General features: G+C 42.0%; 92 protein-coding genes and 1 other RNA gene (2 of these 93 cut by a window edge). 54 read left to right on the forward strand and 39 right to left on the reverse strand.

Going from position 1 to position 115,343, the window contains the following annotated elements:
* The 9 genes from ABJF11_RS03780 to ABJF11_RS03820 form a co-directional block, all read left to right on the forward strand.
* On the forward strand, nt 1-210 hold the final stretch of the coding sequence (locus tag ABJF11_RS03780) for a sugar MFS transporter (RefSeq protein ID WP_348118151.1). 1,110 nt of this gene lie to the left of the window's left edge; the window shows 210 of its 1,320 coding nt (coding positions 1,111-1,320); its start codon lies off the left edge, out of view; its stop codon occupies nt 208-210.
* A gap of 206 nt (nt 211-416) precedes the next feature.
* Entirely contained in the window at nt 417-1,751 is a 1,335-nt protein-coding gene (locus tag ABJF11_RS03785; RefSeq protein WP_348118152.1) for an Omp28-related outer membrane protein, read from the forward strand.
* Between the two features lie 36 nt (nt 1,752-1,787).
* Nucleotides 1,788-2,285 carry a TlpA disulfide reductase family protein gene (locus ABJF11_RS03790; RefSeq protein WP_348118153.1) on the forward strand — a complete coding sequence of 166 codons (498 nt, stop codon included), beginning with the start codon at nt 1,788-1,790 and terminating at the stop codon, nt 2,283-2,285.
* 10 nt (nt 2,286-2,295) lie between these two features.
* On the forward strand, nt 2,296-3,900 hold the full coding sequence (locus ABJF11_RS03795; protein WP_348118154.1) for a DUF6029 family protein: 1,605 nt from the start codon (nt 2,296-2,298) through the stop codon (nt 3,898-3,900).
* 101 nt (nt 3,901-4,001) lie between these two features.
* Complete coding sequence (locus tag ABJF11_RS03800) at nt 4,002-6,065, forward strand: M13 family metallopeptidase (protein WP_348118155.1); 2,064 nt, start codon at nt 4,002-4,004, stop codon at nt 6,063-6,065.
* A gap of 48 nt (nt 6,066-6,113) precedes the next feature.
* Nucleotides 6,114-6,236, forward strand: coding sequence for a 30S ribosomal protein THX (locus ABJF11_RS03805; RefSeq protein WP_348118157.1), 123 nt, complete (start codon nt 6,114-6,116; stop codon nt 6,234-6,236).
* Nucleotides 6,237-6,317: 81 nt separating this feature from the next.
* Complete coding sequence (locus tag ABJF11_RS03810) at nt 6,318-6,989, forward strand: porin family protein (RefSeq protein ID WP_348118158.1); 672 nt, start codon at nt 6,318-6,320, stop codon at nt 6,987-6,989.
* Nucleotides 6,990-7,043: 54 nt separating this feature from the next.
* Complete coding sequence (locus ABJF11_RS03815; RefSeq protein ID WP_348118160.1) at nt 7,044-8,105, forward strand: alkane 1-monooxygenase; 1,062 nt, start codon at nt 7,044-7,046, stop codon at nt 8,103-8,105.
* A gap of 214 nt (nt 8,106-8,319) precedes the next feature.
* On the forward strand, nt 8,320-11,553 hold the full coding sequence (locus tag ABJF11_RS03820) for a leucine-rich repeat protein (RefSeq protein ID WP_348118161.1): 3,234 nt from the start codon (nt 8,320-8,322) through the stop codon (nt 11,551-11,553).
* A gap of 120 nt (nt 11,554-11,673) precedes the next feature.
* On the opposite strand, the gene ABJF11_RS03825 is transcribed toward ABJF11_RS03820, so the two are convergent.
* A complete protein-coding gene (locus ABJF11_RS03825) occupies nt 11,674-12,648 on the reverse strand; it encodes an alpha/beta fold hydrolase (RefSeq protein ID WP_348118162.1) in 975 nt (324 codons plus the stop codon).
* 175 nt (nt 12,649-12,823) lie between these two features.
* Here ABJF11_RS03825 and ABJF11_RS03830 point away from each other — a divergent pair, with 175 nt between their 5' ends.
* From ABJF11_RS03830 to ABJF11_RS03850, 5 genes are all read left to right on the forward strand, one after another.
* Nucleotides 12,824-13,774 carry an ROK family protein gene (locus ABJF11_RS03830; RefSeq protein WP_348118163.1) on the forward strand — a complete coding sequence of 317 codons (951 nt, stop codon included), beginning with the start codon at nt 12,824-12,826 and terminating at the stop codon, nt 13,772-13,774.
* 51 nt (nt 13,775-13,825) lie between these two features.
* The gene (locus tag ABJF11_RS03835; protein WP_348118165.1) at nt 13,826-16,225 is read left to right on the forward strand and encodes a TonB-dependent receptor; all 2,400 of its coding nucleotides are present in this window, start codon (nt 13,826-13,828) and stop codon (nt 16,223-16,225) included.
* A 9-nt stretch (nt 16,226-16,234) separates the two neighbouring features.
* Nucleotides 16,235-16,678 (forward strand): GNAT family N-acetyltransferase, encoded by a 444-nt coding sequence (locus tag ABJF11_RS03840; protein WP_348118166.1) that lies wholly within the window; start codon nt 16,235-16,237, stop codon nt 16,676-16,678.
* Between the two features lie 112 nt (nt 16,679-16,790).
* Nucleotides 16,791-17,063 (forward strand): MoaD/ThiS family protein, encoded by a 273-nt coding sequence (locus ABJF11_RS03845; RefSeq protein ID WP_348118168.1) that lies wholly within the window; start codon nt 16,791-16,793, stop codon nt 17,061-17,063.
* A 19-nt stretch (nt 17,064-17,082) separates the two neighbouring features.
* Entirely contained in the window at nt 17,083-18,156 is a 1,074-nt protein-coding gene (locus ABJF11_RS03850; protein ID WP_348118170.1) for a sialidase family protein, read from the forward strand.
* Between the two features lie 107 nt (nt 18,157-18,263).
* On the opposite strand, the gene ABJF11_RS03855 is transcribed toward ABJF11_RS03850, so the two are convergent.
* Entirely contained in the window at nt 18,264-18,470 is a 207-nt protein-coding gene (locus ABJF11_RS03855; protein ID WP_348118172.1) for a hypothetical protein, read from the reverse strand.
* A gap of 368 nt (nt 18,471-18,838) precedes the next feature.
* Here ABJF11_RS03855 and ABJF11_RS03860 point away from each other — a divergent pair, with 368 nt between their 5' ends.
* The 3 genes from ABJF11_RS03860 to ABJF11_RS03870 are packed head-to-tail and all read left to right on the forward strand — an operon-like array spanning nt 18,839 to nt 22,921.
* On the forward strand, nt 18,839-20,365 hold the full coding sequence (locus tag ABJF11_RS03860; protein WP_348118173.1) for a serine hydrolase: 1,527 nt from the start codon (nt 18,839-18,841) through the stop codon (nt 20,363-20,365).
* Nucleotides 20,366-20,417: 52 nt separating this feature from the next.
* On the forward strand, nt 20,418-21,278 hold the full coding sequence (locus tag ABJF11_RS03865) for a PhzF family phenazine biosynthesis protein (protein ID WP_348118174.1): 861 nt from the start codon (nt 20,418-20,420) through the stop codon (nt 21,276-21,278).
* Nucleotides 21,279-21,313: 35 nt separating this feature from the next.
* Nucleotides 21,314-22,921 carry a class I SAM-dependent methyltransferase gene (locus ABJF11_RS03870; protein ID WP_348118175.1) on the forward strand — a complete coding sequence of 536 codons (1,608 nt, stop codon included), beginning with the start codon at nt 21,314-21,316 and terminating at the stop codon, nt 22,919-22,921.
* Here ABJF11_RS03870 and ABJF11_RS03875 read toward each other — a convergent pair.
* A complete protein-coding gene (locus ABJF11_RS03875; protein ID WP_348118177.1) occupies nt 22,918-24,408 on the reverse strand; it encodes a tetratricopeptide repeat protein in 1,491 nt (496 codons plus the stop codon). The genes ABJF11_RS03870 and ABJF11_RS03875 overlap by 4 nt on opposite strands.
* Nucleotides 24,409-24,511: 103 nt before the next feature.
* Here ABJF11_RS03875 and moaA point away from each other — a divergent pair, with 103 nt between their 5' ends.
* Nucleotides 24,512-25,522 (forward strand): GTP 3',8-cyclase MoaA, encoded by a 1,011-nt coding sequence (moaA, locus tag ABJF11_RS03880; protein WP_348118179.1) that lies wholly within the window; start codon nt 24,512-24,514, stop codon nt 25,520-25,522.
* Here the strand turns inward: moaA and ABJF11_RS03885 are convergent, their stop codons facing one another.
* Both ABJF11_RS03885 and ABJF11_RS03890 read right to left on the reverse strand, forming a co-directional pair.
* Nucleotides 25,523-26,278 (reverse strand): hypothetical protein, encoded by a 756-nt coding sequence (locus tag ABJF11_RS03885; RefSeq protein WP_348118181.1) that lies wholly within the window; start codon nt 26,276-26,278, stop codon nt 25,523-25,525.
* 195 nt (nt 26,279-26,473) lie between these two features.
* Nucleotides 26,474-26,950: an Lrp/AsnC family transcriptional regulator gene (locus tag ABJF11_RS03890; protein ID WP_348118183.1), complete on the reverse strand. Its 477-nt coding sequence runs from the start codon at nt 26,948-26,950 to the stop codon at nt 26,474-26,476.
* A 134-nt stretch (nt 26,951-27,084) separates the two neighbouring features.
* Here ABJF11_RS03890 and ABJF11_RS03895 point away from each other — a divergent pair, with 134 nt between their 5' ends.
* Nucleotides 27,085-28,347 (forward strand): cystathionine gamma-synthase family protein, encoded by a 1,263-nt coding sequence (locus ABJF11_RS03895; RefSeq protein ID WP_348118184.1) that lies wholly within the window; start codon nt 27,085-27,087, stop codon nt 28,345-28,347.
* Nucleotides 28,348-28,393: 46 nt separating this feature from the next.
* Here the strand turns inward: ABJF11_RS03895 and ABJF11_RS03900 are convergent, their stop codons facing one another.
* From ABJF11_RS03900 to ABJF11_RS03910, 3 genes are read right to left on the reverse strand one after another with little or no spacing between them, the layout of a single operon-like run.
* Complete coding sequence (locus ABJF11_RS03900) at nt 28,394-29,125, reverse strand: hypothetical protein (protein ID WP_348118186.1); 732 nt, start codon at nt 29,123-29,125, stop codon at nt 28,394-28,396.
* Entirely contained in the window at nt 29,122-29,814 is a 693-nt protein-coding gene (locus ABJF11_RS03905) for an NAD-dependent deacylase (RefSeq protein ID WP_348118187.1), read from the reverse strand. The genes ABJF11_RS03900 and ABJF11_RS03905 overlap by 4 nt, the downstream gene beginning before the upstream one ends.
* Nucleotides 29,815-29,826: 12 nt before the next feature.
* On the reverse strand, nt 29,827-31,242 hold the full coding sequence (locus ABJF11_RS03910; protein ID WP_348118188.1) for a pyridoxal-dependent decarboxylase: 1,416 nt from the start codon (nt 31,240-31,242) through the stop codon (nt 29,827-29,829).
* Nucleotides 31,243-31,709: 467 nt separating this feature from the next.
* Here ABJF11_RS03910 and ABJF11_RS03915 point away from each other — a divergent pair, with 467 nt between their 5' ends.
* The 4 genes from ABJF11_RS03915 (at nt 31,710) to ABJF11_RS03930 (ending at nt 37,813) form a co-directional block, all read left to right on the forward strand.
* Nucleotides 31,710-33,050, forward strand: a complete 1,341-nt coding sequence (locus ABJF11_RS03915) for an acetyl-CoA hydrolase/transferase C-terminal domain-containing protein (protein WP_348118190.1) — start codon at nt 31,710-31,712, stop codon at nt 33,048-33,050.
* Nucleotides 33,051-33,149: 99 nt separating this feature from the next.
* The gene (locus ABJF11_RS03920) at nt 33,150-34,790 is read left to right on the forward strand and encodes a M28 family metallopeptidase (RefSeq protein WP_348118192.1); all 1,641 of its coding nucleotides are present in this window, start codon (nt 33,150-33,152) and stop codon (nt 34,788-34,790) included.
* Between the two features lie 117 nt (nt 34,791-34,907).
* Nucleotides 34,908-37,019: a M3 family metallopeptidase gene (locus ABJF11_RS03925; protein ID WP_348118194.1), complete on the forward strand. Its 2,112-nt coding sequence runs from the start codon at nt 34,908-34,910 to the stop codon at nt 37,017-37,019.
* 407 nt (nt 37,020-37,426) lie between these two features.
* Entirely contained in the window at nt 37,427-37,813 is a 387-nt protein-coding gene (locus ABJF11_RS03930; RefSeq protein WP_348118195.1) for a hypothetical protein, read from the forward strand.
* A gap of 504 nt (nt 37,814-38,317) precedes the next feature.
* Here ABJF11_RS03930 and ABJF11_RS03935 read toward each other — a convergent pair.
* Nucleotides 38,318-38,551 carry a hypothetical protein gene (locus ABJF11_RS03935; RefSeq protein WP_348118196.1) on the reverse strand — a complete coding sequence of 78 codons (234 nt, stop codon included), beginning with the start codon at nt 38,549-38,551 and terminating at the stop codon, nt 38,318-38,320.
* A 375-nt stretch (nt 38,552-38,926) separates the two neighbouring features.
* Here ABJF11_RS03935 and ABJF11_RS03940 point away from each other — a divergent pair, with 375 nt between their 5' ends.
* From ABJF11_RS03940 to ABJF11_RS03955, 4 genes are all read left to right on the forward strand, one after another.
* The gene (locus ABJF11_RS03940) at nt 38,927-41,605 is read left to right on the forward strand and encodes a TonB-dependent receptor (RefSeq protein WP_348118197.1); all 2,679 of its coding nucleotides are present in this window, start codon (nt 38,927-38,929) and stop codon (nt 41,603-41,605) included.
* Nucleotides 41,606-41,733: 128 nt separating this feature from the next.
* Nucleotides 41,734-43,194: a sucrose phosphorylase gene (gtfA, locus tag ABJF11_RS03945; protein ID WP_348118198.1), complete on the forward strand. Its 1,461-nt coding sequence runs from the start codon at nt 41,734-41,736 to the stop codon at nt 43,192-43,194.
* Between the two features lie 21 nt (nt 43,195-43,215).
* The gene (locus ABJF11_RS03950; protein ID WP_348118199.1) at nt 43,216-44,910 is read left to right on the forward strand and encodes a sodium:solute symporter; all 1,695 of its coding nucleotides are present in this window, start codon (nt 43,216-43,218) and stop codon (nt 44,908-44,910) included.
* A 12-nt stretch (nt 44,911-44,922) separates the two neighbouring features.
* Nucleotides 44,923-45,831 (forward strand): ROK family protein, encoded by a 909-nt coding sequence (locus ABJF11_RS03955; RefSeq protein WP_348118200.1) that lies wholly within the window; start codon nt 44,923-44,925, stop codon nt 45,829-45,831.
* A 72-nt stretch (nt 45,832-45,903) separates the two neighbouring features.
* Here ABJF11_RS03955 and ABJF11_RS03960 read toward each other — a convergent pair whose 3' ends face one another.
* Entirely contained in the window at nt 45,904-46,932 is a 1,029-nt protein-coding gene (locus ABJF11_RS03960) for a LacI family DNA-binding transcriptional regulator (protein ID WP_348118201.1), read from the reverse strand.
* A 709-nt stretch (nt 46,933-47,641) separates the two neighbouring features.
* Here ABJF11_RS03960 and ABJF11_RS03965 point away from each other — a divergent pair.
* Nucleotides 47,642-60,541: a LamG-like jellyroll fold domain-containing protein gene (locus ABJF11_RS03965; protein WP_348118203.1), complete on the forward strand. Its 12,900-nt coding sequence runs from the start codon at nt 47,642-47,644 to the stop codon at nt 60,539-60,541.
* A gap of 660 nt (nt 60,542-61,201) precedes the next feature.
* Here ABJF11_RS03965 and ABJF11_RS03970 read toward each other — a convergent pair.
* Nucleotides 61,202-61,555: a hypothetical protein gene (locus ABJF11_RS03970; protein WP_348118204.1), complete on the reverse strand. Its 354-nt coding sequence runs from the start codon at nt 61,553-61,555 to the stop codon at nt 61,202-61,204.
* Nucleotides 61,556-61,566: 11 nt separating this feature from the next.
* On the reverse strand, nt 61,567-62,409 hold the full coding sequence (fdhD, locus tag ABJF11_RS03975) for a formate dehydrogenase accessory sulfurtransferase FdhD (RefSeq protein WP_348118205.1): 843 nt from the start codon (nt 62,407-62,409) through the stop codon (nt 61,567-61,569).
* Between the two features lie 75 nt (nt 62,410-62,484).
* On the opposite strand from fdhD, the gene ABJF11_RS03980 reads away from it, so the two are divergent.
* Together ABJF11_RS03980 and ABJF11_RS03985 are read left to right on the forward strand one after the other, a co-directional pair.
* The gene (locus ABJF11_RS03980) at nt 62,485-62,736 is read left to right on the forward strand and encodes a MoaD/ThiS family protein (RefSeq protein ID WP_348118206.1); all 252 of its coding nucleotides are present in this window, start codon (nt 62,485-62,487) and stop codon (nt 62,734-62,736) included.
* Between the two features lie 21 nt (nt 62,737-62,757).
* Nucleotides 62,758-63,168: a molybdenum cofactor biosynthesis protein MoaE gene (locus ABJF11_RS03985; RefSeq protein WP_348118207.1), complete on the forward strand. Its 411-nt coding sequence runs from the start codon at nt 62,758-62,760 to the stop codon at nt 63,166-63,168.
* Here ABJF11_RS03985 and ABJF11_RS03990 read toward each other — a convergent pair.
* Together ABJF11_RS03990 and moaC are read right to left on the reverse strand one after the other, a co-directional pair.
* The gene (locus tag ABJF11_RS03990; protein ID WP_348118208.1) at nt 63,165-64,307 is read right to left on the reverse strand and encodes an NTP transferase domain-containing protein; all 1,143 of its coding nucleotides are present in this window, start codon (nt 64,305-64,307) and stop codon (nt 63,165-63,167) included. The genes ABJF11_RS03985 and ABJF11_RS03990 overlap by 4 nt on opposite strands.
* Nucleotides 64,300-64,782, reverse strand: coding sequence for a cyclic pyranopterin monophosphate synthase MoaC (moaC, locus tag ABJF11_RS03995; RefSeq protein ID WP_348118209.1), 483 nt, complete (start codon nt 64,780-64,782; stop codon nt 64,300-64,302). Before moaC ends, ABJF11_RS03990 begins: the two co-directional genes overlap by 8 nt.
* A gap of 264 nt (nt 64,783-65,046) precedes the next feature.
* Here moaC and ABJF11_RS04000 point away from each other — a divergent pair, with 264 nt between their 5' ends.
* The gene (locus ABJF11_RS04000; RefSeq protein WP_348118210.1) at nt 65,047-66,267 is read left to right on the forward strand and encodes a molybdopterin molybdotransferase MoeA; all 1,221 of its coding nucleotides are present in this window, start codon (nt 65,047-65,049) and stop codon (nt 66,265-66,267) included.
* Nucleotides 66,268-66,564: 297 nt separating this feature from the next.
* Here ABJF11_RS04000 and ABJF11_RS04005 read toward each other — a convergent pair whose 3' ends face one another.
* Entirely contained in the window at nt 66,565-68,085 is a 1,521-nt protein-coding gene (locus ABJF11_RS04005) for an FMN-binding glutamate synthase family protein (protein WP_348118211.1), read from the reverse strand.
* Nucleotides 68,086-68,236: 151 nt separating this feature from the next.
* On the opposite strand from ABJF11_RS04005, the gene ABJF11_RS04010 reads away from it, so the two are divergent.
* From ABJF11_RS04010 to ABJF11_RS04025, 4 genes are read left to right on the forward strand one after another with little or no spacing between them, the layout of a single operon-like run.
* Nucleotides 68,237-68,791 (forward strand): RNA polymerase sigma factor, encoded by a 555-nt coding sequence (locus ABJF11_RS04010; protein ID WP_348118212.1) that lies wholly within the window; start codon nt 68,237-68,239, stop codon nt 68,789-68,791.
* The gene (locus tag ABJF11_RS04015; protein ID WP_348118214.1) at nt 68,781-69,323 is read left to right on the forward strand and encodes a hypothetical protein; all 543 of its coding nucleotides are present in this window, start codon (nt 68,781-68,783) and stop codon (nt 69,321-69,323) included. The genes ABJF11_RS04010 and ABJF11_RS04015 overlap by 11 nt, the downstream gene beginning before the upstream one ends.
* Nucleotides 69,304-70,362 (forward strand): hypothetical protein, encoded by a 1,059-nt coding sequence (locus ABJF11_RS04020; RefSeq protein ID WP_348118215.1) that lies wholly within the window; start codon nt 69,304-69,306, stop codon nt 70,360-70,362. Before ABJF11_RS04015 ends, ABJF11_RS04020 begins: the two co-directional genes overlap by 20 nt.
* Nucleotides 70,363-70,392: 30 nt before the next feature.
* A complete protein-coding gene (locus ABJF11_RS04025) occupies nt 70,393-71,649 on the forward strand; it encodes a metallophosphoesterase (RefSeq protein ID WP_348118217.1) in 1,257 nt (418 codons plus the stop codon).
* 201 nt (nt 71,650-71,850) lie between these two features.
* On the opposite strand, the gene ABJF11_RS04030 is transcribed toward ABJF11_RS04025, so the two are convergent.
* Both ABJF11_RS04030 and ABJF11_RS04035 read right to left on the reverse strand, forming a co-directional pair.
* On the reverse strand, nt 71,851-72,183 hold the full coding sequence (locus ABJF11_RS04030; RefSeq protein ID WP_348118218.1) for a hypothetical protein: 333 nt from the start codon (nt 72,181-72,183) through the stop codon (nt 71,851-71,853).
* Nucleotides 72,184-72,220: 37 nt separating this feature from the next.
* A complete protein-coding gene (locus ABJF11_RS04035) occupies nt 72,221-73,915 on the reverse strand; it encodes an amidohydrolase (RefSeq protein WP_348118220.1) in 1,695 nt (564 codons plus the stop codon).
* Nucleotides 73,916-74,018: 103 nt separating this feature from the next.
* On the opposite strand from ABJF11_RS04035, the gene ABJF11_RS04040 reads away from it, so the two are divergent.
* The 3 genes from ABJF11_RS04040 to ABJF11_RS04050 all read left to right on the forward strand — a co-directional run bounded on the left by ABJF11_RS04040 (nt 74,019) and on the right by ABJF11_RS04050 (nt 78,948).
* Nucleotides 74,019-74,561, forward strand: coding sequence for a cob(I)yrinic acid a,c-diamide adenosyltransferase (locus ABJF11_RS04040; protein WP_348118222.1), 543 nt, complete (start codon nt 74,019-74,021; stop codon nt 74,559-74,561).
* A 104-nt stretch (nt 74,562-74,665) separates the two neighbouring features.
* On the forward strand, nt 74,666-75,724 hold the full coding sequence (locus ABJF11_RS04045; protein ID WP_348118223.1) for a branched-chain amino acid aminotransferase: 1,059 nt from the start codon (nt 74,666-74,668) through the stop codon (nt 75,722-75,724).
* 365 nt (nt 75,725-76,089) lie between these two features.
* Complete coding sequence (locus ABJF11_RS04050; protein WP_348118224.1) at nt 76,090-78,948, forward strand: glycosyl hydrolase; 2,859 nt, start codon at nt 76,090-76,092, stop codon at nt 78,946-78,948.
* A gap of 5 nt (nt 78,949-78,953) precedes the next feature.
* Here the strand turns inward: ABJF11_RS04050 and ABJF11_RS04055 are convergent, their stop codons facing one another.
* The 5 genes from ABJF11_RS04055 to ffs form a co-directional block, all read right to left on the reverse strand.
* On the reverse strand, nt 78,954-79,502 hold the full coding sequence (locus tag ABJF11_RS04055; RefSeq protein ID WP_348118225.1) for a hypothetical protein: 549 nt from the start codon (nt 79,500-79,502) through the stop codon (nt 78,954-78,956).
* 118 nt (nt 79,503-79,620) lie between these two features.
* A complete protein-coding gene (locus ABJF11_RS04060; protein WP_348118227.1) occupies nt 79,621-80,331 on the reverse strand; it encodes an ATP-binding cassette domain-containing protein in 711 nt (236 codons plus the stop codon).
* Between the two features lie 4 nt (nt 80,332-80,335).
* Complete coding sequence (locus tag ABJF11_RS04065) at nt 80,336-80,539, reverse strand: fructose-6-phosphate aldolase (RefSeq protein ID WP_348118228.1); 204 nt, start codon at nt 80,537-80,539, stop codon at nt 80,336-80,338.
* Between the two features lie 36 nt (nt 80,540-80,575).
* The gene (gene fsa / locus ABJF11_RS04070; protein WP_348118230.1) at nt 80,576-81,232 is read right to left on the reverse strand and encodes a fructose-6-phosphate aldolase; all 657 of its coding nucleotides are present in this window, start codon (nt 81,230-81,232) and stop codon (nt 80,576-80,578) included.
* 168 nt (nt 81,233-81,400) lie between these two features.
* An RNA gene (ffs, locus tag ABJF11_RS04075) (signal recognition particle sRNA small type) lies at nt 81,401-81,498 on the reverse strand.
* 123 nt (nt 81,499-81,621) lie between these two features.
* Between ffs and ABJF11_RS04080 the strand changes: the two genes are divergently transcribed.
* Nucleotides 81,622-82,479, forward strand: coding sequence for a hypothetical protein (locus ABJF11_RS04080; RefSeq protein ID WP_348118232.1), 858 nt, complete (start codon nt 81,622-81,624; stop codon nt 82,477-82,479).
* 6 nt (nt 82,480-82,485) lie between these two features.
* On the opposite strand, the gene ABJF11_RS04085 is transcribed toward ABJF11_RS04080, so the two are convergent.
* The 3 genes from ABJF11_RS04085 to ABJF11_RS04095 are packed head-to-tail and all read right to left on the reverse strand — an operon-like array spanning nt 82,486 to nt 84,983.
* Nucleotides 82,486-82,947, reverse strand: a complete 462-nt coding sequence (locus tag ABJF11_RS04085; protein WP_348118233.1) for a peroxiredoxin — start codon at nt 82,945-82,947, stop codon at nt 82,486-82,488.
* Between the two features lie 10 nt (nt 82,948-82,957).
* The gene (locus tag ABJF11_RS04090) at nt 82,958-83,848 is read right to left on the reverse strand and encodes an NTP transferase domain-containing protein (RefSeq protein WP_348118234.1); all 891 of its coding nucleotides are present in this window, start codon (nt 83,846-83,848) and stop codon (nt 82,958-82,960) included.
* A 40-nt stretch (nt 83,849-83,888) separates the two neighbouring features.
* The gene (locus ABJF11_RS04095) at nt 83,889-84,983 is read right to left on the reverse strand and encodes an amidohydrolase family protein (protein ID WP_348118378.1); all 1,095 of its coding nucleotides are present in this window, start codon (nt 84,981-84,983) and stop codon (nt 83,889-83,891) included.
* Between the two features lie 107 nt (nt 84,984-85,090).
* Here ABJF11_RS04095 and ABJF11_RS04100 point away from each other — a divergent pair, with 107 nt between their 5' ends.
* The 3 genes from ABJF11_RS04100 to ABJF11_RS04110 are packed head-to-tail and all read left to right on the forward strand — an operon-like array spanning nt 85,091 to nt 86,396.
* The gene (locus tag ABJF11_RS04100; protein ID WP_348118236.1) at nt 85,091-85,441 is read left to right on the forward strand and encodes a hypothetical protein; all 351 of its coding nucleotides are present in this window, start codon (nt 85,091-85,093) and stop codon (nt 85,439-85,441) included.
* Nucleotides 85,442-85,459: 18 nt separating this feature from the next.
* Nucleotides 85,460-86,125 carry a deoxyribose-phosphate aldolase gene (gene deoC / locus ABJF11_RS04105; RefSeq protein ID WP_348118237.1) on the forward strand — a complete coding sequence of 222 codons (666 nt, stop codon included), beginning with the start codon at nt 85,460-85,462 and terminating at the stop codon, nt 86,123-86,125.
* Complete coding sequence (locus ABJF11_RS04110) at nt 86,118-86,396, forward strand: acylphosphatase (protein ID WP_348118238.1); 279 nt, start codon at nt 86,118-86,120, stop codon at nt 86,394-86,396. The genes deoC and ABJF11_RS04110 overlap by 8 nt, the downstream gene beginning before the upstream one ends.
* A gap of 12 nt (nt 86,397-86,408) precedes the next feature.
* On the opposite strand, the gene ABJF11_RS04115 is transcribed toward ABJF11_RS04110, so the two are convergent.
* A complete protein-coding gene (locus ABJF11_RS04115) occupies nt 86,409-86,960 on the reverse strand; it encodes a hypothetical protein (protein ID WP_348118240.1) in 552 nt (183 codons plus the stop codon).
* Nucleotides 86,961-87,296: 336 nt separating this feature from the next.
* Here ABJF11_RS04115 and ABJF11_RS04120 point away from each other — a divergent pair, with 336 nt between their 5' ends.
* Nucleotides 87,297-90,554 (forward strand): carboxypeptidase regulatory-like domain-containing protein, encoded by a 3,258-nt coding sequence (locus ABJF11_RS04120; RefSeq protein WP_348118241.1) that lies wholly within the window; start codon nt 87,297-87,299, stop codon nt 90,552-90,554.
* 61 nt (nt 90,555-90,615) lie between these two features.
* On the opposite strand, the gene ABJF11_RS04125 is transcribed toward ABJF11_RS04120, so the two are convergent.
* Nucleotides 90,616-90,945, reverse strand: a complete 330-nt coding sequence (locus tag ABJF11_RS04125; protein ID WP_348118381.1) for a PLP-dependent transferase — start codon at nt 90,943-90,945, stop codon at nt 90,616-90,618.
* 138 nt (nt 90,946-91,083) lie between these two features.
* On the opposite strand from ABJF11_RS04125, the gene ABJF11_RS04130 reads away from it, so the two are divergent.
* On the forward strand, nt 91,084-92,673 hold the full coding sequence (locus ABJF11_RS04130) for an amidase (RefSeq protein WP_348118242.1): 1,590 nt from the start codon (nt 91,084-91,086) through the stop codon (nt 92,671-92,673).
* A 3-nt stretch (nt 92,674-92,676) separates the two neighbouring features.
* Here ABJF11_RS04130 and ABJF11_RS04135 read toward each other — a convergent pair whose 3' ends face one another.
* A complete protein-coding gene (locus tag ABJF11_RS04135; protein WP_348118243.1) occupies nt 92,677-93,249 on the reverse strand; it encodes a DUF1572 family protein in 573 nt (190 codons plus the stop codon).
* 293 nt (nt 93,250-93,542) lie between these two features.
* Between ABJF11_RS04135 and ABJF11_RS04140 the strand changes: the two genes are divergently transcribed.
* The 3 genes from ABJF11_RS04140 to ABJF11_RS04150 all read left to right on the forward strand — a co-directional run bounded on the left by ABJF11_RS04140 (nt 93,543) and on the right by ABJF11_RS04150 (nt 95,068).
* Nucleotides 93,543-94,151 (forward strand): hypothetical protein, encoded by a 609-nt coding sequence (locus ABJF11_RS04140; protein ID WP_348118245.1) that lies wholly within the window; start codon nt 93,543-93,545, stop codon nt 94,149-94,151.
* A 22-nt stretch (nt 94,152-94,173) separates the two neighbouring features.
* Nucleotides 94,174-94,536, forward strand: a complete 363-nt coding sequence (locus tag ABJF11_RS04145; RefSeq protein ID WP_348118246.1) for a response regulator — start codon at nt 94,174-94,176, stop codon at nt 94,534-94,536.
* Nucleotides 94,537-94,702: 166 nt separating this feature from the next.
* The gene (locus tag ABJF11_RS04150; RefSeq protein WP_348118247.1) at nt 94,703-95,068 is read left to right on the forward strand and encodes a hypothetical protein; all 366 of its coding nucleotides are present in this window, start codon (nt 94,703-94,705) and stop codon (nt 95,066-95,068) included.
* Nucleotides 95,069-95,070: 2 nt separating this feature from the next.
* Here the strand turns inward: ABJF11_RS04150 and ABJF11_RS04155 are convergent, their stop codons facing one another.
* The 3 genes from ABJF11_RS04155 to rpe form a co-directional block, all read right to left on the reverse strand.
* Complete coding sequence (locus ABJF11_RS04155; protein WP_348118248.1) at nt 95,071-95,775, reverse strand: hypothetical protein; 705 nt, start codon at nt 95,773-95,775, stop codon at nt 95,071-95,073.
* Between the two features lie 76 nt (nt 95,776-95,851).
* On the reverse strand, nt 95,852-97,534 hold the full coding sequence (locus tag ABJF11_RS04160) for a glutamine--tRNA ligase/YqeY domain fusion protein (protein ID WP_348118249.1): 1,683 nt from the start codon (nt 97,532-97,534) through the stop codon (nt 95,852-95,854).
* Nucleotides 97,535-97,661: 127 nt separating this feature from the next.
* Nucleotides 97,662-98,321: a ribulose-phosphate 3-epimerase gene (gene rpe / locus ABJF11_RS04165; protein ID WP_348118250.1), complete on the reverse strand. Its 660-nt coding sequence runs from the start codon at nt 98,319-98,321 to the stop codon at nt 97,662-97,664.
* A 183-nt stretch (nt 98,322-98,504) separates the two neighbouring features.
* Here rpe and ABJF11_RS04170 point away from each other — a divergent pair, with 183 nt between their 5' ends.
* Both ABJF11_RS04170 and ABJF11_RS04175 read left to right on the forward strand, forming a co-directional pair.
* Nucleotides 98,505-99,653, forward strand: coding sequence for a hypothetical protein (locus tag ABJF11_RS04170; RefSeq protein ID WP_348118251.1), 1,149 nt, complete (start codon nt 98,505-98,507; stop codon nt 99,651-99,653).
* 11 nt (nt 99,654-99,664) lie between these two features.
* Nucleotides 99,665-100,213, forward strand: coding sequence for a DUF2911 domain-containing protein (locus ABJF11_RS04175; RefSeq protein ID WP_348118252.1), 549 nt, complete (start codon nt 99,665-99,667; stop codon nt 100,211-100,213).
* 9 nt (nt 100,214-100,222) lie between these two features.
* Here the strand turns inward: ABJF11_RS04175 and ABJF11_RS04180 are convergent, their stop codons facing one another.
* From ABJF11_RS04180 to ABJF11_RS04190, 3 genes are all read right to left on the reverse strand, one after another.
* On the reverse strand, nt 100,223-101,524 hold the full coding sequence (locus ABJF11_RS04180; protein WP_348118253.1) for a hypothetical protein: 1,302 nt from the start codon (nt 101,522-101,524) through the stop codon (nt 100,223-100,225).
* 132 nt (nt 101,525-101,656) lie between these two features.
* Nucleotides 101,657-104,059 (reverse strand): ABC transporter permease, encoded by a 2,403-nt coding sequence (locus ABJF11_RS04185; RefSeq protein WP_348118254.1) that lies wholly within the window; start codon nt 104,057-104,059, stop codon nt 101,657-101,659.
* A 515-nt stretch (nt 104,060-104,574) separates the two neighbouring features.
* Complete coding sequence (locus ABJF11_RS04190) at nt 104,575-105,288, reverse strand: DNA alkylation repair protein (RefSeq protein ID WP_348118255.1); 714 nt, start codon at nt 105,286-105,288, stop codon at nt 104,575-104,577.
* 64 nt (nt 105,289-105,352) lie between these two features.
* Between ABJF11_RS04190 and ABJF11_RS04195 the strand changes: the two genes are divergently transcribed.
* The 5 genes from ABJF11_RS04195 (at nt 105,353) to ABJF11_RS04215 (ending at nt 109,919) form a co-directional block, all read left to right on the forward strand.
* A complete protein-coding gene (locus ABJF11_RS04195; protein WP_348118256.1) occupies nt 105,353-106,195 on the forward strand; it encodes a peptidylprolyl isomerase in 843 nt (280 codons plus the stop codon).
* A gap of 1 nt (nt 106,196) precedes the next feature.
* Nucleotides 106,197-106,682, forward strand: a complete 486-nt coding sequence (locus ABJF11_RS04200; protein ID WP_348118257.1) for a YchJ family protein — start codon at nt 106,197-106,199, stop codon at nt 106,680-106,682.
* 115 nt (nt 106,683-106,797) lie between these two features.
* A complete protein-coding gene (locus tag ABJF11_RS04205) occupies nt 106,798-109,119 on the forward strand; it encodes a DNA topoisomerase 3 (protein ID WP_348118259.1) in 2,322 nt (773 codons plus the stop codon).
* A gap of 142 nt (nt 109,120-109,261) precedes the next feature.
* The gene (locus ABJF11_RS04210) at nt 109,262-109,657 is read left to right on the forward strand and encodes a hypothetical protein (RefSeq protein WP_348118261.1); all 396 of its coding nucleotides are present in this window, start codon (nt 109,262-109,264) and stop codon (nt 109,655-109,657) included.
* 85 nt (nt 109,658-109,742) lie between these two features.
* Nucleotides 109,743-109,919: a hypothetical protein gene (locus ABJF11_RS04215; RefSeq protein WP_348118262.1), complete on the forward strand. Its 177-nt coding sequence runs from the start codon at nt 109,743-109,745 to the stop codon at nt 109,917-109,919.
* Between the two features lie 144 nt (nt 109,920-110,063).
* Here the strand turns inward: ABJF11_RS04215 and ABJF11_RS04220 are convergent, their stop codons facing one another.
* From ABJF11_RS04220 to ABJF11_RS04240, 5 genes are all read right to left on the reverse strand, one after another.
* Nucleotides 110,064-110,594: a hypothetical protein gene (locus ABJF11_RS04220; protein ID WP_348118263.1), complete on the reverse strand. Its 531-nt coding sequence runs from the start codon at nt 110,592-110,594 to the stop codon at nt 110,064-110,066.
* A 37-nt stretch (nt 110,595-110,631) separates the two neighbouring features.
* Complete coding sequence (locus ABJF11_RS04225; RefSeq protein ID WP_348118264.1) at nt 110,632-110,919, reverse strand: transcriptional regulator; 288 nt, start codon at nt 110,917-110,919, stop codon at nt 110,632-110,634.
* Nucleotides 110,916-111,485: a hypothetical protein gene (locus ABJF11_RS04230; protein ID WP_348118265.1), complete on the reverse strand. Its 570-nt coding sequence runs from the start codon at nt 111,483-111,485 to the stop codon at nt 110,916-110,918. Before ABJF11_RS04230 ends, ABJF11_RS04225 begins: the two co-directional genes overlap by 4 nt.
* 288 nt (nt 111,486-111,773) lie before the next feature.
* Complete coding sequence (locus ABJF11_RS04235) at nt 111,774-112,757, reverse strand: mechanosensitive ion channel domain-containing protein (protein WP_348118266.1); 984 nt, start codon at nt 112,755-112,757, stop codon at nt 111,774-111,776.
* A 1-nt stretch (nt 112,758) separates the two neighbouring features.
* Nucleotides 112,759-115,343, reverse strand: the 3' portion of a protein-coding gene (locus ABJF11_RS04240) for a hypothetical protein (RefSeq protein WP_348118267.1). Its footprint extends 358 nt past the window's final position; the window shows 2,585 of its 2,943 coding nt (coding positions 359-2,943); its start codon lies beyond the right edge, outside the window; the stop codon is at nt 112,759-112,761.

Raw genomic sequence — 115,343 nt, forward strand, 5'->3', positions numbered from 1 at the left:
ATAATGGGTATATCCGGTGGAGCCATTATTCCACCTTTGTATGGAGCACTTGTAGGAGCCAAGAGTACCGAACTGGTTGCGGCAGGAGTTGCAGATTCCGTGGCCATAGCTACAGCTTCCACAGACAGCTATTGGATCTTGCTTCCTTGTTATGCAATGATTTTATATTTCGCTGTCGCCGGACATCGTGTAGGGCTCAAAAAGGCATGAATTCAAGAAACTACAGCTTCTTTTTAAGGGTGACCGATGTGTGATTGAATTGACTAGATCCTTTTAGCAATTGTTGATATTCAAGTATAGACGAGCATCTGGCGGAATATTATTTGGCCATTACCTTTTTAATCTCAATTATTTATGAAAGTTTTGAGGTTATACTCTAATATAAATACTCAATCACCATTAAAATTAACCTACAAATGCCCAAACTAAACACACTCTTGGCGGGAGCTATGCTATTTAGCCTCACGCTGTTCACCGCATGTGGAGATTCTGAAGACTCTACCATTACTGCAATTACTATTAGTGCAGATAGCCAGACCATAAAGCCAAATGGGTCAGATAAAGTGCAAATTTCTGCAGTAGATCAATCAGGGAATGATATAACTTCCCAAGTCACCTTTTCCATTGGAAACACTGTGATTTCTGAAGAATTTACTACTACAGAAATGGAAGACTTTGAGGTAATAGGAAGATATAAAACAATTGAAAGCAACACACTTACCATATCAGGTGTATTGCAGCCAACGAGCCTAACCTTGTCAATGGACAAGACAGAAATCAAAGCCAACGGGTTCTCCTTTGTGAAATTGAGCGCTACAGATGAAGACGGAGATGATGTATCAAGGTTTGTGACATTTCTGAATGGATCGGACGAACTCTATACCTCTGTCTTTGCAAGCAGAGTGACAGGGGACTTTTCTCTCAAGGCTAAATACGACAATATAGAAAGTGACGAAGTAGATATTACAGTCACTCAGTCCAATTCTCAGAATAAAAAGATACTTATCGAAGAATTTACTGGAGAATGGTGCGGTTGGTGTCCACAGGCAGGATATAACCTGGATTTGATATCTAAGTTCAGCGAGACAGTAATCACCGTAGGCATTCACAACGGAGACAGCTACGAATATTCAAACGAAAGTGGATTGAGATCAAAGCTCGGCGTCACGTTTTTTCCTGATGGCAGAATCAGCAGAAGTACCACCGGAGGTGCTTTCAATGCACCGACAATTTTCTCTGCTGACTTCAGTAGAATCAATTCAGACATAGAAGACTACCTGGAAGAAGAGACCATGTTAGGTATTGCAATCAATACTTCAGTAGCCAATGGTGAACTCACCGTATCTCCTACAATAAAGTTTTATGACGATATCACAAGTGATATTTATCTCACCGTTTACCTGTTGGAAAATAATCTCCCTGCTTCTGCTCAGCAGAACTATTTTGAAAATCTTGATGGATACGAAGAAAGTGCCTACTATTCTGAGCCCGCCATACTTAGCGACTATGCACATGATCATGTGCTGAGAAAAAATCTTACCGATGCATTCGGGGATATGATACCAGCTGAAGATGTAGGTGCTGATATGGAATTTGTGCCAGAATCTATTGTAACCGAACTAGGAGACTTTGACGAAGACCATGTCAGTATTGTAGCCTTTGTACACTATGATATAGATGGCAATTCTAAAGTTATCCTGAATGCACAAAAAGTGAAGGCAGGAGAGAATATCTCATACGACGACTTATAATTAGCATTAGACAACACTCACATTAACTCCAATCTCATGATCAGAATTATCATGGTATGCTGCTGCGCATGGCTGTATACTGGAATATCTTATGCACAATCCAAACTGCCAGCCGTGGACATCGAACGGATGGATGGAAAGGTGGTTTCGGCTACCGAAGTTGTAAATACTGACGGCCCTACGATCGTAAGTTTCTGGGCTACATGGTGCAAGCCATGTGTGCTCGAACTCAACGAAATGCAAGATCAGTACGCAGATTGGAAGGATGAGACTCAAGTCAAAATTGTATCAATCTCCATCGATGATGCCAGAAGCTCAGGCAAAGTAAATGCCTTCGTGAGCGGACGGAGATGGGATTTTGATGTATATCTGGATAAAAACTCAGACCTGAAAAGGGCTCTAAATATTTCGAATATCCCATTTACTATCGTACTGGATAAAAATGGTGATATCATATCCAAGCACGCTGGATATGTACCTGGTGATGAAGATATCATTTATGAAGAGATACTGGAGGCCGCCAGTGGTGAATAAAATTAGGAGAATGAATAAGTATTTGCTAGTGCTCCTGATCATAGGAGGAAGTACAGTTTTTTCATCACAAGTCGTCGGCCAGAGTTTTGGCCAAGAAGTAGGTCAGCTCAGCGGTGGATTTGAATCTACCAGCCAATTTTATAAAAATGATGAAACCATCAATGCGCAGAAACCTGATCAAGGATTAGGTACCAACAACTATTTTAAACTGGACTATTCTATTGGCCAGTTTACCTTTGGTGTCAGGTACGAAGCTTACCTTCCGCCATTATTGGGATATCCGGAGGAGCTCAATCAGAAAGGGGTCGTCAATAGGTTTGCTACTTATCAAAATGAGGTGCTACGCGTGACAGCGGGAAACTTCTATGAGCAATTCGGCGCTGGGTTGATCCTTAGAGCCTACGAAGAAAGGCTGCTCGGTATCGACAATTCTATCGATGGTATCCATGTACAGGTCACCCCAAAACCAGGTATCGAACTTACCGGTCTATATGGAGTGCAACGAGACAATTTTGAAGAGGGAGAAGGACAAGTCAGAGGACTGGATGTTGTACTTGAGTTGAACGAGTTATTGCCAATCAATGGCCTCACCATCAGGCCAGGATGGTCGCTAGTCAGCAAATATCAAGAATATACTGGCCCGGACGAATCTTTTCCAGAAGTAGTAGACGCCTATTCTTACCGATTGGCTTTGAGTGGTACGACCTACTCAGTAGATGCCGAATACGTGGATAAATCCAGCGACCCTTCCGTAGCCAATGCTTTTAGTGAGGAGAAAGGTTCGGCCCTGCTCGTCAATGCAGGCTACGCCGGTAGTGGAATAGGTATCAACGGAACTTTCAGACGAATAGAAAATAGTGAGATGCGATCAGATCGTACGGCCAGTATCAATCGGCTGTGGATGAATTATTTACCAGCCGAAACAAGACAGCACGGCTATCTGCTGGCTAATATATATCCTTACAACGCACAGGCACTGGGAGAAATAGGAGGGCAGCTGGATATCACGTATAAATTTGCTCGAGAATCTATGCTCGGAGGAAAGTACGGTACCAAAGTCGCATTGAACTTCTCCCAATATCACGGTTTGAAAACTGATGATAATGGCGAGAACACAGACTTTTTTGGTTTTGGAGAGGAAAAATACTATCAGGATTTTAATGTAGAATTTGCTAAAAAGCTTAGCCGAAAACTAAAATTGACGCTGACCTATATCAATCAAAAATATAACAAAGAGCAAGTGGAAGGCGTGCCAAGCGATCTGATAGAGACCCAAATCGGAGTAATTGAAATACTGCAAAAGCTAGCCTCTAGAAAATCTATTCGTCTGGAAGTGCAACATCTTTGGACAGACCAGGATATGAAAAATTGGGCTGCCGGACTGATCGAATTCAACATGGCTCCTAATTGGTCCTTTTATCTCTTGGATCAGTTCAATTATGGAGGGACAGACGAAGTGCATTATTATCAAGCGGGGTTAGCCTATATGAAAGGTTCTACAAGAATCGGTGCCAACTACGGTAGGCAACGTGGAGGACTACTTTGTGTAGGTGGAGTGTGTCGGTTTGTCCCAGCCGCGACAGGTCTTAGTGTTTCCGTTTCTACCACCTTCTAAATGAGGTATTGACGCTTTAGCTTGCAAATTGATTACCAGTTAAGTTTTTTTACAGCTTTATTTAATAAGGTTAAAATTCAATTTAGAACTAATTACCACAAATGATGATGAAATTTAAGACTTATGCATGGGGATTCAGCACACTCTGCGCTATCCTTATTGCCGGTTGTGAGCCAGCTAAAGAATCAGGTATGGATGCTCCGGAGGTTCCCGGGCTAGACCTTTCTTTGCGCGACACTACCGCCAAACCTAATGATGATTTTTACAGATATGCCAACGGAGGCTGGTTAGACAAAACTGAAATCCCTGCTGATAGGTCAGCCTGGGGTAGTTTTCATGAGCTATTTGAGTACAACGAAAAGGTACTCAGCTTTGTGCTGGAGGCAGCGACTAAAGGTGAAGTCTATGACGAAAACTCAAACGAGATAAAGGCAGCAAACTTCTATGCTTCAGGTATGGATTCCCTTGGTATCGAGAAAATGGGTACCAAACCGCTCTTGCCGATGCTTTCTAAGATTGACCAATTGCAAAGCAAAGCTGAGCTTGAGTTTGCCCTATCAGAACTACAGATGATTGGTGTTACTCCATTCTTCAATATCTATGTAGGAATTGACGATAAGCAAACCGACACCTACATTATGAATGTAACTCAGTCAGGGTTGGGTCTTCCGGATAGAGATTATTACTTCCGTGAAGACAATACCGGAAAAGATATTATAGCTGGATACAAAGCCTATATAGCTAAGCTATTTGTGCTGGTAGGTGAAGATTCAATAGCAGCAGCAGGAAGAGCAGAAAATATTTTTGCACTGGAGTCTCAGTTAGCTGAAAACTCTATGACTCGATTGGAGCGTAGAAATCCAGAGACGACGTACAACAAAATAGAGCTGAACGAGCTACAGGAGACAAGCGACTGGATCAATTGGAGTACTTTTTTTAGCGGTATCGGAGTTGACGACATCAATGAAGTAAATGTCAATCAGCTAGAATATATCTCACAAATGCCTGAGATCATAGCTGGTGCTGAACTCGCCACAATAAAAGACTATCTAAAACTTAGATTTATCAGCAGTAGCACGGGATATCTGTCTAATGATTTTGTCATGGCCGCTTTTGATTTCTACAACAAGCAGCTTTCGGGACAAGAAGAGATGAGACCAAGAGCCAAGAGAATGGTAAATTCTACCAATGGAAATCTTGGAGACGCACTAAGCAAGCTTTATGTAAATGAAGTGTTCCCACCGGAAGCCAAGGAGAAGTGCTTAGAAATGGTGAATAACATCAAGGCCGCCATGCACAAAAGAATTGATCAATTGACTTGGATGAGTCAATCGACCAAAGAAGAGGCTCACATGAAGCTAGACAAGCTAAAAGTGAAGATTGGATATCCAGACAAGTGGGAAGACTATAGTAGCATTGAAATCACAAAAGACAATTATGTCCAAAACAGGTGGAATGCTAACATTTATTCAAATACTGAAAACTTTGGTAAGCTAGGGCAACCAATAGATCAGGATGAATGGCATATGGCTGCATCTGTGGTCAATGCCTACTACAATCCTCCTGCAAACGAAATTGTGTTCCCTGCAGGAATTTTACAGCCACCGTTCTACAATTACAGAGCCGACGAGGCAGTCAACTACGGCGGTATTGGAGCGGTCATTGGTCATGAAATCACTCACGGATTTGACGACCAGGGCAGAAAGTACAATCATGAAGGCGAGTTGAAAGACTGGTGGACAGAAGAGGATGCTGCTGAATTTGATAGCAGAGCTCAACTCATGGTGGAGCAATACAACGGGTTTACCGTACAGGATACACTCAACGTCAACGGAAAATTGACCCTGGGAGAAAATATTGCAGATCTTGGTGGGATGTTGATCGCATATGACGCACTACAAATGTTCTATGAAAAGAATGGGCGACCAGAAAACATTGATGGGATGACACCTGAGCAAAGATTCTTTATGTCTCAAGCTACCCTTTGGAGAGGCAAATACAGACCGCAGCTGGAGCAGCGATTGCTGATAGGAGATACACACTCACCTGGCAAGTTCAGAGTGAACGGACCTGTCTCAAGTATGACAGCTTTCTATGAAGCTTTCGGGATCACTGAGGGAGACCCGCTTTGGAGATCAGAGAATGAAAGAGTAGATATTTGGTAAATCACTGAATTTAGTTTAGATTTTCCTTTACATCAAAACCACAGAATTATGGGTAAAGGAGACGTTAAAACCCGAAAGGGAAAAATTAGTAAAGGATCTTATGGTGTAAGTAGGCCTCACAAGAAAAAAGTAGAGGTGACACCCAAGCCAAAAGCCAAAAAGAAAAAATAGTCCTGATCTTCAGGACTATTTTTTTATCCATACTACAAAGAGACAGCAATTTTATAATTTAGCGCTTCTATTTAATAGCCGATGAAAAAAGCACTTGTAGTTTTGTACCTACTTCTGGGTCTTGGCCTTTTGCAGCATGCGACAGCCCAGCGCAAAACCTATCTTGGAGTCAAAGGCGGATACAATCTATCTACTGCATATTTTTTTCATTCTTTTTTCGGTTCAGATATTGTCACTGGATTTGAAGGTGGCTTTCAGGGCGGCATCATAGCCATGAATTACCTCAGAAATCACATCGGACTACAAGCAGAATTGCTTTACACGCAGAAAGGTTGGAAACAGAAGTTTAACAATGGTGAACCTGACTTTATCACCGAACTCAACTATATGGAACTGCCGCTACTGGTGAACATCCATACCGGTAAAAATCAACTACACCTTTTTGCAAATGCAGGATGTTTTTTAGAATACCTGATAGAAGTCAAGCAGAGCGCTTTGCCTTCAGATACAGGTAGCCAGGATTTTTATCCATTTGATGAGACCAGAGACCATAAGCTCGGCTATGGTTTTCGTGGTGGGGCAGGGGCCTTCTACGATTTTGATTTTGGTACCCTTCTGTTTGAAAGCAGTGTTTCCTATAGCCTTAGCGATATGATGGATCCTATTACTCTGGACACCGGCATACCCAATACTTCCAAAAATATAGTCATCGGTTTTTCTGTGGCCTATATGTTCTCCTTTGGGGGACTATAGGATTAATCATCCCACCGCTTTATATTTATAGGTGATTCGATCAACAATTCGCCCATGAATATTAGATTTCTTAAATACGCCATAGTCTTCATTATTCCAATTGTCGCATTTTATTCCATCACTTCCAGTGGATGGTGGACCTTCAGTACGGCGATCTTAGTGTACCTACTATTGCCATTATTTGAATTTATATTCAAACCGGATCAGAAGAATCTGGAGAAAGCAGAAGAGGAGCTAATAGCTACAGATAAAGTGTATGATTATTTGCTTTATCTGGTGGTGCCAGTACAATACGCTTTGCTATTCTACTTCGTATCTGTTATTGGGGTAATCGAAAGTACTGCGGTGGAAATGACAGGAAGAATTCTTTCTATGGGCATTACTTGTGGAGCTCTGGGGATAAACGTGGCACACGAACTCGGACATCGCAAAGGCAAGTTCGAACAATTTCTTGCCAAGTCATTGCTGCTTACCTCTTTGTACATGCATTTCAATATAGAGCACAATCGAGGTCATCATAAAAATGTTTCCACCCATGATGACCCATCTTCAGCCAGACGCGGAGAATGGGTATTCTTCTTTTGGATTCGCTCAATAGTGATGGGGTATATTTCCTCATGGAAAATTGAAAGTGAGCGCTTAAAAAAGATCAGCGTTAGCACGATATCCCTTCAGAATGAGATGCTCAGATTTCAGATCATTCAAGTTGCATTTGTTGGGTTGATATATTTCAGTTTTGGATTGATTCCTATGCTGAGTTTTATGGCAGCAGCTTTGATTGGTATCATCCAACTCGAAACGGTCAATTATATTGAGCACTATGGATTGAGCAGAACACAAAAGGAATCTGGACAATACGAACGAGTGCAGCCCTGGCATTCATGGAATTCGAATCACACTTTAGGTCGGCTGTTTTTGTTCGAGCTGTCCCGCCACTCGGACCATCATTTTCTAGCCAGTAGAAAATACCAAATATTACGGCATCATGATCAAAGCCCTCAGATGCCAACAGGTTATCCCGGGATGATGCTACTGTCTATGGTGCCACCGATTTGGTTTATCGTCATGCACAAAAAAATAGCAAGAATAGAGTCACTATCTATAAAACAGAACTGATCGAAGCGCTTTCAAAATAGGGGTATCAATCATCATCATGTCCAAAATGAACTTGCTTAGAGTATACATCTTAATGCGAGTCAAAAACCAACGAAATTAATTATCCGTCCGAATAACAGCCGATGAGATCAAAATGGATCTATTTTCAGGATTAATATGTCCGAATCATATCCATGTTTATTTGCTTCTTTACCCCTCATTTTAAGGTAAGCAAATGACAGAGATAAAAATAAGATTTATTTTGGCGGTAACCTTTCTATCCGTAGCCATTGGATCCTTGCAGGCCCAATATATCCTTACCGATTCAGATGTAGTTGTGGAAGATGGTGAATTGGTTTCTTGTAGCTATGCGGGCACAAACATTATTATTCCATCTTTTTTGGACGGACAAGAGGTTACGTCCATAGGAGATTATGCTTTTGAATCTAACGACCTTATCAGTGTCACGTTCCCTGATGGGTTGATTTCCATAGGTGCTTATGCTTTTTCTGATAACGCCCTCACCAGTGTCACCTTCCCTGAAGGGTTGGTTTTCATAGATTATTTTGCTTTTAGAGGTAATGAACTTACCAGTGTCACCTTCCCTGAAGGTTTGGTTTCCATAGGTAATTATGCTTTTAGTAGTAACGATCTCACCAGTGTCACCTTTCCTGAAGGATTGGCTTACATAGGTTCTAATGCTTTCAATTCCAATAATTTTGATGGTGAAATTCTAACCTCTTTCATTCTTCCCACACCCAGTTTAGGAGGACAGTGGGTGGATGGAAATGATAATTCATACACTGAAGGCGAAATAGTTGAGGACTTAACTACCACATATAGTTATCAAATTTCAATTGACCATACCTTGACAGACGATGAGGTAGTTGTGGAAAATGGGAAAATTCTATTGGTTGCGCTCAAGGCAGTGTATACAAATATTATTATACCCTCTACACTTGATGAGCAACAGGTTACTTCCATAGGTGATGAGGCTTTTTATGATATTAGATTAACCAGTGTCACCTTGCCCGAAAGTTTGATTTCCATAGGCGAATGGGCTTTTTCTGATAACATTCTCACCAGTATCACCTTCCCTGAAGGGTTGGTTTCCATAGGCGAAGAGGCTTTTTCGGGTAACATTCTCACCAGTATCACCTTCCCTGAAGGATTGACTTCCATAGGTAATTATGCTTTTCGCTATAATGATCTCACCAGTGTCACCTTTCCTGAAGGGTTGGCTTCCATAGGCGATTATGCTTTTAGTAATAATGATCTCACTAGTGTCACGTTCCCCGAAAGTCTGGTTTCCCTAGACGATTATGCTTTTTATAATAATGATCTCACTAGTGTTACCTTCCCTGAAGGATTGGTTTCCATAGGCAATAGGGCTTTTGCTTCAAACAATACGCTTACCTCTTTTTCATTACCATCGCCTGACTCGGGTGGGCAGTGGGTGGATGGAGATGATATATTTCATGCTGAAGGTGATGAAGTCACTGTGTTAACTACCTCATATGATTATCAAATCTCGGCAGATCATACCTTGACAGATGATGAAGTAATAGTGGAAAATGGAGTAATCTTATCCGTTGAACTCAATGAATTTTATATTAATATTATTATCCCATCTATTCTGGATGGTCAACAGGTTACTTCTATTGATAATCAGGTCTTCAATTCTAAAAGTATTACCAGTGTGAGCTTCCCTGAAAGCTTAGTTTCTATTGGTTCTTCTGCTTTTGAAGCTAATCACCTGACCAGTGTAAACTTGCCCGAAGGATTGTTTTCTATAGGCGCTAATGCTTTTTTGAATAATACATTCACCTCTTTTTCATTGCCATCACCTGATTCAGGTGGGCAGTGGGTAGATGGAGATGATAGTTCCCATCTTGAAGGTGATCTGGTTAATAATTTAACTACCTCATACGATTATCAAATCTCGACAGCACATACGTTGATAGACGATGAGGTAATAGTGGAAAATGGAGTAATCTTATCCGTTGCACTAAATGGATTTTATATTAATATTATTATTCCATCTATTCTGGATGGGCAACAAATTACTTCGATAAGTGAGTCAGCTTTTCATGAGAGAAGCCTTTCTAGTGTCACTTTTCCCGAAGGTTTAGTCTCTGTTGGAGTTAATGCTTTTAGCTCTAATAACCTACAGAGTGTCACCCTCCCCGAAGGATTGATTTTCATAGGTAAAGGTGCATTTGCCAATAATAGTATTACCAGTATGATATTGCCAGGTGGATATACCACTACTGAGACGCAGACAGCAGAATCCTGGAAGGATAGCAATGGCAATCTTCATGCAGATGGAGCGGAAGTCTCAGATTTTGATCTTGGCTATGAAGTGAATTATATCAATTCCGGTGTTTTGGTTTCAGTGCTTGTGGATGGAGCAACTGATGTGAGTTTTTCTATCAGTGGTGATTACACTGATGTGATTGATGATGTATCTAATTTTACATTTGCTGGTGTAGTAGGTAATGATTATTTGATTACTCCTGAGAAAACAGGTTATTTATTTTCTCCTTCTGAATTGATAGTTAACGATTTATCCAGTACAACACAAGAAATTTTCTATGCTTATGAGAAATTTGACATTAGCTATCACAATGTTTTGGGGGAGAATTCTAATCCTAAGATGTATGCTAAAGTTTCCGCTACAATTGAATTGTCTGATCTGTCCAAAGAAGGATATACATTCGACGGCTGGTATCAGGATGAAGCGCTAACCACGTCAGTAACGGAAATTGCTAATGGCTCCACCGGTGACCTTGATCTCTATGCTGGCTGGGAGGAAATTACTTACGAAATCACCTATCATGACACAGAAGATGCCGGCACAAATCCAGAGAGCTATACGATTAGTACTGCCACGATTGAGTTGTCTGACCCTTCCAAAGAAGGATATACATTCGACGGCTGGTATCTGAATGAAACGCTAACGACGTCAGTAACGGAAATAGCCAAAGGCACTACTGGCGACCTCGATCTTTATGCTGGTTGGGAAGAAATTACCTATGAGATCACTTATCATAACACAGAGGATGTTGGCACAAATCCTGAGAGTTATACGATTAGTACGGCTACAATTGAGTTGTCTGATCCTTCCAAAGAAGGATATACATTCGACGGCTGGTATCTGGATGAAGTGCTAACTAATTCGGTAACGGAAATAGCTAAAGGCTCCACCGGCGACCTCGATCTTTATGCTGGTTGGAATATCATACTAGGAGCCCAGAGTGAGAGCGAGTTCTCAGCGCCATATCTGTATCCCAATCCTGTTAGTCAATTCCTAAAGATAGCCGGTCCGTCAGCAGCGTATAGTGTCATCAATGAATCAGGACAAATCGTGATGCAAGGGGCTGGTCGTGAGTTGGATGTATCCCATCTTCCACAAGGAGTTTACATCTTGCAACACAATGAAACTACTCAAAGATTCATCAAGGAGTAAAGAGGATTTATCTCAGACTACCGATTGCAACCAAATATCCTGTCCGCTTGATGAAACATTTTCGATAAATGGCTATATTATATGATCCTTCTCAATATCGTAGGCAAGATACAGCGGTCTTTATAGTCTCGCATACTTCGATATAAACTCGAGTGCTCGCTGATCCATCCATGAAGTCTTAGCGCCGATTTGGAAAAATCCGACATGGCCACCCGCTCGTGGAGTTTCGAGATGCAAAAAATCATGGTATTTGCAGATTTTGTAAGGATAGCATTTTTCGCCAAGCAATGGATCATTTTTAGCATTTACGATCAAAGACGGCACCCTAATTCCCGCATAGTGCAAATCCGAAGTAGCTGTACGATAAAAATGCCGGCTGTTTCTGAACCCATGCAAAGGAGCCGTATATTTCTCATCAAATTGACCAAATGAAACAATTTTATCGATACCTGCGATATCTACCTCTTTTGGATATTGTTTGTGCTTCTGCTTTACCTTTTTGATCATCTTTTTCAAAAAGCGCTGTTTAAAAAACCAGTTTTCCCTAAAAGTAAGCTGATGTGCACTATCCCACAGATTGCAAGGTACGGAGAAGGTGGCTGCGGCCACCACATGCTTAGGCACACTGGGTCCGTTTTCACCAAGGTATTTCAGCGTGGTGCTACCGCCCATTGAAAACCCGACCAGTACTATTTTTTTGTATTTTCGAGTCGCGATGGCGTGAGTTATGACCAATTCCAAATCATCTGTATCCCCGTGGTGATAAAGCCTTAGGTTTTTGTTGATCTCTCCACTGCAGGAGCGATAGTTCCACGCCAGTACATCATAATCATGCTGATGAAAGTATCTCGCACAGCTTTTTACATAGTGTCTGTTAGAATTCCCTTCCAGACCATGAGAAATAATTACTAATCGTTCATGTCCGGATTTGATCCAGTCCAAGTCGAGAAAATCCTCGTCAGGAGTCTCTATTCGCTCACGTGAGTATTTTACCCCTTTGATTTTTCTAAAGAGGCTTGGGATAATGGTCTGGAGGTAACCATTTTTGAGAACATCCCTCGGACTGCTATAAGATGAGAACTTAATTAACGACATATATCACCTACAATTTATAAAAACTTGTCAAGCTACTGATATAAAATATATCAGCGTCTGAGCAGATTACGAAATGAACTGGTATATTCTGCATTATTTTGGATTAAAAAAGTATACCTTCTTTCCTTTTCTCGTGTTTCATACTCTATTTTTGAATTTGTAAAAAATTAGGACAATGGCAGATTTCGTACTTGGTATTGATATAGGAGGTACAAACACAAAATTTGGACTTGTAGACAAGAAGGGTAAAGTCTCTGAAGAAGGCTCCTTTCCAACGCATGCGAAGGAAAAAATTGAGATTTTTTTGGCTGAGCTCAAAAAAGCTACCCTACCTATATTGGAGAACAAATCAATTGTAGGCGTTGGAGTAGGAGCTCCTAACGTGAATCATTTTGATGGGACCATTCAGCAGGCAGCCAATATTACCTGGGGTGACAACGTACCCTTAAAAAAATTAATTCATGACTTGTTCGACCTGCCAGTAGTGCTGACCAATGATGCTAACGCGGCAGCATTAGGGGAGATGAAATACGGCGGTGCCCAGGGGATGAAAGACTTTGTAGTATTCACCTTAGGCACGGGATTAGGTAGTGGTTTTGTGGTTAATGGTGAAATTGTACATGGCCATAGCGGATTGGCTGGCGAGATAGGGCATGTTAGTGTCAACCCAGATGGCAGATACTGCGGTTGTGGTCGTAGAGGATGCCTTGAGACGTATGTCAGTGCAACCGGTATCAAGAAAACAGTATTTAAAATGATGGCTGATTATACGAGGCCTAGTGTACTGAGAGATGTTAGCTACAATGACATGACGGCAGAGATGATTACCAAAGCCGCCAGAGATCATGACTATATAGCCATCAAGGCATTTGAATATACAGGTCAAATTTTTGGTCAGAAGTTAGCCGACACCGTGGTGCATACTAGTCCTGAAGCAATTTTTCTTTTTGGTGGCCTGGTGAATGCAGGAGATTATCTGCTTGATCCAGCGAATTATTATATGGAAAAGTTCATGTTCAAGCCATTTAAAAAATCAGTAAAACTAATCCCTTCATCCCTTATGGAGAAAAATGCAGCCGTCCTGGGAGCAGCCGCTCTTGGCTGGGAGGAGTTCGATATTAAATGAGTTGACCTTGGCGTAATTTTTGCTGTCAGCCGAGTTGAATTATTTGATATCATGATTGCCAGATTGTCCCATACTACCTTTCTATTATTACTATCTTTTAGCATTTATGCGCAAGTACTGACGATTAGGGATCAGAGCACCAGCAGCCCGATATCAAAAGCATCTGTGCTATTTCAACATTCAAAAAGGAGTCAGCAAAGCGACTCATCTGGCCGTGTGATACTGGATGCTTTGACTATCGACGAAAGCTTGATTGTAGATCACCCGGCATATAAATCCATTTTGATACCAACCATCACCGCTGATACTACCGTTTACCTGACAGAACAGGTAATTGAAATTGGTGAAGTGGTGATTTCTGCCAGCAAATGGGAACAAGATCGTGCCGAAGTACCCAATGAAATATTGATTGTATCCCCGAAGCAGATTGAAAGAAACAATCCACAAACCTCAGCAGACATGCTTCAGCAAAGTGGTCAGGTCTTCGTTCAAAAAAGCCAACTTGGAGGCGGGAGCCCAATGATTCGGGGTTTTTCTGCTAATTCTGTTTTGATTATGCTTGACGGTATTCGTATCAATAATGCGATCTACAGAGGTGGTAATTTACAAAATGTCATCATGCTCGATCCCAATCTCTTATCCGGAGCTGAAGTAGTGTTTGGGCCTAGCTCATCAGTCTATGGAAGCGATGCTCTTGGCGGTGTAATGGATTTTCATACTTTTACCCCAGCGTTTACCGATAGTAAGACCATAGAGTCGCATGGAGCAGGCATGATGAGGTTTTCATCAGCAAACCTGGAGCGTACAGCCCATTTTCATGTCAATGTACAAAACAGTAAATGGAGCAATACACTGGGATTGACCTTTAGTAATTTTGGAGACTTGAGGTCAGGAGGAAACCGCCCCTCCAAGTATCAGGATTTTGGCAAACGAATTGAATACATAGATCAAATCAATGGTCAGGATGTAGTGATCCCCAATGATAAAGTAAATGTACAGCGGTTCTCTGGATATGAGCAGTATAACCTATTGAACAAACTGAGCTATAGATTGTCAAATGGCTCTACACTGACCCATACCTTTTATTTCACCAGCTCATCAGATGTTCCTAGATATGATCGACTGACACAGCGGACAGATGAGGGTGATTTGGAGAATGCGCAGTGGTATTATGGACCACAAAAATTTGTTCTCAATGCACTTACATTCTCTAACTACAGTTCCAATTTTTTCTACGATGGACTCAGAGTGGTACTTTCTAACCAATGGGTAAAAGAAAGCAGAAACGATAGGAAATTCGAATCGACAAGCCTGAGATCAAGAGTAGAACAGGTCGATGTCTATGCACTCAATGTTGACTTTGATAAAAAGATTTCCGATAAAAGCGAACTTTACTATGGGACAGAGCTGGTCTATAACTATGTAGAATCTACGGCACAGCGAAAGGATATTGTAACAGAGGCAATCACTGCGGAGTCTACGCGATATCCAGACGGCGGTAGCAGTTATTTGTCAGCGGCGGCATACGGAAGTTTCAAACATAGATTAAATAAAATAGCCATAATCAGCTCTGGGTTGAGATATACATATGTAGCTCTAAACTCCAAATTTGAGGATAAATCGTTTTTCGACTTTCCCTATGACGAAATCAATTTGAGCAATGGAGCATTGAGTGGTTCTATCGGTGCAGTCATAAGCCCGAAAAAATTTATTAGATGGAATCTTATGTTCTCTACTGGATTTAGGTCACCAAATATTGATGATATAGGAAAAGTTTTTGATTCCGAGCCCGGGAATGTAGTTGTGCCAAATGAAGATTTGGGAGCTGAATTTACTTTTAATTATGAAACAGGGTTGAACCTAAAATTATCAAATCGTATTACCCTAGAAGGGAGTCTGTATTACACTCAATTGCGTGATGCGATGGTTCGAAGATCATTTTTATTCGATGGACAGTCTTCCATCCTGTACGACGGTGTAGATAGTGATGTTGAGGCATTAGTCAATGTAGGTGAGGCTCACATATGGGGCTACTCCGTCGGCTTGGCCGCCAAACTTACTGAGAAGCTCACCCTGACTGGTCGTGTCAACAACAACGACGGTGAAGATGAGATTGAAAACATTCCACTGAGACATACCAATCCAATGTTTGGCAAAATATCTTTGAGCTATGTATCAGAACAGTTTTCGATCGAAGGATATACAGACTTTCAAGCGAAAAGAGAATGGGATGATCTGGCTCCCAGTGAGCAAAACAAAGCCTATTTATATACCCCGGAAGGCGCTCTAGGCTGGTATACCGTCAATATCAGATCCTCATATCATGTAAACGATGGACTGAGTTTCACGGCATCTATAGAAAATATTCTGGACAAACACTACCGACCCTACTCCTCAGGGATCAGTGCACCCGGGATCAATGGTATAATTAGTGCACGGTACGACTTTTAATACAATACTATGTACACGATTAGCAAACTTGATAAAAACGACTATCTGGAACTCATTGAGGTATGGGAAGCTTCTGTTCGTGCTACTCATGATTTTCTTCCCGAAAAACGCCTACTCGAGTTAAAGCCATTGATTTTGGATCAATACTTTGACGCCGTTCAACTTTTTGGAATCAAAGACCAGGGTAGGATTCTTGGGTTTCTAGGTATTCATGAAATTGATATCGAGATGCTTTTTATTCATCCAGATTACAGAAAAAAAGGAGTAGGCAAAACCCTGCTATTACACGCAATCAATGCCTTGAGATGTACACGCGTAGACGTCAATGAGCAAAATCAACAGGCAGTTGAATTTTATCTGTATATGGGCTTTCAGATCGCAGGTAGGTCGCCGCTTGATGGACAAGGCGAACCCTATCCCTTGCTGCATCTCAAGCTAAGTGAAATAATATAATCCAGGACTGTCTTAAATTTTATCTTTCATTCGTCATTTATTAAATTGATGAGTGAATTGCGTAACTGGGAGACCCCATTGCGACCAGGATTTTGAAATTCATAAGACAGATATGCCGACAGTCAAATTCACAGCAAACCTCAAGCGCTTCTATCCTAAGCTGACCGAAGTAGAACTAGAATCCCTTGATCTCAAAGAGATTCTGGATGAATTGGAAAACCTCCACAAGGGGCTTAAGGATTACGTGGTAGATGAGCAAGGCCAGCTACGCAAGCATGTCAATATTTTTGTTGCAGGTGAATTGATCAAAGATCGAGTATCGCTCAGCGATGAAGTAAATCCCGAAGACGAAATTTATATCATGCAGGCCCTTTCGGGAGGCTGACCCTAAAACATAAATCAACATGGAAAACCTACTACTTGGAACCAGAAAAGGACTAATTATTTATGCCAGAGACCAACAGGACTGGAAGTATCATTCTACACAATTTTTGGGTATTCCTGTTTCCCTTACTCTGGTAGATGAGCGTACCAATACCTGGTGGGCTTGTCTTGATCATGGACATTGGGGATGCAAATTGCACAGATCTTCGGACTCTGGAAAGACCTGGCAAGAAATAGAAGCGCCCAAGTTTGAAGAAGGCTTGGAGCTCAAGGAAGGAGTCCCTGCCACTGTGAAATACCTCTGGGCTTTTGCCCATGGTGGTGTGGATAAACCAGGAGTGCTTTACTTAGGGACAGACCCGGGTGCGCTTTTTAAGTCTGAGGACAATGGAGACACCTGGCACCTGGTCGAATCTCTTTGGAATCATCCGTCTCGTGAAAAGTGGTTTGGAGGAGGTAGAGACAATCCCGGTATTCACTCTATTGTAGTAGATCCTCGTGACTCTGATCACATCCATTTAGCTGTCAGTTGTGCCGGCGTATTTGAATCATATGATGCTGGCAAGACTTGGAAATCTTCCAACAAAGGGCTCAAGGCAGATTTCTTACCTGACCCTGATTCTGAAATAGGGCAAGACCCACACCTGTTGGTGGCGTGCCCTTCGAACCCCGACATACTATGGCAACAAAACCATTGCGGTATTTTCATGAGTACAGACGGTGCAGCACATTGGACAGAAGTAAGTGAGACAGACGGCCCGGCTAATTTCGGATTTGCGGTTGCTGTAAAGTCAGATAACCCAAATCAGGCCTGGGTAGTGCCGGGCATCAGTGACGAAATCCGCGTCGCAATAGATCAGGCGCTAGTCGTGTGTCGCACCGATGATAGTGGCAAAACCTGGAAACAACAGCGAAATGGTCTACCACAGTCCAATTGTTATGACATAGTCTATCGCCATTGTTTGGCTATCGACGGCGACACGCTCGTTTTTGGAACCACTACAGGGAATGTTTATTATTCCAACGATCTTGGAGAACATTGGCAGCTGCTGTCTTCAGACCTTCCTATGGTGTACTCTGTGGAGATGGCCTAGTTAAAGAAAATACAAATTTGGGGATCAATTACTTTAAATCAACCTTAACGATATTGATATGCAACTATCTTGATGATATTTGATAGTTCGTATTTGTTTTTGGCTTATTACTTTAGGAATCGGTCAAAATAACTGTCACCAAACCGGTCATTCCATCCAAACCATGATTTTCCCAATGTTTTCCTTCGAATAATATCCACTATAATTCCAAATCCCAAAGCGATCCAAAATAACCATTTATAATCCAAGAAACCGGCAGCTATAAGACCCAGAAGACTCAATTCATGTAGTACAATAAAAGTTTTTCTATTCATGTTTTTCTAATTTTATTCGATGCACTGAATGTAATTGATATCATTCGATGCATTTTCGAATACTTCCTCATTATTGTCCTTGCAGTCCGCCGCTAATAATAATGCAGCTACTTACAAAAAGTCTATGAAGTCAAGAGGGGGGTAAAAACTCAAAACTAGTGGAAACCCAAAGCCCAGAAAATAGGTAGTGATACCAAGGTCGTTAGCTAATGGTTTTGCTTAGCGCTTTTTACTCAGGTTAGAAGAATAATTGATATGAGCCATTTCCATGTACTTCACCACTCATCCCTATTACCAGTCCCTTCAAGCATAACATTTGGGTTTTGAAGTCGGTTCTTCATATTTTGCAGAAAACTAAATCTACAAAAATGAAGAAGTACTTTTTACTTATTGCTCTGACTATATGGTGGAGCGGAGAGTCATTGGCGCAAGCACCAAATGTCGATCTGAAGGCGCTTGATTCCTATTTTGAAAGGATTACTAAGGAATGGGATGTGCCAAGCATGAGTATTGGTATTGTGAAAGATGGAAAATTGGTCTTTGCCAAAGCTTATGGTGTCAAAGAAGTGGATAAGAAAGGCAAGCCCGATCAAAACACGCTGTACGCCATCGCATCAAACTCTAAAGCATTTACCTCTGCGATTCTTGCCCAGCTGGTAGATGAAGGTAAAATCGATTGGAATGACAAAGTAAGAGATTACTTGCCCTATTTTGAATTGTATGACTCTTGGGTGAGCGCAAATACCACCATCAGAGACATACTAAGCCATAGAGTAGGGTTGGGTACTTTTAGCGGAGATGTGATTTGGTACAAAGCAGATTTGACCGCCGAAGAAATTGTGAGAAAAGTCAAAAATTTACCTCCTGCCTTTGATTTCCGTGCAGGATACGGATATTCCAACCTGATGTACATCACTGCTGGAGAGGTTATTGAAAAGGTAACCGGCAAGTCCTGGGCGCAAAATGTAAAAGAGCGTATCCTCCAACCACTTGAGATGAATCGTACCATCACAAGTCCAAAGAATTTGGAATCCGTAGGTAATTATGCGACTCCTCATGCTAGAAACGACGGCAAAAATATTCCTATCGTATGGGAGGACTGGGAAGAAATCGGAGCACTGGGCGGATTGATCTCCAGCGTGAGTGATCTTTCCAAATGGATGATAATGAACATGAATCATGGCATTAACAACCAAGACACACTATTTAGCGCTCGGTCGAGAAACATGATGTGGACACCACACAATAATTTTACCGTGGATCACGTCAACCCCAATGATTTCAACCGACACTTTAGTGCATATGGCCTGGGATGGGGACTGAGCGATTATCAAGGAAACTTGAGAGTAGGGCACACTGGTGGCTACGACGGAATGCTCACGGCATTTAATATGATCCCTGATCAAAAACTGGGAGTAATTGTACTTACCAACGGGATGAAAAGCCCGATGATGGCTGCCACCTATTACGCCTTAGATAAATTTTTGGGAGTGAATGGTCCAGATTGGTCGGAGCGATTTCTCTCTCGGTCAGGTCCTGAAGAAGATGAGCGTATTACCGAGCGAAAAGCAAGCCGTGTAGAAGGCACCAATCCCTCATTAGAGCTTTCAAAATATACCGGCACCTATGAAGCGGATATTTATGGAGAAATCACTGTCACTTTAGAAAAGGGAGAATTACGCCTCAACTTCGAGCATGCTAAATCGCTGTCTGCCACTTTGAAACACTGGCATTATGACGTTTGGGAAATTGATTGGGACATAGAGCATGCCTGGTTTAGCTTCGGTACGGTGCAGTTCAATATGGACAACAACCTAAAAATCGAACGCATGACATTCGATGTCCCAAATGATGATATCTTCTTCGAAGAACTCATTCCAATTCGAGTTGACTAAGAGAAGAAGTCCTGAGTAGTAAATTTTACTCCGATCCAAAACAGCATTATATATGGAGGTATTGGTACGAAAAATATTCGCTTTTAGCGCGAATGGTCAAGGAGGCAATCCTGCAGGTGTAGTTCTGGACGCAGATCAGCTGAGCCATGAGCAAAAACAGGAAGTGGCAGCTAAGGTAGGTCTTTCTGAAACGGCGTTTGTATCTGCCTCCAATCAGGCAGACTTCAAACTAGACTTTTTTACCCCCAACAGGCAAATTTCACATTGCGGTCACGCCACAGTGGCTACTTTCTCATTCTTGAAAACACAAGGCCTGATTCAAGGCAATAAGTCCTCCAAAGAGACCATTGATGGTACGCGTCAGATTTTTTTCAAAGATGGTAATACTTATATGGAGCAAAAAGCACCAGTGTTCAAGTCAGTAAATCAGGACAAGGTTCGGATTTTGGATTCCTTAGGAATAACAAATTCTGCGTTGTCAGAAAAGCTTCCCCTTAGTATTGTTAATACTGGCAACTCTTTTCTGATCATCCCAATTATCGATAAAGAAATACTGGCCGAAATTACGCCAAACCAACCACTGATAGATAGCTATTCAGAAAAGCATGACCTTATTGGCTATTACCTCTATGCTCCGACGCAAGATGCCGAGGCCACCACTCGGATGTTTGCCCCTAGATATGGTATTGCAGAGGAGGCAGCTACAGGTATGGCTGCTGGTCCGCTGGCAGGATATTTATATCAACAGTTGATCACCACAAAGACTCAAATTTTCCTCCGACAGGGAGAATACATGAGACCTCCATCGCCTAGCGAAATAACCGTCAACCTGGAGCTGAAAAATGGATCAATGGCAAGATTATTTGCTGGCGGTCGAGCTTACGTCGGGGAGGAATTGGTATTGAATATTTAGTGCCAGAGATTCGATTTTTTTAGCTATTATTGGATATGATACCCAAAACTGAACAAGCCGAATTACGAGCAAAACTCTTCCGTCATCTTGATGGTATTGGCACAGCTCCCACAGCCTATGCCTTATATGAAAAAGGGGTGCTATCCTACCTCTTAGAACAAGGTACATGCACCTTAGAGGCGCTTAATAACAGATTTAGTGCAAACGAAGGGTATTTGAATGTAGCCCTTCGAATCCTTTGTTCACAGGGCTGGCTCGCTCAGGACACCGACAACGAAAAAGACGAAATTCAATTCTCAACCAATGATAAAAGTGCAAGAGCCTTTGAGCTTTCAAAGCTCTACAAGGAAGTGGTTGGATTGTTGAAATTGACCGAAAAATTTCACCCTAGAAAATTCGAAATCGAACCTTTTCTGTTTTTGGAAAAGATTTTCGACAATTACTGCAACAGGTACGGATTGGAAGAGCCGTCTGATGATCTCGAACGCGAGATTCAGGAACAAGTGTTGACACACATAGAAGGTATTATTCTGGGGCCTACCATTGTACATCTCGGCATGAGCGGGATGTTTCATAAGTATTTTATGGAGGCCAGTTTCAAGCCAGAGGAATTTCATAAAAATCCGGAGAGTTTCAAGAGGCTTCTCGACATGTTTACTTACGTTGGCTGGTTTACCGAAAAAAATGGGACATTTCAGTTTACCGAGAAAGGATTGTTTTATGCCAAGCGAGCGAGCGCCTATGGGGTCACCGTCTCCTACATTCCAACCTTCAGGCATCTTGACGATCTTATCTTCGGCAACCCTAAAATCCTCGCCAGCTCATCAGGCGAAGAAGAGAAACACGTAGATAGAGCCATGAATGTATGGGGTAGTGGAGGAGCACACGCGGCATATTTTAAGGTAGTAGATGAGATCATTGTCGAAATCTTCAACCAGCCTATCGCTGACCAGCCCAAAGGAATTTTGGATATGGGGTGCGGCAACGGTGCGTTTATTCAGCACCTCTTTGATGTGATCGCACAACAAACCATAAGAGGTAAAATGCTGGACGAGTATCCGTTGACTCTAGTCGGAGTAGACTATAATGAAGCTGCGCTCAAAATCACAAAGGCAAATTTAGTTCAAGCCGACATCTGGGCCAAGGTGATCTGGGGAGATATAGGACGACCCGATCTGTTGGCGGATGATCTAAAGAATAATTATAATATCAAGTTGGGAGAGTTGCTCAATGTACGGACCTTTCTGGATCATAATAGGATCTGGCAAGAACCAGAAGAGGTCACTGTCCAAAGCGCATCCACAGGAGCATATGCCTACCAGGGAGCAAGAAAAAACAACAATAGTGTGCAGGCCTCTTTGGTAGAGCATTTTCAAAAGTGGTCGCCCTACGTCAAAAAATTTGGATTGCTTCTCATTGAGTTACACACTGTAGATCCGTCAAATGTGGCAAGCCATCTGGGTAAAACAGCTGTAACGGCGTATGATGCTACCCATGGATTTTCGGATCAGTATATCCTGGAAGTCGAGGTCTTTATCGAAGCGCTGGAAATGGCAGGACTGCATGCTGAAAAAGACCGATTCAGGAAGTTTCCTAATTCGGAGTTGGCTACAGTCACTGTCAATCTATTTAAGGAAAATTAATTGATCAATTCTCCCTTTTCTAATTTCTTTTTGATGTCCGTGAGTACGTCATCGAGCTTATCCGCTGAGTAGTGCAAATGCTCTATCATCTGCCTTTTTTCTTCCTCTTCTATTTCGTTTTTTAGCAGTTTGGTAAGACCAAGGATGTTCGCCAGTGGGCCTCTTACAATATGAGCATTTAGGAATGAGTATTCTTTGAGTTTGACATTCTTCTTCTGGATGACGTTGGTTCTCTCCTCCACCATTTCCTCCAAATTATTGTTTAGAATTTCTAGTTCCATAGCCTTCTCTTTTATCTCGCCGTTCTTCTCTTTGAGAAGCCTATTAAGTCTGGCTTGTTTTTTTACCTGATTGTAAAACAGAACCGCGATCACCGAAATCAAAAGCAGGATAAGCCCAATACCAGCAATCATGGTACGTTGATAGCTCACTATTTCCTCACTTAGTTTCTTTTCTTTGATGAGTTCCACGTGGATCCTTTCTTCCTCTTCAAATTCGAACTTGGCCTGAATGTTTTGCAACTGCTTTTCTTTAGCCAAATCGAATATTTTACCCTTTAATTGGTCATAAGCCCGCATGGAAGCAAAAGCGGATTCAAAGTCTTGTTTGGCAGAGTCTATCTTGTACCTGAGCTCCAACGCCTCTAATTTTAAATCCTGTGCGCTTACCTTTTCGGCTTTTTCAATCGCGGATTGGACATGAACGAGAGAGGAATCAAAATTCTTTGATTCAAATGAAATTTTAGCACGTTCAAGTGAAATTCTAAACATCCCAACATAGTCTTCCAGCGAAGTCCAGATTTGATCGGCCAAATTGAGATAGATAAAAGCCGGTGAGTAGTTTCTTCGTTTTGCGTAAACTTTTCCTATACCAGTTTGTGCGTAGGCGATTGCTTTCGGACGGTTCTCCTCTTTAGCCATTTTCTCAGCCATTCTGAAGTGTGTAGCAGCAGAATCTAAATAGTTGAGTCTATAGTAGATCTCACCTAGGTTTACATGCGACATGATGGGATGACGTTCCTTTAGGTACTTTTCCTTTAGGTCGAGCGATTTCTTGTGGTAGCGAAGCGCTTCATGGAGCTGATGCTTTTTCTCATATAGCTCCCCAATATTGTTGTAGGTTATGAAAATACCCATTTGAAAGCCAGTACGCTCGTATACCTCTAGAGATTTAAGATAAAAGTCCAGCGCAGCATCATATTCTCCGACAGTGAGAAAAGAACTACCCACCAGATTTAGACCCCTTGCATATCCGTTGGAATACCCGATCTCCTGGGCCAACTCGTAACCCATCCCTGCATACTTTCTTCCTTCATCGGGGTCAGTATTGATTATTTCAAACGCAATAAGATTGTAGAGATCCACTTTGGCAGAATCTTCCTTTGGATAAGTAAGCACTTCTTGTTTTAGACTGTCGATCCGCTGAATTTGAGCTAGCAGAGAGTGAGTCAAAAGGCTCAAAAGAAGAAAAGACAAGGTTCGGTACATCCTTAAAAATAACTATTGATAGTAACGTATTCAACCAAAAGGCGAAATATTCCGTGTTATCTTTGAGTAGATCAAAATTGACAACTAGTAAACAAAATACCTCATGGCAGATAGGCTTAAAAGCAAGCTGGTAGACCCATACAACCGCACTGTGGATTATCTCAGAATAGCGGTTACAGATCGCTGCAATTTACGCTGTTTCTATTGCATGCCCGCCGAAGGGATCAATTACTTACCCAAGAAAGAATTGCTGACCTATGAGGAAATTCTTCGGTTAACACAAATTTTTGCTGCTCTGGGCGTAAAAAAAGTTCGATATACGGGTGGAGAGCCATTCCTTAGAAAGGATTTTATGAGCCTCCTCGAAAAAACTAAGTCGATTGCAGGGATCGAAGCGGTACATATCACCACCAATGGAGTGCTGACCTTCCCTCATTTAGAACGCCTAAAGGAAATCGGTATTGATGGAGTAAATCTTAGTTTGGATAGTCTGGACAAAGAAAATTTTCATAAAATCACACGCAGAGACGAATTCAATACTGTGATGAAAACGCTGGATGGCTTGCTCAATCTTGGGATCAATACAAAAATCAACATGGTGGTCATGCATGGAAAAAACGAACATGAAGTGGTGAACATGGCTAAGTTAGCCGCCAACAAAAATGTAAGTGTCAGGTTTATCGAAGAAATGCCTTTTAATGGGTCGGATACTTCCGACCTGACAAAGAACTGGAGCCATATAAGAATCCTAGAAGAATTGACATCTCATTTTGGAACACTGGTAGATCTAAAAAGCGACCCAAGTAATCCAGCTACACTTTATAAGGCTACAGGGCACCAGGGTAATTTTGGAATTATTCCCGCATACTCCAGAACCTTTTGCGGAGCATGTAACAGAATAAGATTAACAGCCACAGGAACCATCAAAAATTGTCTTTATGATGAAGGTGTGTTAGACATAAAGCAATTGCTACGATCAGATCGAAATGATGACCAAATTGCTGAAGTTTTGATTTCTACCGTGCAGAAAAGAGAAAAAGATGGTTTTGCCGCAGAAAAAAACAGGAAACTGGATAAATCCATTTCCGAGTCAATGTCTACGATAGGAGGTTAACTATCTTACGGTCATTACCTTCATCATTCCGCTCTCTGGCATGAAGCTAAATTTCGAATTCTTATAAGCATAAAATTTGATGCCCATAATCAAAAGTGCGGAAACATCATTCTGAATATTGGAAGTGCCGGGTATGGACAATTGAGCCGTTAGCGGCTGGGTAGGTATCCGCAATACCGGCAACATGGTAGTCTCATATATGCCCACTTGATTATGCAATGGCTTATTGCAAATCGCCACATGATCGCCATTCCTTTCGAAGTCAGATATTGAGATCAATCGGGCTGTGATTTTAAAATTGGTTGCTTCGGCTGGCACATTCAATTCTTTGCTTGGTACAAAGGCAGGTACATGAAGGATGACGTGACCTTTATGTGCACCTTCTCGCAAGCAGAATTTTGAAGAAACGCCAGACTCGAAGGCATGTGCAGTATTAAATTCAAAATGCTCTAGTTCACTTGCAGTATCTCTGATGGAAAGTACACCATCACTGCATTTGAATCCTTTATTGATCAATGAAGCAAGTCTTTTCGAGCTGTATGCTTCTGTCATAGCTCTCATTTCTTCATCCAATGAAGAAAAGATCGACTTGCTGATCAAGGTCGCAATTCCGAAATTATTTTTCTTAATGGATTCTTCTACCTCTGTAGTAGCTGGTGTGGTGGAGGAGAATATGGCCTCCTGTGGTTGGGCTAGTGTGCCTAGCCCTTCTCCGGAGAATTGGAAAGTGCTACGCAATTCTAAATTTCTTGACATAGTGGATTGTGGTTGAAAATGCTTGCATCAATTCAGACGCTGGATATAAATCTTTTTCTCTTGACTAAGTTGTATAAATTAATTTAATTATCCAAACTGAAAAGCCTTAATATCAGCATGTTATGGGATAGGGAATCAAATTAATAAAATTGCTGATTGCGCCGTAGGTAATTCTTTTATATCGGCGTAAGCTATTTACCTACGTTCGAGCTGAACCTCTCCAAAAGAGAAGGTTTGCTCCTTGATTGATTTCATCACGAAATAACTCTGCACCTGCCCGATGTTATCCAGCGCAGCCAGGTGATTTGAGATAAACAGTTGATAGTCTTCCATATCTCTGACCACTACTTTGAGCAGATAATCAAAGTTGCCCGACATATGACTACACTCCAGCACCTGGTCGAGCTGTTGTACGCCCAATTCGAATTGCTTTAGATTCTGCTGCGAATGCTCTTTGAGTGTCACGCTGCAGTAGGCCACGAGTTGATATCCAAGGCGATTTGGGTTGACACGAATGGTGTAATTTTCTATGACCCCGTTGCGTTCCATCTTTTTGATTCGCTCATATACTGGGGTAATAGTCATGCCGATCGAATCAGCAATTTGCTTCATCTTCATTTTACTGTTCTTCTGCAAAAGCTCAAGAATCCTTAGGTCTGTCTGATCAATCATGGCGTTTCTTTTTGTTGAGTCTGTAGAAAACAATAGAAGAAAATAAAACTGCAAATATAGATATATACAGAAAATAAATCTATCAATGTGGAATGTAAAGGATGAAATCACAATAATTGTTGAAAAATAAGATCATGAACAAACAATTCAGCCCCGAAAGTCTGATGATGAGCCATGGGTACGACCCCAAGCTTTCTGAAGGATCTCTAAAGTGTCCGATTTTTCAAACCTCCACATTCGTATTCAACTCCGCTGAAGAAGGTAAAGCCTTTTTTGAAGTGGCGTACGGTCTACGTGAACAAGAAAAAGGAGAAAAACTTGGACTCATTTATAGTAGGCTGAACAACCCTGATTTAGAAATTCTGGAAAACCGTCTGTGCCTTTGGGATCAAGCAGAAGACTGTGCGGTTTTTGAAAGCGGTATGTCAGCAATTTCTACCTGTCTCATGGAATTTTTGAAACCCGGAGACTTGTTACTCTATAGTTCACCAGTATATGGTGGCACGGATCATTTTATCAATCATATTCTTACCAAGTTTGGTGTCCATGTCGTTGGGTTTTATCCAGACAGCACCAAAGAAGAAATCGAAAGTATCATCGTTAACTCCGGGCACTCAGATCGTCTGGCTATGATATACATTGAGACACCAGCCAACCCGACCAATGGTTTGATAGATATGGAAATGTGTCGCGAGATTGCTGATCGGTTTTCGAGAGAAGATGACCCGGTTTATTTGGCAGTCGACAATACTTATATGGGACCATTATGGCAGCATCCGCTAAAACATGGAGCCGATTTCGTACTCTACTCAGCGACTAAGTATATCGGGGGCCATAGCGATGTCATCGCTGGAGCCTGCCTTGGGACAAAAGAGAATATTACGAGAATCAAAGGTCTCAGAACCTTTCTAGGCAATATGGCAGGTCCGTGGACAGGCTGGTTGCTTATGAGGAGCTTGGAAACCTTAAAGGCCAGAATGGAACTTCAAGCCTTGAATGCGAGAAAGGTGGCTGAGTTTCTTAAATCGCATAAAGGCATTAGCAAAGTGCACTACATGGGATTTTTGAAGGAGGACAATCCAGAGCAGCACGAGGTTTTCGAACGGCAGTGTACCTCGGCAGGTGCCATGATCTCCTTCGAGATAGTAGGAGGAGAGACAGAAGCTTTTCAGTTTATCAATAAACTCAAGCTTGTAAAACTAGCGGTGAGCTTAGGAAGTACCGAGTCACTAATCCAGCACCCGGCTACGATGACTCATGCAGGAGTAGATCCAGATGAGAAGAAAAGGATCGGTATCAAAGAAAACTTGATCCGCTTATCAGTAGGAGTAGAAAATCCTGAAGATCTGATTTGGGATCTTAAGCAGGCACTAACCTTGGAATTAGATTTAACATAACCCAAAATGATGGCTCCCCAATGATCAATCAATGATCTGCCGGGAGTCAAATTGTCCTTTCATAGAGACCACAAAAGGACTCCGAGCTGCTATTAAAGAATTTTTGATATTCAGCCGATTGGGCAAACGATTCGAGTGCCTCATCATCAAATCCTCCTAACACCAATACATGGCTTAGGATGAAATCAAGGGTTTTAAGGCTTGCTTCATTTTTTTTCAAGCCAAGTATAGCTGATTTTTTGCCTATAAAATGGGGAAAAATCTCTCTGGACTTTGCAGCTTCGATTAGCGCGTCAAGGTCGATCGCATCACTACCTTCACAGACTTGTACCAGATATTTAAGCTTGCCTTTGTATGCCGTAGGAAAAGCTTCGTCCTGCTCGTCAGAGCTCAACCGCTGATTACTCATAAATCCAAATTGAAAGTGCTCAACCGCAGAGGACCGGAGCATGCCTTTGACCTGAAAGAAATAGGAAGAGATCATTTCTAAAAATGCGCTTGCTTTTGGATATCGTACGATGAGTAGCATGTCTCGCCTCAGACGTTCACTGTTGTGAATAGGCCTTTGAAGCTCACCTTTAAAAATGGGCTTAGCGCCAATTTTTTGCACGTGGCCGACCACAAGCATATTGTACAAACTATACATCCACTTTCTTCTGAGATCAAACCAGTTGATCGCCCATAGCGAATCTACCAGCTTTGTGTCTGGAGTCGTACTGAGTACTGAGGCGTCCAGTTGATGCCCAATTCGTTTGGTAATTATTTTTTCAGTATTCATAGATATTTTTCCCTGAGCAGGTCGGCCACTTTTGGTACACCGGTACCACCATTTTCTTCATACAAAAACAAATTGTGTTCTTGGCTTACATCAGGCATGTTCGGATCAATGATATACTTGGGTATACCCACTTGAGTGTGATGGATGAGCCCTGCTGCTGGATAGACCGCAAGTGAAGTCCCTACCACAAGAAATATATCCGCCGATAGAGACTCTTCGATGGCTAGATCCATCATGGGTACCATCTCTCCAAACCAAACGATGTGAGGGCGCAGTTGAGAGCCCTTCTGACATAGATCTCCAACATTGAGTTCCCATCCGGTCATATTATAGACCAACGATTCGTCCAGCGTACTTCTCGATTTGAAAAGCTCACCGTGAAGATGCATCACATTTTTGGATCCGGCTTTCTCATGTAGGTTATCTACATTTTGTGTCACAATAGTCACCTCAAAGTCCTTCTGCAAGTCAGCTAAAGCTAAATGTCCTGGATTGGGTTCCGCAGTAAGCGCTTGTTTTCTTCTTTGGTTGTAAAAATCGAGTACCAGCTCCTGATTAGCTGCCCATCCTTGAGGAGATGCCACCTGCATGACGTCATGTCCTTCCCACAGTCCATCAGCATCGCGAAATGTTCTGATTCCGGATTCAGCACTGATTCCTGCGCCTGTGAGTACTACTATTTTTTTCATTTTTTAATTAATCTAAGTGAGTGTTGAAGCCTTCTGTTGTATCAGGTTCCAAACTTTCTCAATGTGTTTTTTCTGCACATAAGTCTGGCCTATCACCATTCTAAGAGAGTATTTGCCATTCACCTTGGTATGAGATAAATACGCCTCTCCAGATGAGTTGATAGCCGCCAGCAGCTCAGCATTAAGTTCATTTAATTTTTCCTCAGACATGTCAGTGTTTACATATCTAAAGCAGACGACATTCAATATTGGGTCGATGACCACCTCGTAGTCTTTAGCTTTTGTTACTTGCTGGCCAAACCAATCTGCATAGCCGATGTGCTCCCTCAACCTTTTCTGAATGCCTTCAATCCCAAAATCACGAATGACAAACCACAGTTTCAATGCCCTAAATCTTCTGCCTAGTGGTACCCCCCAATCACGATAATCTTTCACCTGACCTCTTGTACTGGTTTTGAGATACTCTGGTAAAATTTCAAATGTATTGGTCAGTGCCTTCTCGTCTTTGATAAAATAAACGGTACAATCGAAATTGGTGAACATCCATTTATGTGGATTGAAAACTAAACTATCCGCATTGGAGATGCCATCTATGAAGTGGTGATACTCCGGTAGCATCAATGCGGTGCCTGCGTATGCAGCATCTATATGTAGCCAGATATCATATTGCTTGCACATATGTCCGATGGCGTCTACCGGATCGACAGCCAGAGTGCCAGTAGTACCTACCGCTGCTACTACAGCGCACGGCACGTATCCATCCTCCAGGTCTTTGATGATGAGTTCTTCCAGTTTTCCTGGAATGATTGCCAGGCGTTCGTCTACAGGCACCTTTACAAGGTTACCTGCACCAGCGCCAAGTATTTTCACGGCCTTGTCGATCGAAGAATGCGTCTCAGACGAACAGTAGAATCTGAGTTTATTGGAATCGAATCCATTTTTATTGACAGACCAGTCAGTTTTTTTCTCTCTGGCGGATATCAGGGCTGCTAGGGTTGCTGTCGAGGCTGTATCCTGTATGCAGCCAGTCCAGTTATCAGGAATGTTCATGATTGGCTTCAGCCAATTGATCATCAGCTCTTCTAATTCGGCGGCAGCAGGAGAAGTCTCCCAAATCATACATTGCGCACCTAATGTGGCCGTTAGCATCTCGCCAAGTACAGAAGGATAGCTGGAATTGCCGGGAAAATAGGCATGAAAATTAGGGCTCTGCCAATGGGTCATTCCAGGTAGAATGATATTTTCAAAATCTGCAAAAATTTTGGAAAAGTCTTCTCCTTGAGCGGGTGGATGACGAGGAAGCTTTTGTAAAACCTCTCCAGGACTCATCTGGGACTTCACCGGATATTTTTCTATGTTTTCATAGAAGTCAGCCATCCAATCTACCAGCTTGTGGGCCTCTTCTCTAAATGATTTATTATCCAGCATGTATTGATATTAAATATGATTGTTCGGTTTACTTTCCGAAAGAAAGATTTTGCTAATCTAACATATATCATAGGTAAAGAAAACTATTGAAATGGTAGCTGATTGTGCCAATAGCATACAACCCATCTAACTCGAAGCATCAGCTACGGTCATTCTGAAGTTTGTAATTATTTGTCATTTCAACCCTTGGAGAAATCCGCTGAGCGGCCAGCCTTCATGCTTGCGTTTTAACCTGCGTTTAAATGGTTATTCTGACCTCACTCTCTTTTTGTCATTTCGACCTTAGGAGAAATCTAATCCAGCTATTTAGAAGTTCTGAATATCAGTTAGTACAGCATTTGATATATTTAGATTTCTCTTTCCGTCCAAGCCTCCACTCGAAATGACAAATAAGTCTGATCAGGTATTTAGCACGCCCAGCCAATCGTTTAGAATCGCTCTTATGTGATGTGATAAGCACTGTATATATGAATGATATAAATCATATTTCTCAAAGAAATCTCCTTTTAGATTTACACAAAAAACAAAGTGATATGAGTAAATATCTTGAAGCCAACGAGGCCTTAGAATATGTAAAATCGAATGATAGAATATTTATACATAGTGTTGCCGCTGCTCCTCAGATTTTGATTGATGCCCTCACCAATAGAGCACCCGATCTTGAAAATGTCGAATTGGTACATTTACATACCGAGTGCAACGCCAGTTACCTTGATGAGAAATATAGCAAAAGTTTTAAAGTCAAATCCTTTTTTGTAGGATCAAATGTACGTCGGGCTACCCAATTGGGAATTGCCGATTACATTCCAGTATTCTTAAGCGAGATCCCCAAGCTAATAAAAGAGACTTTGCCAATCGATGTGGCCTTGGTTCAGATCTCACCACCGGATAAACATGGCTATTGCTCACTTGGTGTATCTGTAGATGCGACTCATACTGCTGTATCATGTGCCAAACTTGTTATCGCTCAGGTCAATAAAAATATGCCTAGAACCTATGGTGATGGTATGATGCACATCAGCAATTTTGATTATCTGGTAGAGCATGATTGTCCTATTCATACGGTAGAGGTACCAGAGCCAACAAGTGTAGAACGGCGGATAGGTAGCTATGTAGCAGGCATGGTTGACAATGGTGCTACCCTACAAATGGGCATCGGTGCCATTCCCAATGCAGTACTAGCAAGCCTCACCAACCACAAAAAATTAGGCATTCATACTGAGATGTTTTCTGATGGTGTTATTCCTTTGGTTGAAAAAGGAATTATCACAGGAGAGCTCAAGAAACTATATCCGGAGAGGATAGTTTCAGCCTTTATAATGGGTACTCAGAAGTTGTACGATTTTGTCGACGACAATCCAGGTGTGATGATGATGGACGTCTCTTTTACCAATGATGTATCTGTCATCAGGAAAAACCCTAAGGTGACCTCCATCAATAGTGCCATTGAAATCGACCTTACAGGCCAGGTATGTGCTGACTCCATTGGGATCAGGCAATATTCTGGCGTAGGTGGACAAATCGATTTTATCAGAGGGGCATCTTATTCTGAAGGAGGCAAACCTATCATCGCTCTTTCTTCAGTGACCAATAAAGGTGCCTCCAAGATTGTACCCGTATTGAAGGAAGGGGCTGGGGTGGTGTCTACCAGAGCCAATGTGCACTACATTGCTACAGAATATGGAATTGCGGACTTGTATGGAAAAAGCTTGCAGGAGCGAGCTCGTATGCTAATAAATATCTCACACCCCGACCATCGAGAAGAATTAGAAAAGGCAGCTTATGCACGATTCAATAGATTAATTTAGTTAGAATGTTGTGGCTTAGGTGATTGTTTTTAGTTCAAATTATCTCTACATGTGAGAATTAGTTAAATTGGAACTCTTTTAAAAAACGACCCTATTCTAATGAAGAAAACACTTATTGTACTTGCCGCTATCATCCTGATTGGATTTCAGGCTTGCACCCCAGATCAAAATTTTGAGGAAGCCTACAACAGTATAAGCGAAGAAGGGCTAAAACCAAGAATCAAGACGCTTGCCTCGGATGAGTTTCTTGGTCGAATGCCATTTACGGAAGGCGAAACAAAAACAATCAATTACCTGAAAGAGGAATTTCAAAAGTTAGGCCTGAAGCCAGGTAATGGAGATAGTTATTTTCAAGAGGTACCCTTGGTAGAATTAAATGCAACGGTAGATCCTCAAATGAAAATCACTGGCGGTGACCAAGCGTTTGAACTGAATTATTGGGATGATTTTGTGGTACTGACCAGACGGGTCACCGATTCTGTCAGGCTCGAAAATTCAGAAATTGTGTTTGCCGGATATGGAACTATTGCTCCAGAATACAACTGGAATGATTACGAAGGCCTTGATGTGAAAGGTAAAACCGTAATGGTGCTCATAAACGATCCCGGGTTTGGTACCGAAGACAAGTCTTTTTTCAAAGGCAACGAAATGACTTACTATGGGCGATGGACCTACAAATATGAAGAGGCCGCACGACAAGGAGCTGCCGGCATTATCATAGTACACGAGACTGCCCATGCCAGTTATCCATTTGAGGTAGTACAGGGCGGATGGTCTGGTGCTAACCTTTATCTGGAAAACTCAGATAACAATATGTCAAGATGTATTCTAGAAGGTTGGGTTTCAATGGAAAGCGCCAATAGAATGTTTGCCAATATGGGTATGGAAGGCTACGACTTTTATGAAGAGGCAAGAAAACCAGATTTCAAGTCATTTCCAATGAATCAGCAGCTATCCGTGGGGCTCAAAAATTCTATCAAGCGATCAGTATCAAACAACGTGATCGCAAAGTACGAGGGTACAACCAGACCCGATGAAGTAATAATATATAGTGCCCATTGGGATCATTTTGGTATAGGTAGTCCTGTGGATGGAGATTCGATTTATAATGGAGCTGTGGATAATGGGACTGGCGTAGCTGCGATTATTCAGATAGCAGAAGCGTTTACCAAGTTGAATAAAGCTACCGAAAGATCAGCTGTATTTATTGCAGTGACGGCCGAAGAGCAAGGATTGTTGGGATCAGCGCACTATGCCGCCAATCCTATTTACGACCCGGCCAAGACTGTTGCCAATCTCAATGCAGATGCCTATCGTCCGCTTGGAAGAGTCAATGATTTTTCGATTATTGGCTACGGACAATCTGAGCTTGAAGAATATGCCGAACGTGCACTTCAGCGGCAGGGAAGATATGTGTTGCCAGATCAATTTCCTGAGAAAGGCAGCTTCTTTAGATCAGACCACTACAGTTTCGCAAGCATTGGGATACCAGCCCTGGATGGAAGTGGAGGCACGGACAGCGAAGCCAATGGCAAGGAGTGGGGTGAAGAGCAGTATAAGAAATACACTAGTGAAAACTACCATAAGCCATCCGACGAGTATACTGATGATTTTAATGCTGAAGGTATAGTACTAGACGCTCAAGTACTTTTTGAGGTGGGTTACACGCTGGCCAATGAGTCCTATTTCCCTAAGTGGAAACAGGGTTCTGAGTTCAAAGCAATTAGAGAAAAGCAATAGTCCAGAATTGACCATTGATGGAATTAATTTAATTAATGCCAAAAATCATATTAAATTCGAAAAATATAGAAAGCGATGTTTCATCGCTTTTCTTCTTTCAATTATAAAAATTAACCCATGAGAAATGTATTATCGGTGCTAGTCCTCGGCCTGATTGTGATATCAGGATGCCAGGCACCAGAGCCAACAACCCAAATGAATAGTAACCCCCTACTAACGGAATGGGATACCCGATTCGGAGTACCTCCCTTTGATCTGATCAAAGATGAACACTACATGCCAGCATTTGAACAAGGCATGTCGGATAACAAAGCAGAGATTGATGCTATCGTAAATAACACTGAAGCGCCCACATTTGCCAATACCATGGAGGCACTCGAAAGATCTGGTGAATTGCTGAACCAAACCAGCCGTATATTTTATGCAGTAGCCGGCGCACATACCAATGACGTGTTGGATTCTTTACGAACTGTATTATCGCCGTTGACTTCCAAGCACTACGATTATATCAACTTAAATAAGGGTCTATTCAAAAGAGTAGAAGCGATTTATAATGGGCTGGAGTCGTCTGATTTGAATGCTCAACAAAAAAGACTCGTGTCAGAAGCATACAAAGGTTTTGTCCGATCAGGTGTAGGACTAGAAGGAGCAGAAAAAGAAAGGTTGAAGGAGATCAATGGACGCCTTTCCGAATTGACTACTAAGTTTGGTCAGAATGTATTGGCAGAGACCAATAGCATGGAGGTGCATACGACAAATCCAGAAGATTACGGTACGCTCACCAGTAGCTTGGTAGCCTTAGCTGCTGAAGAAGCCAAAAAGCGCAGACATGAAGAAGGGTGGTCCTTCACGCTACAGCGTCCAAGTATCAATCCCTTTTTGCAGTACTCTCCTAATAGAGAAATGCGGGAGAAGCTGTTTCAGGGATATGCCATGCGAGCTGACAATGACAACGAAAATGACAACAAGGCAATTATAGAGGAGATAGTAGCTCTTAGAATAGAAAGAGCCAATTTGCTGGGATACAAGACTCATGCTGATGTGAGACTTTCCTCGAGTGTAGCACAGACACCAAAAGCGGTTTTTGATTTTATGGATAAAGTTTGGCCTGCTGCGCTAAACTTGGCCAAAGCCGAAAGAGGAGCTTTGACAGCGGAAATGAAAAAAGATGGTGTTGAGGGTGAACTCAAAGGGTCAGACTGGAGATATTACGTCGAGAAAGTCAGAAAAGCTAAATACAATTTCGACGAGGATGCAATGCGTCCGTACTTCGAATTTACAGCAGTCAGAGACGGAGCATTTGCGCTAGCCAAAAAACTGTTCAACGTAGAAGTAAGAGAGCTGCAGGACATGCCGAAATGGCATGAAGACCAGCAGGTATTTGAAGTCTTGGAGGCCGATGGTACCCACATTGGGATATTATACATGGATTTCTTTGCCAGAGAGAGTAAGCGTGGCGGTGCCTGGATGAACGCACTCAGATCGCAGTCAACTATGGATGGTAAAGTAACGCCCGTAGTAACTAACAATTTCAATTTTCCTGCGCCCACAGCTGACGGCCCATCTTTACTATCATTTTCTGAGTCAGAAACGCTGTTTCATGAATTTGGACATGCTTTGCACGGACTCTTTTCCAATGTGACCTATCCTTCGCAGGCTGGTACAAGCGTTCCAAGAGACTTTGTAGAATTTCCTTCGCAAGTCATGGAAAACTGGATGAGCGAACCGGAAGTGTTAAAGTTATATGCTAAACACTATCAAACAGGGGAATTGATCCCGGATGAATTGATTCAAAAAATGAATGAAGCCAATGCCTTCAATGAAGGATTTCGAACTGTAGAATATATGGCGGCAGCCTATCTCGATATGTCATGGCATACACTGACAGATGCAGAAGGCATTGATGCTCGAGCTTTTGAAAAAGAAGCCATGCAGAAGATCGGTTTGATTGATCAAATTATTCCCAGGTACAGAAGCGGCTATTTTAACCACATTTTTGCAGGAGGCTATTCCGCAGGATATTATAGCTACCTCTGGTCAGAATTGTTAGATGCAGACTGTTTTCAAGCCTTCAAAGAGACTGGTGATCTATTTGATCAGGAGACTGCAGCTAGATACCGAACCATGCTCAGCAAGGGTGGTTCAGAACCGGGTATGGATCTCTATGTAGAATTCAGAGGTAAAACTCCAGAAATAGGCCCTCTGCTAGAGAAGAAAGGGTTTCAATAAGATTATGGAATAGCCTATATCACTAGGAGGATAAAATTCAGGACCGAGGCAAAGTATTGTCTCGGTCCTTTTGATTTAAAACCTGGATTATGCATTAGGAATCGTGATGAAAGCTATAAAGCGCAAAGAAAGAGGCACTTATATTGAAGAGGTATAGCACCGCTATGGTGATTCAATAAATATATGTTAAGTGTCTATTTCAAAGTGCTTTATGATTGGAATAGATTATCTAATGCATATTTCAGGTTAAACCTAATGCCAGCTCTCATTTTCTTGATTTATTTTCATTCTTTTTCTGCATAATTTATTTTTAATGTCGGGTTCAAGACATTTGTCAGACCGTGTTGACATGGTTAATTAGTGTCTTTTCGGTACATTGTATGTACATACATTAAAAGCCTAATACAATGGATAGAAAATCATTTCTTAAAAAAGCCAGCGCTGCACTATTTGTAAGTATTCCACTTCTTTCTCTTTGGAACTGCTCTTCAAATTCAGAAGACGATCCGGGACCAGGTGATAGTGATGACGATACCAATTGCCTGGACAACGGTACGTCAGTATCTATAGGAGATAATCATTCTGATCCTCATGAGCTGGTAGTTTCTAAGTCAGACGTAACTGCTGGTGAGGAGAAAACCTATGATATTACCGGTAGCAGTGGACATCCACATAGCGTCACTGTGACTGAAGATCATTTTGCTTCGTTGCAGAGTGACCAGAGTGTATCTATCTCTACCTCGGTTGACGAAGGGCATTCTCATACAATCACCGTATCCTGCGCATTGGCATAGTTCGTTCGATGATCCATATTCTAATCGGAAATTGATTTTCCTCATGAGTTTTAACTGCGATGGATGGGGTGTATGGGGTAAGTTTATTGCTGAGTGTTTTTGATTTGGCATTACCAATTAGGCGAAAATTATTATCCTAGATAGCGTAAACTAAAGTTTAGCGGCTTGTCCACCTATTTTGAATCCTTTAGCATCTACACATACAATCTGATTTGTCATTTCGACTTTTCGGAGAAATCTACTCAGTCAATCAAGAAGCAAAATCTTCTGTCGGTCTGATCTTGAGCATGTTTATAGATTTCTCACTCCGGTGAGCCTCCATTCGAAATGACAAACAAGCACAAGTGGGTGAGATTTGCACGTTTAGCCTATCATCATTCCTCTTCTGTCACTCTAGCCTTTCGATCATCCCAAATCTACTTTGTTATACTAGCACTGCCTTGTCACTCTAACCCTGCTTTTTCATTTCGACCCTGCTCTGTCATTTCGACCCTTCGGAGAAATCTACTCATTCAATCTAGAAGCAAAATCTTCTGTCAGTCCGATCTTGAGCATGTTTATAGATTTCTCACTCCGGTGAGCCTCCACTCGAAATGACAAAGGAACATAAGCGAGAGATTTTTGTGCGTTCATTCGTTCATTTCGCCATATCTCATATCTAAGCCTATTTTTGTCATTCTCCAGGGCTCTATCATTTTGCTCTTTGAACAAAAAACTCCACATCCGAAAACCATCCATCCATTCGGCCTCTCGACTTTTTACTGAGTTGGGATAGGAGAAAATTCAGAATGATGGTTTAAAGATTGAATCATTTATTTAGAACAATTATAAATTATTAAAAAAATCTAGCTACGAAAACGGTTTCGTTAACGGTTTCGTCATTTTCTGCGAAAAGACAGGCTTGTTTATGTTGATAATTAGGCCATACTTTGAAGTATGATTTGAAGCGCTAGCAACCCCTTACGTACTTCATCTTTGCTGTAGTAATTGATGCATCACTCGGCAGCATATCCCCCCCAACATTTGGCCATTAGAAAACTTGGCATTTCTAATCGGGCCAGACCCATGAATGGTTTTGAACGGGATTAAATTTTAAAACTTAACAAAAGAATTATGAAACGAATTGTACAAAAAATTAAAGGAAGATGGGCTTTGCTAGGTCTGTTATACTTGGGGATTCAAACACTTGCATTCTCTCAAGGAGCGATCGACGGAAATGTAAAAGACCGAGACGGTAATGCAGTTATTGGTGCAAGTGTAGTTTTGCAAGGGCTTTCTATCGGAGCAGCTACAGATGTTAATGGTAATTATAAAATAGATAAGATTGATGCGGGCTCATATACAGTTGTTGTGTCATCGATTGGCTACTTATCTAAGAAATCTGAAGCTACCGTTGCTGATGGTACAACTACCACCTTGAACTTTGAAGACCTGGATTTGGATCTAATGGAATTAGAAGACGTAGTAGTCACTGGTGTGCTGAATCCGAGATCCAAACTCAGTTCAAGTGTGTCTATTACAACGGTGAATCCTAAGCAGATGCAAGAATCGGTGCCTAGGACAACAGCAGAACTTTTTAGAACTGTGCCAGGTATCAAGGCAGAAGCGTCTGGAGGCGATGGAAATACAAACATTTCGGTAAGAGGTATTCCAATTTCATCAGGCGGATCGCGTTATGCGCAAATACAAAAAGATGGACTTCCTCTGATGCTCTATGGTGATATTGCATTCAGTACGCAAGACCAATACATCAGAACGGATAGGACTATTGATAGATTGGAAGTCGTAAGAGGTGGCTCTGCTGCCACTACTACTACCAACGGGCCAGGAGCCATATTGAACTTTATTAGCAAAACAGGAGCTGTAGAAGGAGGAAGCATTGCAACCACTTTGGGAGTTGATTACAATTCCTTTCGTACTGATTTTGAGTATGGAGCGCCTTTAGCTAATGGCATGAGTTTTCATGTAGGTGGATTTTTAAGACAAGGTGAAGGGCCAAGACACGCCAACCATATAGTAAATAAAGGAGGTCAGTTCAAAGCCAGTTTGACCAAGGCTTTCGAACGCGGAGTAGCCACCATCGAGTATTCGGCTTTAAACGATAGAACAGCTGCTTATATGCCGATGCCGATAATGGTAAGCGGAACCAATGCCGACCCCAGCTGGAATTCGGTACCAGGTTTTGATGCCGTTTCGAATGGACTTCAATCACCGTTTTTTCGACAAAATTTCGGCATGGATTCAGATGGAAATGCAAGAAATGTGAACATATCTGATGGGATACATACCAAAAGAAATGCTTTTAGAGCTTCCTTTGAATTTGACCTGCAAGATGGGTGGAGCCTATCCAACAATACAAGATATGCATTCAATGGCGGTAGATTTGTTGCTCCGTTTACAGCACAAGTGGGTACTACCAGTGATATCGTAGGATCTATTGTGGTAGCCAATGGAGACTCCACTGCTACAGGAGAGCCTCTTCCATATACGATCAATAGAGTAACAAGTGGAACGACCATCACCGATACCGACAACGGTTTGGTACAGAGAAATCATCTTTTTGACGTGGAACTCAACAATTTCAACAACGTGATGAGCGATACAAAATTGAGCAAGTCATTTGACGATTTCGATGTTGCTCTGGGCTTTTTTAAAGCTAATCAAAATATAGAGATGACCTGGCTTTGGAATACTTATCTAATGGAGGTTACAGAAGATGCCGAATTATTGAATGTAAGCGCCAATGGAAACGACATTACCGATCAGGGGCTACTTAATTATGGAGTACCATTTTGGGGCAACTGCTGTACAGGTAAGTATAATGTGAATTATGATGTTTCAGCACCCTATTTACAGGCTTCTTTTGAAGCTACAGATGCACTTAATATAGATGGTAGTGTGAGATACGACAAAACAAGAGTTTCTGGATTAGTTACTCCATCACAGCAAATCGCCAATTTGGATGTAAACGGAAATGGTACAATTGATGCACCAGAAAGAAGCGTATCCAGAGTAAACAACTCTCAGGCTAAAGTGGTCAATTATGATTATGATTATGTTTCTTATTCATTCGGAGCCAACTACAAATTGAGTAACGATGTAGCTGTTTTTGCTAGAACCAGTCAAGGTTACGTAGGTAATGGCGAACGAGCTACATGGCATCAGGGAGGGCCTTATTTGGAAAATAAAGCTCCTAAAAACTCTCTCTTTCAAGCAGAGTTCGGTTATAAGCAACGTTTTACAAAAGGAGGGTTGTTCGTTACAGGATTTTATGCCAAAACTGAAGAAGAGGCCGGAGTTGAAGCAACCACGCAAAGAGTGCTTAGCAACGATTACAAGTCGTTTGGATTAGAAGTAGAAGGTAGTTACCGCACAGCAGGATTTGACCTAAGAGGAATGCTGACTTATGTAAAAGCCGAAATAGTTGACAATGATGGTAATACCAATATTGGTAACACACCAAGAAGACAACCTGCCTTGTCCTATAGTTTATTGCCTTCTTACACGTTGAAAGCAGGACATGCGATAGGGGTAAGTGTAATCGGCCAAACTAAGGCATACGCACAAGACAACAATGAACTGGTGATGCCTGCTTACAATATTGTAAATGGCTATGTGTCATTTAAGGTGGCTCAGGGTTTTACTGCCTCTCTGAATGCTAACAATATATTCAACACCATTGGAATCACTGAATCTGAAGAAGGCTCCATCACCGAAGGTCAGGACAACTACATCAGAGCAAGATCAGTATCCGGTCGATCAGTTGCATTAAATATGATTTTCACCTTTTAAAACATTATAACAAAACCAATTGGGGGTTGATTTTGAATATAGTGAATGGGAAGTCAGAATTGAGATTTTGACTTCCCCATTTTTTGCAAGATTATTTTTGAATTAAAAAATTCCTACTTCTGGAGCAAATGAAAAATAAGGTACAACTAATAGCATATATTGATCGATTTGGAAAAAAGGGGATAGCAGAATTCCATGCTTTTTTATCGGATCATCTCAAGGATCATTTTGAAGGCGGTATTCATTTATTGCCTTTTTATAATACGATAGATGGGGCTGATGCAGGATATGACCCAAAAGATCACACCCAGGTCGATCCTAGATTAGGCGACTGGGAGGATATCAAAAAGCTGTCTGATGAATTTGATTTGATGGCCGATCTTATTGTTAATCATATCTCATCCGATTCGAGAGAGTTTCAAGATGTTAAAATGCACGGTCATAACTCTCAATATTTTGATCTGTTCCTAACCAAAGAAAAGGTTTTTCCTAAAGGAGCCAGTGAAAGCCTGATCAAAAAAATATATCGGCCTAGACCTAACCTGCCTTTTACTACTATTAAAGTCGGACAAGATGAAGAGTATGATTTTTGGACCACTTTTACCAGTGATCAAATAGACATTGATGTATTGCACCAAAAAGGAAGCGCGTATATCTCTCAGATATTAAAAACATTTTCTCTAAACGGCATTAAATCTATAAGATTAGATGCAGCTGGATATGCCATCAAAAAACCAGAAACATCCTGTTTCATGATACCCGAAACCTATGACTTTATTGGTGAATTTTCATCTAAAGCCAGAGCCATGGGAATTGACGTTTTAGTCGAGATTCACACACACTACAAACATCAGATTGAAATCGCAAGTAAAGTCGACTATGTCTATGACTTCGCGTTACCTCCACTCATATTACATACCATCGCTAAAAAATCTGGCACACAATTAAAAAATTGGCTTGAGATCAGTCCACGAAACTGCGTTACCGTATTAGATACCCATGATGGAATTGGGATTGTGGATATTGCAAAGCAGGATGACAATCCAGGACTGCTATCCGATGAGGAGGTTGACTATCTAGTCGAGTCTATACATAAAAATTCTAACAACACCAGTCGTATTGCATCCGGCGAAGGAGGCTCTAATCTGGATATATACCAGGTCAATTGCTCTTTTTATGAAGCATTAGGAAAAAATAGTACCCACTACTTAATTGCAAGAGCCATTCAGTTTTTTTGTCCTGGAATTCCACAAGTATATTATGGAGGTTTTTTAGCAGCCGCTAATGATTTAAAACTGCTCGGAACTACCAAAGTTGGACGAGACATCAATCGACCATATTTGGAATTCGACGAGGTTCTGCAAATGTTGGAATCGTCAGTGGTCAAAGATTTATCCAAGCTGATTAAGTTCAGAAACACCCACCCGTCGTTCGGCGGAAATTTTAGTGTCTTGCCAACATCAGATGATCAGATCAAATTAAGATGGGATTTGAATGATGAATGGTCTGAGCTGAACATTGACCTTCTAAAGTCAAACTTTGAGATCAACTATAGCATGCAAGAAGTTGAGAGTTTGTTGATTTTTTAATATTGAACTAACCGTATCATTATGGAAAACATTAGTCTAAATTGGATTGATATACTGATTATCATTGTTTATCTGCTAGGTATTATTTGGTATGGAATCAAAAAAGGAAATCAAGAAAGTTCAGAAGATTATTTCTTAGCAGGTAGAAATATGACATGGCCCATTGTCGGAATATCCTTGTTTGCAGCAAATATTGGTAGTAGCACCCTGATCGGATTGTCCTCGGATGCTTACAACACTAATATCGGAGTGTATAATTATGAATGGATGGCCGCAGTAGTTCTGGTGTTTTTTGCCATTTTCTTCCTGCCCTTTTACCTAAAGACAAAAGTCTATACCATGCCCGAGTTTCTCGAGCGCAGATACGACAGCAGATCCAGATACTATTTCTCATTTATTACCATAGTAGGCAATGTAATAATAGACACAGCAGCAGGGCTGTATGCAGGTAACTTGATCCTCAAAATCTTGTTTCCTGAAGTGGATTCTATTGTGATTATTGGTTTATTGGCCCTGGCAGCTGCAGCCTATACCATACCAGGAGGACTTTCCTCCGTGGTACATACAGAAGTGATTCAGGCATTATTGCTGCTAGCCGGATCAGTCCTTTTGACCTATTTCGCATTTACAGAAGTAGGAGGCTGGGAGGGTCTCATGACAGGCCTTGACGGATTGAAGGATTCTGGCTACCTGGCAAAAAACTCAAACGAAATCATGCATCTGGCAGGACCCGCCAACGACCCCGTCATGCCTTGGACCGGCTTGCTCTTTGGAATACCATTGCTTGGATTCTATTTCTGGGCCAACAATCAATTTATGGTTCAACGCGTGCTTAGTGCCAAAGATCTGAATCATGGTCGATGGGGAGCGCTCTTTGCTGGCCTGCTCAAACTGCCCGTATTGTTTGTCATGGTATTTCCCGGTTTAGTAGCGATTGTGCTGTTTCATCAAACCGATATTAGCAGCCTCAACTATTTTACAGTGTCTGAAACCGGAACATCAGTACTATGTACTAACCTTCAGAACTGTCCCAATATGACATATCCAGTTTTGATCTACAATTTATTGCCCGCCGGAGTTTTAGGTTTGGTTATTGCCGGACTTTTGGCAGCCATGTCTTCCAGTATCTCCGCCACCTTGAATTCTGCTTCTACGTTGATCACCATGGATTTCGTTTCCAAAATGAATCCAAATCTGTCAAGCAAAGGGCTAGTCAGAGTAGGTCAGATAGCCACAGTAGTTCTTGTGATTTTAGCCGCATCCTGGGCACCGCAAATAGAAAAATTTGCTTCATTGTGGGAATATCTACAAATGGTACTAGGTTTTATCGCGCCTCCGGTAGTGGCCGTATTCTTATTGGGCCTATTTTGGAAGCGAGCCAACGGAAACGGAGCCATTGCCAGCCTTGTTATAGGTTTACTACTCGCAATTACATTAATTGTAATCAAAGTTTATGGGTATATCCCATTTATATCGGATATGCATTTCCTACATACAGCACCTTTATTACTACTGGTGTGCATGGCCATACACGCTGCTGTGAGTCTTATGACTGATCCACCAAAAAGCGAAAGCACTGATGGTTTGATATGGACCAAAGAGATATTCACTCAAGAAACAGAGGAGCTCAAATCAATGGCCTGGTATCAAAATTATAGAATACTGGCAATTATTCTATTGGCAATTACAGCCACTATTGTAACTTATTACTTTTAAGATAATTATAATATGGCATTTTGGGGAATAGACCTGGGAGGTACCAAGATAGAAGGGGTAGTGATTAATAGTATTTCCGAACCAAATGTGCTGTGTCGAGAGAGAATAGCGGCAGAAGCAGATCAAGGTTACCAGCATGTACTGGATCGGATTCAACTCCTCATAAGTGAAATGAGTGAGAAGACCGGGCAAGAGCCTAAAAAATTGGGTATTGGCACACCTGGCACGCTAGACCCACTTACCCATAAACTCAAAAACTGTAACTCCACCAATCTGAATGGCAAACCATTTAAAGATGATTTGGAAAAGAAACTGGGCATTCCAGTGGTATTTAGTAATGATGCGAACTGTTTTGCATTGGCAGAAACCAAATTAGGAGTAGTGAAAAGAGTAATGCCCGATGCCAAGGTGGTTTTTGGTGTTATTATGGGTTCGGGTGTAGGAGGGGGATTGGTTGTCAACGGACAGGTGATCAACGGTCGCCAGGGAATTGCCGGAGAATGGGGACATAATTTTTTGGATGAAACTGGAGGGCCTTGTTATTGTGGTAAAGTGGGGTGTGTCGAGACTATATTGTCAGGCAAAAGCCTCGAAAGGTTCTATTATGAGAACTTCGGCGAGAGAAAAAAACTTCAACATATTTATTCAGAATACTTGACAGGGAATAGCCAAAACGGGAAAGCAACCATTGATAGACTCATGCATTATTTCGGATTGGGACTGTCTACAGTCATCAATATATTGGATCCGGATGTAGTCGTACTTGGTGGTGGTGTCAGCAACATAGATAGGTTGTATACTGTGGGTGTAGAGGAAGTAAAAAAACATTTGTTTAATAATAACCCTGACTTGTTGATTTTAAAACCTGAACTTGGAGACAGCGCCGGTGTCTTCGGAGCTGCTATGCTTGCAACTAATTAGATCATGTTATTTTCTTGAAAATTGCGGTATTATCATCAAGCAATAACTACCGGAAACATTCCGGGCAAGTAGTTATATTCTCGTAGTTGAAGCTCGTTGGATAAGTTCAGTCTTTAGTTCTACAGTTTTAGTTTCTTTGAGCACTCCTTCATCAATATTTTTAATGTCAGAAAACAAAAGCTCTGCGGCTTGTCTGCCCATTTCAAAACCAGGTTGTCTTACTGATGTCAATGGCGGATTTACTGCAGAGGCCATCATCCAATCGCTAAATCCACAAAGTGAAATATCTTTCGGAATCTCAAGACCTTTGTCATGAATAGCCTGCATAGAACCTATAGCCACCAGATCTGTTGCTGCAAAAATGGCATCCGGAGGCTCTGTCAGATTCAGTAGCTCTTGTGTAAACTCATAGCCCTCCTCCTTAGATACGCGGTGGCATGTTTTCAAATACCTTTCGTCCAATCTTCGACCAGCATCTTCCAATGCTTTTACAAAACCATTGTACCGGCGCACAGAGTTGCGTGGTTCCAGAGGACCGCGAATGTATGCTATCCGTTCATTGCCCTGGTCTATTAGATGTTGGGTTGCAGAATAAGCACCTTCAAAATCATCAACCACCACCTGACTGGCTTGAAGACCATCCATTACCTTGTCGAAAAGCACCACCGGAACATTGTGCCGCTCAAATTCCCGAAGATGGTCAAGATTTTTGGTTTCATTTGATAGTGAGATAAGTAAGCCGTCGACTCTTCCGTTTAGCATGACTCTGGTCTCTCTCACCTCACGTTCAAAAGACTCATTGGTTTGAAAAAGCATCACGCTGTAGCCTTGCTCATCAGCTACTTCTATGATTCCACTTATTACCGTAGAGAAAAAATGATGAACAATCTCAGGAATTAATACACCAATAGTGTTCGATTTATTCTTTCTAAGATTTAGTGCAAATTGATTCGGCCTATAGTTTAGTTCTTCTACCAATTGCAAAACCTTGCGTTTGGTTTCACGACTAATATCTGGGTAGTTTTTGAGCGCTCTCGAAACCGTCGGAACGCTTATTTTCAACATTTTGGCAATGTCCTTGAGTGTCACCTGACCTTTCATAGAGTCAAGTTATAGGAAAAATTGGAAAAGCGATTCAATTCGCAATTTCATTATTTGGAATGAAAATAAATTAGGAATGCAATCAAGCTACGAAATCGGTTTCGTTACCGTTTTCGGTGATTCTGGCTTCAAAATATTTTTGCTTCCTACTGTTTTTCTTACATACTTTAAGCTGTCGTTTGACAGTATTCCAACAAGTACTTCATCTCTTAATCGCTAGTCAATATTTTTTACGACAGGAATCAACATTGAGACTCCCCTCTCATTTAATTTGTATACCAACTTCACGGCGTATTGGATTCCGGCTGGCTCTGCGTAGGGCCGAACGATGAAAATAAAAACAACTGACTTTTATTTTTTCACCCATAGCATTACAACCTCATTTCAATCGGTTGAACTTTGATGTCTATGCATGGAGCGGTAGCCTTTGAAAACATTTAGAGAATGATTTCGGCAGAAGCAGAAAGGTAAAAATCTTGCAATTTCAATCCTGAAACAAGGTGTCTTAAAGCAGCGATGGATGATACCCCTTATTTCAAATGATGAATTAATAAGATTGCTTAGACATCAGCATGGTCTAAGCAAAATTCAACAAGTATTAGCCTGTCAAGGTTACAGTAATTATCCAGAGCATAGGTCTCAGCTTATACTTACTTCTGGCAAGTCCCCACAGTAAATATTTTATACTTTTTTTCTAAAAAAAACTACTATGAAACATTATTACAGAATTGTAAGTGTCGTTTTTTTTGTGTTTGTGACGTACATATCACAAGCACAAGAAACTCTACCGGGAGGGCTTTCTGATGGTCTGGAGCTTTGGCTAAAGGCGGATTGGGGTACCATATCTCCCAACCCATCCACTGATAATCATATTATTCAATGGGAAGACCAAAGTGGAAACGGTCATCATGCCAATGCGGTTGATTCCGATCCCGAAAAGAAATATAGTGCGTTCAATTTTAATAAAGCCATTGGATTTGACGGTGACGATGCCTTGAGTGGTACATGGAATTATAGTAAATCGAAAATGACTTTTTTCATCGTCGGCAATATTGTTCCTGACGAAGAAAATAGGCCTGACAGGCAAGGATGGCAAAGATTGTTCTCCGCGACCAAATCTGATGAAAACGATGCCAGTGAGTCTTCATTTGTCATTGAAAGTAATGGTGATAACAAAAAGGTAAAAGGTTATAGTGGCTCAGGTATTGATTTTGACGGAGAGATCGATGGATTTCCACATGTGTACACTTTTCAGACAGACGATTCTAATGATCTATGGCAAACCGCCAGTGATGGTAGTGGTTTTGAGTCAATTACCCGATCCGGAGCATTTGATATCAACGGATTTGCGATCGGCAAAAGAGCATTTAAGACCAGTGGATACCTGGAAGGTGAAGTAAGTGAAATCATTGCGTTTAGCTCAGAATTGTCTTCCATAGAACGAATGAAAGTTGAATCCTACCTGGCTCTTAAATATGGAATCACTCTGGACAATAAAAATGGAGATGTACATGGAGACTATCTGGCCGCTGATGGAACCATCCTGTGGGACGCATCAGCCAATGCAGCTTATCACCACGATGTCATTGGTCTGGTCAGAGACAATGCCTCCGGACTCTATCAAAAACAGAGCAAGCAAAGCAGCGACGAGATAGGACTTGCCGTTTATCTTGGAAGTCAGGAAGGCACATTTCCGAACTCCAACCTGGTAAATTCTAGCGTGTTGAACAATAATCTCCAGTCTCTGCTCATTGGCCATGACGGCAACACAGGCTCATCTAATAATCGACTGAACCGAGTCTACAAAGTTGAAGATGAAGGTGGGGTACCGAGAGTTACTTTGTCTTTTGATAATGTCTCCAATCTGGAAAATAGAAATGATAGTTATTATCTCTTGACTAGTCCAACTGCTGATTTTAACCAGAGAGTAGAAGTAGAATACATCGAACTTACCGACTATGACAACGGAAAATTCTATGCGACTGTAGATTTTGAAGATAATAGTGCTACCTACTTTACGATAGCAAACAGTAATGATATAACCAATAGTTTAGGTTATGATGTGACCGTAGCCAGTGAATACGAAATCACCCATAAGATTACCCTAAGTGAAGAGATATTCGAGATGCTTGAAAACGAAAGTGCCTACCTCACTCTCTCTGACGCTACTGAAGGAGAGATCTACAATCAACAGGTAGATTTGCAGGATCAATCTACGGGTTACTCAGGGTTGTGGGAGCAATCTCTGGATTTAGATTATGGATATGCAGCTCTTCCTGGTGAATATTATACGTCAACATCAGATTCTTGGACTGTGGAGGTTTATGTCAAACTGCCATACACGCAATATAATACATTAGATTTGTTTTCTAGTGAACCACAGGATGGCATGTCACTTAGCTATTCATTCAGTACTAAATGGGTGATAAATAGCCAGGGTAAGACAGCTGTTTTAGATAATATGCAAATTGATAAAAATGCATGGACGCATGTGGCAATGACCTATGGCAACGGGCAGCTTAAACTTTATGTAGATGGAGGGCTGATAAACCTACCGAGTGATTTTGACCATACTAGTGGCTCAAATAAAATAAAGTTTATTGGCTCTACCCAAATGCTTTTTATGGGTGAATTAGGTTTGGTTAGATGCTGGAATACTACTCGTACACAAACTCAGCTCAAGGTGGATATGAATAATGTCTATCGTGGAGTTTCAGATCATATTTATCCTTCGGGGTTATATGATGAGTGGACTTTTGATCGTGGCCAGACGAATTATTGTGCCGACGATGATAAATGTGTGAAAGGTATAAATAGTAAGACTCTATATTATCAATTTGCACCAATTCGTCCAAATACTTTCGATGCCAAATCGCTCAACTATACACACTATGTAGCTCCGGGTACCACTCACAATTATACCCTGAAGGTATCCGAAGTAGGCTCAGGTCGTGTATTGACATTAATCACGGAAAATATGACTTCTGGCCCCTCCAGAGCAACGACCTTCTCTGAGTCTGCCTCCGTGTTCGACAATACAGTAAACACGTATCAAAATAGCTTTGCGTTCACTACCACTTCCAGGGCAGAAGAATTCATAATCAGTAGGAAGGACAACCATACTAATGAAGAAATAGAGGTAGAAACCATAGATACCCCGTACGCTGAGCGAAATACTGATGGCAGTGGAGCTTATGTATATAGCTGGTCGGACAGCTACGATGAGTCCTCGGAGACGACAATACTCGGAGGGCATGACTACACCTACTCGGTTGTTCCAGTCTATAAAAAAATCAACGCCAAACAGGTGGCACAGGAAACTGACTATAAGGATAAAGATGCAGTCGCTACTATTGACATCGCTACCCACGATCTGAATCTATCCGCAGGCTACGATATGGTGACCGACGCCCTAGATCTCTCATGGGATGAAACTATGGTCAAAAGTACATTCGGAGATACTGTACTGCTTACACGGGATGGAAATCGCCTGGCTCGTCTGGTGGGCGTGAGTACCTATCAGGACATCACTATGACCTATGGAAAAGCGCACACCTACGGTATCCATCCCATAGTAAACGGAGAAGTGGTATATGGCCAATACATTGAATTAGATGAAAATTCAATGGCACCAGCCAATGGAATCGTACAAGGTTGGTTGTTGGATAATAAGAATGATTTTGTGATCGAAAACCAAACCTATACTGCCACTTCTACCATCGAAGAAGAAGAGCAGCAGGTAACACTTTTTTCAGATCAGGAGTATGGCAAGTTCAAAACTAGCAGCGTATATTATGGAGAAGAAGCCACTTATGTCCTGGATGAATTGCCGGAAAATGAATTCATACTCAATCGATCCGATCATGAGCTGACCCTGCTAGTGAAGACAGACTCCGTGGCTCCTGAAAGTGACGAAAAGGGGATTTTTGTGTGGAACGGATTGATCACTCAAAAGGAGAACGTGACAGAGTTTACATGGTTACCCACCGTAGTTTCTGGTTTTTCTTCTGATTATTCTTTGAACACAAGTACTACTATCTATACCAATGTATACAGAGATAGAGACCTCATCGGAATAGTAGCACAGACAGGCACAAATACAGAGAGACTTACATTTATGGATACTACGGGAGTAGCTGGTCAGCAGTATGCCTATAGTCTAAAGAGCTATGGGTACGACACAGAGAATAAAATTTTCCTGCATCATGATACCTCTTTTGTGCAACTTTATCCAGAGATGTCAGTGGTAACTGGCCTCTCCGTTGCGCCATCAGAAGCCAGTGCGATAGGTTCGGACGATGTGCTAGTACTGACCTTCTCCTATCCTGCATTGGCTTATGCCGACTATTTAGAAGTATTCCGAACCAGAAGCTCAACGGAGAGCTATGACTCAGTGTCTATTGGTCACGTACCTTACACGCAGTCTGGGAGTTATACCTTTACCGATCGTACAGGAGTGCCAGGACAGACCTATGAGTATCAAGTGGTCGCAGTGTCAGGCAGCGATATTTCTGAAGTATCAGAGAGTGTCTGGGAGAATTATCCACTGATTAATGATCAGGTATCTGGAAAAATTCTTGAAAACAAGTCCGATTCCGACGTCGGAAGAGGCGATTGGGTAAGCCTGCCTACCACTACCGATCTGTCTGCTACTGACAACTATAGTGGGTTTGTCTTGTTTGCAGATTCAGTGTTAGTGGCCAGTCTGGACAAAAGTCAAGCACACTATGATGAAAGTAATTCTAAATTTTATTATAACTTCAAAAACTATCTGGGTACGTACCAGCAAAAAATCACCTACGAATGGGCCAGATATAAAATCAATGAGGAAGGTACTTTTGTTCTCGACCGTAGCGACGTAGATCAGTCCAATTATGAGGGATTTGGCACTCAGGGATCCAATACTTTGCCAGATTTAAATTTGTCTGCGAGTGCGGGAATAGACTATCATAAATTGACCTGGACTAATATCTCTAATACTGTAAGTCAAACGGCATGGCAAGAAGGCATCCAGGTCGACCACTGGATGATTAGTGATCGTAAAAAAGATGTCACCCATGCCATTGAAGTAGATCCAAATATTGGAAGCTTGACTGGCAACGAGTTCGCCGGTCAGGATCAATTGTATATGCACCAAATGTCTGCGGACAATGAGATTATTAAGACAACCAGGTTTGAACTAGAGGGCGAAGCCTCTACAAGTACCGAATCCCCAGGCATGTGGGAGATTACGAATTTTGAGGCCAGTGATGATCTTTCTGATGGTATTTTCCTATCCTGGGAGTATCGAGATTTTAGTGCTGCCCAATTTGAAATCTATCGAGATGGAGTTCTTATAAAAACTACCTCATCAGAGGCCCGATGGTACCACGATCAAGATGCTATGATTGCATCCAATATGAACTATGCCTATCAGGTGAGAGCAGTCTATGATGCTGATAATAATGGCTCACATGAAAATTTCTCAAAACGTGCAACAGATGCAGGAATGAGAAAAATAGTTTTTATCGCAGAGGGCTATATATATGATAGTGAGGGTACAGGTGTGCCCGGGATAGCGATGAACATTGGTAGAAAATGGACAGAAACTGATAGTACAGGACACTACCGGTTCGATGAGATCTACGGTGATCCTGGCACAAGTTCATCCCATACTCTGACATTGAACGAGTATAACTGGGATAGTAATGAAGACGAGATGCAGTCCTATACAATTACTCTAAAAGAGAATCAACTCGTCTATACTAAGGACTTCACCTTAAACAATTTTGTCTATCAAGGCATGGCAAAGCAACATGCGACAGCAGCTGCATTTGCCATAACGGCTCATCCAAACCCTTATGATTATGGTGTGGAGCTGCGAATACAACTTACCTCAGGCAAATATGATGGCGTGAAATTATCTCGATATCTCCACGACATTGCTGACCTGACCAACCACGAAGACCTGGTCTACTTCGACCAGAGTGGCGAAAGTGGTCATGAGCAGGTCTATACTGCCACACCGTACATACTGGATGCTAATTCAGAGAAAATCTATGGTACAGCGCAGTCAGTGAATGCAGACTTCCCGGTATTGAGTCCACCAGCCTACCTGGAAACCGAAGAAGTGAATGGCTATACCGTACTAAAATGGGCAGATGAGTATCCGGGAAGGGGCTATAGAATTGTGATCAATAATCAAGTAGTCGCTGACTTGGGAGAAGATGAGGACAACAGCTATACCCATACGAATGGAGTCACAGGCCAAAATTATCGATATCAGATCTATAGCTTCATTCAATCAGAAGGAGCTGGTAGCGCGGTATTGTCTGAAGGTTTCACAGCGATTTCCAAGTCTTATCCATATTCGGCAGACGTCGAGGATTTGACTACATCAGAAAACAAACTGACCAATGCTATTGAAGTGAGCTGGAGTTATCCCGATTTACAAAACACCGGAATCACAGCCATGGAGCTACTTCGAAATGGAGAAGTCATCTATGGACCGACCGATGATCTGGGCATGGAAAGCTACTCTGATACCACAGGTATACCGGGTACCATCAGTACCTATGAGGTCAGAACCTACCGCGATATAGTAGAGACAAGCTCCTTAGGAAACAAGAAAAGTGTTTTATTTCCGGATTTGCCTGATATTCAAAATCTCCACCGAAATAGTGATCAGAATAAACTGATAGAGACCATCTCATGGGACTACGAGGTCAGAGACTTTGATGGATTCAATGTCACGGTAGAATATGAGCATTATGATGGCTCAAGTACCAATCAATCCAATAAAACCCATAGTGCCTGGATAGCAGCAGTTGCTAATCAGACTCAATATCAATATATACATCATACTTCTGTACCAGATACAGAATATACCATTACGATTGTGCCATCAGCGACCAGAGGTGGAGAGACCTATCAGGCAGCTGCCATAGGTGAAACCTATATATTTCCAGCGCTGCCAGCATTCCAACCGACCCTCAATTGGAAAGCAAATGGTGACTATGCGCTGATCAGCTGGGATTATGCAGACCTACCAGTCAAAGAGTGGAAAGTGTCTGTCAGTTCATCGGATAAATTTGAGCAATTTAAGAGGGATATCGTACAGAACCTCGCAAATACAGAAAGACAGTACCTATTTACTTATGATAATTATGAACAGGTAAGCTGGCATTTGAATAAAGAGACTGAGTGCTGCTTGCATAATGGAGATAATAAAATTTCATTTACAATCCAGGCGAAAGGTTACACCGAAGCAGGTTCGTCTGCCACAGTTGATTGGGAGCCCACCATCAATTCATTGAATTATCCTATCGTCACCGCTTCCCGCGACATCGCCAACAGGATAGATATCACGATGAGCTTGCGTCACGAAGGTGAATCCGGAAAGCACCTCATCCTCTATCGCGACGGAGTTAAAATTCATACCGTCAGTAATGTTAGTATAGATGCGGAGTACCAGTATCAGGATTTGGATATCAGCCCTGGAAATCAATATGTGTACGAAGTACAACATGTATTCGATAATACTACCAGCTGGTATAGCGCAGCTATGGGCATGGGCACAGGTATGACCGGCAATATCAACGGGAGCCTCCTGACCAAAGAAGGAAATGGTGTCGGAGGTGTAGAGATGCGATTGACCGGCCTAATGGAGGGGTACTGGGTGATTGATACAGTCATCACTCATTCCAACGGACAATATGCCTTTGGCAACCTCCCCTTTGGCAAAAATGATCAGACTCATGTCGAATACACCGTGACTCCTGTGCCCGACAATATCGATTATGCTCCTGGTCAGGTGACTGCTCAGCTTTCCTCTGGTTTGACTACCATGGGACTAGAACCCATCTTTGACCAGTCTTCCATATTGATCAGCGGCGTCTTGCAGTACTCGGCCACTGACCTATTGGTGTCGAGCGATTCGTATACCGCCTCGATCTTTGGGTCTAAATACGATGAGAATGGAGAAACCTTCATTACCTCCACTAAGGTAGAAGGGGGGCAATACACATTCGATGTCCCTTACAACGCTGAGATGGAGAGCTACAGGATAAAACTTACCACATCAGCTGGGGAAGGTACAGCGGTAAATACAGAGCCCTATTATTATTTCAAATCGCTAGAAAACGTAATAGCGGCAAGCACCATTCAGGCAGGAGATGAGGTGATGAGCAATTTCACAGATACCTTGTTGGTACCGATCGTTATCCAGATGATGGAGTCCGATTGCAAGCCCATCACCGATTATACCTGGAGCATGTTCTTGTCAGAGGACGAAGGCTACGATACTTTGATCTATATGACCGGAAGTCAGGCCCTGGATCTGCCTGCCAAAAATTATAACGTAAAAGTCCTGGACGTCACGCCACTCACTTCCAAATCCAAGTCTTTTCTGGAAGAGCTCCGCTCCAAAACGCTTTATATTCCACTTGGAGATAGTTTATTGAGTTATAAAAATAAGTATGATGCTGCTAATGACGGTACCGTAGCAGAACACCAAAAGAATATACCTTGGGCAGATGGCAGCTTATTTCCAAAGGTTTATGAATTTAATTATGTAGGACCCGTGGTGATTATACCTTCATTCACACCGTCTCAGACGCATTGCCTATTTGTCGAAAACCCTGAGCCCGATCAAGTGAGTGATGCTTATATTCTCACCAGTGGTCAGGAGTATACCATCAAAATGGACTTGCATACCGTGATGACAGACGGCTCCAATTGTGAACTCTCCAGTGGATATGTGGTGGTAAATAATGGAGGCGGTACAACTACTGATGGACAAAGTGACACGTTACGCTACGATGGGGCTTGGGAGGCCTACACGTTTACTGCGAGCAATATCAACCCCATCACACCCTTTACACGGGGGATAGAATTCAACTACTATGATCAGAATGACAATTATCTGCGTACAGAAATCATGACGGTAGTAGTCACAGGAGCCAAATCACTAGCCGGCAGTGGTTTTATCTTGGATCCTGATCAGACTCTATATCCACTTTTTGTTCTGCATGATCCACCGGGAGATGGGAGTAGTGCCTGGATAGACAAAGGCTCTTCTATGAACTATCAGATTAGCAATGGATTTGAAGCGAGTGAAGAAGTGAAAATTGCGAAAGAATTTTCTATAGGATTGTTTAGTTCAGGTATAAAAAATAATATCAGTTTGACTACGGATTTTACAGAGAAAAAGAGCAATTCGGGTGAGTTCACGCTTTCATTCAATGAGAGAATAGAAACCAGTGGACAGGCCAATTATCATTTTGAAGCTGAAAAATACAATATCGACAAGGCCGCAGACGTCATTGTCGGTTTGGGTGTGGTCAACAAATATGGGGCAGCCAGAACTGTAGCCGTTGATGGCGATTGTAAGGTCACTGGGCAGATACAGCTCACTGTACAGCCGCATGAGATCAGTACCCAGTGGGTGATGACCCGCCTACAGCTGGAGGAGGATCTGGCGTATTACCAAAGACTGGCAGGTAAGGACAAGAATGTGAAGACTGCCGAGATCGAATCAGGTAAAGTAGCTGATAATTCGAAAGAGAAGCCCTTTACCAAGAAATCTCTTGAGGACAGAATCAACGATATCCAGCACATTCTGGATTGGCATGACACCAAATACCGCATCCCGGTGAAGGTATGCGAAATGGTGGAGCATATTCATGAAAGATTGTATAGCAAAATTCTAGAAGATGATTTTAATGGAAGGTTGGAAGATTTTGGAATTAGGGAAAACTTTTATGATTTATCTAGGTATTGTAGAAGTACAGATTTTCTTAAGAAAACGAAAAAGAAAACAATACGCTCGAATGCTAATAGAGATGGAGCGGGATATTTCGAGTCTAATATTTACGAGTATGAAATGGCCGGAGTGACCAACGATAATGGTGATTTTACACCTAGCTGGACGAATTCAGATATAGAAGAGTTCGATGAAGTCATGAATCAATTTCAGGACCTGTGGACCAGTTTTGAATTGTTTCAGGCTGAGAAGTCAGGAAAGACTCCTGACACGGAAGAGGGCAATTACATAGATACTCGAGATGACAACTTGTCGAAGAAAAGGTTTGACTATGTAGAGAATATCAGCTTTTCGGCCGGATTGCACTATGCAAAATCATTGACCTCTTCTGAGTCCTTCTCGCATAATGCTGCGTTCGGATTATCAGTAAATATTTTAGACCAAATAAGTACTTTTGTACTCAAGACTGTTACGATAGGTACTTGGGCTGGTCTTGGGGCAGGAGCTCAAATTTTAACAAATACAGCTGAAGTCAAGGGTTCTGCTAGTTTGGATTTGGGCTTCGGTATTGGCTATAATATCTCACAGGTAAAAACCAATGGCTCGAGCTTATCCATAGGGTATCATTTGATCGATGACGACCCGGGAGATGAGTTCAATGTATGGGTGATGACCGACCCTACCGGTCACAATTATTACAGCTCACCGGAGTTTTATGTGACCTCAGGGCACTCGTCGTGCCCCTGGGAAGAAGGGACCATCAAGCGAGACGACTTCAAAATCGCCATCACCGATGAGGATGGAAATCCGTCGCCCTCTACACTGGTCGTAGAAGGAGATGAGTTGCTCGTCTTCAAGCTGAAGATCTGGAACGAATCTCCACTCGAGGAGTACAAGCAAGGAGGCATCACCGGAGGGCCCAATACCGGGATGGACGGAGAGACCCTGAAAGCAAATGGCGACTTTCCGATCCACCCTATATTTCCTTCTTCGATCTATACCCAGGGCTCTGAGCCACTCTACTTTACCACTACGCTATCCAAGATATTTGCACCAGCGGTAAAAGGGACAGTGGTATTCAGGCCTTATGTGGGAGGCGCCTGCAATGTCACAGATCTCGCACCCAGTCAGACCGATCATGTAGACATCACCATGGTATTTATAAGTCCTGTTTCTCCAGTATCCTTACCGCTGGATCGAGGCAACTGGCTGATCAGTACGAAGAAGAATGCATTAGGACAGCAAACCAATAGATCGTTGAGTATTGAGCTGAATGATCTGGAAGTAGGCAACGATCTTTTTCAACTGGATCAAGTCATCGTAGAAGCCAGGGCACTGTCCGACGCACAAAATGACTGGAGACTACTTACCGATATAGCAGGTGAAACTATCATTACACTGGAAGATCTGAATGGAGGATATAGCGTCTTCCAATGGGAGCCGAGCACTGAGGATTTTCCCGATGGCGAGTATGAAATCAAAGCTATAGTCTATGGCGAAAGTGGTGGCAGTAGTGAGTCTGAGGCCTGGACGGGTAGAGTTGATCTTACAACTCCGTACTTAGCTAAATGGCCCGAGCCGGCAGATGAGCTTCTTTCTAAGGGAGATGGAGTCGGCCTCACCATGAGTGAGACAATCAATGCAGGAAAATTCACTGCACAGAAAGAATCGGTCATCACCATAGACATTCATGACAATGAAAATGGATCAGTCGTCGAGAGTCTGGATTATTATACTGGTACTGATAGTTTTGATCAGAATGCAATGTATTATACCGCTTCAGTAAATGGCAGTGGTCTGGATATCATGATCAGCAATGCAGTACTGAGTACCTATGATGGCCACTCGGTGACTATTACAGTATCCGGATTGGAAGACATGGCCGGCAACCCCGCAGACGATATTCAATGGTCGTTTAAATTGGATGCTTTCAATTATCCGGTATCAGCCATTTCACTCTATGTCAATAATGATCGTGTAGATGAAAACGGGAGGTACTGGTTGAACAGTAAGGACGATGTAAGTGAACAGAAATATTATGCTTCAGACTATGATGCCTTTGAAAAGACTTCCAGGCTTGATGAAGTGAAACTTAGATATCGTTTTGAAGAGGGAGATTGGATAGCTGTACAAACGCTGACGAGAAGTGATCTGCAATCGGGTACTGACAATGTCGCCATCGACATGTCCTCAGACGCCTACCAGGAAGGAAAATACGAGTTTCAATTCGTGGCATGGGCTGCAGGTCAGAATCGTGCTTCTGAGAGTATCTACCTCACTATTGATCAGACAGCTCCTGTTGTCGTATCAAGCCCGGTGCGTTTAGAGAAAACAGATCAGTTCGAAGTTACATTTAGTGAAGAGGTAGAGCATGCGGGAAATTTTGAGGTCACAGCTAAGATTGGAGATGAGAATTTTGAAGCCATTTCGGCTTACCTCGGAGACCAGGGCGTGTCATTTGTTTTGGACAAAACTCATGAAGACTATGAGGCACTCTACACCAGTTTTGGTTCCAATTTGGAAATTACCATTGAAGGCGTGTTTGATCTTGCATCCAATGAGTTAGAGGATAACGTGCTAAGCATCCCGCTAGGAAACTTTAGTGAAAACGTGTCAGACATCAATATCAGCCATCCAGATCTGTGGGTCATGAATATTGAGCATCAGGCGACCAGTTTTGTGGTGGATGGCTATGACCTATACAGTCAAACCCAGTCATTAGACAGTGTAGACGTCGTATATAAGGAATCCCGTAGCAATGATTTCATGCTAATAAAAAGATTCTATCAATCGGACTTGGCTAGCCTCTATGAGTCAAGAACGGAGGAGAATTCTAACGAACCAGAAGTAGAAGTAGCATGGGATCTCTCCAACCTGACCATAGAAGATGGACAATACTATGTATACGCCATCGCCTACGGAGATCACGGCAAAACAAACTATTCGGAAAGCGCTGCCGGTGCGATTGATCGGACGGCACCAGAATTCATGGATGTATTTGAGCCTGCTGATGGGATGTTTAATGTAGAAGACCAATATTTTGAATTTACATTTTCTGAACCGATAGGAGATTTTGACGGAGTCACCATCAGCCAAATGGTCAATGGTAATGCCACCGATATACCCTCAGGTACCTATAGAATGTATAGCCATGAGCACTTGTTGAGAATTGTACCTAATGAAACCTTCCTTAGTACATACTCCGCTGGACTTATGGAAGTACATCTGGATGAGGTAGTTGATCTACACGGAAATGTGATGATTGATGATCAATATCTTCAATTCACCATGGACGACTTTAGCGACCTGAATTCAGGAGCAAGACGGCCTACCGATTTGGTAGGTAGCTCGGTAGAAACTGGCGCCATAGAATTATCATGGACGTCCTTTCAGGATTTCGATAGGACCATTTTGGAGCGTTCTCGCACGGGTAGAGATTTTGTAGAAGTAGCGAGCTACTTGGGAGATGTCAGTAGACATCAGGACAAGGTCAATTTCAATAAGGTAATTTTCTATCGACTGAAACAAATGCAAGATACAAGTGCAGTTTATTCTAAAGTCGTAGGCATAGAAAATGAAAACAGAATCCCTGTTCTTATGTCTCATGCCTATCCAAATCCATCCGATGGAGATGAATTTGAGATTAGTATTCTGACTAGCAATGATGTAGATAACATAGATATAGAAATATACAATGTCTCAGGAATTCTTGTTTATTCTCAAGCATTTGCAAGCGATGCCGTGATGCACTCTAATCTGGTGATAAGGCCTCGAGAACGTTTTGATACTGGTGTGTACCAGGTGGTCATATCTCAAGGAAGTAAGAGAAGCGAACAGAAAATGATTGTACTAAACGTAGGGCATTAATAAGAAAAAGCAATTCGAAGTAAGGAATCGCAACCACCGGAGTATTTTTGCTCTGGTGGTTTTTTTGTAGTGCAATGTTCAACCTGGATTATGCATTAGGAATCGTGATGAATGCTATAAAGCGCAAAGAAAGAGGCACTTATATTGAAGAGGCATAGCACCGCTATGGTGATTCAATAAATATATGTTAAGTGTCTATTTCAAAGTGCTTTATGATTGGAATAGATTATCTAATGCATATTTTAGGTTCAACTTCACATTGATACGTACTTCCTTTGATCATTTTTCCCGCAAATTGTCACTCTTTCCTTTCTATCATCCCAAACCCTGCTCTGTCATCCCAAACCCTGCTCTGTCATTTCGACTTTTCGGAGAAATCTATTCGTTCAATCAAGAAGCAAAATCTTCTGTCGGTCCGATCTTGAGCATTTTTATAGATTTCTCGCTCCAGCAGGGCCTTCACTCGAAATGACAAACAAGCACAATTGGGTGATATTTGCACGTTTAGCCTATCACCCCCTTTCTGTCATTCGGGCTCACCGGAGAAATCCTAACACCAACTGATAATCATTATCACAATCTGCTCTGTCATTTCGACCCTTCGGAGAAATCCAATCAAGTCCCTGCCACAGATTAGACATCAAGTGCTCAAGCCTTTTTTTAAGCCAAAGGGTTTGGAAAATTTTCAGATTCATCCTCACCAGGACGTTTGTGGAGGCATTGAAAATCCTTTTCTACCAATATCCTTACCTGTGATTGATCAGCATTTTCAAAACCTACCAGATCAGTTTCAGTCCATTTTTTGGCAAGATCAACAGGCACTAAAATACTGATATTGCTACCGTCAAAATCGACAGCGACTGCTTCATGCACTTCCGAACTTACCAAACGATAAGTCAATGAGCGTTCTCCAAAAACTATTGCATCACCCACCTCATGGTCCGATGCTAGCTGTGCTACCTCCGGCTGGCTTAGTCTTAGCCTTACAAAATTTCCATTGATTCTGATTTTCATTATTTCATTCGTTAGTACTCAGTCAAATTTACATTTTCGATCCCACTATAGATATTAAAAGAATCCTTTTTCAAGAAGCCAACAAGCGTCAACCCGGCCTCTTTGGCCAAATCTATAGCCAGACTGGAAGGCGCCCCCAGGCCGACAATCGTTCGAAGTCCTATGACGGCCGGTTTTTGTACCATTTCAAAGCCCAGTCGACCACTCAACCATAGGGTTTTATCTGACCAGTCCATTTGTTGCATGCTACCCACACCGATCAGTTTGTCTAGCGCATTGTGTCGACCGATATCTTCTCGGACAATGAGCAGTGCGCCGTTTTGATCAAAAAGTGCTGCAGCATGCAAGCCACCGGTATATTTAAAAGTGCTTTGGTGTTCTTTTACCTGATCTGAAAGGCCAAGAATTGTCGCTTTTTTGATTTTGAAAGACGGAGACTTGTGCTTTGGAAGTTCGCAGGTGATAGCCTCTAAGGCTGCTTTTCCACAGACTCCACAACTGGAGCTGGCATAGAAATTCCTTTTAAATTTATCCGGTTCGAATGGCAGATCATTTACCAGCTCTACCTTGAGTGTATTTTCTGGCTGTTTGGCCTGTAGGCAATATTTTGCTGAGAGTATATCTTTGGGATGACTCACTATTCCTTCTGAGAGTAGAAATCCTCGGGCCAATTCCTCATCTGCACCCGGCGTTCTCATCGTCACTGCCAAAGGAAATTCCCTTCTCTGAGTAGCAGCTCCATAGCCAACTCTGATTTCAAGCGGCTCTTCACGAACCAGAAGATCTTTGGTCTCTTCATGCCCTGCGGCACCGATTCTAAGAATTTTTGAAGTAGTTATACCTATCGTACTCATTTTCGTAAGGTTAAGTGTATAAAGTTAATAGAGCTTTCCAATAACTAAGGATCGAATAGATATCTTTGATCACAAATGAGTAATATCCAAATCAAAGTAGTAGCCTTCGGTATTGCCAGAGACATCATCGGTGCCAACGCATGCGCACTGGAGCTGCCCGTCAATACTTCAGTAAAGGAAGCCATGATTCAGCTGACCGAACAGTACCCGGGCTTTAATAAGCTGGCTTCTCTTCGGCTGGCGGTCAACGAAGAATATGTTGATTCTGATTATATAATTGGGGCAGAGGACGAATTGGTATTGATCCCACCAGTGAGTGGAGGCTGAGTATTCTTTTTGTAGCTAAATATGATAGAAATTACCAAAGAGAAAATTCAAGTGAGTCGGTTAATCGCAGCCGTTTCAGATCCGGGTGCCGGAGCAATAGATGTTTTCATAGGCACCACACGAAACAATACGGCATCCAAGCAGGTAATCAAATTAGATTTTGAAGCCTATGAGCCAATGGCTGTCAAAGAATTGCAGAAAATAGTAGATCGGGCTAAGCGTAAATGGCCGATTCTAAAATATGCAGTTTCGCACCGAATAGGTGTGGTAGAAATAGGAGAGGAAGCTGTGGTAATCGCTGTATCCACGCCTCATAGACAAGCTGCATTTGAATCCTGCAAGTTTATCATCGACGAACTAAAGCTGACTGTGCCCATTTGGAAAAAGGAGATTTTTGAGGATGGTGACGTTTGGGTTGCCGCTCACCCCTAGTTCAGCATTCTGATAGCCTCCTTGTATTCTTCTGGCGTATTTACATTTTTGAGAGCAGTAGGATCATCCAGGCTAATCATTTCTATATCCGTATTGATCAGTACCTTTCTGGGACAAGAATACCCAAGACTCAGAAAATGTAATAAATGGGAATATGCTCTTGGCTCCCACAAAGTAATAAGTGGCTCTGGAAAGTCCGTTTCAGGATTATAGAATGCTGTGGCCACCTTAGATGGATTCCTCTTTGATATTAAATAGTCCAGCGTGTCTTTTGTTAGAAATGGCTGATCGCATGCCGTCACCAGCCAGGCTACATTGGGATTGTGACGAAAAGCAGAGAGAATAGCACCATACGGTCCCAGACCGGTGAAGGTATCAACAATATCTGCTTTGCTATCGGTGTTTGCCTGGTCTGCCCGCACAGCATAATAAGTGCTGTCAGTAATCTGATTCAGCAGATCATACATATGCTCCTTTTGGCTCTTGCCAAAATACTGAATCTGACTTTTGTCTTTTTTCATTCTTGTACTCAGTCCTCCTGCTAAAACCAACCCATGGATAGGAGGGCGTCGTGCTTCGAGCTGATTCTGGATGAAAGCCGCAATACCGCTGGTATCCTCAATAGACAGTTGTGGTATTTGGTCTATGTTCTCAAGATGTGAGTGCAGAACTGCGGGAAGCTCTTGGTCGCCATCTTGAAAAAGGATCAGAACTACTTCCTTCAGCTTGTCAAGCTTCTTGTCGAGTGGTTTTCTAGAATCTATTACTACTATCTGCTTTTGACCTGGAAAATGATTGCCATTGATTAATACAAGATCCTGATCCACAAACTTTTTCTTGTAATCGAATGGGTTTTGTTCACCCATTTGATCATATCTATGAAAATCAATCTTATCGATATACTCCATGGTGTTGCCATGCTTGAGAGAGCTACCATCTAAGTTGGATGCGTCATCTGCACTTTTATGATCCGCATCCACATAGGCGATTTTATGTGTTGTAGATAGTCGTGTGCTGATGTCAGTCGCAAGTTTTTTAATCGCACCGCATGGAGTACCCAGGATGGCATATTCGTGGCGTCCGAAAGTACCCATCTCAGGTCTGATTATTTTGGCGTGTTTCTGATGTGTCTTATTCATAGTATGTAAAATCCTTTTTACCACCCGTCTTAGCAATTAGGCGTGTTTCTTTTATGACGATATCATGCGACAAAGCCTTACACATATCGTAGATCGTAAGTGCTGCCAGGGATACACCTGTTAGCGCTTCCATTTCCACTCCGGTCTTAGCAGAAATCTTTGCTGTACATTCAATAATCACCTCCAGACCTTTTACTTCCACAGCAAAATCGCATCCATCCAAGCCAATAGGATGGCATAAAGGGATCAGTTCTCCGGTTTTCTTGGCAGCCATCGTACCTGCGATAATGGCAGTTTGAAATACAGGTCCCTTTTTAGAATGTATCTCTCCAGCTTCCAGTCCATCCATGATTTCTTTTGTTAGTCTGACGGTGCTTCTGGCTGTAGCTGTACGCAAAGTAATTTTCTTCTCAGATACGTTAACCATAGCCGGGTTGTTACCCGAATCGATATGAGAAAATTTATCGTTTTTCATATTTGTAGTGAAATAGGCGGAGACTTGTTTTTAATTTACATGCTAACTTGAACTTGATATTAAAATAGTAAAAGTCGTCTTCGCGAGTAGTTTACCATGATGCTAATCAGGCAAGACCGAAGCAAGCTCTCTATTCAAAGAGAATGACTACCGTTGCTACCAGTGTTAATATTTTTGCAAAATATTAGTCGGGTCGCCGTCGAGCAATTTTTACTGATCAATAAATCAGGCTCAAGTTTATAGGTTAAAATTAGAGAATCTCGCATGATATCAGTCGAAGAGGCAAAAAATATTATCAATTTACAAACAGCGGAATGGGGACAAAGCAAACTTGCGCTTGCAGATTCCATAGGTGAAGTATTGGCCGAGGATATCTCGGCCGACCGTGATTTTCCGCCATTTGACCGGGTGACAATGGATGGGATTGCGTTGAACTTCGATGCTTTTGCATCCGGAAATCGACGATTCAAAATACAGGATATACAGTTGGCAGGAGCTCCTCCCCTGGCCTTGCAAGGGACCGATTCGGCCATAGAAATAATGACAGGTGCTGTGTTAAGTCAGGGCTGTGATTTGGTGATACGCTACGAAGATTTGGAATTCACCGAACATAATGGGCAAAAGTGGGTAACGATAGGTTTGGAATCAGCAGATCGATGGAAAAATGTTCATCGACAGGCAAGTGATCAGCCAGCAGGTACTCTTCTCATTTCTGCGGGAGTGACTATCACCGCCGCTGAAGTGGCGATCATGGCCACAGTCGGTAAAAGTCAGGTGCTGGTAAACAAAAAACCTAAGATTGCCATTGTCTCCACTGGCGATGAGTTGGTGGATGTAGCATCAATACCTATGTCTCATCAAATTAGAAAATCTAACTCTATCGCCATTCAATCCACATTAAATCAGTTGAATGTGCCCTGCACATTATATCACTTGCTGGATGACAAGCCTGCGTTGCTTGTAGCCGTTGCTGATCTGCTGGACTCTTATGACATTCTGCTTCTGAGCGGTGGTGTATCCAAGGGGAAAGCTGATTATTTGCCCGAGGTACTGGAAGAACTTGGGGTTAAAAAATTGTTTCATAAAGTAGCTCAGAGGCCAGGCAAGCCATTCTGGTTTGGTAGCAAACCATCCGGGAGCCAAGTGTTTGCCTTTCCAGGAAATCCAATTTCTACGTATATGTGCTTCAGAGTCTATTTTCTACCCTGGTTGCTAGATAATCTTGGGTATGTGAATCCACAGAGAGAAGCAGTGCTGATGGAAGACTTTAGCTTTAAGCTGGATTTGGGATACTTTCTTCAAGTAAGAGTAGAATACAATAATAATGGCAGTATGCAGGCCTATCCAGAAACAGGTAATGGTTCAGGGGATCTGGCCAACCTAGCTCAGAGCGATGGATTTTTGTACTTGCCTGCGGGGCAAGTAGATTTTAAATCTGGAAGATCGTATGAATTTTACTCCTTTGCTCTATCTAATTTCGCATAGATATGATCCATCTGGTCGAATGGATTAAAAGAGATTACTTCCTCCTTGCATCCTAATAAACATAGGAAAAAGAGGTAGAAGCTTAGGCTGAATACAAATCTTTTATACCGTAATAAGTTCTTCATGTCCAAATAATTATCTTTAACCAACCTTTCTCACTTAGAGTCCAAATAGACCAATTGGTTTAAAGCATAATAAATTTTTCTTTAAGATATACTTGCTTGATATGCTGCTATAGTATTCGTAATCAATGATTTATTGATATAGCTCTTTCGCTATATGACAAATGTACAATTCCTAGACATATTCACCAACTTTTATGTTTGGATATATTTCCGCATAGGTTTTTATGTGTTCCTGACTGATTCTACGATAGACATGATGCCGCTTTATTTTGGTCAAAGAGTCTGCTCCAGTAGCTCCCATAAATTCTACGAAGCTTTTTACGGTCTCATTATGAAATTTTGCGACTCTGCTTATTTTATCCTCGACGTTTAGACCTTTGATCAGGTGCTGTTTTTGAGTGGCTATACCTGTAGGGCAATGGTTACTGTTGCATTCCAAGGCCTGGATACAACCCAAGGCGAGCATCATACCCCTGGCACTGTAGCAGGCATCTGCACCCAGCGCAATGGCTCTGAATATATGAAATCCGGTTAGAATTTTCCCAGAGGCAATTACCTTTACCTCTTTCTTCAAATCATAGCCTCTCAGAGAATCGCAAACAAATGCTAAGCCTTCTCTCAGCGGCATACCGATATTGTTGGAAAACTCCAATGGAGCGGCACCCGTCCCGCCTTCTCCACCATCTACGGTGATGAAATCTGGAGCGATACCCGTATTCTGCATAGCTATGCACATATCACTAAACTCCAACTTGTTGCCCACACAAAGTTTGAATCCGACGGGCTTGCCACCGCTTAAATCTCTGAGTTTCTTTACAAACTCCATGAGTTCCACCGGATTGTTGAATGCGCTATGTGCGGGAGGGGAGTCCACTCGCGTATAAGGCTCTACGGCACGTATAGCTGCAATCTCTTTAGTGTTTTTTACGGCAGGAAGAATCCCGCCATGCCCGGGTTTAGCCCCTTGCGACAGCTTGATTTCTATCATCTTTACCTGTGGTTGAGTAGCTTTCTCCTTAAACATTTCATCATTGAAAGTCCCGTCTTTATTCCTACAACCAAAATATCCGGTACCAATTTGCCAAATGAGATCACCCCCATGTTTGGTGTGATAGCCACTGATGCTGCCTTCTCCAGTATTATGAGCAAAACCACCTTTATATGCACCACCATTTAGCGCTTCGATGGCACGGTCACTCAGCGCACCATAGCTCATAGCAGAAACATTAAAAATACTTGAACTGTAGGGCTGTTTGCAATCTGAGCTGCCGATCAAGACTCTGGGCAGAGGATCCAACTGATGATGATCGATAGGATGGATCGAGTGATTCGCCCATTCATATCCATCTTTGTAGACGTCGATTTTTGTTCCGAATGGATTGGTAGAAAGTGCTCCTTTTGCTCTTTGGTAAACGATCGATCGAAACATCCGGTTGATAGGTGCACCGTCTGTCTCAGACTCAATAAAATACTGATAGATCTTTGGTCGCAGATCCTCCATGATATATCGAAACATTCCCAGAAATGGGAAATTTTTTCTGAGTGTATGTTTTTTGTCCATGATATCAGAAATACCGATAAACAGAATAGGGGCTAAGACCACAAAACTCCACCAAACCCATGGGTGGTATAAGGATACTGCTATCAGCGTAATACAGGTGACGATGGACAGGCCGATGAATTGATTTCTCATAAGTAAAGGTTATAAATGATCTGCATCAAATTAGTCATTTTATCCCTCTGATGCACATATTGCAAGAAAATTATAAATATTACACATTATTGTAAGTCGTATGCAACCCTCTGGAGATTCACTGGTCTTTGGTATAGAATTTCGATAATCGTTGGAAATAGGAAATAAGGACATTCATTATCATTTGGTCGAGGCGGCAAAACGCCACGATCAATCAGCACAGTTCGAGCTTTACAATCTATATGTAAAAGCTATGTTGAACGTGAGCTTTAGGATCGTGAATGATCGTGATGAAGCCGAAGATGTGATTCAAGAGTCGTTTGTCAATGTTTTTAAAAACATCGACAAATACAGAGGAGATTCCACTTTTGGAGCTTGGGTAAAACGGATTGTTATTAATGCTTCAATCAATATACTCAAGAAAAGAAGGATGGATCAGGTAGATGTTGAGCAAGCTGGAGGTGTGATAGATGATGCCTATGAAGTAGAAGAGGAATCTCTCAGTGTTCCAGCCATCAAATCTGCCATACTGGAATTGCCAGAAGGATTTAGAACGGTGCTCACCCTCTATATGTTGGAGGGTTATGATCACAAGGAAATAGGAGAGGTTTTGGGAATTTCAGAGTCGACCTCAAAATCTCAGTTTAATAGAGCAAAAAAGAAATTAAGAGTGATTCTTAAAGAAAGATATCAGTATGAAAGATAAGTTAGACAATTTCATTTCAGAGCATAGGCAGTCGTTTGACGACCTGGAGCCGAGGGCCGAGACCTGGATTAAAATTCGAAATGATCTGGATCAGCAAAAGCCAAAAGGAAATACGACCTGGATTTGGAAGGCAGCTGCAGCAGTTTTTCTATGTCTGTCTGTTGGTCTGGCCATAGAGCGAACGATGAACCTTGGCCCCGCTCAAATCGCATCAGTGGAGACAGGAAGTCCTTCGACTGAGCTTCGGGAGGTGGAAAGCTATTATACTCAGCTGATTTCTGTCAAACGAGATGAAATAGAAAGTGTAATTGAGGACAAAGGCCTGGTTGATATGGAACTCCTTCGGGATATAGAGCAGTTAGATTCAATGTACTTGAATCTGAAAGATGATCTCGAAAAAAATCAAAATGATGAAAGGCTGATCAACGCCATGATTCAAAATCTACAATTGAGAGTCGAAATTCTAAATAAACAATTGAAGATTTTAGAACGCATAAGTAAATATGAGGAAGATGAAAAAATTAGCGTATAATTTGATGGTAATGATGGTCCTTACTGGGCTATTTGCCAATCAGGCTGTGGCAGTTGGCAATGAGCTGGACTACGAAAAAACTCGTAAAATATCCAAAAGCTATGAGGTGCAGTCAAATGTAAAGCTTGACATTGAAAATAGCTTTGGGCGTGTGCATATCAATACTTGGGATCAGAAAAAGATCACCGTGGATATAGAAATCATTGCCAGGATGCACAATGAGAATAGGGCACAAGATCTCTTGGATCGTATCAATATTGATATAAGCGAATCCAGCTCCGTCATTGCTTTTGAAACAAGACTGGGCAATCTCAAAAATAGAGATAGAGAAGAGTTTGAAGTCAACTATAAAGTCAATATGCCCAAGACAAATCCGCTAAAACTTAAAAATAGTTTTGGTGGCAACTATCTTGGGGATTTGGCCGGCGAAAACGAAATTGATATTTCCTATGGTGACTTCAAGTTAGAAAGCCTGACTGGCAAATCTGATATTAGGATTTCATTCAGCGATGGATCTATCAAGCTGATCAAAACGGGAGAAATAGAGATCAAATATTCGGATGTGGAAATAGGCGAAATTGGAATGGCAAGAGTTGAACAGGGATTCTCAGATGTAGAAATCGATAAGGCTGGAACACTTAATCTCACCAGCAAATATGGGGATATGGAAATCGGAGTCGTACAAGGTATCAAAGGATATGTTGGATATTCAGAGTTTTCGATCGGGCGCCTCGAAGTCGAAATGGACATGGAGACCTCCTATAGTGGAAACTTTACTATAGATGAAGTTGCTAGAGGATTCACGGAAATATTGCTGGATGGCAAATTCGGTGACTTTAGAATATCCTTTGAAGAGGGGTGTAATTTTACATTCGATACCGAGCTCAGTTTCAGTGATTTTAGCTACTCAGGTTTACCCCTCGAATTTGATTATAAAATCAAAGAAGACTTCAAGGCTAGATACAAAGGCAATATGGGGACCGGCAAAGGTGGCTATGTTAGAATCGATACCAGCTACGGCGATATTCGATTCAGATAAAACCATATAACTCCAAAGCTCAATCTGCGTATGATGATTCCTATGCACAGATTGAGTTTTTTTATTATTGTACTTCTGGTGTACTCTCTGCTGGATTACTATGTATTTCAGGCAGTCAAGGTTGTCACCTCCAACTTCTCATCTTCAACCAGAGTATTATTTCATACACTGTATTGGTCGCTTACCGTTTTGTCTGCGATAGCCGTGGTCGCTTTCACCACCGTAGATCCTGGAAAGTATGCCAACCTTCGAACCTTCCTGGCCACAGCTGTCTTTATGAATATTTTGGCCAAGCTCACTGCCGGACTTTTTGTTTTTGCCGATGATATTGTACGACTTGGCAAATATGCGTATCAGGGCATATTCCAGAATGGTGTGGCCAGCCCTTCCACTTCCGGAGGTATCTCCAGATCTGAATTCTTATCCAAATCTGCTCTACTGGCTGGATCTGTACCCATCGCGGCCATGAGCTTTGGGATTTTATCCGGGGCTTACGATTATCGAGTAAGGCGCCGTACCGTTACTTTAAAAAACCTACCTAAGGCCTTTGATGGAATCAGGATAGCGCAACTATCAGATATTCATAGCGGGAGCTTTTATAACAAGACAGCAGTTTCAGGCGGTATTGATATGCTAAATGCAGAGAAACCAGATTTGTTTTTGTTTACAGGCGATTTAGTAAACAACGAGTCCAAAGAGGTCGCCGATTATCTAGATATCTTCTCCAAAGTAAAAGCCGATGCCGGCAAGTTTTCAATCCTTGGCAATCATGATTACGGTGACTATAAGTCTTGGAACTCACCTCAAGCCAAAAGAGAAAACCTGTCTCATTTGGTGCAAAGCCATAGAGATATGGGTTGGGATATCCTGCTCAACGAGCATCGTTATGTGGAAGTAGACGGTGAGCGATTGGCAATACTTGGCGTTGAAAACTGGGGAGCAAGAGGTTTTGCAAAATATGGCAATCTGGACATAGCTGCTAAGGATGTAGAGGCAGATGTTAAAATATTGCTATCTCATGATCCCAGCCATTGGGATGCACAGATTCGTCCAGAGCATAAAGATATCGATTTGACACTCTCAGGACACACACATGGCTTTCAATTTGGCGTAGAAATAGGAAATTTTCGCTGGAGTCCTTCACAGTATTTGTACAAGCAATGGGCTGATTTATACACAGAAGGCCATCAACACCTTTATGTCAATCGTGGATTTGGATTCCTTGGTTATCCGGGGCGTGTAGGTATTCTTCCAGAGATCACAATTCTTGAACTCAAGCAGGCTTAATGGCAATCTGTTAAGGGCATTCATATCATCAGGTGTTATGATTATGAATACTGCTTAGCATGAGAGTTGAGTATTGATCATTAGTAATTTTAGTAAGTTCCCTTTTTTTGGTTGAAATAGATAGGGATATTAAGCAAGTATTCAATAAGAGGCTTCGGCCTCTTTTTTTATGCCTACACTTTTTCAAGCATGTATTTTCATTCAGAATGAAATATAAATATCTTCTTCTAAAGCGCTGATTCTCCATTCGAAATCATACGTTCCTTCTGGTTGATCCAGTCTGACAGCTCTTAGAAAATAATTTTTATCCTTGATAAACCCGGGAATAATGCTGGATTCATTTGGACCAAGCACAATGATCCTAGAAAATCGACTGTCAAATTCCTCTTTTTTTAGGATGACAAATGATTCAGAATTGGTATTATGGACTTCTGCTTTTACGTCAGTATCCAAAAAAGAAGAATCAGAGATGAAAGGGTTTTGCTCAAGGCACGAAACTAAGAGCAATGTGGAGAGTAGGATTGCAGGTTTCATTTTGTCAAAACAAAACAGTATTAATAAAGGTTCCCTTCTATTTTTGGTAGAGCACTTCACCGTTTACAATAGTGTATTCTATCTCTGTAGTTAGAATTTCTGCTGCGGGCACCTCCATGATATCTTTCGATAATACTGTGAAATCTGCCACTTTACCAATTTCTATTGTACCCTTTATATCCTCTTCAAATGCGCCGTAAGCATTGTTGATTGTATATGCCTTCAATGCTTGGGTTCTATTCATCCGCTGCTCTGGCTCGTAGCCATTATTAGGTTTGCCCTCTAGCGTTTGTCGAGTAATCGAGGCGTAATAGTTAGCCAAAGGATTGAGCGGTTCCACAGGTGCGTCTGTGCCGTTCATGACATTGGCGCCTGTAGAGATCAGTTCTTGCCACATGTAGGCACCCTCTATGATCCGACTCTCACCAAGCCTGTCGATGGCCCATGGACGATCTGAGCTCATATGTATGGCCTGCATAGATGGGATAATCCCCAACTCCCCAAATCTCGGAATGTCGGTGCCAGCGATATGCTGAGCATGTTCTATTCTAAATCTTGGATTTGCTCTTGTAGTATCTGATTTCAAAATGATCTCATACATATCCAACACCTCATGATTGGCACGGTCGCCTATGCAATGCGTAGCGATCTGAAATCCATTTTTAGTTCCCTGCTCGGCTACTCTCATAATCTGATCGGCAGGTGTGATACGCAACCCCTGTACGCCGGGAGCGTCAGAGTAGTCTTCCAGTAGCAAAGCACCACGTGAACCTAGGGCGCCGTCAGAATAAAGCTTTATAGATCTGATGGTCAGATAGTTATCTCCTAATCCGATTTTTGGTCCCGAAGCATACCAGTTCTCCAGCAGCTCTTCTTTGCTACCATCAAGCATTACATAAAGTCTGATTTTCAACAAACCATTATTCAAGAATGATTCGTACAGATCAATTGTTTTTTGTTTGGCCCCGGCATCATGAAAACTCGTAATTCCGTTTTTCAAACATTCCTCTATGGCCATATTTAGTACCTGGATGCGTCGCTCATCAGAATCTTCCGGAATTATTCCTTCAAGCAGGAGCTCTGCCGTTTCATTTAAAATGCCAGTAGGATTACCTCCCAGGTCTTTGAAAATGGTGCCTCCTTCGGGATCAGGTGTGTCTTTGGTGATGCCAGCGAGTTCCATTGCTTTAGCATTGGCCAAGACAGCGTGTCCACTGGCATGAGAGAGTACGACAGGATTGTTTGGAGAGATTTCAGAGAGCTTGTTGTGGGCAGGAAAGCCATTAATCATATTTTCCGGTAGGACATACCATTTGTCCTGATGCCAACCCCGCCCAAGAATCCATTCGCCATCTTCAGCCTCTTCCACCTTCGCCTGTACCATTTCTATGATCTCTTCATAGCTCTTGGTCTCCAATAAATCGAGATTCAGTAGATTTTCTCCTATCCCCATGAGGTGCGCATGACCCTCGATAAGTCCTGGGGTTAGTGTTTTTCCTTCCAGATCAATGATTGAGGTAGTATCTGCAACCCATTGATTAGCATTTACATTGTTGCCCACATATACGATTTTTCCATCTGTGACAGCTAGTGCTTCCGCCTTGGGTTGGGTGTCATTGAGCGTGTATATGTTCCCGTTGAATAGGACCAAATCTGCTTTTGGATGTCTGTCTATGCATGAGAATTGAAGACAAATAGCCGCAAGGGCTAAAAAATAAAATGTAGAGCGCATTTTGGTTCTTAAAATTTGAACTATTCAAACAAGTTAGAACATTAAGTTTACCATTTTTGTAGCTAATAATCAAAAAAATGTTCAGCGAAGGTAAATCTCAACAATGAAGGTATATACAAAAACAGGAGATAAAGGAACCACAGGATTATTAGGTGGGACCAGGGTATCGAAGGCACACCTGAGAATCGATGCCTATGGCACTGTAGATGAATTGAATAGTCACGTGGGAATGGTACGAGACCAATCTGTAAATGCCCCTCTGGCAGATGAAATCATTGCCATACAAAATACCCTCTTCGTCATAGGATCGCACCTGGCCTCTGATCCGGAAAAATCGAAAGTGACTATTCCTGATATTGAAACAAGTCAAATCGTTTTGTTGGAAGAGGCAATCGACAGAATGGATACTGAGTTGCCACCGATGAGAAATTTTGTGCTCCCGGGAGGACATGTTTCCGTATCTGCCGGACATATTGCACGATGTGTTTGTAGAAGAGCCGAACGTCTTGTCATAGCCTTATCGGAAAACGAACCCGTAAATGAAAACGTAATAAAATATCTAAATCGACTGTCAGATTACTTATTTGTACTCTGTAGATGGATGACGCTGAAGTTGGCAGCAGAAGAGGTGCCATGGAAGCCCTGAAAAAAAGAAGTTGGCTAATTTGAAATCATAATTTGGAAGGTATTAGACATTGATTTTGATTAGATTTGCACCTATATAACTACCCAAGACAAAACTTTTGACCAATGATTGAAACGGCACAATTTGAAATAAAAAAGACTGATAAGTCTAGAATAAGTGAAGTAGATTTTAGCAATATTCCATTCGGCAAAGTATACGCTGATCATATGTTTGTCGCCGATTTCAAAAATGGAGAATGGCAGAATATGAGAATAGAACCATATGCAGATCTATCTATCAGTCCTGCAAATGCCACACTGCACTACGGTCAGTCGATTTTCGAAGGCTTAAAAGCATATAAAAATAAAGAGGGAGAAATTTTGATTTTCAGACCGGAGGCCAATGCCAAACGTATGATTGTCAGCGCTGAGCGAATGTGTATACCTCCTGTTTCAGAGGAGTTTTTTATGTCTGCACTTTCTGAGTTACTCAAACTTGATAGCGCCTGGGTACCCAACGAACCCAACACCTCTTTGTACATCCGTCCGGTAGTATTTGCCGATGATCCCTATGTAGGAATTCGACCGTCTGAAACTTATAAATTCCTGATTTTCACTGCCCCGGTAGGTGCCTATTATTCCGAGCCGGTGAATGTCAAAATCGAAACTAAATATACCAGAGCAGTAGCTGGAGGTGTAGGATACGCCAAAACTGCAGGCAACTATGCGGCCTCTTTATATCCAGCGCTTCAGGCACAAAAAGAAGGCTACCATCAGCTGATTTGGACAGACGGGCAGACACATGAATTTATCGAAGAGGCGGGTACTATGAACCTTCTTTTTTATATCAATGACACCTTAGTTACCGCGCCGACAGGTGATTCAATTTTGGATGGTATCACCAGAGACAGCGTACTGACATTGGCCAGAGATTGGGGAATGAAAGTTGAAGAAAAAAGATTGAGTGTGAAAGAGTTGGAAGAAGCTTTGAAAAAAGGTGAGGTAAAAGAAGCATTCGGTGCAGGTACGGCCGCTACTATCGCCAAAATCCATAAGATTGGATATAACGGTACGGACTATGTGTTGCCAGAAGAAAAACCGTTGGCTGACAAATTGTTCGCTACCCTCGACAAGATCAAACTTGGTGAAATCGAAGACACGCACGGCTGGGTGTACAAAGTATAACTTAGATAAATTTCAAAAATTCAGATCCCAATTAAAGTTCCTCAGTGGACTTTGAGTGGGATTTTTTTTGATTGAATATTTCAGTGTCCATTGATTATTAGATTTCTCCGAAGAGTAGAAATGACAGAGTGGGAGACGAAATCACAGCACTGATTCGAGGTGACATAAGAACTGACTTAATGAGAATGATAGGCTAAACGTACAAAACAATCTGCTCGTACCTCTTTGTCATTTCGAGGGGAGGCTCTGCCGAAACGAGAAATCTATAAGCCTACTTTGAGTAGTAGTAATATTCGAAACTAGGAGTCTATAAGAATAATCCCTAAATTTCTAAGTCAATAGAAAAATACTCCAAAATGATCGACATGAATCGGATTACAGCATTACTAATTACCTTATTATTTTCAACATCTATATTCTCCCAATCAAAATTGGAAATACCAGCACCGACGGCTGCAGAGGCTCGGATGGCAAATAAAGACTTGAAAAAAGAAATGCTCAATTCTTCATTAGTCAAGGATATTTCCTTTAGAAATGTCGGCCCAACCATTATGAGTGGCAGAGTGACGGACTTGGCTGTTGATCCGGCCGATCCAACACATTTTTATGTAGCATACGCCTCCGGCGGGCTTTGGGAGACTAAGAATGGAGGATTGACGTATGTCCCTCTTTTTGATAATCAAATGGTCATGTCTATTGGTGATATAGCTGTCAACTGGAAAACCAAAACCATTTATGTAGGTACAGGAGAGAACAATTCGAGCCGGTCGAGTTATTCTGGTGTAGGTATATTCAAGACAACGAACAATGGCAAGACCTGGACCCATTTAGGGCTCGCCGATACGCAGCATATCGGAAGAATCACCCTTCACCCGACCAATGATCGAACCTTGTGGGTTGCAGCTATTGGACATCTCTATTCTGATAATGCAGAACGGGGCGTATATAAATCCAACAACGGAGGGCAGACCTGGGCAAAAACACTGTATGTGGATGATAAAACCGGGGCGATAGACTTAGTCATTGACCCTTCCAACACCAACGTCCTGTACGCCTCTATGTGGCAGCGTGATCGCAAGGCTTGGAATTTCGAAGGATCGGGTACGGGTAGTGGTATCTATAAATCCACAGACGGCGGTCAACATTGGACAGAGATATCAGGTGGAAATTCAGGATTTCCAGATACAAAAGGCACCGGTCGAATTGGTTTGGCTATCTATCCCAAGAACCCCAAAATTATCTATGCCCTGCTAGACAATCAAGACCGAAGACCGGAAGACACAAGCAAAAAGCCTGTGGACGGGCTTACCAAAGATCAGATCAAAGGAATGGATAAGGCCACTTTCCTCGCACTTGATGACTCTCTGCTCAATGACTATCTTAAGTCCAACGGATTTCCTAAAAAATACGATTTCAAAGAAGTCAAAAGACTCGTTAAGGTAAGCGAGGCCAGACCAACTGATATCGCTAGCTATTTCGATGATGCCAATGCGAAGCTTTTTAATACGCCGGTCATAGGAGCCGAACTGTACAGATCTGATGACGGTGGCGCCACCTGGCGAAAAACTCATCAGGATTATATTGAAAACATGTACTATTCATATGGGTATTATTTCGGCGAAGTACGAGTATCGGCTGTCAACGCTGATCATGTATATGCTCTGGGTGTACCGATCATCAAATCAGAAGATGGAGGTAAAAACTGGAAAACCATCGAAGGAGATAATCAGCACGGAGATCATCAGGCACTTTGGGTAGACCCCAAAGGATCTGGCTATCTGATTAGTGGCAACGACGGTGGAGTTAACATTTCTTATGACGACGGTCGAAGCTGGGCGAAGAGCAATAGCCACCCTGTGGGCCAGTTTTATGACATCAATTATGACATGGACGAGCCCTACAATATATATGGTGGTCTGCAAGACAATGGAGTATGGTGGGGCCCTAGCAACTACGAAGCTTCCACAAGCTGGCAAATGACTGGGAAATATCCATGGCAGATGTTGATGTGGGGAGACGGCATGCAGACAGAAATTGATACCAGAGACAACAACACTATTTATACCGGTTTTCAATTTGGTCATTATTACAGAATAGATAAGACTTCAGGCAAAGAGAAAAAAATCACCCCGATGCACGAGCTGGGACAGAAGCCTTTTAGGTGGAATTGGGAAGCACCGATATTATTATCAAAACATAACCAGGATGTAGTATATATGGGATCCAATAGACTACACAAATCCATTAACAAAGGAGATGATTTCGCTCCACCCACCAAGGATTTAACAAAGGGTGGAAAGGCTGGCAATGTGAGCTATGGTACGCTCACGGAGATCGCAGAATCCCCACTGAAAGCAGGTTTACTTTATATTGGGACCGATGATGGAGTGGTGCAAGTGTCACAAGATGACGGGTCGACTTGGACCATGATAGATCCTAACCTTACCAAGAACTATTGGGTAAGCAGTATTGTACCATCGAAATACAAAGAAGGTAGAGTGTATTTGACGCTTAATGGCTATCGTTGGGATCAGTTCGACGCACTGGTTTATGTATCCGAAAATTATGGTAAGATCTGGCGTGCGATTGGACTCAATCTCCCGAAAGAACCTGTAAATGTAATCACTGAAGATCCAATCAAGGAAGACGTGTTATACATAGGTACTGATCATGGGGCATACATATCCACAGATCGAGGCAATACCTTTATGCCGCTAGGCGGAGGGCTCCCGAATGTAGCCGTACATGATATGGCTGTCCATCCACGAGAAAATGAATTGATAATCGGTACACACGGGCGTTCTGTTTATGTTGGGGATATTTCAGCCATTCAGACCCTTGCAACTCTCGAAAGAAAAGAAAGTTTAAAGATACTATCGGTAGAGGAGGTCGCCTTCAGTAAATCCTGGGGAGAATTCAAAAACGAAAATCAATGGAGCGGATACAACGAGCCGTCCAATCAGATCATATTCTATAGTCAGTCATCAGGCCAGGGGCAACTCAAAGTGATCCAGGGAGATCGCACCATGTTTCAGACGAATCTCACTATTGTAGCAGGTCTAAATTTTTACAACTACGATCTCAGTCGATCTGGAGAAGCCGCTGAAGATGGTACGCCCGAAGCTAAAAACGGCAAGGTGTATTTGGAAATGGGCAAATATGATTTGGCGCTTTTCAATGGAAAAAGTACAGTAAAAGGGCAATTGGAAATAGTTGAAAAATAGCAGATTTACTGTGCTGCTACAAAAATGACCAACGCGGTAAGACCAACTATTGATAGCGCGACCTCTGCCGTACTATTGTCAGACTCTTTCTTTAGTTCTGACTTTACGGTTTTCACGAAGGTATCTCTTGTGGTATAAGGATAGTTCTGATGAGAAAACGTGGTGTCTTTACGGATTCTTACGGCAAGACCGGTAAAAACAGTAGAGGCATATTGATCGTCAGACTCTACATCAAACAAAAGCCCTTGCTCTCGTATAGTAGACCCAATTGACACGTTGATGATGGCGTCAGCGCAGTTTTTCCACGCCTGAAACTTCAAATGATCCAAGACCTGCTGGTCGTTTGTGTACCTCTTACCTTCCACCTTTACCAAGCCGATTTGATCGTATTCAAAGTCAATAGTTTCTCCTTCAAAGAAAATATTTAAGGTGTCACTTTTGTTGCTGCACTGATACTCAGTGACTGATATCAGCTGGGATTTAGTGAAGTTGCCATAAGTGATGCAGCCACTAGCAAGAATCAATAGGGAAAATTGTAGGATGTATTTGCGCATAAATTCATGGTGTAAGATGATTTTATGAGCTATTCAATTTTAATGCCGAATTTGATTTTGCTGTGTGGTGTTCAACTAATGAACTCGCAGAGGTTTAAAACCAAAAATGATGTGTTTTCTAATAATGCCCACTCAGCTCAAACTCTTCTTGCTCAGAGTCCAAAAGTTTGCCATTTTCACATTTCAGGATCCGATGCGGGTAGCTCTCAATTACATTGTGATTGTGGGTAGCCATGAGTACAGCTGTTCCGCTTCGGTTGATTTCCAAGAACAGATTGAATATCCCGTCTGAGACTTCAGGGTCAAGGTTTCCAGTAGGCTCATCTGCTATGAGTATTACTGGCTCATTGATCAGGGCTCTGGCAATCACCACCCGCTGTTGCTCTCCACCAGATAGTTGGTGTGGCTGCTTGTCGGCAGCAGCACCTAGCCCTACGCGCATAAGCACTTCAGCCAGCCGCGTTTTTATTTTTGACTTTTCTTTCCAACCAGTAGCTTTCATGACAAAAATCAAATTCTCGGTGACTGTGCGATCAGGAAAAAGCTGAAAGTCTTGAAAAATAATCCCAATTTTTCTTCGCAGAAATGGGATATCCTTCGATTTGATGTTTTTGATGTTGAATCCTGCAATGTCTGCAGTTCCCTCTCGCAAGGTTAGATCAGCGTAAAGCGTCTTTAGTAAGGAGGATTTCCCGCTTCCAGTCCTACCCACCAGGTATACAAATTCACCTTTTTGAATCTTGAAATTTACTGTATTCAGTACGGCCTGGTTTTCCTGATAGATGGTGGCTTCATTCACTTCTACCACAGGATTCGAACTAAATTCCATTGTACTATATATTTAAAGGTTGAATCTTTCCGAACGGAAGCGCCTCAATGATAGACTTGAGTTCCTCTTCCTTGCCTTCCAGACCATATTTGTCCAGCTTTTTCAGTGGGCGATCAGCTCTAAAATAGGCAATTAATACGAAATCATCATCCCGAAGCTGGATATAGTCCGGTATCTTGGCCTTTCCTTTTACCTTAATGATATGCATAAGATTTATTCCTTCGGGAGGATGATTTTACTTGATTTAGTTTCCTTTTTGATGGTCTGCTAAAAATTGAGCCAACCCACTATCAGTCAATGGGTGCTTAAGCAATCCAGTGATTACTTTCAGCGGGCAAGTTGCTACATCAGCACCGATTTCTGCACAGTGAATCAGATGCATGTTATGACGCACAGATGCCGCTAGTACCTCAGTGTCCAGCTCAGGGTAGTTGCCATAGATGTGCACGATTTGCTCGATTAGCTGAAGTCCGTCTGTAGACACATCATCTAATCTTCCGATAAATGGAGAAACGTATGAGGCTCCGGCTTTGGCAGCCAATAGCGCTTGTCCTGCATTAAAAATCAGCGTACAGTTGGTTCTGATTCCTTCGGTGCTAAGTGTCTTTATGGTTTTGATGCCGTCTTTGATCATTGGCACCTTCACTACTATTTTGTCATCGATTTTGGCTAATACATGCGCCTCCTTCATCATAGTGTCATAATCAGTGGCAATCACTTCTGCACTCACATTGTTGTCTACGATGTCACAAATCTTTTTGTAATGCGCCAGAATATTGCTCTCTCCAGTGATGCCTTCTTTAGCCATCAAAGAAGGGTTGGTGGTCACGCCGTCTAGTACGCCCAGGTCGTAAGCTTCCTGAATTTCGTCAAGGTTGGCCGTGTCGATGAAAAATTTCATATTTTCTATTTTTTATTTGAATGTAAATGGTAGTTCAACAAAATTATACAGAAATGCCGCAATGAAATAAGGATTCAATGAGATTATAAATGAATACTCTTAATCCCAGCCTGGGACAGCAATTTTATCAATGAAGAATGAGGAGAATTATAAAAAGAGAGGGAAATAAAAATGGCAAACCTATATCGCACCGCTACGACTACCTACCCTTGCTTCTTTCCAGACCTGGGGGAGTTCGATAGGAGCTGGTCGTATCGATTTGCCACTACAAAATTAGAATGATTTTATCCTAATGCCAGACTTCCTGCAATTATTTTTTAAAGAATTGGAAACCTCCTTCAAAGTGACCTGTCTTTTGGTTGAAATTAGTTAGGAATTTTACACAAGAAATGAAAAAGACTCAAATCATACTCGGACTACTGCTGCTTACTTTTAATGGATTTGGCCAGACCATCATCCCTCAAAAATCGGATACCACCAAGCAGAAACCTAAGCTTCAATACTTCGGAGACGATGAAAGTAAAAATGAATCGGAACAGCCCAAGGAAGGACCTCAACCAAAGATTGCACAACCAGTCCAACTGCCGATAAAAACGGATACCATTACCACGCAGCCAGTCATCATTAAGTATTACCAAGCCACTGAGCCATCTGAGCCTGATGTGGTAGAAAAACCTAAACGTAGTAGAAATCAAATTAAGACGCTGACTGGTAGAATGAGTCATAGCGGAGGATATGGAGCGGTAAGCTTCAAGACTACCAGTTTTCTAGATGAAACACTAGTTCTGGGTGGACTCCGAGGTGCATGGGTAGTCAATCGTACGCTAGCCATTGGGTTGGATCTATACGGAATCATACCTACTACCAAATATCAAAACATTGATGATAATGATCCTGACAAAAAGGTCAGACTTTTGGGAGGCTATGGAGGGTTGATGCTGGAGCCTGTCTTCTTTTCCAACGAGGTGGTGCATATAACTTTTCCTATTTCTGCAGGAGCAGGATGGCTGGGATATGAAGATCCGGAAAGAAGAGATTTCCTTAGAGATTCTGATGAATTGATCGACGAAGATGTGTTTTGGTACATAGAGCCCGGAGCCAATCTGGAAGTGAATGTAGCGCGCAACTTCCGCATCGATCTAGGGGTGTCCAAGAGGTTTACTCAAGACCTTCAATTGGTCAATACCTCTCCAGATGAATTTGAAAACATCAATTACTACCTCACACTGAAAATAGGCCGGTTCTAAGCTAATCTATTGATCTGCTGAATCTTGAAGGGCAGCTAGTGCTTCTTTGATATGTTTCTTACCATTAAACTGAGATTGGAAACGATGGAGTAGACGGCCTTCGCGATCAAATATAAAAGTGATTCGTTCTAGTAGTAGGCCAAATAGGTTTCGCTTGATCCCAAACAATTGCTCTACTTCTTTTTGCGAGTCACTCAGCAGCTTAAACGTAAGCCCATGTTTGGTAGCAAATCTTTTATGAGATTTAATACTATCTGCGCTGATGCCAAATACCTCAGCGTCAAGATTCTTGAATTCGTTGTAGTTGGCTTCAAATGAGCAGGCCTCGATGGTGCACACCGGGGTGTCATCTTTAGGATAGAAAAATATCACCAGGGGCCTGCCAATATAATCGCGAATAGCCACCTCCTGATTGTCCTGATCAGCCAATGTAAATTCTGGTATTAAATCTCCTATTTGTAGTGTCATATATCTGATGTTAAGACCAAAGTGGGCTAGGGTATCTGTTTTCAGCTACATATTTCTGAATGGACTGAGCAGCAAATGCTGCATCCTCTTTATAGGTAACACCAAACCACTTTGCGGCAGAGTGAAGGATGGAAACGCGAATCATTCCTTTTTTAATCATCTGGTCTATAACAGTAGGGATCTGATATTCGTCTTTTGTCAAATCATTTGTAGAAGAAAGGAACTTGTCGAACTGAACTTTTAATTCATCAAATAAATTGTTTTGAAAGCCCCAAAAGTTCATGGAAGCGAGACCTTTTGTGATAGCTTGACCTTGTTCGTCATATATAACGCCATCACGATCATGTATACCATGTGTCTCAGTGATTGAAGTTAGAAAACCGCTTTCGTCACCAATAGAAATACCTCTCGATACGGTACCATTGGTAGATAGCGTATTAAATAGTTCGTAGCCCACCATGCTATAATCCGTCATTTCTGTATGTGACTTGAGAAATTGAGCCATGGTAGAGAAAGCCTCCTTGCCGTAATAGTCATCAGCATTAATCATGGCGAAGTTGCCTTTGATCAGTTCAGAGGCACTCATTATAGCGTGTGCCGTACCCCACGGTTTGAGTCTGGCAGCCTGAATTTCCTCAGGAATCATTTTGACGTATTCGTCTTGGTAGGCGTAATTGATTTTTTCCTTTACATCAGAGGACATTTTATCGACCAAGTCCATAGTGTCCTTTTCAACTTCTCTGTTGATGACCAGTACGATCTGGTCAAAGCCGCTATCAAGAGCATCATAGATGCTGTATTCCATAATGGTTTCTCCATGGGGCCCCATAGGAGTGACCTGCTTGGCTCCGCCAAATCTGCTGCCTCTACCTGCAGCCAGAATAAGTAAAGATGGATTCATTAATATACTTTTGGATTAGACAATTTCCCGCAAGATACAATTACTCAGGAAATAAAGAACGGTCGATGTTGGGAATCACCTGAAGTGCGTTTTTGTAGTACAGTTTTCTGAGTACTTCATCAGTCAGATCCAGTCCATACATTTTCCAAAAGGCATGATATTTTTTATAATATGGAAAGTATTCATCGGCAGATTCCAGCACTCGAAAATAGGTGTAGTACTGCTCCTTGTTATATGAGTCCTTGCCAAACATGACCCGATCCTGATATTTGGTTAGAAATGCCTTGGCAGCTCTGGGCTGTCTACCCAGCTCAGCGATCACAGCTCCAATCTCTGAGTACATATTAGGATAGCGATCCATCAATTCGCCCAGAGTTTTTAGATCGTTGGCATACCAGCCCAAATGTGCATTGATGAATTTGGTGCCTGGGTGTTTTTCAAAAATATGATGTTGCTCCGCAATGATTTGTTCCCAGGGAGCCGGGTTATTAGCATCTCTTTTTCTACCCGGCCGAACCTTCAACTCCAACCAGCGTTCATTGTTTTCGTCATGAGTGTCCCAGAAAGGTTTTGGATCAGCTGAATGGATCAATACAGGAATTCCTAATTCACCACATTTGGCCCATATCGGATCAAGTCGTGGATCATCAACAGCGATTCGATTGCCACTACTATCAGTGTGCCGAAGCCCGAGGCTCTTATATATCTTGAGACCATTGGCTCCTGCTCTTACGTCGCTTTCCAACTGTGCCACCGTATTGGCGGACCACAAAGGATCATCTATGTTATCCAATGAAATATTCGTGAAGATGATGAATCTGGCAGGAGCATTGTTTTTCACATTGTTCATTACGCCGTTAAAATGTTCATCACTTCCACGACCCCTACCACTCAAATTTACCATCACGGCCATATTCAAATCATTCATATCGTTGATCAACGGAGCTAAGTCCTGAGTATTCATACCAAACTGATGATTGTGCACGTCTATAAATGGGTACTTAGCTCGAGTGATTGGATGCTCAGGCACCACCAGAGTAGAAGGCGGATCATAGGTTTCAAAATCCATGGTTTGAGCCTGAGTCTGATCTATTGAAGTCAAACAGGTTAATAGTAGTAGTGCGAGTATTCTCATATTATTCATTTATTCAAGGATTAGTTCACTTGTAAACCAAAAAACGACAGGAGAGTTGCGCAATAATAGAGTTAATTTACGTTAGTTTGTAAAATTATTTAGAACCTATGCGATTTCTTATTTTACTCTTATTTGGGTTGTTTTTCACTCTAATCTCCACAGAGACTCAGGCACAGACCTCAAGAGAATCTGAGACTAAACCAGTGCCTTCGAGCACAACTCAAACATTTTCTAAGAAGAAAAAGGGATCTAAAAAAGCCTATAACAAGAATTATGATCAGGGTATCAAGGATTATGAGAACCTGATGAAGGCAAATAAGAAGAAGTACAAGAAAATGGAGAAGGGCATGGAAAAGCCGCAGTATTCAGACCCCTCCTATTTCGGGCATAAAAAGCCACCCAAAAAGAGACCCAAGAACAAAAGGAAATTTTGTAAGGAATGTGGAATCGTCCACTAGCTTCACTATCTTTAATAGGTGAATAATAACCCTCCCAATTCCTATATTGAGCATACCAATTTAAAACCAGCCCTTTGTGATCGAGATATCGATCAGTTGATTACGGAGGCTAAATCATATAATTTCTTAGGAATTTGCGTGCCACCTTTTTGGGTAAAAAAGGCTAGCCGTGATATCGCTGATACCGCCATTCAGCTGGTCACCGTTATTGGATTTCCGCTAGGATATCATCGCACCGAGACTAAAATCAAAGAAATCGAATTGGCATTGGCCGATGGAGCGGATGAGGTGGATATGGTCGCCAATATATCCGCTTTTAAATCCGGAATGAACTGGCCAAAAATAGAAATGGCCAAGTGTGCGAAGTTGGCCCACGAGCATTCTAAAATACTAAAAGTCATTGTGGAAACTGCACTGCTCACCTCAGATGAGTTGGCTGAACTATCGAAAATCGTTTCAGATTCGGGAGCAGATTTTATCAAGACCTCTACAGGATTTGCCACCAGAGGAGCAAGTGTAGATGATATCAGAATTATGAAACGCAATATATCGTCAGATGTAGGTATCAAGGCGTCAGGTGGAATAAAAACGCTTGCAGAGCTTCGTGCGATGGTGGAGGCTGGAGCAGATCGTATTGGGACTTCATCTGGTCCCTCTATCATGAAAGAGCTTGAAAATGAATGAAGTAATCGGGCGGTCAATAATCGTCACAGGCGACGTACAAGGAGTATTTTATCGAGCTTCTACGAAAGAGCAAGCCTGGAGCCTTAAATTAAACGGTTGGGTAAAAAATCTCATAAGCGGACAGGTACAAATCGAGGTGTTTGGCTCTGAGCCTCAGGTAACGGCACTAATCGATTGGTGTAAGTCGGGACCACCAATGGCCAACGTCACTGCAGTTCAGATTGCAGAAATACCTGTACGATTAGAAAATAGTTTTAATATTATCTATTGATTGGGGAATTGCTTAGGAAGCCTTTAGTAATCTTTTTTCCTTGAGAAAGACTTGTTTTATGCCGTTTCTCTTCAGAATCTTAATTTCGAAATAATCATTGATTAATCCCTTGATCGAGTTGCGTACGAATGTAAGATTCTTCTTGGCATCATTGAAAACAGTGAGCTGTAAAATACCTTTGATAATTGAAGGATTCTCAGTCAGATCATTGATCCAGACACTGAATGCCTCTTGCCAATCTTCTTTGTACTTCTGCTCGTGAGACTTGCCATCCCAGATTATTTCAAGCTGATTGTCACCATATTTGTATCTATAGGCCACGCATAGATTTTCGTAAATGCCACCCAATTCACGGTCGTTCTCATTTTGATAATCCAGTATCTGTTGGAAAGTATCATCCACCAGTCCGAGTGGATTGAAATACAGACTGTATTTCTGAATGGTAACTTCTACCAGTTTTCTGGCAAGAATATCAAAGATTTGATCCTGCGCAGCTTTCAGAAGTGAGTTTTTATCTTTCTCAAAGCTCTTTAAAAATCCAGAAGGGTCTAATATATCGTTCAACGTACTTTATCAACAAGTTATTCACAAAAGTATGCAGGAAATGCGGTATTTGAAACCTCCTTAGAGAAAATCAATCTTCAAATTCACAATTAATAGTTCTTCGAGATGCCAATTTAGGAGAGTATTAATCAATAAGGTGGAATGTTAATGATTTGATAATAAAATTAGATTTAGTCAGGAACTATTGATTTGCTAAACTTGCAGAGAAAACCAACAATGGTATGCGAGCCTAATAAATTAAATTGACGAACGTACCATATTACTTAATAAATAAACTATTTTTAATGAGTATCTCAATACTCAGAAAAACCCATTATTAACTAATTAATTCTCATTATGAAGCAGAAAATTTTACTTTCTAGCGTACTCATGGTTGTCAGCTTACTATTTGGTAGCATGATGTCCATGGCACAAGGTGTAACTACCTCCGGAATGAACGGAAAAGTAGTAGACAACACTGGAGCCGAACTTCCTGGTGCTACTATTATTGCCATCCACGTTCCGACAGGTTCGAAGTATGGAAATATCACGGACCTGAACGGCTTCTATAGAATCCCAAATATGAAGGTAGGTGGACCGTACACGGTTACGGTGTCGTTCGTAGGATTTGAAAACTACGTTCAAAATGGCGTATATCTAACACTCGGTCAAACTTTTAAACTGGATGCTACTCTCTCTTCAGGAGCTACAGAATTGGAGGAAGTAGTAGTGACAGCAGGTGATGGAAAGGTTTTCGATGGAAACAGAACTGGAGCTTCTACTTACATAGGAAGCGATATGATTTCTAAAATGCCAGCAGCATCTCGTTCAATCCGAGATTTTGCACGTCTGACTCCTCAAGCTCAAATTACTGAAGGCGATGACGGTTTCTCTATTTCTATTGCCGGACAAAACAACAGATACAATGCTATCTATATTGATGGCGCTGTAAACAATGATGTCTTTGGATTGGCAGGTTCTGGCACCAACGGTGGTCAAACTGGAGTGAATCCTTTCTCAGTTGATGCAATTGAGCAGTTCCAGGTGGCGGTTGCTCCTTTTGATGTAAGGATATCTGGATTTTCTGGAGGTGCCATTAGTGCGATCACCAGATCTGGTAGCAACGAAGTAGAAGGTTCTGCTTACTACTTTGTAAGAAATGAGTCTCTGGCAGGAAAGACGCCTAAAGATCTTAGAGTAAACGATGAAAGAGAAAAATTAGCGGAATTTTCGGCAAAGACTTACGGACTAAGAATCGGGGGGCCAATTATTAAGGACAAAGCATTTTTCTTTGTAAACTACGAAAGACAAGATGACGAAATTCCTCAACCTTTCAACATTTCCAATTATACAGGTAATTCAAATGCTTCTGATTTGGCCTCGCTTCGTACGTTTGTCAATAACCAATACAACTACGATATCGGCGACTATGCTAACACCACACGTACCCTTGTGAGTGATAAAATTACTGCGAAGTTCGATTTTAATTTAGGAGATGACCACAAGCTAGTCCTCAAGCACAGTTATGTAGGAGCAGAGAATCTCGAAGCTAGAAATTCTGGAAATAGAAACGTAGGCTTCCTCAATGGTTCAGAAGAATTCATTACCACGACCAATTCGTCGACTATAGAATTGAGTTCGTCCTTAGGAACTAATTTTGCCAACAAATTAATTCTTGGTTATACCTCGGTAAGAGATGATAGAGATCCAAAAGGAGATCCATTCCCATCAGTATACATCGCAGATGGGTTGAGTACAAGTTCTGGCGATGGCGAAGGATTGACATTCGGTGCAGAACCGTTTTCGACAGCCAACTTGTTGAATCAGGATGTGTTCACATTGACAAATAATTTTGACATTTTCAAAGGGAATCATACCATCACTGTAGGGATGCACCATGAGTACTCAAAAACTAAAAACTTGTTTCAGGCCTTCAACTATGGTCAGTATGAGTATCTGACAGTTGCAGATTTTATCGCTGATGCAAATCCTAATATTTACCAAAGAGGATATTCTCTCATTTCTGGTGCTGTTGGCGATGAATCAGATGGAGCAGCTGAGTTTAGCATGTATCAATTGGGACTTTATGTGCAGGATGAATACAATGTGACGAACGATCTGAAATTGACCGCAGGTATAAGGGTGGATTTACCATTCTGGGCTGAGAGCGATGCCAACAATGATTTCAATACTCGAACGATTCCACTACTGGAAGCGGCAGGAAAAGATCTCGAAGGTGCCGAGGTCGGTAAGAAGGTGAAAACCAAACCACACTTCTCTCCAAGATTTGGGTTCAATTGGAATGTTAACGGTGAAAGCGATCTGCAAGTAAGAGGCGGTATTGGAGTATTTACCTCTAGAGTGCCATTGGTTTGGCCAGGTGGTACTTACAACAACAATGGGGTAAACAATGGGTTCTTGTTTCTGGGATCATGGTTTGCAACGACTCCTACATTCGAACGAAACGTAAATAATCAGTCTGTTGGAGCTGCTCCAGGTTCAGGAGCAAACGAAGGTAATATTGACTTGTTTGCACCTGATTTCAAACTGCCAAGTGTAATGAAAATAAATATTGCTCTGGATAAGAAATTACCAATATGGGGATTGCTTGGATCTGTAGAAGTGATGTACAACAAAAACATCAATGCGATTTACTATCAAAACCTGAATATTGGTGATCCAGTAGGCACATTAACAGGAGCCGACAATAGAGCTCGATACTCCAGAACATCAATTGATGGGTCCTACGGTAGAATTATGTTTGCTTCTAACACTTCTGAGGGATACTCTTGGAATACAGCATTCACCGTCACCAAACCTACTGAAAACGGATTTAGTGGATCGTTCTCTTATTCATATGGAGATTCAAGAACTACATTCGAAGGAACTTCTTCTCAGAATAGCTCACAATGGAGAAACCATCAGACAGTAAATGGTAAGAATGGAAATATTCCTACTACCAGGTCTGATTTCTCTCAAGGACACAGATTCCAGATGAATATGTCCTATACTAAAAACTGGACGGACAATTTGAAAACGACAGTAGGTGTATACTACGAAGTGAATCAGGACGTACCCCTCACTTATGTATACAGAGAAGGAAGTGACTTGCTTGGAGATGACTCAAGAGACAACGCACTCATTTTTGTACCTGCTTCCAGATCTCAAATCAATTTGGTGGATGCCAATGGTTTGACTGCAGATCAGCAATGGACTGCGCTCAACAACTTCATTGAGAATAATGATTACCTGAGTCAAAGAAGAGGTCGGTACGTGGAGCGTAACGGAGATAGAGGCCCATGGCAGCACACGCTTGATTTGAAATTTATCCAGGAGATTGCACTTGACAAGAATAGATTGCAGTTTTCATTGGATATCTTCAATTTCGCCAACTTGATCAACAAAGATTGGGGACAGCGCAAATTCAACAACTTCGGAGAGGTGGCATTGATCGAGACTCAAGGTGTGACCGACAATGGTGACGGTACCTTTACTCCTTCATTCAGCTTCGATCCTACCTTGTTTGAAAATGGAATCGAAACAGTTGATGATTCTGGCATCCAGAGTTCAAGATGGCAGATGCAATTGGGTATAAGATATATATTTGGAAAGTAGGTTTAAAGTCAATAAAAAAACCTTCCTGAGTCATCAGGAAGGTTTTTTTATGCCCGTAGTTTTACTTGGCAGTGACCAAGGCCTGATCTAAGTCTGCCAGGATATCGTCTATAGGCTCGATCCCAATACATAATCTTACCAAGTCTTCAGTTACACCTGTCTGTTTTTGCTCCTCTGGAGTCATTTGAGAGGTGGACGCAGGATGACAAGTCAAAGACTTAGAATCACCAATGTTGATCAATCTTTTGAAAACTTCTAGTGCATCATAGAACTTATCAGTTTTTGCGAGTCCTCCTTTGATACCAAATGATAGCAGCGATGCAGGCTTGCCATCACAATACTTTTGAGCCAGCTTATGATTAGTGCTGGATGTCAGTCCTCCATACCTAATTCAATCTACCATTAAAACATAAAAAAGGTTTGGTCATAAAAGTGAATTGTTAATTCTGACTAAATAATTGTAAACTTGTTAATATTAGAATTAGATTTTTCAAATATTCCTAAACCTGAACGGAAAGAATTTATCATTATGAAAAAGCTCAACCAATTATTCTTAATACTCATTTATGTATTAGCCGGATGCCAAGAACCTTCTCAAAACCAGGTAGATACAGCCTTTGATCTGGAAGAAAGCACCATTGCAGACTTGCAAGTAATGATGAATGACGGGACATATTCGGCTGTGCAGATCTGTCAGATGTACTTGGATAGAATAAAGAGCCTTGACGAGGGAGAAGATGGACTAAACTCCGTGATAGAACTCAACCCTGATGCGTTAGAAATAGCTGCTGCACTCGATAAGGAGCGTGCTGAGGGCAAGCTCAGAGGACCTCTTCATGGAATTCCAATTATGATCAAAGACAATATCAATACTGGAGATCAAATGGAAACAACTGCTGGCTCGATGGCCTTGGTGGGTAGTGATGTTCAGGAAGACGCATTCATAGTGACAAAACTAAGAGAAGCAGGCGCTGTACTACTGGGGAAGACTAATCTCAGCGAATGGGCTAATTTCAGATCAGAACGCTCATCCAGTGGATGGAGTGGGAGAGGACGACAGACCAGAAATCCATACGTGTTGGATAGAAACCCATGTGGGTCCAGTTCGGGGTCGGGAGTGGCGGCTTCGGCAAATTTATGTGCACTCACGATTGGCACGGAGACCAATGGATCGATCGTATGTCCATCCTCTCTAAATGGTATCGTTGGAATCAAACCCACGGTAGGGCTTTGGAGCAGGTCAGGAATAATACCAATCTCAAAAACACAAGATACTGCAGGACCTATGGCCAGATCAGTAGCGGATGCTGCTACGCTGCTGGGTGCACTTACAGGTGTAGATTCCAGAGACGAAAGCACTCAGGATACTGCAGCAGTGGTCTATAGTGACTACACGCAATTTTTGGATGCTGATGGGCTAAAAGGAAAGAGAATCGGAATATTCAGAGGACCAATGGGCATGCACGAAGGGGTAGATGCTGTCATGGAAGCATCCTTTGAGGCGATGCGAGAGGCAGGAGCCATACTGATAGATTCTATACAGTTGGGTGAGATGCACTACCTGGGCAATGCCGAATACGAACTTTTGCTGTATGAATTTAAAGACGGACTAAATGCCTATCTGGCTGATTTGAGAGAAGATTTTCCTTACAAAACATTAGATGACCTCATCGCTTTTAATAACGCCAATAGCCAAACAGAAATGACTTACTTCCAACAGGAAATATTTGTGTTGGCTCAAAGTAAAGGAGATCTCAACGATCAGGCTTATAAAGAGGCACTCGAGCTTTGCTTAAAAATCTCCAGAACTGATGGTATTGATAAAGCTATTGCTGAAAATAACCTGGACGCCATCGTGGCACCCACCGGAGATCCAGCATGGGTGACGGACAAAATCAATGGTGACAATTATCGGATTTCCAGCTCCTCCATGCCAGCTATGGCTGGCTATCCAAGTATTACTGTTCCGGCAGGTGATATTCACGGCCTGCCCGTAGGTATATCGTTTTTCTCAACCGCCTACAAAGAGGCCGAGCTCATACCGATAGCTTACGGATTTGAGCAAAAGACCAAAGCGAGGATAGTTCCACAGTTTAAGACCACTTTGACGCTACCTTAGGTGTCAAAGTTTTTTGTTGGGCAGAAAATCTTTGGTGAAGTGTGCTCTCTCTTTCTCTTTGGAGAACATCTCCTTGTTGTAGCTGGAGGATTGGCCCCGGGGAATTGATAAGGAATTCCAGCGGTCGTCCTGAATCATTTTTCCAATAAAAACGATTTGACCAACATGATAGGAGTAGTGAGACAATTGTCTGTTGATAGCCTCCACTACCGTATGCCCTTGGTTTCTGATGTAGACGATTTTTTCCAGATCATCCGCTTTTAATTGTTCCAGCGTGTCCATCAGACAATTCCAGCCTTTGTCCCAAGCCTTAGCCAAATCATCCACATCGAGCTGCTCCGATTCGAATTCATGATCACGGTTTCTCCATTCTTTTTCTCCATCCGAATTTAGAAAATGTGTCCATCTCGAAAGCATATTTGAAGAAAGATGCTTCACAAGCATTACTATACTGTTGCTTTCATCATTGTATTGCCAAGACAATGATTCTTTTGGCAGTTGGCTAATCGTTTTCCAGCCTAGTTCGCGATTGTACATGAACTGTTTTTTAATGCTTGATATATAGTTTTCTTTCATGATTTTCAAATTACTCTATTGGTTCAATACTAAATACTGATTGCAGTAAGCAAAAGTTATAGGAAAAAGTACTAATCTTCTAGGTATAAAATTTAAGTAAAATCACTAATTGTGGGCAATTTAGGGTTTACGTAATTTTGGCGGCAGATAATCAGGAACATTGACATTAAAAGGGTTTTATCTTTTGATGTCTGCAAGAGACCTTTTATTTTTAGAAGTGCGATAATCTTAAGTCAGCATCTGACCATATTGATCAGCGCACTGCAAAACACCAAAACCAAAATGGTAACCCTATGATTGAAAAATTTACTGAGCAGGAAATGGCAGTGGCTGTCGAAATGATCAACAGAGGCCTTGATCGAGCAGCAGTTTCTCTTAAAATGATTCTCAACAGTGCCATAGAAGTGACGGATATCGATTTTGAGATTGCTGTTCTAAACAACGAACCTCAGTATTCTAGCAAAAAGGATGATAAGATTCACATATTGCGAACAGAACTGGCAGGAGAATTGAAAGGAATATGCCATTTGATATTCACCAGCGACGAAGTAGAAAAAATATATTCAAAGTGCCTACCGGATAGCGTAGCTAAAGGAGACAATTCTGATTCTCAAATTATGAGGCTCGAATTGTTAAAAGAGATAGATAATATCATGGCAGCTTCAGTGATTACAGAATTTGCTAACAGTCTTGAGGTGGGAATTTATGGAAATGTGCCATCTTTGCATGTCATGGAGGCAAGCGAGGTGAATAAGTACATTCATGCAGAATCCGTAACTTTAAGTCCTCTAATTCAGTTTAGTTCTGTGTTTCATACAGATGACATTGACATTAAGTCGGATTTTATCTGGCTGCTGGAAGAGGAGTTTATTATGAAAATTAAAAACTTAGCATTAAAATAATAACTATATAAATAGTAAAATAATGGGCAAAAAAGTATTAGTCGTTGATGATTCAGCTTACATGCGTACTTTGATCAAAGATACGCTCACAGAGGCAGGTTATGAGATCGTTGGCGAGGCACCTAATGGCGAAACAGCTATTGATTTGGCGCTGGAGCTAAATCCTGACCTGATAACACTGGATAATATACTTCCGGATATGATCGGAACGGATATCTTAAAGGTATTCAAAAGCCAAAACCTTGCTGCGAAAGTAGTCATGGTTAGTGCTGTAGGACAGCAGTCTGTCATCAATGAAGGTATTGAGCTAGGCGCGGCCGATTATATAGTGAAACCATTCACAGGAGATGATCTCATAGAGGTTGTCAATCGTATAGTTGGCTAAATAGGAAAGCTTTGAAAAAGTCTAAAACCATTCCAAATCTGGAATGGTTTTTTTATGCTCTTCGTAGTCAGTAGGCAAAACTCCTAAAATTGAGATTCAGTTTTTTTACTCTTGATTTTGATTTCCATTCTTCGTTTCATTGCAATCTATTTTTGGCAGCTGGGTTATGGAGAACGAAATATTGATTGGAAGTAATAGCGACCTTATTGTTCAGAGTATTACAAGGGAGCTACAAGAGATTAGCAGTACGGTATACATTAGAATCATAGGTGATTTGGATGATGTTACTTCATTGCACGATGGTCAGTTAGTGATTGTCGATTTATCCGTCTACACCCCTGGTATCATAGATAGAATAGAAGTTTTCAAGCGAAAATTCCCATTCATCGAACTTATTGCAGTCACTTATACCAATGACGAGTTGATAGATCAAATGCTTGTGCAACGTGGTATAGATCAGGTGGCGAGCAAAGAAGAACTCCCCGGTATGGTCAAGCAGTATCTTTTTCCAAGGTTACAATCCATTGGATAGGATTATAGCGACCAATAATAAAGAGCCAATTTCTTCAAATCTTCTTCTTTCTTAAATTTTAACTTTTCATTTTTCACATACCTCTTCAATTCATCTACATCAGAGTCGAATTGTTCGAGGGTTTTAGATTTGAAGTTTTCAATCAAAATACCTTTTTGACTGTTGAAAATCAGGAATTCCTTTTTTTCTATGTATGTGGTGTCTTTGGTTCCGGCATCTACAGTGGCGTTATAAGAAGGCATAATCGTCTCGATGCCCCGGTAGCGCACGAGTCGGTTCTCCTCATCCTCCAGTATTATTTCATAAAATCCTTTTCTCCCATAGCTCCTTCCAAGTTCAGAAACATTGATCAGTTTGATTTTTGAATCGCCATCAGAAAACTCTATTTGCTTGATCATATTTGGCGCCGCCACATGAATCTTATCCCTGTGGGAGACAAGCAAAACCTGTTCTCTATAATCATACATGATAGGCACATCATTGCATGAGGCATCATTACTAAGAAGAAGGGTAGATTTCACAAACTCTGCAGGAAAGCATTGGCTAGCTCTGGCCTGAACTTCAGAGGGAGTTAATTCAGTTTCCCGAGATTGATTCCCTACACCATAGCTCAACACTTTGATCCATTCGTCAATGGCTTGATTCTCTTGTGCCAGGATCTGGCTAGAGCTAAAAAGGAGTATACAAAGGCTTATTATAGTTCTCATGGTAAGGAGTCTTCGATTGGATTTCGACTATTAATATAATCAAAATCCAGAGACACAAACATAGAAAACTTATAACTTACTTGTTTTGCTTAGCCCAGGTGTCACGAAGCGATACTGTTCGGTTTATTCTAGGTTTATCAGTACTAGAGTCCTTGTCTATGATAAAGTAGCCCAGTCTTTCAAATTGAAACTGCGTATTAGGGGCCATATCCCCGACTGATGGTTCCACCATAGCATGAGACATCGTCGTGAGAGAAGTCGGGTTTAGATGGTTTTTGAAGTCATCTTCAATATCATTAAGGTTTTCTGTGGTAAAGAGTCGGTCGTACAATCTGACTTCAGCGTTCACTGCATGATCTGCCGACACCCAGCCCAGCGTACCTTTTACTTTTTTGCCTGATGTGTCGTGCCCGCTTTTCGTTTCGGGATCATATTCGGCATAGATTTCTTCGATTTCACCAGCGTCATTCTTTTTGAAACCTGTGCATTTTATAATGTAAGCGTACTTTAGACGTACCTCACGCTCAGGTCCCATTCGGAAAAATTTCTTCGGTGGATCCTCCATGAAATCATCACGCTCAATAAAGACCTCACGGCCAAAAGGAATTTGACGCTTTCCAGCCGACTCATCCTCGGGATTATTTACCGCAGGGAGCATTTCGGTTTGCCCTTCCGGGTAATTGGTAATGATCAACTTGATGGGATTCAGCACACCGAGTACACGGTTCGCCTTCTTGTTGAGATCTTCTCTCACACTGTGCTCTAGTAGAGCAACGTCGCTCACTCCATCTCTCTTCGCTACGCCTATTTTGTGTGCAAAGTTTCTAATGGCTTCAGCTGTATAGCCCCTTCTCCTGATAGCCGCCAATGTTGGCATTCTTGGATCATCCCAGCCGTCTACATGCCCACCTTCTACTAGTTCCTTGAGCTTTCTCTTGCTTACTATTGTGTAGCTCAGGTTTAGCCGTGCAAACTCGGTTTGCTTAGACGGATATAAATCCAACGCATCAATAAACCAATCGTACAACGGCCTATGCGACGCAAATTCCAAGGTACAAAGTGAGTGAGTGATTTTTTCTAAAGCATCGGATTGTCCATGAGCGAAATCATAGGTAGGATAGATCGACCACTGATTCCCAGTCCGATGATGGGTCGCTTTTTTTACACGATAGATCACTGGGTCTCTCATTTGCATGATGGGAGACGCCATGTCAATCTTGGCCCGCAACACACGCACACCTTCCTCAACTTCGCCATTTTTCATCGCTTCAAATAGCGATAGGTTTTCTTCAATACTACGCGCTCTAAAAGCACTCAGTTTACCTGGTGACGTAGGACTTCCACGCTCTTCGCTGATTTTTTCTGCAGAGTTATCATCTATATAAGCCTTGCCATCTTTGATGAGCTGTACAGCAAAATTGTATAGGTCACCAAAATAATCAGAGGCATATAGTTCATTGTCCCACTCAAAACCGAGCCATTTAATATCTTCTTTTATTGAATGGATATATTCCACGTCCTCCTTTTCAGGATTGGTGTCATCAAATCTCAGATTGCATTTTCCATTATATTTCTGTGCGAGCCCGAAGTTGAGACAAATGGATTTGGCATGACCGATGTGTAGATAGCCATTTGGATGAGGTGGAAAACGTGTATGTACTTGACCATCATGTTTGCCTTCAGCAAGATCTTTTTCAATCATTTGCTCAATAAAATTGAGCTGAGGTCTGTCCTCCTTTATTTCTTTCTCAGTACTCATACTAATAAATTTTGGAATGCAATTTTAGTCAATATTTATCATCGAAATTGCGTGCTGATTCGAATTGTTTTTACACCTTAATTGGTAGGGGCCATCACAGGCCAGAATATTAGCGATTGAGTCTGCCCTACAGATCCTTCATCTGCTGAATCGTCGCTATTGGGTCTTCAGTGTTGAAGATACCCGACCCCGATACCACTACATCAGTTCCTGCGTCGATGACAGACTTTAGATTGTCTAGTTTAACCCCACCGTCGATCTCAATGAAAATATGCTCGAGGTTTCGTTCTTTTAGTGTTGCCTTCAGTTTGGCGATTTTTTCTATACAAGATCCAATCAGCTTTTGGCCACCAAATCCAGGGTTTACTGACATGATAAGTACAAAGTCTAAGTCCGGAAGAATTTCGTCGATGCTGCTCAGAGGAGTATGTGGATTCAATACCACGCCAGCTTTTTTTCCAAGTTCTTTGATCAGTTGAATCGTGCGATGTAAATGTGGGCAAGTCTCAACATGTACACTAATCCAGTCGGCACCGGCTTTGGCAAAATCAGGAATGTATTGATCAGGATTCTCTATCATTAAATGCACATCTATAGGTAATTTGGTGCATTTTCGGATGTCTTTTAGTACCAAAGGACCAATGGTGAGGTTCGGCACAAAATGTCCATCCATGACATCATAATGAATTACCTCCGCGCCGCCTTTTTCTACCATTTCGATATCTGCACCCAGGCGTGAAAAATCTGCTGAAAGTAGGGAAGGGGCTATTTTGACTGAATTGGGCATGCGACTTTTTTTCTTGCAAATATAAGATTCAAGTGCATAAGATGCTTCCGCTACTGAGGATATTATTTGAGCATATAACTGCGATACCCTTATGATTGATATTGAATGGAAATGAATGAGTTTGAATGGCTTGGACAAGCTGATGGAATTAGTATTGAGTATCAAAAATCAAAAAATCAAGAGATGAAGAAACTATTCACAATTGTATGCCTGATAGTATCGGGGTACTTAGAAGCGCAGGTTGTCCCGTTCGATTCCTCCGCATGGACGTTCGATGGCAACGGTGTAATTCCTGAATACTACGAAGGAGAATCAGCTTTGTACTTAAAGGCTTCTGGGGCAGAATTGAGTGCCGCTGATTTTCTGAATGGAGTCATAGAGTTTGACATGTATCTCAAAGACCTATGGACCTTCTCAGGTTTTTATTTCCGTGTGGCTGACGCCAACAATTTTGAAGAGCTATATTTCAGGCCTCACCGCCGAGGCAAACCAGATGCCTATCAATACTGCCCGAGAATCAATGGCAAGGCCAGTTGGCAATTGTATCATGATCAGCATAGAGGAGTGTATACTGGAAACCCTGAGTTCTATCCGCAAGAAAACCATCACGGCTACAACGGGAAAATTGATCTACCCCTCGATCGTTGGATGCATGTAAAAGTGGTTGTCTCAGGAAACCAGGCCGAGCTGTTTATTGACAACGAGGAAGAACCCAGTTTTTTCATCCACGAACTGAAAGGCCCAAAGGTCAAAGGTGCAGTAGGTATTTACACCGGATGGGGAGGAGTGCACTTTGCCAACTTTTCTGTGATCAGTAATGACAACCAGCAATTATCTAAAACTTCCAAAGTTGAGTTTGCACCGTTGGAGGACAGAATCATGTCGTGGCAAGTGTCTGGTGTCATAGAAGAGATCAAACTCGTGCCCACCGTGATGGACCCTGAAGTGACTAATGGCTTGAAGTGGACAAAGCTTGCCAGTGAAGAGTCCGGTGTGACCAATCTCTCTAGAGTGGCGGCTGTTCAAGGTAAGAAGAATACAGTCATTGCCAAGATTGAGATCAATGCTGAGCAAGACATAATAAAGGCACTGACCCTTGGATATAGCGACCGACTTGCAGTCTACTGCAACGGGCAAAAAATCTATGCAGGTACTAATGGCTACCGAACGAGAGATTTCAGGTATCTCGGTACAATCGGCCTGTTCGATGAGGTGTATCTGCCACTTAAGAAGGGAAAAAATGTAATCTATTGTGCCGTTTCTGAAAGTTTTGGCGGATGGGGAATCATGGGTCAAATCGATAGGGAAGGCATTAAAATAAAAGGAGAATAAATATAAAAAGTATGAAAACACGAAGAAGAATATTAGGTATTGCATTGATCCTGACTTGTATGTTGGGAGCAAACAGTAAGGCTCAGGAAATTAGGGCACTTGATGATAGCCCGCTTGATCTTGCTGTCTTTCGGCCAGATGGCAGAGGTACAGTCCCAGCCGCTAGGATCATCTATAGCCGCCCTTTGAAAAAGGGCAGAACAATGCTTGGCGAAAAAGTACCTTATGGTAAAGTCTGGAGGCTGGGCGCCAATCAATCCACCGAGATCAATCTCTATCGAGACATGACCTTTGGAGGTAAAAAGCTCAAAGCGGGAAACTATACAGTGTATGCTATTCCGAATAAAGAGGCATGGACGATTCTTTTCAATTCCAATCTTTACACCTGGGGAGCCTTCGAATATGATCAGTCCAAAAATGTATTGGAAGTCAGTGTGCCAGTCCGGAAATCGAGTCAGTCCAGGGAGTCCTTCGGTATGGCATTCGACGGAAAAGATGGTAAGGGCAATCTGCTAATGGCCTGGGAGGACATAGAAGTGGTGATTCCACTGACCTATTAGCCAGCAGTCTTATTTTGATTGGGAGGAAAGTGATCCGGTTGTGGCGCTTTCCTCTACTTCGTAATAGCTCTCGTCAAATTCCCAGGTTGTGTTGCCGTTGGACAGTCTCAGATAGTCGATCTCTCCGGCACCATCAAATTGATAACTGATACCCACCAGGTGACCGGGATCCATTTTGAAGCTGGCAGTATAAATAGGCTGACCCGCCAAATCGATAGATAAACGATTGTCAGTGGCACTTACATTGATTTTCTGCCAATCTTGCAGAGATACACCAAATGCAGAAAGGTCGTTGCTCTTGCCAGAAATAAAATTATCCATCACGATAAGGTTGGCCTCACCGACACAGCCTGGAATAACCAATGGAATCAGAAAGACTCCTTCGCTAAAATGAAGGACTACCTTGGCATATTTACAGGCAGAAACCCTATTGGCCATTGCATATCGAATCGCTGTTTCAAACTCAAAATCGCTACCCAAGATGTTTTCTTCTCGCTTATAATAGTGAAAGCTGACCGGTTTGTAATGCCGGCCTAAATGCTTGAGCCCATTTTCAGACAGGCGCAGATGATTAGTTTTGATCAAATCCTTGTCGGATAAATACACGGGCAGCGGTTCGGTATTGATGGTAGCTTGCCAGCCCTGAGTCTCAATATATACATCCGCTTCTTTGAGCACGATCTCGTCAGCGACAAACTTAGATCGGAAGTAGCCGGGATAGTAATAGACTGAGGTGGCCTTTTTTTGATCGGTGGTCACAGGTATTCTTTTGGTTCGATCCCAGGATTGCTGAATTACACATTCTTCTGCGGACAAGCCAGAAGCATCAAAGGAGAAGATCACTGTATTTGGTAATCCAAAGGAAGAGTATTTAGCTTCAAATTTCAGATTTTCGCCTAGTTGTGGGCTGGTAGTGATATTTGAGGTAATGATATACCAGCTACCAAAGCTTACCAAAATCACTAAAACGAGCGAAAGTGCGAACCTTCTTGATCGTACCATATCAGAAGATATTATAGATTTGGACGTAGCAGACTTCACATTTTCCTTTGCTCTTTTGAATGCTGACCAGCTTGAGTAATCCAGAAAATTGACCAGGGCATCCAAGGTGCTTATGCTTGGCCTATTATCGTATTTCACCTTGCCCCATACTCGTTTCAAAGTAGTGTGACTTAGGTTAACTCCGGTTTTTTTGAATATAGCATGACTAAGCTCCTCAAATTCTTGATTCTCCCATTGAGCCGATGGGCCCCAATTCAAAACACTTTCGATTTCAATTTTACAATATTCTAGAGCAGCGTCTTGGTTCACAGAGTAGAAGTTTAGTTGATAGATAGAGTATACTGACCACGCAAAAAAGGGTTGTCTGAATTATGTAAATGGCAAAAAGCACCCCGACTCCTCGGGGTACTTCACTCATTATACCAAACTATGCTATTTTCTTTATTCGTATTTCAATACAGTCGATGGATTAGCTGAGGCCGCTTTCAAGGATTGAAAGCTTATTGTAATTAACGCAATTACCAACGTACTCAAACCAGCGATGATAAAAATCAATGGATCAATCCCAATTCTAAATGCAAAATTGTCGAGCCAGCTGTTGATGGACAGATAAGCAAGCGGACAAGCGATGATGAACGAGACAGCGATTAGTTTGGTGAAATCTTTTGACAGCAAGAAAATCACTTGGGGAATAGTGCTACCCAATACTTTTCTGACCGCTATTTCTTTCTTGCGCTGCTCCGCAGTGAAAGAAGCGAGCGCAAATAAGCCCAAGCATGCTACTATAATAGCCAGGCCTGAGAATAAGCTAGCCACCTTGCTCAGTTTGTCTTCATCTTTGTAAAGCGTGTTCAATTCATCCTCCAGGAAGAAGTAATCGAAAGGTCGACCAGGGGCAAAATGATTCCATTTGCCCTCGATAAACGAAAGCGTTTCCTTTACATTTTCTGTATCTAGTTTTATAGCCAGATATTTTATTAGCAGATTGAAACTTCCAGGATTGTTGCGCAGTTGGATGACCAGAGGTTCAATATTTCTATGCTTGGAAGCAAAATTAAAATCTTCGACCACCCCAATGATTTTGCCAGGGCGTTGATTGTAGCTATACTGCTTGCCTACCGCCTCATCATCTTTCCAGTCCATCCTCCGGCACATGGCCTGATTGATTACAATCGCTGCGGTATCGTCAGACAAGATGTTTTCTTTGAACGGTCTGCCCTGCACTATATTCAACCCGAAAGTTTTGAAGAAATCATGTTTGGCCCAAAAAACAGAGAAGAGCATGGAGCGCTCCATACCTTCGAATCGAAAATTATCCCCTTGGTGTCTGGCCCCCAACGCATCCACCACAGCCGTCATGTTTTTGACGTCGTTGTGTCGCAGAATTTCATTTTTGAATGCCTTATATTTTTGTGCAATTGGTGTGCGAAGCGCAGATACATAGAGCACCTGCTCCTTGTCAAAGCCAGTATCACTCTGCCTCAGGAAATCCAGCTGACTGGTGGCTACAGAAGTACCTATGATCATAATGATCGAGATAGAAAACTGCAGTATTACCAGCATCTGCCGAAGATGATTGCCTTTTCCTTTTTGCTCCCCTTTTAATCCTTTGATTGGAGAGAACGAGCTCAACACAAAGGCCGGATAGATACCTGCACCGATACCTATGAGCAGCACGACACCCAACAACCCCAATAGGATTTGTGGTTGGAGCAGCATCATGAAGCCTATAGTCTTCTCAGTAAAGGCATTGAAAGATGGGAGTATGATCCAGAATAATATTAGAGACACGCCGACCGCTATCCCTGTGATGATGATTGACTCCATTAAAAACTGCGCAACAAGAAATCTTTTCTTACTGCCTAGTGTTTTTCTGATGCCTACCTCTTTTGACCTTTTAGCAGACTTGGCAGTAGACAAATTCATATAGTTGAAGCAGGCAATGAATAAAATCAGCCCGCCAATAATAGAGAATACATACACATTGTTTTCGCTACTATTAGGTTGGATTTCAAACTCAAGGTCAGATTTTAGGTGGATGTCCGTCAGCGGCTGCAATTTTAATACAATGTCCCCGTGGAGAAATTCGGGAAAAAACTTTAGAATGAAATCAGGGAAAAAAACCTCCAGATCTTTCGGCTCGCTACTCTCGTTGAGAACCAAATATGTCCAGCACGGATTCCAATACCAGGTACGCGGCAGATTCCCATTGAAACTCTGCCGCACGGTAGCCATAGACCCAATAAAATCAAATTGGAAATGAGTATTGTGAGGGGTGTCCGCCAGAATTCCTTTGACAATGAGGTCACGCTCCGCCTGGAATCGCAATATCTTTCCCATGGGGTCTTGATTGCCAAAGTACTTTTTGGCCATGGACTCGGTGATCAACAAAGCATTGGGTTCGTCCAGAGCCGTTTCTTTGTCTCCTTTTACCAACTCAAAATCGAAAACATCGAAAAAGGTAGAATCTGCGAAGAAGATTCTTGTTTCGTTGAAAGTCTTATTCGTTTCCTTGTTCTCCAACATGAGCGAAGGAGATTGATAGTCGAACAAGCGAACTTGCTTCTCCACAATAGATGGAAACTCAGATCGGAGCGTCGGACCTACTGGAAAGGGCAAACTAGAAGATCGCTCTCCGGCATTTTCGTCCACCATGAATTCATTGATGCGATAGATACGATCCGCCTTGGAGTGCATCCGATCATAACTCAGCTCGTCACTGATGTAGATCATAATGAGCAGACAGCAGGTAATCCCTAAAGCAAGTCCTAGAATGTTGATCGCACTATAAAATTTGTCTCTGAGCAGGCTCCGGAAAGCAACAAGGAAGTAGTTTTTGATCATTACGGCGTAGTTTGAGTTTGGTGTAAATGTGAACGATTCATTTTCAAAAGTTATACCTGTTTTATATGAATGGTCGATTATGAAGGTCGGAAAGAAGATATCAGGTCCTAAAATCATAATAGCAGTGGAAAGGGGCTTGCAAAAAACCTGGCTTGGACGGTTTTTACCAGCTCGTCAAGGAATCTGAACCAACTGGAGAGGACATTAAATAGCAGGAGAAATACGAGTTATAATAGTTAGGTATTTGTACCTAAATATTTAGAAAAATCTAGGTAAATAGGCCTAGAGAGAATTATGGTACCAATGCCTATTGAATCCAAAGCCCCGTTGTTCTAGCTTTATTTTTATAATTTTTTTCAACATTATGTTGCTGTAATTAGGAGAAGCGCGTCTTTGCAAATCCCGAATAAGCCCCCATGGTGGAATTGAACCTACTACCAAAGGACTTTGCCAATCCGACCTGATAGGCGCAAATATTGCGCTTTTCCTTTTTTCTATTCTTTGGATGGGCCGATCTATATTGGCCTATATTGATCTCTCGGGTAATCCTGGATGCTGACCGTTGGAGAAGATAGTTTGCGGATGGCGTCCTTCGCAATCCAGCGAGCAGTCGCTGAATCAATTCGTAGTATTTCTTCAGCAGTTGCCAAAGCCAACTTATTTAAATCTTTATTCCTTTTGCCTATGGTTCTCAGAGCCCAATTGACAGCCTTTTTTACAAAATTTCGGTCATCAATCGCTCCTTCAATCAAAAGTGGAAACATGCGAATAAAATCTTCATTGGGTGCTTTTTTCTGTCCAAAATGATGACCTACCATCAGCACGAATCCAGCTCTTTTTTGAAATTCCTCCTCACACAATACATATTCAAAAATTTTGTCATAGCCATTTAGACTCTGGCCTATAAAGCTCATGCAGAAAGAATCACAGAGCTCCCAGCTATTAAAAGCTGACACCCACCGTTCAATTAGCTCAGGAGTAATTGATTTGGGATTGAAGAGCTTCGAACAGAGAATTTGTGCCTCATACACACCAGAACCAAACAATTCCAAGGCCAGCTTGTCGTCTTTTTTTATCTCCTTGGCTAGCGCCTTAAGGTCTTTGATATAGATGCCCAGGCTATTGTCTACCCGTATGGCATACTTTTCATCCTTGAATGTAACTATTTCCGGATCTGCCAATTCACGAAGAACCGTCAGAACGCTTGGTGCATCATGGTACTTTATCATAGACATTCAAATTAAAACAAAATGATGTTCTCACATCAAGATTGCTTTTTATTAGTTTTGAAAAATGAATACAGCCGTCAAAACAAGTGCGCTTGCCTTCCTTGGTCTATTCGTATGGACTTGCAGCAAAAAAACCGAGTCGTCAGAACCGCCGCAGGAAAAGAGAGCCGTAGTAGAAATGGTAACAGACCATGGGACGATGATCATAGAATTGTACAATGAGACCCCGTTACATCGCGACAATTTTCTAAAACTAGCAAGGACCGGAGCTTATGATAGTCTGCTTTTTCACAGAGTCATCGAAGACTTCATGATCCAGGGAGGTGATCCCGATAGCCGAATCGCAAAACCTAATGAAGAGCTCAGCGAAGGAGACGTGCCGTACACAATAGATGAAGAAATTAATCCTTCCTTATTCCATAAAAAGGGAGCGCTCGGAGCTGCACGAGACGGAAATCCTAAACGCGCCTCTAGCGGCATGCAGTTTTATATTGTGCATCGTGGAGTGCAGACCGATAGCCTGATAGATATTGCAGAGGGGCGTATCAATGGATGGCTTGCCAATCACTACTCAAAAAATGATTCGGCAAATCGCGAATTGCTTAATGCCTATCTGGAAGCGGAAGCAAAAGAAGATACTCTGATTTATGCCCTTCTCGGTGACAGCCTCAATGCATTGGCAAAAGATTACAATGATTTTGAGAAATATACGATCCCTGAGGCACATAGAGCAATCTATAAGACACTTGGAGGTACACCTCATTTGGATCAAAACTATACGGTCTTCGGACAAGTTGTGAAGGGTCTCGATGTGATAGACGCCATAGCCACGGTACCTACGGATCAATCTGATCGACCAGAAAAGGACGTTCGAATTCTATCGGTGAAGGTGTTAGATCAGAATTAATATGAAACCGGCCAATTGTCCATGCGGTTCTGGTAAGCCTTTGAAGGGCTGCTGCGAACCAATCATCAAATCTCAATCTGCGCCTACTGCACTTACATTGATGCGCTCGAGGTATGTCGCCTATTGTATTGGCAAAGCTGACTATTTGTATGAAACCACGCATAGTAGCAATCGTGCAGATTACAAGATCGATGAGATTGAAAAATGGTCTCAGGAAAATCAGTGGAATAAGCTACAGATCATAAGCGCTGAACATGGAAGCACGTTCGATACACGAGGCATAGTAGAATTCAAAGCACATTTCACAGACCAAAAAGGCAAAGAGCACGTGCACCACGAGCGATCCTCCTTTCTAAAGGAAGACGGCCAATGGTACTATCTGGAAGGTAAAATCAACCCAGAGGCAGTAGACTTTCTGAAAAAGATTACCAGAAATGATCCGTGCCCTTGTGGGAGCGGAAAGAAGTATAAAAAGTGTTGCGGGTAGATATGTACAACTTGCTGTTTTTAGTTCGGTATAGACAATTAAAATACATGAGGTTGAAGCGTTTGAAATTCAGTAGAATTACTCCATTAGTCCCTAAAATTCTTTAATTATCGGCATGAAAGTTTGTATAGCAGAGAAGCCAAGTGTAGCCAGAGAAATAGCTCAAGTGATCGGAGCCACCGAGAGAAAGGACGGCTACTTCGAAGGCAATGGCTATCAGGTGACGTGGACTTTCGGACACTTCTGCACGCTCTTGCCTCCGGAAGACTACAAACCGCACTGGAAACGATGGGATCTCAACACCCTACCGATGCTGCCCGAACGATTCGAAACCAAGATCATGGATGATGGTGGGGTGCAAAAACAGTTTAAGGTTATCAAACAGCTTCTCGATCGTGCAGAGTTGGTGATCAACTGCGGTGATGCCGGGCAGGAAGGAGAGCTCATCCAACGTTGGGTCATTAAGGCGGCCAAGTACGAAGGCAAAGTCCTTCGTCTCTGGATTTCATCATTGACGACAGAGGCTATCAAAATAGGATTTGATCAGCTAAAGCCAGCGGAGGATTTTGACAATTTGTACTATGCAGGAAGCTCCAGAGCTATTGGCGACTGGCTACTGGGCATGAATGCCACCCGACTTTATACTTTGAAGTACGGTGGATTCAAACAAGTGCTCTCGATTGGGAGAGTGCAAACACCGACGTTGGCCATGCTGGTTCAGCGCCATCTGGAAATTGAAAATTTTGAACCGAAGCCATATTGGGAGCTTCAAACACTCTATCGTGACACCAAGTTTAATCACACGGAGGGTAAGTTTTTCACAAAAGAGGATGGTGAGAAGTTGCTAACTCAAGTGATAAACAACGATCTTTTTATCACCGCAGTCGAGAAGAAGGAAGGAAAAGAATATGCACCAAAGCTCTTTGATCTGACCAGCTTGCAGGTGTTTTGCAACAATAAATTTGGGTTCACCGCAGAGGCTACGCTCAAACTCGTACAAAGCCTTTATGAAATGAAAGTAGTGTCCTACCCACGGGTAGACACCACCTTTTTGCCAAACGATATGTATCCCAAAGTTCCGGGAATTCTAAAGGGGCTATCTGCCTATTCGGAATTCACGACTGCTATTTTGGGAGACAAGATGCGCAAGTCAGCCAAGATATTTAATGACAAAAAAGTAACGGATCACCACGCCATTATTCCTACTGGAGAAGAGAAGTCTTTGAATAGCGATCAGCAGAAAGTCTATGACATCATCGTAAGGCGTTTTATTGCAGTTTTCTATCCTGACTGTCAAGTAGCCAAAACTCAGGTGAATGCGGAGGTAGACAGAGTGAAATTTGTAGCCAAAGGAAAGGAGATACTCGAAGAAGGTTGGCGCATTTTGTTCCCTAAAGAAAAGAACAAAAAAGAAGAGAGCGAGGATGGTGAAAACAAAGAAGAGGAAGAAAGCCTGCTACCTTCTTTTGAGCAAGGCGAAAGTGGACCGCACGAGCCTACATTTATAGAGAAATCTACCAAACCACCTAAGAATTTCACTGAAGCCTCGCTGCTTAGAGCGATGGAGACTGCGGGAAAACAGGTCGAAGACGACGAACTAAGAGACCTCATGAAAGCCAACGGCATCGGACGGCCCTCTACCAGAGCCAACATCATCGAGACCCTCTTCAGACGAAAGTATGCGCAGCGAAGCAAGAAACAGGTATTGCCCTCACCCATGGGTATTCAACTGATCGGTACCATCCAAAATGAACTCCTGAAGTCTGCTGAGCTTACAGGTCAGTGGGAAAAACAACTAAAAGAGATCGAGCAGGGAGAGTTTAGTGCCAAAAATTTCATCATCAATATGAAAAAAATGGTGGATGAGTTGGTCTATGAAGTTCGTATGGAAACCGGCAAGCCGAGATTAGAAACGGCCGTGACCTCCAAAACAAGAAAACAACCAGCCAAGAAGAAAAAAACCAGTTTAGCCGGCACACCATGTCCCAAATGCAAGAAAGGGACCCTTCTAAAAGGACAATCCGCCTATGGCTGTAGTGCATGGAGAGAAGGTTGTGATTTGAGATTGCCTTTCGAATACCTTGACAAGAAATTGACGGAAAGTCAAATCCTAAGACTGGTGGAAAAGAAAGCCACTACAAAAATAAAAGGGTTTGTACTTGATGGACAAAAGGTAGACGGAATCTTAAAACTGACTCCTTCCTTTGCAATTGAATTTGAAAATAAAAGTCCTAAAAATGAATCAAAGGAGACAGCTCCTCCTGTCTGTCCCAAATGCGGCAAAGGACATTTGATCAAAGGAAAAAGTGCCTATGGTTGCAGTGAATGGAAATCAGGATGTGATTTCAGGTTTGCCTTCGATGAAATAAAGGCCAAGGCAGAGGGTAGAAAACTATCGAGAGCGCTGGTGATAGATATTCTAAGCAAGCGCAATTAGATACATTCTTCTTGCTAACTCCTCTACAATTGATAACTTTAGACTTGCGCAAAGCGACTGGCTTGATCTTCTCACACCTACCGAAATATAACTGATCAAATCATCTATTTTGAATTATCTGAAATAATAGAAGAGTAAGCATATGAACTATCAAATAGAGAATCCTACCCTGATAAGAAAGCTACTTTGGCTGGACTGTATTTTAGGAGCACTGACTGCCGCCATAGGGTTGGTTTTTCGCAATGAGCTGGTCGACCTTCTAGGTCTGCCCTACCTCTTTATATTTTGGGTAGCCATCATCAACGCGCTCTATGCCTCCGTTTCGCTTAGACTGGCTACGATGGGACAAGTATCTATACCGCTCCTCAGATCATTGGTCGTGGCCAACTGGGTCTGGATGGACATAAGTGTCGTGCTACTCTATTTTCATTTTATGGATGCCACTTTGCTAGGGCAAACATTGCTAGTGCTACAGATCATTATCGTAGGAGGCCTGGCGTACATGGAAGGTTATCAAATAAAAAAAGTAACTGCTTAATCCATTCTTAATGGAACTTTGATAAAAGTGTATGCATTTTAATGTTATGCGATCTTAGCCGAATTTAGTATCTTGAGGTGAGCACATGAAAAATACAAAACCAACCCTAATAGCACTGATTACCCTATTTTTGGGCTGGTTTCTTGTTGGAATTGGCTATGGAAACACACTGACGTACCCAATCAACACCATTTTGTATGTAGTCGGAGTCGTGTTGTTTTTCACAGGAGTGTTGACTTTGATCTATCTACTATTGAAGTAATCCGGATGCATTATTGACGCCTTCGGTTATTCTAATCTACCCAATATCAAGGGGTCTGGTACTTTAGTAGCTACTGGTGTGGAGGCCAATTGAAGCTTACAACCCACCTTGCAGGTGGTGCGCAGAAGATCTTTGACTCGGGGGTCAATTCACTTTACTCAGTTTCATTTCAAAGAACTTCATCCAGTTTTGACCATCCATCGATCGTTCTCCAATTTCTGTCCATTGATTGTTGGCAATTGTGATGGAATATCTAATAGATACCGGACCTGAATTGAAAGACCAGATGATATTTTCAGCGTCGATAATCTTTACCTTGGCCACCGTACTCATACCTTTCGAAATAAAGGAAGTCATTTGGTATTCTTTCAAAAATGGATGAAAGGACATAATACCCAGTGCATCATGAACGACCATTTTGCTGCCGTCTTCCATCACTTTCGTTCCTTGGCCTTCGATAAATAGAATGGTGCTATCCAGTTTATACTGGATGTTTTCCACCACATGAGAAGAATCCTTTCCTGCTTGTGTCCACATATATCCCATCCCTTTCCAGGTGCCGACCATAAGATCAAGTTGAGAAATTTTCTCTTTTGCAAGCGATGAGAAATCTGGCTGTGCCATTATTGACAAGGGGAGCAAGCTTATTGCAAGTAGTAGTGTATAACGTTTCATTTGTTTGTGGTTTAAATTAATTTATCCCTCCGGGATTTTATTCTATGTAATTCTTAAGTGCTTTCACATAATCTTCAAAAGCCGTAAGTCCGACCTTTGTGATTTTGCAGGTGGTGAGCGGTTTTTTGCCTTTGAAACTTTTGGTGATCTCGATGTAGCCGGCGGTGGATAGTTTGTCGAGTTGAACACTAATGTTGCCAGCCGTCGCTCCGGTTTTTTCTTTGAGGAACGTGAACTCGGCCGAATCCAAACTCATGAGCAAACTAACTATGGCCAGCCGCAATTGTGAATGTAGTAGGGGGTCGAGTGGGGTTAGATCTTTCATTTTTCCATAGATTTCAGTAGGTATCCGGGAATCAGATAGCCCGCCAATATACCTATCGAGGCCACCAGATGCTGCTCAGTCATCGGCAGAGTAAAGCAAATTAGCGAACTCAGCCAGAGCGCAATGGCTCCGAAAACCAAAGGTTTGAATTTGAGCATACGTCCGGATAGGTAAGTGCCCATACCTGCGCTCATCATAATGATGGCCGTATGATTGAAATTGATTTTGGACATGAAAATCAGGGATAAGATTATACTTATACCGACGCCAATCCATACTTCACCATACAAGCGAGTAAGATGAGATTGTGATTGAGCTTTAGATTTTAGTTTAATGCTATACCAGATGGTGGCTACTATGGCGGGAATGGTTATTAGCCATACTACAAACGGGTACTCGTAGCTTGTGTATTTATCCAGTATGTAGTGACTAAGATTGGCGATCATAATTACCCAACCCCATAAAAGGAAATAGAAACTTCCGTTCTTATCAAAGCTATTTTTTGCTTCTGAAATCATCTCATTGATGATTTTTAGGCTTTCTGTGTGTGATAATTCTTCTTTCATGGTGTAATTATAAACTAGTTTATATTATAAACCAAAAACGAATTAAATGAATTTAAGTTGCCTACCTATTTTCAATGGGCGATTTCTTTTGTATTATTTACTACATCTGATGATAGGATAGGAAGCCTTTCGGCAAGCTTCTGAAGAGGTGTTTTACTAGATTCAGTTTGTTATTTCAAATGAAGAAACAGCTATTGTACCTCATCAATATTGCCGAAAATTACGTAGTGAGAAAATACATTGCTGGGAAGATTGGAAAATGACGTGTATAGTAAATGAAAAGCTCACCTAGCGTCCTTGAATGATACCCTCGGCCAATAATTTTTTGAGTACTATCTCTGTCATTTCGCTTTTAAATTTAAATTCATCCCGAATGTCTAGCACATAGGCTTTGATTTTCATTTTCAAGACTGATTCCTTTTCCTTGTACTCATTGGCGAATATTACCACAATTGGTTTGTTGAGAAAGACGTATTTGGAGACCTGAGCGGCTTGGGTGGCTATGCTTCGAACCAGTACTGTGTCTACATCTATGGGTAGATACACTTCAGCCACCACTTGGCAATTAGGCTCTCCTGCATTGGCATTGGCTACGGCGCTGTTCATGATTTCGCCGTTGGGGATGGTGACCAGATTATCATCTGGGGTGACGATCCTGGTAGACCTCAGTCCAATCATGACCACTTCTCCGTAAGTATCACCGACCTGAATCTTGTCGCCAGAGTTGAAGGGACGATCAAATAGGATAATGATTCCTCCAAAGATGTTTTTAAGAATATCCTGAGAAGCGAATCCCACAGCTACCCCGATTGATGCTGAGAAAGCTAGTACTGTAGCGGCTGGTGGTTGATAGATTCCGATTACGATCAGGCAAGCGACGGTAATCCAACCTGCTATTTTCACAACCGGAATGATGCTTTTGACTGTGATTCTATATTGGGTGCTGCGTTCTGCGAAAATTTCGAGCACTCGCGATGCAAGCTTGATGGTGAAGTGTCCAATAACTATGAATATAAGACTCCAGAATAGATTTGAGAAGGAGATCAACTCGCCGATTGCTGGTGGGCTGGTCAGATTCTTATTGTTACTTTTATTGCTACTGGCTTCCTCTTGAGTCTGAGAATCCTTAGTAGACTGAGAATCTTCTTTGCTTTGGAGTACGTCTGACTGCACAGTGGTATCTTCAACCAACGAATCTGTCGATGCGACGGGTTGAGCCCATAGTGGTAGCACCAGAAGGGTTGATAGCGCGAGAATTAAGAATCTTTTCATATCAATGGATTAGATTTCTTGAGTGTAACAAACTGACTGTATTTCGATAGACTAGGGGATTGATCAAATGAATACCATTCGTATTTATAATAATACCATCCTCTAAAAGTGCCAAAAGAGTAAGAGAACTGGCTTTCGGAGTGATACAAAGGACTTGAGCCAATTGTGTCTCAGTCAGGCCATCATGCAGAATGATGGCGTGTAGCGTGTACAATTTGTCCATCGACAATATGGTAAGGAAATTCAAATTTGGCTTCTTAAACTTCCCGATTGTAATTGAGGAGTCGTCCACATTCTTGGTAGATAGTAGCCAATAGATCAGTGCCAGACTGATATTGCTCTGTGCAAATACATTGAGTTCTGAAAAAAACTTCTTCTTGAGCAACTGCTGCTGAGCCTCTTCATCCAGCCGACTAAACTTCTTGTCTTCTGCCAATTCTGGTTGTGCCTCAAACCGGATTTTGAATCCGCTAATTCTATTTCGCTTCCATATGATATCAATGATTTGCTCATTGGTCATGGATTTCAAAGAGATCTCATAACTGAAGTACTCATTGATAAAGATGGTTTTCTTGAGATAGGCCCATGCATAAATGGACGTAGATGAGATCCAAAATACATTTTTGTTGGTTTCGTTTATTAGCTTGAATAGTTGCTCGAGTGCTTCAAATCCATCAACTTTTCTAAGAAATAAGTTTTGAATATCCTCTAGAATAACGATTCGTTTTGGAGATTCATTTAAGTATTTAATGACGTCGCTGAGCGTAGTAAATTCATCGTTTTTGAAGATTTTTCTAAGAATATGAATCATATGCTCTCCGCTACAACCATTGTCTACTACAGCCAATCGGGTCACTGTATGAGTGAATCGAGCGTTTGCTACGGCATAGTTTAGAAAGGAAGTAAGACCGCCCCATTTTTCGCCGACGACAATAGTAGCAGCATAATGCCCCTTGCCCCAGCTTTCAAAGGCTTTTTTTAGGGTAAGAAACTCTTCTTGCCTACCCACGAACAATTCCAGGTCATCCAGCGGTTCGATTTGATAAAGGCGTTTGTAAATCTGTGGAAGTCGGTCGATGGCTTGCTGTGATTCCAGTAAGAAATCGGCTACTTGCTTGGTGATCTCAGGCTTTTTGGCAGTCAGTATAAAATCTTCTGCGATCACATTCCATCGATGTCTTATCTTGTTGAAGGCTCCAAGTAAAACGAGTGTTAGGTTGCGCTTTCGTTCCAGTATTTTCTCTTCCAATTTTCTTCGTACCTGCAGGGCTTGCTGAGCAGCTTTGGCCTTGGCGACACGCATCCGTAGCTCTCTAACATTCTCATTGAAGGTCAACTCCATGATATCACCGCAAAAGTCGTTGATAGCAGATTCGAGTTGTTCAGAATTGGAAGTAATCGACTCGTCTAGTATCGTTTGCTCCTCTAATAATCTGGTTTGTGCTCGCTTCAAGCCTTCTACAGCAATGGAAGTAGCTTCCTCTTCTTTTTCGGGATGGTTCTCGAGAGTTGATATCGCCGACGAAAGACTAAATGTAATGATGTGATCCAGGTCTTTTACATGATCAGCTGTGTTTTGAAGCGACGAAAAAGAACTTTGTTTTATAGTATTGATTTTACTCTTGAATCCTGGCAGCATCTCAAAGGTGATAAGTTCGCGCGGTGAGATTTTGTTCAGGTCGCTGGTTTTTATCGGGCTATCAAAGGCGTCTGATTTTACAATGACCCTTTCGTCGGAAAGTACTTCTATATGCTGATCAATATTGACCTCAAGTTTGTTGATCAGGTTGATTACAGATTGATGGGATAGTTTCTCGCAAAGCTGAGGCACCAGTTCCATGTCCAGCTTTTTTACTGCCTGATAATTGAGTCTTTTGAGCTCTTTTTGTATGGTTTCTTGAGGTTTTTCAATTGCCTTCAGACCTTCCTCAATAAATGAACTGATTCCGTTTAGTTCAGGACGGACGTATTCATGCATTTTTTTGAATTGCGCCTGTTGAAAATCTTCAAGATTGCTGAGCGTCTTGTGTTTCAGCAGATGGACATTGAGATCAAGTCTCCACTCTTCGAAAACTGCAAAAATGGTGTTCTTCCAATGCAGATCATAGTTGGTCCAGGCAGCTTCTGCTTGTTCATATCTTTTTGTGATGATTTCATCACTTAGATGTCTTCCTGGGAGTTCCATGGTACCGGCCTTCTCAATATCGTGATTAAAGCCTTGCTGATTCTTTTGAGTAATTTCATTAAGGAGCTGCGCGATATTATCTAATAGATTGTTTCGGAAATCATCGATAGCCACAGGCTTGATGCTTTCAACACCATTGCCTTGGGCAAGTGTTTCTTCCCACCGCTTGATAGAAATATACTGCGCTGCAAGTCCTCTATAGATAAGCTGTGTGGCTTCTGACAAGCCATTCAAAGTGTTGATTAGGAAATGATCTTTTGTAAGATTTCGCAGTGGTATCTCGTGGGTCCAATACTGCTTTGGCTTTTTGTTTTTCCTGAATAGGTTGGTTATGATCAGCGGTATATGGCCTATGCCGAGCCCGATTCGCTTAATGAACTTTAGCATTCGAGTCCATATGG

It is taken from the genome of Reichenbachiella sp., assembly GCF_039941815.1.
Lineage (GTDB): Bacteria > Bacteroidota > Bacteroidia > Cytophagales > Cyclobacteriaceae > Reichenbachiella.

What these genes read in the sequence shown, in the direction of transcription:
- ABJF11_RS03785 (WP_348118152.1), top strand. Translation starts at nt 417, where the DNA reads ATGCCCAAACTAAACACACTCTTGGCGGGAGCTATGCTATTTAGCCTC.
- ABJF11_RS03790 (WP_348118153.1), top strand. Translation starts at nt 1,788, where the DNA reads ATGATCAGAATTATCATGGTATGCTGCTGCGCATGGCTGTATACTGGA.
- ABJF11_RS03795 (WP_348118154.1), top strand. Translation starts at nt 2,296, where the DNA reads ATGAATAAGTATTTGCTAGTGCTCCTGATCATAGGAGGAAGTACAGTT.
- ABJF11_RS03800 (WP_348118155.1), top strand. Translation starts at nt 4,002, where the DNA reads ATGATGATGAAATTTAAGACTTATGCATGGGGATTCAGCACACTCTGC.
- ABJF11_RS03805 (WP_348118157.1), top strand. Translation starts at nt 6,114, where the DNA reads ATGGGTAAAGGAGACGTTAAAACCCGAAAGGGAAAAATTAGTAAAGGA.
- ABJF11_RS03810 (WP_348118158.1), top strand. Translation starts at nt 6,318, where the DNA reads ATGAAAAAAGCACTTGTAGTTTTGTACCTACTTCTGGGTCTTGGCCTT.
- ABJF11_RS03815 (WP_348118160.1), top strand. Translation starts at nt 7,044, where the DNA reads ATGAATATTAGATTTCTTAAATACGCCATAGTCTTCATTATTCCAATT.
- ABJF11_RS03820 (WP_348118161.1), top strand. Translation starts at nt 8,320, where the DNA reads ATGACAGAGATAAAAATAAGATTTATTTTGGCGGTAACCTTTCTATCC.
- ABJF11_RS03825 (WP_348118162.1), bottom strand. Translation starts at nt 12,648, where the DNA reads ATGTCGTTAATTAAGTTCTCATCTTATAGCAGTCCGAGGGATGTTCTC.
- ABJF11_RS03830 (WP_348118163.1), top strand. Translation starts at nt 12,824, where the DNA reads ATGGCAGATTTCGTACTTGGTATTGATATAGGAGGTACAAACACAAAA.
- ABJF11_RS03835 (WP_348118165.1), top strand. Translation starts at nt 13,826, where the DNA reads ATGATTGCCAGATTGTCCCATACTACCTTTCTATTATTACTATCTTTT.
- ABJF11_RS03840 (WP_348118166.1), top strand. Translation starts at nt 16,235, where the DNA reads ATGTACACGATTAGCAAACTTGATAAAAACGACTATCTGGAACTCATT.
- ABJF11_RS03845 (WP_348118168.1), top strand. Translation starts at nt 16,791, where the DNA reads ATGCCGACAGTCAAATTCACAGCAAACCTCAAGCGCTTCTATCCTAAG.
- ABJF11_RS03850 (WP_348118170.1), top strand. Translation starts at nt 17,083, where the DNA reads ATGGAAAACCTACTACTTGGAACCAGAAAAGGACTAATTATTTATGCC.
- ABJF11_RS03855 (WP_348118172.1), bottom strand. Translation starts at nt 18,470, where the DNA reads ATGAATAGAAAAACTTTTATTGTACTACATGAATTGAGTCTTCTGGGT.
- ABJF11_RS03860 (WP_348118173.1), top strand. Translation starts at nt 18,839, where the DNA reads ATGAAGAAGTACTTTTTACTTATTGCTCTGACTATATGGTGGAGCGGA.
- ABJF11_RS03865 (WP_348118174.1), top strand. Translation starts at nt 20,418, where the DNA reads ATGGAGGTATTGGTACGAAAAATATTCGCTTTTAGCGCGAATGGTCAA.
- ABJF11_RS03870 (WP_348118175.1), top strand. Translation starts at nt 21,314, where the DNA reads ATGATACCCAAAACTGAACAAGCCGAATTACGAGCAAAACTCTTCCGT.
- ABJF11_RS03875 (WP_348118177.1), bottom strand. Translation starts at nt 24,408, where the DNA reads ATGTACCGAACCTTGTCTTTTCTTCTTTTGAGCCTTTTGACTCACTCT.
- moaA (WP_348118179.1), top strand. Translation starts at nt 24,512, where the DNA reads ATGGCAGATAGGCTTAAAAGCAAGCTGGTAGACCCATACAACCGCACT.
- ABJF11_RS03885 (WP_348118181.1), bottom strand. Translation starts at nt 26,278, where the DNA reads ATGTCAAGAAATTTAGAATTGCGTAGCACTTTCCAATTCTCCGGAGAA.
- ABJF11_RS03890 (WP_348118183.1), bottom strand. Translation starts at nt 26,950, where the DNA reads ATGATTGATCAGACAGACCTAAGGATTCTTGAGCTTTTGCAGAAGAAC.
- ABJF11_RS03895 (WP_348118184.1), top strand. Translation starts at nt 27,085, where the DNA reads ATGAACAAACAATTCAGCCCCGAAAGTCTGATGATGAGCCATGGGTAC.
- ABJF11_RS03900 (WP_348118186.1), bottom strand. Translation starts at nt 29,125, where the DNA reads ATGAATACTGAAAAAATAATTACCAAACGAATTGGGCATCAACTGGAC.
- ABJF11_RS03905 (WP_348118187.1), bottom strand. Translation starts at nt 29,814, where the DNA reads ATGAAAAAAATAGTAGTACTCACAGGCGCAGGAATCAGTGCTGAATCC.
- ABJF11_RS03910 (WP_348118188.1), bottom strand. Translation starts at nt 31,242, where the DNA reads ATGCTGGATAATAAATCATTTAGAGAAGAGGCCCACAAGCTGGTAGAT.
- ABJF11_RS03915 (WP_348118190.1), top strand. Translation starts at nt 31,710, where the DNA reads ATGAATGATATAAATCATATTTCTCAAAGAAATCTCCTTTTAGATTTA.
- ABJF11_RS03920 (WP_348118192.1), top strand. Translation starts at nt 33,150, where the DNA reads ATGAAGAAAACACTTATTGTACTTGCCGCTATCATCCTGATTGGATTT.
- ABJF11_RS03925 (WP_348118194.1), top strand. Translation starts at nt 34,908, where the DNA reads ATGAGAAATGTATTATCGGTGCTAGTCCTCGGCCTGATTGTGATATCA.
- ABJF11_RS03930 (WP_348118195.1), top strand. Translation starts at nt 37,427, where the DNA reads ATGGATAGAAAATCATTTCTTAAAAAAGCCAGCGCTGCACTATTTGTA.
- ABJF11_RS03935 (WP_348118196.1), bottom strand. Translation starts at nt 38,551, where the DNA reads ATGGATGGTTTTCGGATGTGGAGTTTTTTGTTCAAAGAGCAAAATGAT.
- ABJF11_RS03940 (WP_348118197.1), top strand. Translation starts at nt 38,927, where the DNA reads ATGAAACGAATTGTACAAAAAATTAAAGGAAGATGGGCTTTGCTAGGT.
- gtfA (WP_348118198.1), top strand. Translation starts at nt 41,734, where the DNA reads ATGAAAAATAAGGTACAACTAATAGCATATATTGATCGATTTGGAAAA.
- ABJF11_RS03950 (WP_348118199.1), top strand. Translation starts at nt 43,216, where the DNA reads ATGGAAAACATTAGTCTAAATTGGATTGATATACTGATTATCATTGTT.
- ABJF11_RS03955 (WP_348118200.1), top strand. Translation starts at nt 44,923, where the DNA reads ATGGCATTTTGGGGAATAGACCTGGGAGGTACCAAGATAGAAGGGGTA.
- ABJF11_RS03960 (WP_348118201.1), bottom strand. Translation starts at nt 46,932, where the DNA reads ATGAAAGGTCAGGTGACACTCAAGGACATTGCCAAAATGTTGAAAATA.
- ABJF11_RS03965 (WP_348118203.1), top strand. Translation starts at nt 47,642, where the DNA reads ATGAAACATTATTACAGAATTGTAAGTGTCGTTTTTTTTGTGTTTGTG.
- ABJF11_RS03970 (WP_348118204.1), bottom strand. Translation starts at nt 61,555, where the DNA reads ATGAAAATCAGAATCAATGGAAATTTTGTAAGGCTAAGACTAAGCCAG.
- fdhD (WP_348118205.1), bottom strand. Translation starts at nt 62,409, where the DNA reads ATGAGTACGATAGGTATAACTACTTCAAAAATTCTTAGAATCGGTGCC.
- ABJF11_RS03980 (WP_348118206.1), top strand. Translation starts at nt 62,485, where the DNA reads ATGAGTAATATCCAAATCAAAGTAGTAGCCTTCGGTATTGCCAGAGAC.
- ABJF11_RS03985 (WP_348118207.1), top strand. Translation starts at nt 62,758, where the DNA reads ATGATAGAAATTACCAAAGAGAAAATTCAAGTGAGTCGGTTAATCGCA.
- ABJF11_RS03990 (WP_348118208.1), bottom strand. Translation starts at nt 64,307, where the DNA reads ATGAATAAGACACATCAGAAACACGCCAAAATAATCAGACCTGAGATG.
- moaC (WP_348118209.1), bottom strand. Translation starts at nt 64,782, where the DNA reads ATGAAAAACGATAAATTTTCTCATATCGATTCGGGTAACAACCCGGCT.
- ABJF11_RS04000 (WP_348118210.1), top strand. Translation starts at nt 65,047, where the DNA reads ATGATATCAGTCGAAGAGGCAAAAAATATTATCAATTTACAAACAGCG.
- ABJF11_RS04005 (WP_348118211.1), bottom strand. Translation starts at nt 68,085, where the DNA reads ATGAGAAATCAATTCATCGGCCTGTCCATCGTCACCTGTATTACGCTG.
- ABJF11_RS04015 (WP_348118214.1), top strand. Translation starts at nt 68,781, where the DNA reads ATGAAAGATAAGTTAGACAATTTCATTTCAGAGCATAGGCAGTCGTTT.
- ABJF11_RS04020 (WP_348118215.1), top strand. Translation starts at nt 69,304, where the DNA reads ATGAAAAAATTAGCGTATAATTTGATGGTAATGATGGTCCTTACTGGG.
- ABJF11_RS04025 (WP_348118217.1), top strand. Translation starts at nt 70,393, where the DNA reads ATGATGATTCCTATGCACAGATTGAGTTTTTTTATTATTGTACTTCTG.
- ABJF11_RS04030 (WP_348118218.1), bottom strand. Translation starts at nt 72,183, where the DNA reads ATGAAACCTGCAATCCTACTCTCCACATTGCTCTTAGTTTCGTGCCTT.
- ABJF11_RS04035 (WP_348118220.1), bottom strand. Translation starts at nt 73,915, where the DNA reads ATGCGCTCTACATTTTATTTTTTAGCCCTTGCGGCTATTTGTCTTCAA.
- ABJF11_RS04040 (WP_348118222.1), top strand. Translation starts at nt 74,019, where the DNA reads ATGAAGGTATATACAAAAACAGGAGATAAAGGAACCACAGGATTATTA.
- ABJF11_RS04045 (WP_348118223.1), top strand. Translation starts at nt 74,666, where the DNA reads ATGATTGAAACGGCACAATTTGAAATAAAAAAGACTGATAAGTCTAGA.
- ABJF11_RS04050 (WP_348118224.1), top strand. Translation starts at nt 76,090, where the DNA reads ATGAATCGGATTACAGCATTACTAATTACCTTATTATTTTCAACATCT.
- ABJF11_RS04055 (WP_348118225.1), bottom strand. Translation starts at nt 79,502, where the DNA reads ATGCGCAAATACATCCTACAATTTTCCCTATTGATTCTTGCTAGTGGC.
- ABJF11_RS04060 (WP_348118227.1), bottom strand. Translation starts at nt 80,331, where the DNA reads ATGGAATTTAGTTCGAATCCTGTGGTAGAAGTGAATGAAGCCACCATC.
- ABJF11_RS04065 (WP_348118228.1), bottom strand. Translation starts at nt 80,539, where the DNA reads ATGCATATCATTAAGGTAAAAGGAAAGGCCAAGATACCGGACTATATC.
- fsa (WP_348118230.1), bottom strand. Translation starts at nt 81,232, where the DNA reads ATGAAATTTTTCATCGACACGGCCAACCTTGACGAAATTCAGGAAGCT.
- ABJF11_RS04080 (WP_348118232.1), top strand. Translation starts at nt 81,622, where the DNA reads ATGAAAAAGACTCAAATCATACTCGGACTACTGCTGCTTACTTTTAAT.
- ABJF11_RS04085 (WP_348118233.1), bottom strand. Translation starts at nt 82,947, where the DNA reads ATGACACTACAAATAGGAGATTTAATACCAGAATTTACATTGGCTGAT.
- ABJF11_RS04090 (WP_348118234.1), bottom strand. Translation starts at nt 83,848, where the DNA reads ATGAATCCATCTTTACTTATTCTGGCTGCAGGTAGAGGCAGCAGATTT.
- ABJF11_RS04095 (WP_348118378.1), bottom strand. Translation starts at nt 84,983, where the DNA reads ATGAGAATACTCGCACTACTACTATTAACCTGTTTGACTTCAATAGAT.
- ABJF11_RS04100 (WP_348118236.1), top strand. Translation starts at nt 85,091, where the DNA reads ATGCGATTTCTTATTTTACTCTTATTTGGGTTGTTTTTCACTCTAATC.
- ABJF11_RS04110 (WP_348118238.1), top strand. Translation starts at nt 86,118, where the DNA reads ATGAATGAAGTAATCGGGCGGTCAATAATCGTCACAGGCGACGTACAA.
- ABJF11_RS04120 (WP_348118241.1), top strand. Translation starts at nt 87,297, where the DNA reads ATGAAGCAGAAAATTTTACTTTCTAGCGTACTCATGGTTGTCAGCTTA.
- ABJF11_RS04130 (WP_348118242.1), top strand. Translation starts at nt 91,084, where the DNA reads ATGAAAAAGCTCAACCAATTATTCTTAATACTCATTTATGTATTAGCC.
- ABJF11_RS04135 (WP_348118243.1), bottom strand. Translation starts at nt 93,249, where the DNA reads ATGAAAGAAAACTATATATCAAGCATTAAAAAACAGTTCATGTACAAT.
- ABJF11_RS04140 (WP_348118245.1), top strand. Translation starts at nt 93,543, where the DNA reads ATGATTGAAAAATTTACTGAGCAGGAAATGGCAGTGGCTGTCGAAATG.
- ABJF11_RS04145 (WP_348118246.1), top strand. Translation starts at nt 94,174, where the DNA reads ATGGGCAAAAAAGTATTAGTCGTTGATGATTCAGCTTACATGCGTACT.
- ABJF11_RS04150 (WP_348118247.1), top strand. Translation starts at nt 94,703, where the DNA reads ATGGAGAACGAAATATTGATTGGAAGTAATAGCGACCTTATTGTTCAG.
- ABJF11_RS04155 (WP_348118248.1), bottom strand. Translation starts at nt 95,775, where the DNA reads ATGAGAACTATAATAAGCCTTTGTATACTCCTTTTTAGCTCTAGCCAG.
- ABJF11_RS04160 (WP_348118249.1), bottom strand. Translation starts at nt 97,534, where the DNA reads ATGAGTACTGAGAAAGAAATAAAGGAGGACAGACCTCAGCTCAATTTT.
- rpe (WP_348118250.1), bottom strand. Translation starts at nt 98,321, where the DNA reads ATGCCCAATTCAGTCAAAATAGCCCCTTCCCTACTTTCAGCAGATTTT.
- ABJF11_RS04170 (WP_348118251.1), top strand. Translation starts at nt 98,505, where the DNA reads ATGAAGAAACTATTCACAATTGTATGCCTGATAGTATCGGGGTACTTA.
- ABJF11_RS04175 (WP_348118252.1), top strand. Translation starts at nt 99,665, where the DNA reads ATGAAAACACGAAGAAGAATATTAGGTATTGCATTGATCCTGACTTGT.
- ABJF11_RS04185 (WP_348118254.1), bottom strand. Translation starts at nt 104,059, where the DNA reads ATGATCAAAAACTACTTCCTTGTTGCTTTCCGGAGCCTGCTCAGAGAC.
- ABJF11_RS04190 (WP_348118255.1), bottom strand. Translation starts at nt 105,288, where the DNA reads ATGATAAAGTACCATGATGCACCAAGCGTTCTGACGGTTCTTCGTGAA.
- ABJF11_RS04195 (WP_348118256.1), top strand. Translation starts at nt 105,353, where the DNA reads ATGAATACAGCCGTCAAAACAAGTGCGCTTGCCTTCCTTGGTCTATTC.
- ABJF11_RS04200 (WP_348118257.1), top strand. Translation starts at nt 106,197, where the DNA reads ATGAAACCGGCCAATTGTCCATGCGGTTCTGGTAAGCCTTTGAAGGGC.
- ABJF11_RS04205 (WP_348118259.1), top strand. Translation starts at nt 106,798, where the DNA reads ATGAAAGTTTGTATAGCAGAGAAGCCAAGTGTAGCCAGAGAAATAGCT.
- ABJF11_RS04210 (WP_348118261.1), top strand. Translation starts at nt 109,262, where the DNA reads ATGAACTATCAAATAGAGAATCCTACCCTGATAAGAAAGCTACTTTGG.
- ABJF11_RS04215 (WP_348118262.1), top strand. Translation starts at nt 109,743, where the DNA reads ATGAAAAATACAAAACCAACCCTAATAGCACTGATTACCCTATTTTTG.
- ABJF11_RS04220 (WP_348118263.1), bottom strand. Translation starts at nt 110,594, where the DNA reads ATGAAACGTTATACACTACTACTTGCAATAAGCTTGCTCCCCTTGTCA.
- ABJF11_RS04225 (WP_348118264.1), bottom strand. Translation starts at nt 110,919, where the DNA reads ATGAAAGATCTAACCCCACTCGACCCCCTACTACATTCACAATTGCGG.
- ABJF11_RS04230 (WP_348118265.1), bottom strand. Translation starts at nt 111,485, where the DNA reads ATGAAAGAAGAATTATCACACACAGAAAGCCTAAAAATCATCAATGAG.
- ABJF11_RS04235 (WP_348118266.1), bottom strand. Translation starts at nt 112,757, where the DNA reads ATGAAAAGATTCTTAATTCTCGCGCTATCAACCCTTCTGGTGCTACCA.